Consider the following 115,343-nt stretch of genomic DNA (forward strand, 5'->3'; position numbering starts at 1 on the left):
CACAAGGTCAACATCACCCTCAAGGCGAGCAGGACAGCAGCCAGCCGAGCGACACTCAGCAGGATTATGATTTTCGCTTTGGTGGCATTCGCAGGCTCTATGGCCGGGCCACTGTATCGAATATAGCCCAGGCTCACGTTGTCGTGGTCGGTGTCGGCGGTGTCGGCAGTTGGACCGTCGAAGCGCTGGCTCGCTCTGGCATCGGCAAGCTGACACTAATTGACCTTGACGATGTCTGCGTATCCAACATCAACCGCCAGTTGCACGCCCTTGATGGCACCATTGGCCGCCCGAAGGTCGAGGTGCTGGCCGAACGCGCCCGCGCCATTCATCCCGGCATCCACATCGAGGCCGTCACCGCCTTCGTGACGCCGACTAATGTTGCCGAGCGTATCCCTCTCGATGCTGACCATATTGTCGATGCGATCGACAGCGTCAGCGCCAAGACCGCGTTGATCGCCTACTGCAAGCGCAACAAACTGCCGATTACTGTCATTGGCGGTGCGGGAGGATTGATCGATCCGACACGTATTCGTGTCACTGATCTCACCCGTACCGAGCACGACCCGCTTTTGGCCAAGGTCAGATCAAAACTGCGTCGCGATTATAATTATTCACGTAATCCCAAGCGTCGGTTCTCGATTGCCTGCGTTTTTTCCGACGAACAGCGCCGCTATCCCGATAGCAATGGTGATGTCTGCGTACGCAAACCGACCAGCGGTGAGGCAACACGACTCGATTGCGCGTCAGGGTTCGGTGCGGCCACCTTCGTCACCGGCACCTTTGGCTTCATTGCCGCTGCTCGTGTCATTGCCCAACTCAACGAATTGGCGCAGCGTACCTCCTCCCTGCACGACGATGATGCCCACCAAGGAGAATCTTATGCACGAGACGACGTTCCTGAAGCCCGGGATCTACAGACACTATAAGGGCCAGGACTACGAAGTGCTGGGCGTGGCACACCACAGCGAAAGCGAAGAGGCCTTGGTGGTCTATCGTGCTCTGTATGGTGACTACGGCCTGTGGGTAAGGCCACTGGCCATGTTTACCGAAACCGTGGACGTTCAAGGTGAACCAGTATCACGCTTTGAACTGATCAAGACATTCACATGACGCTTTAATCAGGCTGTGAGCGTACAAATAAAAAGGCCGCAGCATAATGCTGCGGCCTTTTTATTCATACACTGTGAAATCAGTCGTCGCCTTCGTCACGCTCATCGGCCGGACGCATCTGATTTTGCAGGTAGTTCGCCAAACCAACCTTGTCGATCAGGCTCAGCTCGGTCTCGATGATATCGATGTGCTCTTCTTCTTCTTCAAGGATTTCCTTGAGCATGTCGCGGGTAACATAGTCGCGTACAGACTCGCAGTAAGGAATGGCCTCAAGCAGATCGGCGTGGCCTTCATATTCAATCTTGAGATCGGCCTTGAGCATTTCGACCGTATCTTCGCCGATGTGAAGCTTGCCAAGATCCTGCAGGTTGGGCATGCCGTCGAGGAAAAGAATGCGCTCGATCAGCGTATCCGCATGCTTCATTTCATCGATCGATTCTTCGTATTCCCACTTGGCGAGCCCTTGCAGCCCCCAATTGCGATACATGCGAGCATGCAAAAAATACTGGTTGATAGCGACCAGTTCGTTGCCCAGGATCTTGTTAAGATATTCGATAACCTTCGGATCGCCTTTCATGCTTTTCTCCCCATGCTTTTTGGAAACACGTCGCAGCGCATGACGTTCTACTACGTCTGTGCGAGCAGTATCTATCACGCATGGTGAAAAATCGAGTTTGCGAACCTATTTTTTAACCACGGTTGAAAACCGATAATGCGAACAATTCTAATCTGTCATTCGATTAAAATGTCCACAAAGAACACAATGTTTCAAACGGCGTAAGCCAGATCGTAATTCTGCATTTCTGTCAGGATGGCGTCGCGTACCACCGCCTTAGCAACACAGGCACATTTACCGCATTGGGTAGAACAGCCCGTCATTTCACGCGCCTCTTTCCAAGAGCGTGCGCCATCACTCACTGCCTCTTGCAACTGACGATCAGTAACACCCTTACACAAGCAGACGTACATGAAAGGTCCTCCGCGTTGAGATTTAGAATGTAAATGATTCTCATAAAGAAGCGCAAGGATCTAACTGTGAAAAGTTTTCATTTAGATTTGGATGCACAACGGCGTCATTCACATACCCCCTCTGCCCTTTCGATGCAAACACCTGCCTCAAACATGGCTAAAGTGTTGAATAAAAAAGGCGAATGGTTTCCCATTCGCCTCCTGGACCTTCAATAGCGTTATCAGCACATACCGTGACCCACTCGCTATTTGGTATTTATCTGATGCATTTGCTCAGAGATGGCTGTGATATGACTCAACCCATCCATGAATAGCTTCGCCTACGTGGTCCCCGTTAATACAGACCCAGCGGGCTGCGATCGTAGGAGATCAGCTGACACTTGGTCTGCTGATAATGATTGAGCATCATCTTGTGGGTTTCACGGCCGATACCGGACTGTTTATAACCGCCAAATGCCGCATGTGCGGGATATTGATGATAACAGTTGGTCCATACCCGTCCAGCCTGAATCGCCCGCCCCATGCGATAGGCGCGGTTGATATCGCCTGTCCATACGCCTGCGCCAAGACCAAACTGGGTGTCGTTAGCGATCGCCAGTGCTTCCGCCTCATCCTTGAACGTGGTGACCGACAGCGCCGGGCCGAAGATCTCTTCCTGAAAGACCCGCATGTTGTTGTGGCCCTTGAGCATTGTCGGCTGGATATAAAAGCCTCCGGACAGATCGCCCTCCAGTGACGTCTTGCTACCGCCGAGCAGGAACTCAGCCCCCTCCTGCCGCCCGATATCCATATAGGAAAGGATCTTGTCGAACTGTTCCTTGGACACCTGGGCACCGATCTCGGTGTCGGTATCGAGTGGATCGCCCTGCTTGAGCCGTTTGGCACGTTCAATCGCCCGCTCGATCAACGGCTCATAAATGGATTCGTGAATCAGGGCTCTTGATGGACAGGTACATACCTCGCCCTGATTGAGGAAGGTCATCATCAGCCCTTCGACGCACTTGGCAGTAAAATCATCGCCGAGGCTCATCACGTCTTCGAAATAGATGCTGGGTGATTTACCGCCTAGTTCCAGCGTCACAGGAATGATTCGCTCGGCGGCGCGCGCCATGATATGGCCACCGACCGGCGTGGAACCGGTGAACGCCAGCTTGGCGATGCCGCGATGGCGCGTAAGCGCCTCACCGGCTTCCTCGCCGATACCGTGCACCACATTGATTACGCCAGGCGGAATCAGGTCGCCGATCAATTCAAGCAGCACATTGATCGAAGCCGGTGTCTGTTCGGCGGGCTTGAGCACCGTACAGTTACCTGCCGCCAGCGCCGGAGCGAGTTTCCAGCCCGCCATCAGCAGCGGAAAATTCCACGGAATGATCTGCCCGACCACGCCATAGGGTTCATGAAAATGGTAAGCGACCGTATTGGCATCGATTTCGCTGATCGCCCCTTCCTGGGCGCGGATGCAGCCCGCGAAATAGCGAAAGTGATCGACCAGTAGTGGAATGTCGGCAGCGAGGCATTCGCGAATCGGCTTGCCGTTGTCCCAGGTTTCAGCCACGGCAATCATTTCCAGATTCTGCTCAATCCGGTCGGCGATCCGCAGCAGCACGTTGGAACGCTCGGCGGGTGAAGTCTTACCCCACGCCGGCGCCGCCTTGGTAGCCGCCTCGACCGCACTATCAATGTCCGCCGCGCTGGAGCGGGGAACTTCGCAGAACACTTCCCCGGTGACTGGCGTGATATTCTCCAGATAGCGACCTTCAGTGGGAGCCACCCATTCACCGCCGATAAAATTCTCGTAGCGCTGCCTGAAGGACATCAGCGCCTCGGAATGGCCAGGCCTTGCATATTTCATAACCGCCTCCCGTTATAAAATAACATTTAACCCTTAGAGCACCGATCCAGCCTATGGCGGTACTAGGCATAACGCAAAAAACCATTGTCTAAGCGACAATCCCGGGCCGAGGCGTTTGAATGGAAGGTTGAGTTGCGATAAAAAAAGCGTTCCAGCCTACCTGGAACGCCTTGGTTACCTTTCCCACTTACCGTTAGCCGGTTCGTCGCAGCATCATCAGCCCCAGCGCAAAACAAATTATCGTAGGCGCCAATACCGCCCAGATCGGTGAAAAGCCGAACACTGTCGATGCTGGCGCCAGCAGATCCTGAGTGTATTTAAAGACCAGTCCCGTCACGATGCCGTAAAATACTCGGGTGCCAGCAGCAACGGTGCGTAGCGGACCAAAGATGAACGATGCTGCCACCAGTACCAGTCCCGCCAACACCAACGGCTGCAAGACCTTCTGCCAGAAGTACAGCCATACACTCGACGCCGAGGTCCCTTGGCTCTGTAGGTAGTTTCCATAGCGCCACAGATCACGCAGCGACTGACTCTCCTTGTCGGTAATGACAAGGCGTAACAGATCAGGCTGCATGGACGTTTGCCACGTCATGCTGGGCAGTGTTTCCGCCCGCGTTGCTTCCGCTGTCAGGTGTGTAATGCGCACATCCTGCAGTTGCCAAGTTCCATTGTCGTAAACCGCCCGATCGGCATGTAGTGCCTCATCAAGCCGCTGACCATCGAAATGATAGCGATCGACACTGATGATGGTGTTATCGGAGCGTATCGAACCAAACCGATAGAAGCTATCGCCTTCACGCTGCCAGCCGCCACCTTGCGCTGTCACGGCGCCGGCCCCCTCCTGCTTGACTGTACGCCAGGCGTTAGCGTACTGCTCGGTCTGGGGCGCCACGAATTCACCCACCACCATAGTCAGCACAATCACCAGACCCAGCGGCTTCATCACGCCCCACAGGATCCGCGTCAGGGATCGACCGGCCGCACGCATTACGGTCAACTCATTGCTTGAAGCCATCGACCCCAGCCCTAGCAAGGCCCCTAACAGCACGCCCACCGGCACATATTCATAAAAACGCCATGGCAGACGCATCAACAAGTACAGCAGCACATCGAAGGCACCGTAATCGCCCTCAATGTCACTCAAGTCGTTGATGTAAGTGATCACCAGATCAAGCCCGAGGATCAGGACCTGAACCACCAGCATGGCGCTCAGCACATTGCGTGCGATATAGCGGTCGAGACGATCAAACATCAGCCCTGCCCCCTATTGCGCGACATGATGCCTCTGCCTAGTCCCAGCAGCCAAAGCCCGACAACAAGATACACGGCATGAATGGGCCACAGCCCAATGGTTGGCGACAGCTGGCCCTCACCCACGGCATTCTGAGCAGCAAGCAGCAGACTCAAGTAGCTGATATGCAAGAAGATAGCGGGCAACAGCTTGGCAAAACGTCCCTGACGCGGATTGACCTTAGCCAGCGGCAAGGCGATCAGGGTCAGAATAGGCACCATAAGAATCAGCGAAATACGCCACTGCAGAGCCGCACGCGCCTCAAGATCATCACTGGACCATAGCACGGAGGTGGGCAACAGTTCGGCATCGTCAAATTCCTCCGGTGGTTCAGCGCGATCAAGGCGCACGGCATAGGTATCGAACTGAAGCCGCTCGGATTCGGCGTCACCCGGCGAGACGCTATAACGTTCGCCATTGGACAATACCAAATAGCGCGTTCCCGCCTCGTCATCGTTGACCTGATAACCGCTTTGCGCACGCGTTACCACCGGCACGGAAGTCCCATCGCTGCGCGTCTCTCGCTCGGCAATGAAAACATCCTCCATGTGACTACTGTCCTGGGTAATCGCCTCGGCATAAACTGTCCGGTTGCCCTCGACAGTTTGAAACCGTCCGGGGGATAACAGGCTGAAATCGGCGCGCTGCTTCTGTTCGGTCAACACACGTTCGTTATGCGCCAGACCATAGGGCGTGAGCCACAGACTACACACCGCCACCAAAAGCGCGACCAGCGTCGCTGGCCAGAGGGTAATACTCAATAGCCGACGCGAGCTAACACCACAGGCCCGAAGTACGGTCATTTCACTGTTGAGGTAAAGCTGGCCATAGGCGAGAAGGATGCCGAGAAAAAAGGCCAGCGGGAGAATCAACTCCATGAAGCCGGGGATACGCGACAGCATCAGACTGCCGAGCAGCGAGGCAGGAAAATCGCCTTCGGCCGCAGAGGCAAAGTAGCGAATGAATCGACTGCCCATGATCACCAGCAGCAACACACCCGTTACGGCCATCATGGTCAGGAGTATTTCACGAATCAAATAGCGAACAACAATCAAGCACAGGCTCCCTTTGCTCCGTGGCGAAACGGCTCTTAACCAGGCACGTACGCGTCATGAAGAGTTTACCGAACCCACGTCCAGCCGTTCCCGCTGGCGACATGTGCGTGTTCATATCATGCAAGAACACAAGGCTTTGCGTACACTGAGCAATCGCGGGCATCGCACCTGGCAACGCGGCGATTCCTGTTCAGGGTCGACCAAGAAGACCCGTTGAGCCAGTCTTCGTTTCCGGGCAGGCGCTTGAGCAGCGTATGATCAAGAGATTCCCGGACGCCGGCATTATCCCGAATCCTCAGACCTTTGTCTTGTGGAGAAGTCCCTAAGTCTTGTGGAGACATCATGGAATTTTCCGTTCTCACCGCCAATCCAGCCAAAGCAGAAGCGGGCTGTATCGTTGTGCCCATTCTCAAGGGAGGCGAACTGACGCCTGCCACGGCAAAGCTTGATGACGCCAGTGAGCGTTTGATTGGACAACTGATCGAGCGCGGCGATTTCAATGCTGAGCTCGGCAATACCCAGCTTGTACCGTTCGCCCCCGGCCTCAATACCGACCGCTTGCTACTGGTCGGCTGCGGCGAGCAGGACAAGCTGACCGAATCGCGGTTTCGCAGTGCGCTTGAGGCCGCCATGAGTGCGCTCCTCAAGCTGCCGATCGACGATGCCGCGATCGCTTTTACCGACACGGATCTGGGCACCAGCGAGGTTAACTGGAAAGCGCGCATGATCGGAGAAGTCGCGAATAAAGCGCTTTACCGCTTTGATGACTTCAAGACCACCAAGAGCGAACCGCCAAGCCTCAAGCATCTCACCTTACTCGTCAGCGATCCTGGCGAAGCCAGTGCTGTCGAAGCCGGCGTCAAGCTGGGCGCTGCCATCGGTGATGGCATCAATCTGGCCCGCCAGCTCGGCAATCTGCCTGGCAATGTCTGTACACCGCGTTATCTGGCTGAGCAGGCTACCGCGCTGGGTCAGCACGGCAACCTGAGCGTCACCATTCATGACGAAAAAGCGCTGGAAGAGATGGGTGCAGGCGCCATTCTCGCCGTCGGCAAGGGCAGTGTCGAACCACCACGGCTGATCGTGATGGAATACAAGGGTGCCGGCGATGACGAAGCGCCCCATGTGCTGATCGGCAAGGGTATCACGTTCGACACCGGCGGCATCTCGCTCAAGCCCGGCGCCGACATGGACGAGATGAAGTTCGACATGTGCGGGGCCGCAAGCGTGCTCGGGACAATGCAGACCGTGTTGGCCACCCAGCCCAAGGTCAACGTCATCGGCATTATCGCCGCCGCTGAAAACATGCCAGGCGGCCGCGCCATCAAACCCGGCGACATTATCACCACGCTCAAGGGGCTAACGGTCGAAATCCTCAATACCGATGCCGAAGGCCGCCTAGTGCTGTGCGATGCGCTTGCCTATGCCGAGCGCTTCAAACCCGCCAGCGTGGTCGACATCGCCACACTGACCGGTGCCTGTGTGGTTGCACTGGGTGCCCATGCCATCGGCCTATTCTCCAACGACGACGATATGGCGCTCGATATCCTTGAGGCCGGGGAAACCGCCTGGGACCGCGCCTGGCACATGCCATTGTGGGATGAATACCAGAAGCAGCTCGATTCCCACTACGCCGACCTCGCCAACATCGGCGGTCGTGCGGCAGGGGCAATCACGGCGGCCTGCTATCTGTCACGTTTTGCCGAGCAGTATCCCTGGGCGCATCTCGATATCGCCGGCGTCGCCTGGGTAGGCAAGAAAGGCGCCACCGGCCGACCGGTAGGCCTGTTGTCGCAATACATCTTCGATCGGGAAGCTGAAATCGCAAGCACTGCTGAGTAAACGATAAACACGCACCTCAAATCGGGCTTTCTCGATTTGAGGTGCTTATGTCATTCTTAAGTGACCTTTCCAACAGACCTCCTCAGATAACGCTGAGTGCCTGCTGAAAATCAACCGATTTATCTGCAAACGTAGCAATGGAGAATCACGACCGTGTCCACTTCAGGCTTTGACGTAAAGCCCAGCGCCAATCCGACCGACGCCAACGTTCGTAAGGAAATCCTGGCTAACCCTGGCTTTGGCCGCTTTTTTACTGACCACATGGCGCATGTACGCTGGACCAAGGATGACGGCTGGCATAGCAGCGAAGTCCGCCCTTACGGTCCGCTGACGCTCGATCCTGCTGCATCGGTACTGCATTACGCACAGGAAATTTTTGAGGGTGTCAAAGCCTATCGCCACGCCGATGGCTCGGTATGGACATTTCGTCCCGAGAAGAATGCCGCACGCTTTCGCGCCTCGGCGCGTCGTCTCGCTCTGCCCGAACTCGATACCGAAACGTTCATCGGCTCGCTGAAGGCGCTGGTTGCTCAGGATGTCGACTGGGTACCTACTCCGGCCAGCGAAGCGGAGGAATCAAGCCTCTACCTGCGTCCATTCATGATCGCCAGCGAGAAATTCCTTGGCGTGCGCCCCTCGAAGGAAGTCGACTACTACGTGATCGCCTCGCCGGCGGCGGCCTACTTCAAGGGTGGCGTCAAACCGGTCTCGATCTGGTTGTCTTCGAACTACAATCGCGCCGCGCCCGGTGGTACCGGTTTCGCTAAATGTGGCGGCAACTACGCGGCGTCGCTAGCCGCCCAGAAGGAAGCCGAAGTTCACGGCTGCGACCAGGTCGCCTTCCTCGATGCCGTCGAGAATAAATGGGTTGAAGAACTCGGCGGCATGAATCTGTTCTTCGTGTTCAAGGATGGCCGTATTGTCACTCCCGCTCTTACCGGCACTATCCTGGAAGGGGTGACCCGTGACTCGGTGCTCACGCTGGCCAAGGATGCCGGGCTCAAGCCCGAAGAGCGTCAAATCAGCATCGATGAGTGGCGTGACGGCATAGCCTCGGGTGAGATCAGCGAAGTGTTCGCCTGCGGCACGGCGGCGGTCATTACGCCCATCGGTGAGCTGGTCAGCGAACACGAGCGCATCACCTGTACGTCCGGCAGCGGCGGCGAAGTGGGCAAGTCGCTGCGCAAACAGCTGCTCGACCTGCAGTACGGTCGCAGTGAAGACAAGCATGGCTGGCTGACACGCCTCGCCTGATGTGTGTTTTCAGGCGGGCGGCCGATACTGTCGCCCGCCTGCCCCCGTTCAAAGCCACCCGGCAGATAGGCAAGGAAAAGCGATGAGCAAGGTTATGATCATTACCGGCGGCAGCCGGGGCATCGGCGCGGCAACCGCGCTACGCGCGGCTCAAAAGGGCTATGCGGTCGCCGTCAACTATCGTGCCAATAGTGCTGCGGCTGATCAGGTCGTCCAGAACATCGAGAGTAGCGGCGGGCGCGCCATCGCTGTCCAGGCCGACATGGCGGTTGAGTCCGACATCGTCAGGCTGTTCGAAACGGTTGATCGCGAGCTGGGCCGTGTCGATGTGCTGGTCAACAATGCCGGCATTGTCGATCAGGTGTCCCGCGTCGAGGCGATGAGCTTTGAACGTGTCGATCGCATGATGCGTGTCAACGTCACCGGCCCGTTCATTTGCGCGCGTGAGGCGATCAAGCGCATGTCGACCCGCCACGGCGGCAACGGCGGCTCTATCGTCAATGTCTCGTCAGCGGCCTCACACCGCGGCGGCTCGGGTGAATACGTTGACTATGCCGCTTCCAAGGGCGCCATCGATACCTTCACCGAAGGGCTTGCCAAGGAGCTCGCCGCCGAAGGTATTCGCGTTAATGCCGTACGCCCTGGCGTCGTCAAGACCGATATCCACGCCAGCGGCGGCAACCCCGGCAAGCCGGAAAAATCGAGCCAGGCCATTCCGATGGGGCGCGCGGGCGAAGCAGATGAAATTGCTTACGGCATTCTATGGCTGGCCAGTGATGAAGCCGCGTTCACCACCGGTGCCCGCCTCGACATCGACGGCGGCGTATAGCCGTCTGTTTGCCTCTCAAGCCGCACCAGGTTTAGCCTGAAAAGTCGGCAAACGCAGGTACTTTCCAGGCTAATCTCACATGACTCAGATCGATTTCTATATTCTCCCCCACACCACACTTGAAGCACGCTTCGATTTCGCCTGCCGCCTGGCCGAGACCATTTTTCGCAAAGGGTATCGTCTCCACGTTCATACCGAAGATGAGGCCATGGCGCGTGCCTTTGACGATAAGTTATGGACGTTCAGGCCCGATGCCTATGTACCTCACGCGCTGATGGATGCAGATATGGACCCCAAGGTGCCAGTGACGATTGGCTGGCAACAGGTGCCCGAACCGGGCATTGAGGCACTGCTCAATCTCCATCCCGAAATTCCTGAGTGGTTTTCACACTTTGAACGGGTTGCCGAAATCATCAACCAGCACCAGGACGTACTGACCGCCAAGCGCGCCTGCTGGCAGACCTATAAAAGTCGCGGCTATCCGGTCAAGGCGCACAATATCGACAAGTGATAGCGATGTTGGGTCGCGGGGAAGCTGCCATGGCAAGCACTGCAGGACACAAAAAAGCCGGCGCAGGCGCCGGCTTTTGTTGTTATCGCTTTTAAATTTTGAAACGGCCGACTACTTGGCGCAGCTCAAGTGAGCGCTGCTCCAGCTCGCTGGCGGCAGCGGCAGTCTGCTCGACCAGGGCGGCGTTGTGCTGAGTCGTCTGATCCATCTGGCTGACGGCTTCAGTAATCTGCTCAATCCCCCCCGTCTGTTCGCGAGTCGCTGCCGCGATCTCACCGAGCAGATCGGTCATGCGCTGGATTTGCACGTCGATTTCCTGCATCCGCTCGTTGGCCGTACCTACGCGCGCGGCTCCCTCGGTGACCTGCTGATTAGACGATTCAATCAGCGTCTTGATGTCCTGTGCGGCGTCGGCCGAACGGTTGGCTAACTGGCGTACTTCACCTGCGACCACCGCGAAGCCTCTTCCCTGCTCACCGGCACGCGCGGCCTCGACCGAGGCATTAAGCGCCAGAATATTGGTCTGGAAAGCGATGTTGTCGATCAACGAGATAATGTCGGTAATCTTGCGAGCACCGTCCGTAATATCGCTCATCGAACGGACCGCCGAGGTGATCGCGTCCTGACCGATCCTTGATGTTTCGGTCGCCTGACGAGCCAACTGGCGCGCCTGATCGGCACTGTCGGCGCTCTGACGTACCGTGGCGGTAATTTCTTCCATGCTCGCAGAGGTCTGCTGCAATGCAGAGGCCTGCTGCTCGGTACGCGAGGAAAGCTCCTGATTACCGGAGGCAATTTCGCCTGCGCCATGATCAACAGCCGAACTGGTGCGATGAATGGCATGTACCGACTCACTTAGCCCGTCACGCATACGCTTGATATCATGTAACAGGCTGTAATTATCGCCTGAGCGCAACTCAACCGGCGCGGTCAAATCACCACCGGCAATACGCTCGACCACGCTTGCCGCATAGCTTGGCTCACCGCCTAGACGACGCAGGATATTATTGATCAGCAGCCAGAACACCGCTGTCACCAGCGCGCCAGCGATCAGCGCCACTATCCCGGATTTGATCAGCTGCGCCTTGACGATTGAATTGATATCCCCCATGAAGACGCCACTGACCACATAGATATTCCACGGCTTGTACTCGGCAACATACGCTTTAACCTGCGGCGTTTTCTCACCATCACGGGGAAAGTTCGAACTGTAACTAACAAACCCACTCCCCTCCTGGCTCCCCTTTTCGACTACCGTCTGGAAAATTTTTACACCGTAAGGATCCTCGACCTGCGCGACATCCTGTCCGGTGGGACGCTTGGGGTGGCTGAAAATCTTCAGGTTACCATCAACGGCATAAACGTAATTATCGCCATCAAAGCGCATCGCGCTGATCTCCTCAGCGGCGCGACGCTTGGCCTCTGTCTCGCTGATTACGCCACTGCTAACTTGACTCTCATAATACGCCATCAGCGTTTTAGCCATGCCGACAACGTTAACCATGCTTTGCTCGCGCTCGGCATGTATCGACTGGCGACTTTGCCAGGCATTGATCAGCAACATGCCGACCAAAATCAGCCACAGCACACCGATGCCCAGCCCTAGCTGCTTGCGTACTGTCATAGAGGAAGCTTTGTGCTTCAGTTGCTTGGAAGATCCCGCTTTGGCCAACACTGCGGCCTCGCGAGGAAGTTGGTTATGGTGACCCTGCGCTAATTCCACGATTTTCTCTCATCTTTGGACGGCGTTACGACACTGATCAACAGGCAATAGCGGCTGCCGCTGACGAGAGAGGCCCCGAAGCGATGCGCTATGCTGCTGTATTCTTAAATCAAAGGGGGAACAACGCCTTATTATCGTCCTTACCGTTACAAACTTTAACATATCTCTCTATCCCCGCTCCGTCATGACGGCAGCGCCCGTGTAGCGCTATACTTGCTGCCATTTATCGTTCGCTTCTGCGCTGTTTCTTGCGCAGCGAGTGCCACCACGTTCAAAGCGAGTCAGTCAGCCCATGGAAAAAACCTATCAACCCGAAGCGATCGAAACCCGCTGGTACAAGCAGTGGGAAGCGGATGCACGTTTCGCGCCATCCGGTGAAGGTGCTCCCTACTCGATCATGATTCCGCCGCCCAACGTGACCGGCAACCTGCACATGGGCCACGCCTTTCAAGATACGCTGATGGACACCCTGATCCGTTTTAAGCGCATGCAGGGCCACAACACGCTGTGGCAGGTCGGCACCGACCACGCCGGCATTGCCACCCAGATGGTGGTTGAGCGCAAGCTCGCCGCCGAGGAAGGCAAGTCGCGCCACGACCTCGGACGTGAGGCGTTCATCGACAAGATCTGGGAGTGGAAGCAGGAATCGGGCGGTCACATCACGCGTCAGCTGCGACGCATGGGTGCCAGTGCCGACTGGACGCGCGAACGTTTCACCATGGACGACGGCTTCTACAAGGCAGTTCAGGAAGTATTTGTGCGCTTGCATGACGAGGGCCTGATCTACCGCGGCAAGCGTCTGGTCAACTGGGACCCGGCACTGCTCACCGCCATCTCCGATCTTGAAGTCGAAAGCGTCGACGAGAAGGGCCATCTGTGGCACTTCCGTTACCCGCTCGCTGACGGTGCCACCACCGCCGAGGGCAAGAACTACATCGTTGTCGCCACCACCCGTCCCGAGACAATTCTCGGCGACACCTGCGTGGCAGTGCATCCCGACGACGAGCGTTATCAAGATCTGGTGGGCAAATATGTCGAGCTGCCGCTACTCAAACGACGCATCCGCATCGTCGCGGATGACTACGTTGAGCGTGAATTCGGTACCGGCTGTGTCAAGATCACCCCCGCTCACGACTTCAACGACTATGACGTCGGCAAGCGCCACCAAAGCGTGCTGATCAACATCCTTACGCCGGACGCACGCATCCGCGAGCATGCCGAGATTTTCAACTTCGATGGCACGCCTTACACCGAGCTCGATGCCTCTCTACCAGCGGACTATGTTGGCCTGACCCGCGAAGAAGCACGCAAGAAAATCATCGATGACTTCGACGCTCTCGGCCTGCTCGGCAAGACCGATGATCATGCCTTGAAAGTACCGAGAGGCGACCGTTCCGGCGTCATCATCGAGCCGCTGTTGACCGATCAATGGTTCGTCGCGGTTGAAGAGCTGGCCAAGCCGGCCATCGCCGCGGTCGAGAATGGCGATATCCAGTTCGTGCCCAAGAACTACGAGAACATGTACTTCGCCTGGATGCGCGACCTGCAGGACTGGTGCATCTCACGCCAGCTGTGGTGGGGCCACCGCATCCCGGCCTGGTACGACGAGGCCGGCAATGTTTATGTGGCGCGCAACGAAGACGAAGTGAGAGAGAAGTACAGCCTCGCCGCCGAGATTGTGCTGCGCCAGGATAATGACGTGCTCGACACCTGGTTCAGCTCGGGGTTGTGGACCTTCGGCACCCTCGGCTGGCCGGAGAAGACACCGGAGCTTGAAACGTTCCATCCCACCAGCACGCTGGTGACCGGCTTCGACATCATCTTCTTCTGGGTGGCACGGATGATCATGCTGACCTTGAAGTTTACCGGCGAGGTACCGTTCAAGACCGTCTATGTTCACGGCCTGGTGCGCGATAGCCAAGGTCAGAAGATGTCGAAATCCAAGGGCAACGTACTCGACCCGATCGACCTGATCGACGGTATAGAGCTGGATACCCTACTCGACAAGCGCACCGGCAACATGATGCAGCCGCAGAAGGCCAAGGCGATCGCCAAGGCGACTCGTGGCGAGTTCCCCGACGGCATCGAGCCCCACGGCACCGACGCGCTACGCTATACCTTCCTGTCACTGGCCTCGACCGGACGCGACATCAAGTTCGACATGGGCCGCCTCGACGGCTACCGCAACTTCTGCAACAAGCTGTGGAATGCAGCGCGTTACGTGCTGATGAACACCGAAAATGAGGATTGCGGCCCGGACGGTGAAATCGCTCTTTCACTGGCTGATCGTTGGATCATTTCACGGCTGCAGCAGACTGAAGTACAGGTCACCAAGGCGCTGGAAGAATATCGCTTCGATCACGCCTCACAGGCGCTCTACGAATTCGTCTGGAACGAATATTGCGACTGGTACCTGGAGCTTTCCAAACCGGTACTGTGGGACGAGGACGCGCATCATTCCGCCAAGCGCGGCACGCGCCGCATGCTGGTGCGTGTACTGGAAGTTATCCTGCGTCTCGCCCATCCGATGATGCCGTTCATCACTGAAGAGATCTGGCAGCGCGTCTCGGTGCTGGCTGCGGTACCGTTCGATGAGACCGGCACCACGATCATGACCCAGCCGTGGCCGGTGGCGGATGCGTCACGTATCGATGAAGACGCGATTCGTGACATTGAATGGCTCAAGGGCGTGATCGTCGCGGTGCGCAATATCCGCGCCGAAATGAATATTGCCCCCGGCAAACCGCTGACGGTCTATCTAACCAAAGGCGCTCAAGCAGACCGCGAGCGTCTGCTCGGCAATGAACTGCTGCTGACCAAGCTCGCCAAGCTGGAAAGCGTCAGCTATCTGCGCCCGGAGGATGAGCTCCCCGTCTCGGCGGTGCAGTTGGTGGGCGAGATGGAGGTGCGTGTACCTATGGCCGGCTTGATTGATAAAGACGCCGAGCTGGCACGCTTGGCACGCGAAATCGACAAGCAGGACAAGCTGATCATGGGCATCGAGAAGAAGCTCGGTAATGAGAGCTTTGTCGCCAAGGCACCCGCCGAGGTCGTCGATAAGGAAAAGGGTAAACTCAAGGACGCGCAGACAGCACGTACCTTGCTGCTTGAACAGCGCGACAAGATTGCCTCGCTGTAAACTCTCCCTGTAAACATTAAGCGTTGATAAAAAGCCGCCTAAGGGCGGCTTTTTTCATGGCTGAACCCATACAATGACAACCAACAAAAATATACGAAACACTGTTCTTTAATTATAATTTAAGAATTACAACCTCATGGGTCACGCTGTCATGAAACTACGCAGGATCTTGTTGTTCAATACGCTGGGCATTGTGCTGCTCATCAGTTGGGGACTACCCCACGTCATGCTGTGGACTACTCTCGATGACGATATTTTCTGGTTCTTCAATCAATTCATCAGTCCCGATCACATGCGTTGGTCCGAAACGCTGGCGATACTCAACATGCGTGTCTTCGATGCCATCGCGTTCGGCATCATGGGACTTTTATTCGCGCTTGCGGTCATGCGCGACCCTCGACCACTGCGATTCTGGCGCTGGCTCGGTATTGGCGTGACGATGCTTTTAACGGCGGGCCTGCTGGCGCTGTTTACCACCGAGGGCATTCGCTATGGTCATCCCAGCCCGACGGCGTTCTTCGCCAACGCCCGGCATCTGACCGACGTTGTCTCCACCATTGCGACCAAGGATTCGGCCAAGAACAGCTTCCCGGGCGATCATGGTCTGATGCTTATGGTATTCGCCGCCTTCATGCTGCGTTTTAGCGATCGCCGAGTGGGTCTGTTGAGCATGGCCTTTGTCGTGCTACTGAGTGCACCACGCATCATGGTAGGTGCACACTGGTTCAGCGATGTCTACATGGGCTCACTGACCATTGCCTTGATTGCGCTGCCCTGGGTGCTGTGTACGCCGCTGGCATCACGCTGTGTCAAAGAAATTGTCCGCATGGCACAACGCTTTCGCCTGCCATTCGCTTGAATCATGCCTGGCGCACTCACGCCTCGACGGTGTCGTGCGCCACGCTCCGATTGCGCCCACAGCGCTTGGCTTGATAAAGACGCCGGTCAGCCTGCTCGATGACGGCACTCAATGACAGATCGGCACCGGAAACGGCGATACCAACACTGACCGTGATACGCAGCGTGACGCCATTAACGCTACATGGCGTTTTCTCGACACGTGAACGCAGGCGCTCGCCAATGAATACAGCACCGCCCAGCGGCATCTCGCGCAGGAAAACGAGAAATTCCTCGCCGCCTATCCGGCCGATCGCGTCCCCCTCACGCAGGCTTTCGCGCATGCATTTCACTAGGTGACGCAGCACCTCATCTCCGCAGGCATGGCCATAGATATCGTTAATCTTCTTGAAGTAATCGACATCGATCACCATGACGGCATAGCTCCAGCCTTGGCGATGATAGCACTCGCTTTTCGCCATGATGCCGCGCCGGTTCAGTGCGCCGGTCAAGGAATCATAGGCCGCGCTATTGCGGTAAAGATATTCAAGATGACGCGCCACGCGCCCTACACAGGTCAACATGGCACCGGCGACCAGCGTGACCACAATAAGATTGAGAATGCTCACAAGCGGATGCATGTCCAGTGCCACCAGTGAAAGAGGCCCGGCACATATGTGCATGTAGAGATACAGCCCACTCATCGACAGCAGGAACCCGGCCGTACAGATGGCCTTTGTCAGCGACGAAAAATCACTGAGATAGATCACGACAATAATGAGCAGGAAATAATAATCAAAACCACTCAGCATGCCGTAAGTCAGCATGCCGATGAGAGTCAACGCTGTGAAAACGCTCAGCAAGATGACGACCGAGGCATTGATGTAGCCATGCTGATGCACCCATAGCGCGCCTACACCGCCTGCGAGCCCTGCCCCAGCGCCCCATATCAGTGGCCACCCACCCAGCCATACCGCAAGCGGAGTAACCAACAGCGCCAAGGCAAGGACGGCTATCAGATGAATATGGATAAACGTTTCATACTGACGACGCTTCTGGACAGAAAGTCCGGGAGGCAATTTAAATAGTCGCCGGAAAAAATTCCAGGTTATGCGTCCTGCATTCATGAGATTCCTGCTTTCTGTCACGATATCAGGCGGTGATATCGGCGGTATGGTGGTTTTTCGCATCCCACTATCGGCCGCAGGGCAGGATAACTTGAATCAGCGTTTTGTCTCGGCGGGAAACGCGTCACTTTGCCTCCAGAAATAGGACGCATAAAGTAACGCAGAGATAGTCCGTGGAAGTTGCCAAGAAGGGCGTAAGAAAAACACGTGCAGGAGGCGCGGCCGGAGCGCGGCCGCGCACGATTACGACTTACCAGCTACCGGTATTTTCCATTGAAACCCAAGGCTCCTGAGGCTCCTGTGCCTCGCCTTTCTGCAGTAATTCAATCGAGATGCCGTCCGGCGATTTAACAAACGCCATGTGACCATCACGCGGTGGGCGATTGATCGTCACACCGTTGTCCATCAGATGTTTACAGGTCGCATAAATATCATCGACACGATAGGCCAGGTGACCGAAATTGCGTCCGCTGTCGTATTCCTCCGGGTCCCAGTTATAGGTCAGCTCAAGCTCAGGCGCCTTGTGATCTTTCGAGCTGGCCTCGTCTTCGGGCGCGGCGAGGAAGATCAGGGTAAAACGGCCCTTATCATTCTCGAGACGGCGAACCTCGCTCAAGCCAAGCAGGTCACAGTAGAAGTGCAGCGACTTATCGATATCGTTAACACGCACCATGGTGTGCAAGTATTGCATGATCATCTCCAGTAGTAGTGACAATAAATGGCCCACTTTCATGGGCCATACTGAGGACGCTAACGATAGCATGCCAACCACTATGCATGCCTATTGTTAACCCTCCCGGCAAAGCCACAGCGGCATCGGTAGTCTACTCGTCGTCGCTGATCACGGTGACCGCCATGCCGAGGCGCCTTTGCCATCTTTCAACCTGAACGCCGTAAACAGCGAAGCCCGACGGAACTCAGCTATCCTGTAAGCCCAGACGTTCATGCCAGGCATCAAGTGCCTCGTCTGGATACTCGGCGAAGCATTTATCCTTGTCACTGGCCGCGACAGTGACCCACTCCGGCTTCGAGCCGAGCATGAAGTGGGTGCGCTCAGGTGGCACTGGCAATGGAGTATCGATCGCGCCGGCATGAGGATGGAGCATGTCGGGATACTCCGGCGACCACAGCCACAGCGCTGTGCCACATTCGCCACAGAACTTGCGCTCAGCAGAGGAGCGCGAGCCATCGGGCATCCTGGCATGATAGGTGCGGATGAACTCGCTGCCTTCGATACTTAGCGTATCGGTCTTGGCACCGAGATTGATCGCAAACCCGCCGGTACCGGCTGTCTTGCGGCAGATGCTGCAGTAGCACAGATTGAACGGATAGGGCGCATTGGCCTCGACAGAGAAACGTACCGCCTGACAGTGACAGCTTCCTTCGAGATGCATCGGTCATCCTCCTGTACGCTGAACAGTGGCATTACCTTGAACATGCAAAGCGTAGCATTTCCTGCCGCACACGAACCGAAAAGAGAACGACGATGAGCAGCTATTGTGACAGCGCCCCCGGCCATCCTTTTCACGGCCCTTACCATGACCATGAATATGGTTTTCCCGTTGATGACGATAACGTTCTGTTCGAGCGGTTGGTGCTGGAAATCAATCAGGCGGGGCTCTCGTGGCTGACCGTGCTGAAAAAGCGCGATGCCTTTCGTGACGCCTTCGAAGGCTTTGAGATAGCGCGAGTGGCTGCCTACGGCGAAGCCGAACGTGAACGTCTACTTAACGATGCCGGCATCATCCGCAACCGTTTAAAAGTCGACGCGGCCATTCATAATGCTCAAGTGATCATGCAGCTGCAGCATGATTATGGCAGTTTCAAGGCTTGGCTCGACGCCCATCATCCCCTTACGCTGACGGAGTGGATGAAGTTGTTCAAACGCACCTTTCGCTTTACCGGGGCTGAGATCGTCAATGAATTCCTGATGAGCACCGGCTATCTGCCCGGCGCCCATCGCGACGACTGTGCAGTTCAATGTCAGGTACTTAACGCCATGCCACCTTGGGCATCAAGCTAACCTTTTCAGTACGCTGGCATATTTTAAGTAATGGGCGACTTACATGGATTCCTTGATGCCGCGCTTGATCAGCCACCAGTTGACGGGATAGGAGGTGATAAAGCCGATGATCATCGCAATCTGCATCATGAACCAGAACTCTATCGATGCCACATGCAGGGTTTGCCCAAACACCACGGCAAACAAATAGAAATGTGCAAAAGCCATGAAGCCATACATCCCTACCTGCCAGGCGGTCAACGAAAGAAAGTCTGCCTTGACAGCCTGCACTAGACCATTACCCGGTGACAGGCCACGCATGGGCTTGATAGTGAAGTACTGAAACGCCACGCCGAGTAAAAATGCCAGAATGTAATCAAATACCCACACGGCAAACATCTTCTCACCAAAGATCGCTTGCCAACCGAACCAGATGGCAATCACCGGAAAGAACAGCGCCAGCGACTCGGCAATGATGTCACCCAGCGTACACCCACTACCGCAGTGCAACGCGCCCTTGGCGACCTTGAGCGGGAACGGTGTCTTGGCCATATGCGGCGGTGTTTCATCATTCTGCATGGCCGGATGAGCCACCTCATGGGCGGCCAACCGGCCGTATTTAAGATAAAACGGTACAATCAATACATGCCCGAACAGTGCACATAAAGACCAAACATAATTCATGATGCTCATGTGTTGCGGATGACGGCGCACGTCCATAGCAATGTAAATAGCGCAGACAATTCCCAACAGCACGGAAATCCACGCAATGGTCGTTAACCAGGCAGGTATCATACAAAGAACTCCTTTTCCTTTTGAGAAACCTGAGCTTTTCAAGTCTAGTCAATTATTCATGAACGAATAAACACACGGCTTAATTAGCTTGATAAATTAAGCCCATGAGTAGCACACGATGTTTTAATCCAAAAAACACCTTTTCCTTAAAAGCATTATTATCCTTTCAAGCGCCGCGCTAACATAAGCTTTCTAGCTAAGTTCATTCAGCTAAATAATGTCATGCATCTTAATTATAGCGAGTAAAATCAGCAGCTTATATCATGCAATGCGGCTTTCTTTTTAACATGACAAGCACTTCATACTTCCACAAACCTATGTGCACAACATAGCTAATTAACATTCGATTTCACCCATAACACATTAGTCACGCTAACCAACTCAAGCTAGATACAAATTCTCTAATATCATGCTTACATTCATTGTCAGAGCAGCCGTTCACTGTTGCTCCGCTCTACGCTTTATGTTTTATTTAGCGCTCTTATTGTCATTGATTTTTCCCACTTGCAGGTTTCGCATCACTTCATGAAAGTATTAAGGCTTCTTCTCATTGTCGCATTGACGCTATCGGTGCCAGCTCTCGGGCAGGCGTCGTCGGGCGTTGATGAGCAATGCCGCATGATGCCCGGCACTTTCATGGCTCATGATACTCTCGATCAGCATGATTGTGACGTGATAGCCAAAGCGCCCTCGTCAAAGCCTGACTCGCGTGACACGTGCCCCGCTATGCAAAACTGTGCTGTTGGCGCGGCGCTGTATCTCTCCACTTCGTCTTTATCCCTTCGTACCTCACGTCCCGTTCGTATTGTCGCCCTGCTACCCGACACGCCGACTGTCTTTCGCGCCCCCGACGGTCTGTGGCGCCCTCCTCGCCTGATCTAACTCACAGCTGAACATCATTCTCGCCGGCACGATTGCCTGCGAAGTCGAGCACGCCTGCGCGCTGTCGCACCGTGCCTGGAAAGTTCTGGAGTTAGAGCATGTCTCTTTACAGCAGAAGTTATGTCCTGTCCGGCTGGCTAATGATCGGCTGGCTGGGCATGGCGGGAAGCGCTTACGCCTCACCGCTGAGTTTCGATGATGCCTTGGCACTGGGCGTACGCAATGCTCCCGAACTGAGCGCCAATGCGGCCCGGATCGCCAGTGCGCAAGAATTGATTGAGCCGGCCGACGCACTGCCGGACCCCAAGCTGAGCCTTGGCGTCACCAACTATCCGGTTTCCGGCCCAGAAAAGGGCAGCCTGACCGAAAGCCAGATGACGATGCAGCGCATCGGTCTGTCGCAGGCCATACCCAATGGCGCCAAGCGTCATGCCCGCAAGGCAATTGCCGAGGCCGAGCTTGGCAATGCTCAGGCATTGCGTCATGTGGTGCACCTCATGGTGCATCACCATACGGCGCAGGCCTGGTTCAAGCGCTACTACCTGGAACGCAAGCTTGAACAGCTTGATGAACTCGATCAGGAAAACCGTCTTCTCACGACTACCGTTCAGGCCCAGATCGCATCAGGCAGCGCCCCGCTGACGGATAGCGTGCTTGCCAAACAAGCCGTGGCCGAGCTTGCCGATCGTCGTGATGCTCTTGAGAGCGAGCGGATCGCCGCCATCGCCGAGCTACGCCGCTACGTGGGCGAAGCGGCCAATGAGCCGCTTGAAGGCGCTCCGCCCTCTTTTGATTTTTCCCCCGAAGCCTTGCGCGCGAGCGTTAAGCGCTATCCCGAGATGCTTGTCTTAGCCGCTCAGACCCGCACTGCAGAGGCCAGGCTTGCCGAAGCGAAGGCCGAAAAGCGTCCCGATTGGGGCGTCGAGCTGGCCTACCAGCATCGTGATGAACGCTACGGCGACATGGTCTCGGCACAGGTGTCGTTTGACCTGCCGCTGTTCTCAGGTAGCCGTCAGGACCCGACGATTCGCGCCCGACAGCACAGTGTTGAGCGTCTTCAGTTCGAACACGACGCGCTGCGGCGTGAGCAAATGAGTGAGCTGGAGGGTCACCTGGCCGACTACGCCGCACTCTCCCACCAGCTCAAGCGGGCGCAAACCACCTGGCTCACTCTCGCCAACCAGAAAGTCGAACTGCAGTACGCCGCCTACAAGAACGGCCAGAGCACTCTCGACGCCATACTGGCTGCGCGCCGCGAACTGATCGACCAGCGTCTGCGCATCATCGATCTCAAACAACAGCGTGATCTGATCGCGATGCAGCTTCACTTTTCCTATGGGGAGCCCATGAATGAATAAGAACACGCTTAACGTGGCTGCCCTATTGTTTGCCATGACCGCTGCCAACGTAGGCATTACCTTGTGGCTGATTCATCGGGATACGTCCAGCGCCGAGCCTGCGTCTAAAACAGCGCAAGGTCAGGGTGAACAGCGCGAGGTGTTGTACTGGTATGACCCGATGGTGCCGGACCAGCACTTCGATCAGCCGGGCAAATCCCCATTCATGGATATGGAGCTGGTGCCCAAGTATGCCGACGAAGCCGGTAGTACAGATGCTGCGGTCAAGATCAATCCCGGCGTGGTGCAGAACCTTGGCGTCCGTACTACTCAGGTGACTCGCACCGAACTCACCAGCGCTATCGAGGCTGCCGCCAACGTACAGTTCAACGACCGTGATGTAGCGATCGTCCAGACGCGCAGCGCCGGATTCGTCGAGCGTAGCTACGATCTTGCACCGGGTGACGTGATCAAGCAGGGCGCGCCCCTGGCCGATCTGCTCATCCCCGCCTGGAGCGGTGCGCTGGAAGAGTATCTGGCCGTACTCACTACCCATGATCGCGCGCTGATCGACGCTACACGTCAGCGGCTGACACTGATGGGGATACCGGCCACGCTGATCGAGCGCGTCGAAAAAAACCGCCGTGCCCAGCCCATCATTACGATTCATGCGCCGATTGGCGGCGCCGTGCAGCGTCTCGATGTGCGGGCGGGAATGGCGTTGGAGAAAGGCGCGCCGCTGGCGGTGATCAACGGATTGGACACGGTCTGGCTCGAGGCCGCCGTGCCTGAAGCCCAAGCTGACCAGGTCCGCATCGGCCAGGCTGTCACGGCGCGGCTGACCGCCTACCCCGGCGAGACGTTCGAGGGTCAGGTGATTGCCGTGCTACCCACAAACGATCCGTCCAGCCGTACGCTGCAGGTGCGCATCGCGCTGCCCAACCCAGAGCTGCGCCTGCGTCCCGGCATGTTTGCTCGTGTCCAGCTTGAAAGCACCGCAGAAAGCGTACTAACCGTGCCCAGTGAAGCCGTGCTGCACGGTGGTCAGCGCGACTATGTGCTCGTTGCTAACGATGAGGGTGGCTTCACGCCGTCCGTTGTGACTCTCGGCGCACAATCCGGCCAGCAGACCGTGATACGCGATGGGTTGCAGGAAGGCCAGCGCGTCGTAGCCTCAGGACAGTTCCTGATCGACTCCGAAGCCAGCCTGGCCGGTGCACTCGATCGTCTCGGCAAGGCGGCCAGCAGCGCTGACGGCAGCGCCCATGACATGGATGACATGGCCGGCATGGACATGGGCGCCATGGAGGAGAACCCCGAGGCCGACGAGGCAACGGCACCGATCGAAAGCCGCGGCCGCGTCGAGGACATCTCCGCCGCGCAGGTCACCCTGTCGCACGAGCCCATCCCGGCGCTCGACTGGCCAGCGATGACCATGCCGTTCGAACTGGCCGATCCCGCGCTGGCGGACGGCCTCGAGGTCGGCGACACCGTAACCTTCACGATGCGCGAAGGCGACAGCGGCTACATCATCGAACGGCTGCAGATGAGCGGAGGCGCGCAATGATCGCACGCGTGATTCGCTGGTCGGTCGGCAACCGCTTTCTGGTGCTGCTGGCGACGCTGTTCATTGCCGTCGCCGGTGTGGTCTCGGTCAAAAATATGCCGCTCGATGCGCTGCCGGACCTGTCAGATGTTCAGGTCATCGTCCGCACGCCCTACCCCGGCCAAGCGCCACAGCTGGTCGAGGAACAGGTGACCTATCCGCTCTCGACCATGATGCTCTCGGTGCCGGGGGTCAAGACGGTACGCGGCTATTCGTTCTTTGGTGACTCCTATGTCTACGTGCTGTTCGACGACGATACCGACCTTTACTGGGCGCGCTCGCGGGTACTCGAGTATCTGAGCCAGGCGCAGGGCCAGCTGCCCAATGACGTCACGCCAGTGCTGGGCCCTGACGCTACCGGCGTAGGATGGGGGTATGAATACGCTCTGGTTGATCACAGCGGCCAGCACGATCTGTCCCAGTTGCGTAGCCTGCAGGACTGGTTCTTGAAGTATGAACTCAAGAGTCTGCCCGGCGTGGCCGAGGTCGCCACCATTGGCGGTATGGTCAAGCAGTACCAGGTGGTGCTTGACCCGGTGAAACTGGCCGCTTACGGCATTACGCAGCGTCAGGTCATCTCGGCCATTCAGAACGCCAACCAGGAAACCGGCGGCTCAGTGCTCGAAATGGCCGAAACCGAGTACATGGTGCGGGCGTCCGGCTACCTCGAGTCGCTTGAGGACTTCCAACACATTCCGCTCAAGGCCAGTGTCGAGGGCGTGCCGGTCACGCTGGGTGACGTGGCCAGAATTCAGCTCGGGCCCGAGATGCGTCGTGGTATCGCCGAGCTTAATGGTGAAGGTGAGACGGTGGGCGGCGTGGTGGTGCTGCGCTCCGGCGGCAATGCGTTGGCAACGATCGAGGCGGTCAAAGCCAGACTGGACACACTAAAGGGCAGTCTGCCCGACGGCGTCGAAATCGTGCCTACTTATGATCGCAGCCAGCTGATCGAGAACGCCGTCGAGAATCTGAGCCACAAGCTGATCGAGGAATTCATCGTCGTCGCGCTGGTCTGCGTAGTGTTCCTCTGGCATCTGCGCTCGGCCTTCGTCGCGATCCTGTCGCTGCCGCTGGGTCTGCTGGTGGCCTTTATGATCATGCAGTGGCAGGGCATCAACGCCAACATCATGTCGCTGGGCGGTCTGGCCATTGCCATCGGCGCGATGGTCGACGCCGCCGTGGTCATGATCGAGAATGCCCACAAGAAGCTCGAGGCTTGGCATTACGCCAACCCTGGCCAGCAGCTCAAGGGAGAACGTCGCTGGCAGGTGATTGGTGATGCCGCCGCCGAGGTGGGGCCGGCGCTGTTCTTCAGTCTGCTGATCATCACGCTGTCTTTCATTCCGGTGTTCACACTGCAGGCCCAGGAAGGTCGCCTGTTCGGGCCGCTGGCATTTACCAAGACCTATGCCATGGCTGGTGCAGCAGGCCTGTCGATCACGCTGATTCCGGTATTGATGGGCTACTGGATTCGTGGTCGCATTCCCGCCGAAAACCGCAACCCGCTCAACCAGCTGCTGATCTGGCTATACCGGCCGCTGCTCAACGTCACGCTACGTCGTCCCAAAATCACGATCTTTCTGGCGCTGGTGCTGCTGGCGAGTGCGGCGTGGCCGATCACCCGGCTCGGCGGCGAATTCATGCCGCCGCTCGATGAAGGCGATCTGCTCTACATGCCCTCGGCCCTGCCGGGGCTGTCGGTGGGCAAGGCGTCGCAACTGCTGCAGCAGACCGACCGCCTGATCAAGACCGTGCCCGAGGTGGAGAGCGTATTCGGCAAGGCCGGCCGTGCCGAGACGGCTACCGACCCGGCCCCCTTGACCATGTTTGAGACGACGATTCGCTTCAAACCGCGTGACGAGTGGCGCCCCGGCATGACGCCCGACAAGCTGATCGACGAGCTCGACCGCGTCGTGCAGGTGCCGGGACTGACCAACGTCTGGGTACCGCCGATTCGTAACCGCATCGATATGCTCGCCACCGGGATCAAGAGTCCGATTGGGGTCAAGGTCTCGGGCACCGACATTACTCAACTTGACCGTATTGCCCAGCAGGTCGAGCAGGCGGCGAAAAGGGTGCCCGGGGTGACCTCGGCCCTGGCCGAGCGCCTCAAGGGCGGGCGCTACGTCGACATTGATATCGACCGCGCAGCAGCGGCACGCTACGGGCTCAATATCAGCGATGTGCAGGCCATCATTTCCTCGGCGATTGGCGGCAAGAACATCGGCGAGACAGTCGAAGGGCTGGCCCGCTATCCGATCAACGTGCGCTATCCGCGCGCCGTGCGTGATTCGCTCGAAGAGGTGCGTCAGCTGCCGATCCTGACCGCCAGCGGCGCGCAGATCACCCTCGACAGCGTGGCGACTATCAGCCTGAGCGAAGGCCCACCAATGCTCAAGAGCGAGAACGCACGCCTGACCACGCTGGTGTATGTCGACGTCCGCGACCGTGACCTCGGCTCGGTAGTCGCCGATCTGCAAGAGACGGTCGGTCAGCAGGTCAAACTCGCCCCCGGCGTCTCGATCGCCTACTCGGGCCAGTTCGAGTACATGCAGCGCGCCAATGAGCGTCTCAAACTCGTCGTACCGGCGACGCTGTTGATCATCTTCGTGCTGTTCTATCTGACGTTTCGCAGCATTGGCGAGGCGCTGCTGCTGATGGGGACGCTGCCCTTCGCCCTGGTTGGCGGCGTGTGGCTGCTCTACCTGCTCGGCTACAACACGTCGATTGCCACGGGAGTGGGGTTCATTGCGCTGGCCGGCGTCTCGGCCGAGTTCAGCGTGGTGATGCTGCTCTATCTCAAGCAGGCCATTGCGCGCTACCGCACGGCAGACGGCTCTCTTGAGCCACAGGCGCTCGATGCTGCCATTCAGGAAGGAGCTGTACTGCGCGTGCGCCCCAAGGCGATGACCGTGGCGGTCATTCTCGCTGGCCTCATCCCTATCATGGTGGGCAGCGGCACCGGTTCGGAAGTGATGAGCCGCATTGCCGCGCCAATGGTCGGCGGCATGATTACCGCACCGTTCGTTTCAATGCTTCTGGTGCCCATTGTGTATCGCCTGATGCGTACCCCGCGTCGTCGAGACGCTACTTCTCAGCATGCAACACACGACTAACCGTTCCACCCTTCATGAGGATCTACCTATGAACAAGCTGATTCGCCCCCTGTTGACCGCTGCTACGCTGGTGCTGGCGACCCAGACGCTGCCCGTCATGGCAGCGGAGATGCAGGACATGGATATGAAAGCCTCCTCTCAACAAAGCCAGGCTGAGACCGTTCAGGCCAGCGGTGTGGTCAAGGGCATCGACCTGCAGGCACAGAAGATCACCCTGGCCCACAGCCCGATAAAAGCGCTTAACTGGCCGGCAATGAAGATGGCTTTCAAGGTGGCCGAGCCGACGCTATTGGAAGGTATTAATGTTGGTGACAAGGTCCAATTCGAACTGCAGGGCGCTGATCATGTCGTTACCGCACTTGAAACTGATGCCTAGCTTGAGATCTTAGGCTAACCACTCTTTAGGGCTTGATCTGCAGGCAGGCCCTATCCCCTAGTTTCTGAAGAGTCAGGACAAGTTTGGAGGAAAACGATGAAGCACTTAACCAAGACATTTGCCACTACAAGCATCGCCCTGGCCGGGCTTTTCGCCGGCTCACTACTGCTGGCTGTCCAGGCCGATGCCCACACGGACGCCGCCGACTCAGGCCATATGATGCAGGGTATGATGGGGCACGGCCAAACCATGGCCGAAGACAGCAATCATCAGGACATGATGTCAGGCAACATGATGGGGCATGGTGAAATGATGCAGCAGATGCAGACCATGATGGCCCACTGCAACCGCATGATGTCACAGCCTGATAACGAGCAGCACTAACCTGCAACGAGGCCGACGTCCCTGGACGTCGGCTTTCTGTCATCGTCGACAGCCCCTGGGCCTCACAGCGTCAGGTTATCCTTGCTGACATCAAGCTGCTCAAGGCGTCCACGCAGCAGCTCGGGAAAGCGCTCGAACCAGGTCTGGTTGAGCGGTGACGGGTGCGGCAGTGGGTAAAGACTGAAGGTCTGCTCCTCACCGTCGATGGTGCTCAAGGTGACATCAATATGCGTCTCGAAGCGATCATCCTGCTTCCAAAAGGCTTCAAGCCGGTCACGTGCCTCCTTCGATTGATTGATACCGAACCACAAAAACGCCTCGCGCCCCAGCGTGATCACTGTCCGCCCCTGCCACTGCTCGATCAGCAGTTTGTTCATTAGCGGATGGAAGCGCTTCTTGACCTTCATTGACCACGCCTTGTTGCCGATTGGCTTGTAGGGCACGGTATTGATCCAGAAAAAATGCTTGCCTAGTGCACGTGACGCCTCAAAATCGGGCATTTCCTTACCATATAGATACTGATAGAGATTCTTGCGCACGATCTGGCCGCCGGCACCGATGAACGGCTCGCCGTACTTGACCTCATCACGACCGGGATCGCGGCCGAAGAAGCCGATCCGCGCATTGGCCTCACCCAGGCCGATAATAGGCTCCAGAGGGTCCTTGCTGAAACGCTCATAGACCTCGGTATCGATACCCTCGGTCTCTTGCGCAACGTCACGAAACGCCTCACGCTGACGCTTATCAAGCGGCATAAACACTCCTTGTGCAGTGACTATGGGCATCTAGTTTCCCTTCATGCATAAGCTTAGCGGTTTATGCCGTGAATGATCACTTTCCCGCGTTGGCGCCTGTATAGATGCCACTACATCACACGAGAATAGAATGGATTCACTGACTCAGGCATGTCTGGGAGGAACAATTGGCGGCATCGTGCTCGGGCGGCGCCTGGGCCGCAAGTCAGTCATTGCCGGTGCGTTATTGGCAACGCTTCCCGATCTCGACAGTTTCATCGACTACGGCAACGCCGTAACCAACTATACCTACCATCGCAGCTTCAGCCATTCGCTGCTGGTTTTGACCGTTGTCGCGACGCTGCTCGCCTTCGCCCTGTCGCGTTGGCGCAGGACACGCAAATATGCCAGCTTACGTCGTTGGTGGTGGTTTTGCATGCTGGTGCTGATCACGCACCCTCTGCTGGATGCCTTCACTACCTATGGCACCCAGCTGCTGTGGCCTTTGACATTACCACCCATCGCGTGGAAGACGATATTTATCATCGACCCGCTTTATACGCTGCCGCTGCTGATCGCCTCGATTATCTTTCTGATACGCGGTTACGCGCCACGCGCCCTGAAGATCGGTCTGGGACTATCGTGCGCTTATCTGATGTTTACGGTAGGTGCCAAGGCGTACGTACTTGAGCGCGTCACAACGACATTGGCTCAGCACCATGTTCCAGGCCATGACCTGATGATTCAGCCCACGCCCTTCAATACATTGCTGTGGCGCGTCACTATGATAGAAGGCAAGCGTCAGCGCGAAGCCTTTGTCAGTCTGTTCGACGCCGGCATTCCACCACGCTTTGACACCTACACCCGCCATGCCGAGCTCGCCGCACCAGCCCTGTCATTTGATGCTGGCCAGCGCTTGTCCTGGTTCGCAGGGCCTTTCCTGCGCTATGGCATCGAAGATAACCGTCTGATCGTCTCCGATATCCGCATGGGCTTGCCCGGCGCCTATAGTTTTTCTTTCGCTGTTGCCGAGCGAGACACCCACAACCAGTGGCTGCAGATCAGTGCGGCTCAGCGCCCGGCAAGCTATCCAAACGCTGCCACACTCAAGCTGCTGATGAAGCGTATCATTGATCCCCACGCACTATGCCCAGGCGATATCAGTTCAGCAGCGCTATTAATCGAGCCTTTATCTAATAGTGCCGCAGCCAAGCTGCCACCCTGTCAAACGGACGACACGCATCAGTTCAACGCCTCGCCACACCCCTCATAACGCTGACCGTCCAGCATCAGTGTTACTCGGGTGGGATAAGGCTCACCGCTTGTACGGTCGAAGCAGGCACCCGCGGCAATCTCGACACGCATGTCATGTACGCGGTTGTTACCGGTGGCAATGAAACGTGCCTCGTGTCCGTCCCGGTTGAGTTCCACATCGTAGGGCAGCTCAAATTCATTAAGTGAATCATTGCTGTCCTGACCTAGCGTGATAGCGGCTTGTGGCGTGTCATTAGCCAAGGTCAATGTCCATGCCGGAGCACTGCCGAGCGCATGGAAGCGGGCATTGTCACCGCTGTTACGGCTCAACGTGCGTTCGGCATCGATCTGGCACTGGCCCTGGCGGCTGCCATTGCCTATCAAGGCCTCGCTGTCCTGATTCCAGAAGGAGATATCATCCTTTTGATATTTTGTCCCAGCCTCGGCAGTGTCTACTTGAGGTAGCTCGGGTAATTCGTAATAGCCAAGCTTCGACCACAGCTTCACCCTCCCGGCTGGAAAGGCAGCTATAAGATCCTGCGCAGGTGTACAGCGCCAGGTGACGAGTGTTGCGGCCTCACCCGGCCCGAACGCATGGGGCAAGGTCGGCGCCACAAGCGTTTCCGGCTCGTTATTGTCTTCAGGCAGGGGTAACTGCGGGGGCAAGATGAAGACGTGCTGGGGCGTCTGTGGTGACACGGCATGTTCGGCGCATCCTGCAAGCCCCAGCAAAATCAGTGTTGCCACGGCTGTCCCTAATAGCCAAGCCGCTTTCATGCTCGTCTCCTTACGTTTAATGACTACTTATCGATTCACTATAGTCGAGCGGAACATGACGCCGGAACGCATCGTAATGAATAACCACTCATGTTGACGCTAATTTAATTGCGGGCCTGAACGGCGCTATTTATTGGTCACCGACTGGCAAAACATGCTGAACCAAACTAAATTAAAAAACCATTAAAATGAAAAGCGCTCATTCAATATGCTTGAATTTCGTCATCTGCGCACTATCGTTGCACTTCGAGATACCGGATCGCTTGTTGAAGCTGCCGAGCGCGTTCATCTGACCCAGTCGGCGCTTTCACATCAGGTCAAGGATCTTGAAGATCGGATTGGCTGCCCACTATTTTATCGAAAAACTCGCCCCGTTCAGTTCACCCGCGCCGGACAACGCATCTTAGCGCTTGCCGAACAGATTCTGCCGCAGATGCGACTGGCCGAGCGCGACATTGCGCGTCTCGCCGGTGGCGAACATGGCCGCTTGCACATGGCAATCGAATGTCACAACTGCTTTCAATGGTTGATGCCGACCATCGACCGCTTTCGCGATCACTGGCCGGAAGTCGAAGTTGATATTCCTAGCGGCCATAGTTTCGACCCGCTGCCAGCGCTGGCGCGTGAACAGCTCGACTTAGTCATCACTGCCGATCCTCAGCCGCTGCCCAATCTGCACTACGCGCCGCTGTTTCGCTACGAGGGATTACTCGCCATCGCCAAGCAGCATCGCCTGGCCAAGCACGCTTGGGTAACCCCTCAGGATCTGCAGGAAGAAACACTGATCACCTACCCGGTAGAGCATGCCCGTCTTGATGTGTTTACCCGCTTTCTCAATCCGGCAGGCATTCATCCTCAAGAGGTGCGCACCGCTGAGCTGACTATCATGATGATGCAACTGGTTGCCAGCGAACGCGGCGTGTGCGCGTTACCTAACTGGGCACTGACCGAATACCTCGAGCGCGATTACGTCAAGGCATTGCCGTTGGGCGAAGGTGGACTCTGGAATACCCTTTACGCCGCCGTTCGCGACGATCAACGTCACTTGGCATGGATGGAGGATTTCCTGCGCACAGCCCGTGAAACGTCCTTTGCCGTGCTCAGCGGGATCAAGCCCGCCGATTGAATATCGCAGGGAGCCTTCTCATTCGCTCCCTAAGCTTTGCTCAGTTCCCGTCACGAGTCGCGTCGGTAGGCACAGGTCTCTCACTATCTGTGTAGTCAGGCATGACGTGTGGCAACACCAGTCTGAAACTTGCCCCGCCAAGATGAGGCGAAGTATCAACGATGACCTGCCCATAGTGCCAGCGCATGATCTTGGCGACGATCGCAAGGCCCAGGCCATAGCCCCCTGATCGGCGGGTACGGCTGGTATCGAGGCGGGCAAAGGGTTTGAAGATTTTCTCCCGGTCACGCGGGGACACGCCAGGGCCATCGTCCTCCACGCTCAGACTGGCCTGCTTGTCGTCACTGCTAAGCTCGATGATCACCTTCTCATGTGCATGCCAGCAGGCATTGACGACAAGATTTTGCAACGCACGCTTGAGTGATCGCGGATCAGCCTCGACCCATAGCTCGTCCACACCCTGAATCGAAAGGGTCAGATTGGGGTGCAGTGGCGTGACGGTAGTGATCACTTCTTCAGCCATTTCACGACATTCAAGCGAGACGACCTCAAGCGGCAGAGCCGCATCGGTAGCGCTCTCAAGCCGGGCGTAAGTCAATATTTCATCGATCAACTTATCGAGCGACTCGATATCCGAATCCACTTCCTTGAGCTGTCGCTTGATGACAGGCGACTCACTCATGTCTTCAACCATCTGCAGCGCAAAACGAATGCGCGCCACCGGCGTTCTGAATTCATGAGATACCGCACGCATCAGATCCTGCTGTGCGGAAAGTACTGCCTGAACCTGAGCAGCCATGGCATTGAAAGCGTGACCTAGCTGGCCGAGATAGTCACCGCTGTCGACGCTGACACGCGTATCAAGATGGCCGGCAGCAATACGCGAAGCGGCACGCTCCAGACGCTGCAGACGCGATTCAAGACGCCGCACGATGAGATAGAATATAACGCCGAGCATCACCAGCATCACGATCATGACGATCGCAATAGGCATGCGAGGAATGGGTTCAAATGGTTGAATCGGCCCGGCCGAAATCCAGCGGCCATCCGACAATTGGGCATAAAGCGACAGGTCAAGCCGCTCCGGTGCCAGACTCATCACTACGTTACCGGCGTTGAGCTGCTCTCGCTGAGACGCACTCAGGCCCGCTGGCGTACCGCTGCCCAACCCCATGTTCAGTGACGTAACGTCACGCAACTGCCTGAAGCGTGCCTCGCGCTCTTCCGAGGGAACCTGCTCAAGCCACAGTCTCAGCAGCGCCATTAGACGCTGCGGCTGTTTCTCGCTCAGTTCTGAAAAATGAACCACCAACATCGAATCGGACTGTGGCAATCGTTTGTAAAGCCGCCATCCCGCTTCACTGCCGGCACTTTTCACCACAGTACCACCGTCATCAAGACGGCGGCGATCCCAGTAACCCAGCGCGGGCATTTCGGTATCGGACAGCGCGAGCCCCATGCCCAGGTCATCTTCATACTCACGCAACCAGGCATCGCGCTTGTCTTCGGGCTGCGCCTCGACCAGCGCCGACAGCAGGGCCATCGGTGCACTGGTCAAACGTTCGCGATACTGCTGAGCACGCGTGTCATTGAGCAACGACACGCCAAGCAGGCCTAGCGCGAAAATCACCAGCAGTGCGGCAAACAATGCAAGATAGACACGTAAAAACGCACCGCCGGTAGAACGCATACCTTAAATTTCCTTGACGAACAGATAACCTTTGCTGCGCACCGTCTTGATACGCTGGGGATGATGAGGATCATCACCGATCTTGGGACGAATACGCGAGACGCGTACGTCAATCGAGCGATCCTGACCATCATACTTAATGCCGCGCAGCGCAGAGAATATCTCCTCACGCGTCAGGACACGTCCGGCGTTAGAGGCCAACAGCCACAACAGGTCGAACTCAGCGCTGGTTAGATCAATGCGTTCGCCTTCAAGCCAAGCTTCGCGGGTGCTGGAGTCAACGACCAGGTCGCGAAACTCGAGCCGTACTTCGGTGGTGGGGTTCTCCACACCTTCGGCACGACGCATCAGCGCGCGCATGCGTGCCAACAGTACACGTGGCGGCACCGGTTTGGGTACATAGTCGTCAGCGCCCATTTCAAGGCCTAACACTTGGTCCATATCATCAGTACGTGCCGTCAGCATCAGGATAGGTCCTGGATATTGATGGCGTACGCGCCGGCAAATGGACAACCCATCTTCGCCAGGCAACATAAGATCAAGAATGACAAGATCAGGCCGCAGCGACAGAATGCGCTCCACGCCGTTAGTACCATCATGCTCCACACTTACCTGAAAGCCGTTACCTTCGAGATATTCACGCGTCAGTGCAGCAAGACGTTCATCGTCTTCGATGATCAGAATATGGTCTTGGGCGGTGGTCGTCGTATCCAATGCTCAGTCCGTCCGATCGCAGTAATAAAAAAGGCTTCCGTGTAACAGGCTAGCGTTGCGTCATCGCACACTAGCCTGTGGACACTCATTCCCGGCAGTCATGGCAATACCACACCGAGGGATCAGGCCATGATACCCAATTCTAGTCACATTGGGTCTAGCCTAGTTATTTTGTCGATAAAAAAATTTAACAAGATGAATAAATTCCCATGATTTAGGCAGTTACGTGCCTACAGTTTTAAACCACACTTTACTCACAACTTATCCACTAGACTCGCTGCTCAAACAACACTATCTTGTGCCGCATAGACTAGCAGCCACCACATATTGGGCTCTAGCAAGTTTCACCCCTACTCGTCAACAGTCACGTAACTTCTATACTTAACGGACTAATTATGCCGTTTCGGCCATTTAGTGTGGCGCTTTGTTACGTGGGCTCGCAGAGAGGCAAAAACAGTAGTGATCACTTATTTTCACAGGCAAGGGAAGTAGGCGCCCATGGATACCACACTCTCCTCCGAATACGCTGCGGATGATTTGTTGTTCAACGAGAACGCGCCGAAAAGTCTGCGCGTCATCAAGCGCGGCGGCGATGTCGTCGCGTTCACCCCTAGCAAGATCTCGGTGGCGATTACCAAGGCATTCCTTGCCGTGGAAGGTGAAAATGCCGCCACCTCCTCGCGTATCCGCGAGCAGGTCAAAGAGCTGACCCAGCAGATCATGAGTGCCTTCGAGCGCCGCATGCCCGATGGCGGCACGCTGCACATCGAAGACATCCAGGATCAGGTCGAACTGGCACTGATGCGTTCGGGAGAACACAAGGTAGCCCGTGCTTACGTGCTCTATCGTGAAGAGCATAACCGTCAGCGTGCGGCACAGACCCAGGGCATTGAAAAGCCCCATCCGACGATTAACGTCACCCAGAAGGACGGCAGTACACGTCCACTCGACCTGGGCCGTATCGAAACGCTGGTGAACGAAGCCTGCGAAGGTCTGGCGCATGTCGATGCCAAGCGCATCGTCGATGAGTCGGTCAAGAACCTCTACAACGGCGTGCCGGTCGACGGTGTTGCTACCGCGCTGATGATGACCGCGCGCATGCTGGTCGAGAAAGACCCCAACTACACTTACGTCACCGCTCGTCTTTTGCAGGACAACCTGCGCCGCGAAGCGCTGTCCTTCCTGGGCGTGGCCGAAGAAGCCACCTTTGGCGACATGGCCACGCTCTATAAGGAAGCATTCAAGGTCTATATCGCCCGTGGCATCGAGTTTGAACAGCTTGACCCCAAGCTCGCCGAGTTCGATCTGGAGCGTCTGGGCGCTGCGCTGAATCACTCACGTGATAATCAGTTCACCTATCTCGGCTTGCAGACGCTTTACGACCGCTACTTCCTGCATCGCAACGGCGTGCGCTATGAGCTGCCACAGGTAATGTTCATGCGCGTCGCGATGGGCCTGGCGCTTAACGAAGATGATCGCGAAGCACGCACGATCGAGTTTTATGAGCTGCTATCCAGCTTCGACTACATGGCTTCCACGCCGACGCTGTTCAATGCCGGCACGATACGCAGTCAGCTTTCTTCGTGCTATCTGACCACGGTCCCCGATGCACTGGATGGCATCTACGGCGCAATCCGTGACAACGCCATGCTCTCCAAGTGGGCCGGCGGACTCGGCAACGACTGGACACCGGTGCGTGCACTGGGCTCCTACATCAAGGGTACCAACGGCAAGAGCCAGGGCGTTGTGCCCTTCCTCAAGGTCGTCAACGACACCGCCGTCGCCGTCAATCAGGGTGGCAAGCGCAAGGGTGCGGTCTGTGCCTATCTCGAAAGCTGGCACCTCGACGTCGAAGAGTTCCTTGAGCTGCGCAAGAACACCGGTGACGATCGTCGTCGTACCCATGATATGAATACCGCCAACTGGGTGCCGGACCTGTTCATGAAGCGTGTGATCGAGGACAAGGAGTGGACACTGTTCTCGCCCTCCAATACTCCTGATCTGCACGACCTGTATGGCGCCGCGTTTGAGAAGCGCTTCGAAGAATACGAAGCAATGACACGCTCCGGCGAGATCACGTTGTTCAAACGTGTCCAGGCCAAAGACCTGTGGCGCAAGATGCTGTCGATGCTGTTCGAAACAGGTCATCCGTGGATTACCTTCAAGGACCCCTGCAACCTGCGCAGCCCGCAGCGTCACGCCGGTGTCGTCCACTCATCCAACCTGTGCACCGAGATCACGCTCAACACTTCGGTCGATGAGATCGCGGTATGTAACCTGGGCTCGATCAATCTGGCCGCGCATATCGTCGATGGCAAGCTCGATAACGAAAAGCTCGGCCGCAGCGTCAAGACCGCTGTCCGTATGCTCGATAACGTCATCGACATCAACTACTACGCGGTACCGCAGGCAAAGAACTCCAACTTCAAGCATCGTCCGGTCGGCCTCGGGCTGATGGGCTTCCAGGATGCGCTTTACAAGCAGGGCATCGCCTATGCCTCTGATGCAGCGGTCGATTTTGCTGACCGTTCCATGGAGCTGATCAGCTATCACGCTATCGAGGCGTCAAGCGATCTCGCCGCCGAGCGTGGCCACTACAAGTCGTACGAAGGCTCGCTGTGGAGTCAGGGCATTCTGCCGCTCGACTCGATCAAGCTGTTGGCGCAGGAACGTGGCGAGCAGTACCTTAAGGTCGATACTTCCTCTACTCAGGACTGGGATCGTCTTCGCGAGAAGGTCGTTCAGCAGGGCATGCGCAACTCCAACGTGATGGCAATCGCACCGACCGCGACGATTTCCAACATCTGTGGCGTAGCTCAGTCGATTGAGCCGACCTATCAGAACCTCTATGTGAAGTCGAACCTGTCCGGCGAGTTCACGGTAGTCAATGCTCACATGATCAATGACCTTAAAGAGGCCGGTCTGTGGGACGAAGTAATGATCAACGATCTCAAGTACTACGATGGCAGCGTCCAGCCGATCGATCGTATCCCTGACGCACTCAAGCAGCGCTACGCCACTGCCTTCGAAATCGAAGCCAAGTGGATCGTTGCAGCCGCATCGCGTCGTCAGAAGTGGATCGACCAGGCACAGTCACTGAACCTGTATATCAGCGGCGTGTCCGGCAAGAAGCTCGATGAGACCTACAAGATGGCGTGGCTGATGGGCCTGAAAACAACGTACTACCTGCGCGCCCAGGCCTCGACGCGTCTTGAAAAATCGACCCTCAAGGGCACCGACGGCAAGCTGACCGGTGTCAAACTGGGCGGCTCCACGTCTAGCGAAAGCGCGGCAGTGCCCGCTACGCCTGCAGCAACAGCGCCTGCTGTGCCTGCCGACACACAGCAACCACTGGGTTCGGCACCGCCGTTGGCCTGTTCACTCGATGATCCCGACTGCGAGGCGTGTCAGTAAGCCTTACCAGCGGATGTCGTACGGCAGCTTCCCCTATGGAAGCTGCCGCCGACAAGCGACCCAAGTACTAGACGCCGCCGCACCGCGTAACGGTGGCAAGGATGAATAGCATGCAAGAACTCGATTTTTCCGATGAGCAAGCGACCGTAGCGCCTGCTGACACCAGCAGCGCCGATCAGATCGATACCAGCGGTCTGGGCGATATTGTCGTTGGTGCCGCCCGCATCGATGCCAGCCAGAAGGCGATGATCAATGCCCGTTCCGACGTCAACCAGCTGTTGCCGCTGAAGTACAGCTGGGCGTGGGAAAAGTACCTCGCCGGCTGCAACAACCACTGGATGCCGACCGAAGTCTCGATGCAGGCGGATATCGCCACCTGGCGTGCGCCGGTGAACAGTCCAGAAGGCCTGACCGAAGACGAAGTACTGATGCTCAAGCGCAACCTGGGCTTCTTCGCCACGGCAGAATCCCTGGTCGCCAACAACATCGTGCTGGCGGTATATCGCAACATCACCAACCCTGAGTGTCGTCAGTACCTACTGCGTCAGGCGTTTGAAGAAGCGATCCACACCCACACGTTCCAGTACATCTGCACCTCGCTCGGTCTTGATGAAGGCGAGCTGTTCAACATGTACCGTGAAGTACCGTCGATCACCGACAAGGATGCCTGGGCGCTGCAGTACACCCAGGCGCTGGAAGACCCCAACTTCAAGACCGGTACCGTTGAGCGTGATCAAGCGTTCCTGCGCGCTCTGGTAGCCTTCTACGTCATCTTCGAAGGCATGTGGTTCTACACTGGCTTCGCGCAGATTCTGGCCCTAGGCCGTCGCAACAAGATGGTCGGCATCTCCGAGCAGTATCAGTACATCCTGCGCGACGAGTCGATCCACCTGAACTTCGGCATCGACTGCATCAACCAGATCAAGATCGAGAACCCGCATCTGTGGACGCCAGAGTTTCAGGCCGAAATCCGTGGGATGCTGCACAAGGCGTGTGAGCTGGAAGTGGCTTACGGGCGTGAAACCATGCCGCGTGGCATCCTCGGTCTCAACGCCGAGCTATGCGAGAAGTACATGCATTTCATCACCAACCGTCGCGCCGAGCAGATCGGTCTGGCCCCGCTGTTTGCGGAAGTGGAAAACCCCTTCCCGTGGATGTCGGAGCTGATCGACCTGCCGAAGGAAAAGAACTTCTTCGAGACGCGGGTCACCGAATATCAGACCGGCGGCGCGCTGAGCTGGGATTGATAGAAGCAGACATCATCTGCCTATCGAAGCGCCCCGCATTGCGGGGCGTTTTTTATTGCGCCTTAACGCCTTTGCCGCTTTTGTATTCAGTCCTTGATCTAGCTACCCTTTTTGAACAGCCATTGGAAAAGGAGGATCTTGGCATGCTACGTAACGGATTATTCATTGCTTTGGTCGCCGCCTCGCTAACCGCCTGCGGCACCACAACTACTGAGCGCACTGCCAGCGGCGCCGGTATTGGTGCGGCGACAGGTGCTGCTGTGGGCACAGTCACCGGAGGCAGCGGCACGACCGGTGCACTTATTGGCGGTGCTGCTGGCGCTGCAGCAGGTGGTCTTACCGATGAAGACGACATCAACCTGAGTGAGTGATCGTTTTTAATCTCTTCAGGTCAATAAAAAGCCGCCCCGTTTACCCGGAGCGGCTTTTTTCCCCTGCAATTATTTCCTGAATGACTACTCGAAACTAAAGCGCGGCGATGGCGCCTCAGGCAGCAGCGCAGCGCAGGCGCCTACCTTATCAAGCAGCTCTTCATGACTAGCAGCAAGCAGGTTAATGTGGCCCAGCTTGCGTCCGGCGCGCTCGGTCTTGTCGTAGCGGTGCAGATGAGCATCAGCGATGGCGAGAATGGCCGTGTTGTCCCCTTCCCGCCCGATCAGGTTGATCATGCAGGTCGGCGCACGTGCTGCTGTGTCGCCCAGCGGTAGCCCCTGGATCGCACGCAGATGGTTCTCGAACTGGCTGGTGACTGCACCGTCCATCGTCCAATGACCGGAGTTATGTACGCGCGGCGCCATCTCGTTGGCGAGCAATTGCCCGTCACGGACCTGGAACAGCTCAAGCGTCAGCACGCCAACGTAATCGAGCTCATCAAGCAGCGCGCGAATGTAGGTCTCAGCGGTGGCCTGCACGCCCGCATCCAGATCGGGCAGCGGCGCAATCGAGTAGCGCAGAATGCCATCAACGTGCTGATTTTCAGCCATCGGGTAGAACACAATCTGGCCGTCACGACCACGCACGGCAATGATCGAGACCTCGCGCACGAAGTCGACAAACGCTTCAACGATCAACTGTGGATGATTGATGCTCGCCCATGCTTCAGCGGCCTCGGCTGGGTCACGCAGCACTGCCTGTCCCTTGCCGTCGTAGCCTTCAGTAATGGATTTAGCCACCACCGGGCACCCCAATTCACGTGCCGCGGCTTCGAGCGCCGCGGCGCTATCGACTAGGCGATACTGTGGCGTGGGTATATTCAAGCGGGTGAACAGTGCCTTTTCTTCTGCTCGGTTCTGGCAGATGCGGATCGCTTCACTTGAAGGATAAACAGGCTTTTGCGCCTCGATCGTACGCACCAGATCGACCGAAAGATGTTCAAACTCGTAGGACACGAGATCAACCTTGGCAAGAAATTCATCGAGGTGCTGCTGATCGGGATCGATAATGATATCGCCGATACCTGCACTAGGATTACCGGTCGGATCGAGAAAGACGAAACGATTGGCTAGCGGATATCCCGCCAGTGCCAACATGCGGCCCAGTTGGCCGGCGCCCAGAATGCCGATGCGCATAAGGGTTGAACCTTTAATAGGACGTGACTTGTAAGCAAGACATGGTAACGATCATGCCGACGCTGAACCCGACTCACGAGCGCCGGACTTACTCCGCGCGGGGATCGGGATTGTCGAGTACCGTCTGCGTTTGTTCCGCGCGAAAGGCCTCGACTGCCGCGCGTACTTCAGCGTCATGCGTGCCGATGATCTGCGCTGCCAGCAGGCCTGCATTGGTTGCGCCCGCCTTGCCGATCGCCAGCGTACCGACGGCGATACCGCCTGGCATCTGCACGATCGACAACAGCGAATCCAGCCCTTTCAAAGCCTTGGACTCGACCGGTACGCCCAGCACCGGCAGTGCCGTCTGCGAGGCCACCATGCCGGGCAAGTGCGCCGCGCCACCGGCCCCGGCAATGATCACCTCAAGCCCGCGCCCGGCGGCCTGCCTGGCATAGTCAAACAGCAGATCCGGGGTACGATGCGCCGAGACAACACGTGCCTCATAAGGCACGCCGAGACGCTCTAGCATATTCACAGCGTGCTCCATGACCGGCCAGTCCGATTTGGAACCCATTATGACACCGACAAGAGGCTGCATGGCCCTATCCCGTAATTGAGTGGTTAGCTGAAATAAACCGTGATGTGGCGCAATGACACCAAAAGACGTGCAGCATACCCGCAAGCGCCAGAAGGGGAAAGCCGCCGAGTCGTCTGCGTTTCGGGTCACGTCGTCGCGATGAGACTGGCTTGAAAAGGTAAACGCCCCGCGGGCGCAGGGCGTTCATCGAGGGCACTTACCTTTGCTTATAGCTGCGGGGCGGTGCGCTGAAAGCTGTCGAGTCGACTCATCTTTTCCCACCACGTGTTGACGCCGGGAAATTCGCTCAGTAGCTGCTGGCCCTCTTCCGTCATCGCCATATACGCCATGATCGGTGCCAACAGCAGATCGACATAGGAGGCAGGCCCCGCGACCAGATGCGGTCGCATGCTTAATACCTTCTCCAGCAGCTCAAACTGATGGCGTATTTCGGGCAACGCCTGCTCGGCGACAGCGTCATCGACGGGCCGGCCCAGAAACGGATTGATGATGCGCTGCCAGACCAGTTTGCCGATCATGCTCGGATAGATGTAGTTGTTGATCACCGCCGCCCACTGTCGCATATCGACGCGATCATCGAGATTGCGTGGAAAGAAGGCCGGTGCGGGAAAGTGCCCTTCGAGGAACTCAGCGATGGCATCAGTCTCATAGAGGATGCGTCCCCCGGTTTCCAATGCCGGTACCTTACCGAAAGGATGGCGGCGCAGATGCTCCGGTGTGAGATGTTCTCCCTTCAGAATATCGATGGCCACGCGCTCGTAAGGCACGCCTTTTTCGATAAATAGCATACGCACCGTGCGGACATAGGTACTACCATCAAAACCGTACAGTGTGAAATCGCTCATTATTTCCCCTTTGGTTGCTCGGCTGGTGACTTCACAGCTAACGACTGGATTAGCTTATTCTTTATTTATAAGCCAATTAAATTTCGTGTAGGGTAGTGACCAAAAGTACATGGCATTGGCCAGAAAGCGATGAAAAGCACGACCATGACCATGCGCGCTACACATCAGATTTGAACGCATTCGCGTCAGATCACGACACATCGCGACGTAATCCATTATAGCGTTGATGTGTCGTTTTGTTGTCTGGGCTCCCTATCCTTGGTATTTCGTCTATATCTGTTATATCTGATCAGGGAGGATCATGCGATGAGTTGGGCGGGACCACACCAATACACTATCGGTAAGACAAGGCGTCAGAGCAAAAAACTAAGAACGGTAGAACGCACTTCTTCTCTTGATAAAAATGCACCCACGCTTCTTTGTCTTTCACATCTGCGCTGGCGTTTTGTTTATCAACGCCCGCAGCATTTGATGTCACGTTTTGCCCGGACACATCGCGTTCTCTTTTTCGAAGAACCGATCGAGAGCGATCAACCGTTCCCGTGGCTTGAGGTAAGCGAAGAAGAGGATGGCGTTACCGTACTGGTGCCACGGCTTCCAGCGCACTGCACAGGTGAAGCCGTTGAACAGGCCCAGCGCACGTTACTTGACGAGTACCTTGAAGGCGTACCGAAAGAGAGCCTCGTCGTCTGGTATTACACGCCGATGAGCCTCAGTTTTGCCGATCATCTCACGCCGCGATTGACGGTTTATGACTGCATGGATGAGCTTTCCGCATTCGAGGGGGCGCCTCCTGAGTTACTTGAGCGCGAACGGCGCCTGATGCAAAAGGCCGACGTGATCTTTACCGGTGGTGTCAGTCTGTTCGAGGCTAAACGCACGCTTCACAATAATGTGCATCCGTTTCCTAGCAGTGTGGATATCGACCATTTTGCCAAGGCGCGTGATCCATTGCCTGAGCCCGAAGATCAGGCAAGCATTCCTTATCCACGTCTTGGTTTTTATGGCGTTATCGATGAACGCCTGGATCTCGAACTGCTTGCCGAAATGGCGCGTCAGCGTCCCGACTGGCATTTCGTACTGGTGGGCCCGATCGTCAAGATCGACCCCGCTTCACTGCCTCAACGCAGCAATATTCATTATCTTGGCGGCAAGGCCTACGACGAATTGCCTGACTACCTGGCAGGCTGGGATGTTGCTTTGATGCCGTTTGCGCTTAACGAGTCGACACGGTTCATCAGCCCGACCAAAACCCCTGAATACCTGGCAGGCGGTCGGCCTGTCGTCTCGACACCGGTTACCGATGTGGTGCGGACCTACGGGCATACCGATCTTGTCAGGATCGCCGCTACACCGGCTGAATTCATTGCGGCGATCGAAGCGGCATTCGATGACTTGCAGGATCGAGAGCGCGTACTCAGCAGTGCCGATCAAATTCTCAAGGATATGTCCTGGGACATTACCTGGAAGCTCATGGAGGAGCAGATGAAATGCGCACAATGAACAATACGGCCTATGCCAACAGCATCGAAACGCCTACGCACTTGAACCACTCACAGCCGCAAAAGCTAGAAAACGGTGCTGTTCATCAACGGCAGAATGCAGATAACAGCGGTGGCAAAGGCTTTGATTATCTGATTGTCGGGGCCGGCTTTGCAGGTAGCGTACTGGCTGAAAGACTGGCTAACGAGCTTAACAAGCGGGTATTGATCATCGACCGACGCCCGCACATCGGCGGCAATGCCTTTGATCATTACAACGAAGACGGCGTGCTAGTACATCGTTATGGCCCGCACATTTTCCATACCAATGCACAGCGCATTGTCGATTACCTCTCGCGCTTTACCGAGTGGCATCCTTACGAACACCGCGTGCTTGCACAGGTTGACGGTCAGATGGTACCGATGCCAATCAACCTGACCACGCTCAATAAGCTCTACGGGCTTGATCTCAATGCTGACCAGGCCGAGGCGTTTCTGGCGTCGAAGGCGGAGCATATCGAGGATATTCGCACGTCCGAGGATGTCGTGATTAACAAGGTCGGTCGTGAACTCTATGAAAAGTTCTTTCGCGGCTATACCCGCAAGCAGTGGGGACTCGACCCGTCGGAGCTCGACAAGTCGGTTACCTCGCGCGTGCCAACGCGCACCGACGATAACGACCGCTATTTCAACGATACGTTTCAGATGATGCCGAAGCATGGCTATACACGCATGTTCGAGAACATGCTGGCACATACTAATATCAAGGTGATGCTCAATACGGATTTTGACGATATCCGCGACGAGATTCGTTACGCCCATCTCATCTATAGCGGGCCGATCGATGAATTCTTCGACTATCGCTTTGGTAAGCTGCCCTATCGCAGCCTGAAGTTTCAGCACAAGACCCTTGATCAGGAGAACTTCCAACCGGTCGGTGTCGTCAATTACCCCGCGGAAGATGTCGCTTATACGCGCATTACCGAATACAAGCACCTGACCGGGCAGCAGCATCATAAGACAAGCCTGACCTATGAGTTTCCTTCCGCCGATGGTGATCCGTACTACCCGATCCCGCGCCCCGAGAATGCGACGCTCTACAAGCGCTACAGAGCGCTTGCCGATGCAACGCCTAATGTGACCTTTCTGGGCCGGCTGGGCAGCTACCGTTATTACAATATGGATCAGGTCGTGGCTCAGGCACTGTCCACGTTTGAAACACTGGCACGCGAACAATACGCCTATAGTGAGGCACAGGTTCGGCAAGCGCCTAACGCGTAGCCAAGTCGGTATCTTGTCGGGATAAGCTAGCTTGCCGCCAGGCTAGCTTGGAGAGAAAGGGACAGCATCATCGGCTACTGTGCCTAGCATGTTTACATGGACGTCAGGAGATCAGGGATGTACAAGCCGAGCATGTTGAATAGCTTCTTTCTCGGCGGCTTCGAATGTTCGACGCATCGCCGTCGCGATGGCCGCCGGTTGGATCTTATTGCCTCGACTCAGCACGACCGACTGGCCGTGGAGGACTATACCGTGCTGGCGCAGCATGGGCTAAACACCGTGCGCGACGGCGTTCGCTGGCATCTTATCGAGGCCACGCCAGGCCATTACGACTGGTCGAGTCTGCTGCCAATGGTGCGTGCCGCACGTGACACCTCCACTCAGGTCATCTGGGATCTGTGCCATTACGGCTGGCCGGATGACATCGATATCTGGCGGCCTGAATTCGTCGAGCACTTCGCCCGGTTCGCCGCTGCCACGGCTCAGCTACTGCGCGATGAGGGCATTACCGCGCCGCTGTTTTGTCCGGTCAACGAGATATCCTTCTGGGCCTGGGCTGGTGGTACCATGGCGCGCTTCAATCCGTCGGCGCACGGTCGCGGTGATGAACTCAAGTTTCAACTCGTCAGGGCGACCATCGCCGCTATCGAGAGCATTCGTGCGGTTTCCCCCGAGGCGCGCTTTGTGCTGGTAGACCCCGTCATCAATATCGTCTCGCGTTCGACGCGCCGTCGTGATATCGACAATGCCGAGAATGCCCGCCTCGCTCAATATCACGCCTGGGATCTGATCACCGGTGCCGAGCATCCTGGCCTGGGCGGAAAGCCAGAATATCTCGATATCGTCGGCGTCAACTATTACTCCGACAATCAGTGGTACGCCAACGGCGAGACCATCATCCTTGAAGACCCGAACTATCGACCATTCCAAGACATTCTCGCCGAAACCCATCAGCGCTACGGTCGGCCGATCCTGATCGCTGAGACCGGGGCCGAGGGCGATCTGCGGGCGCCCTGGTTCCGCTACGTCTGCGAGCAGGTAGCAGCCGCACTGCAGCGCGACATCCCGGTCGAAGGTATCTGCCTCTACCCGATCACCGATTACCCCGGCTGGGCCAACTACCGACACTGCAAGGTCGGTCTGCTTGGCTATCCCGATGACCAGGGCCAACGACCGCTCCATGGCCCGCTGGCCGAGGAGCTACAGCGTCAGCGCGACCATATCGAGACGCTGCTCTATCACCCCAGACGGCGCGTAGCCAACGCCGCACTATGATGCGAACAGAAGGACGCAACACGATGTCTCCACGGCGCTATTCGCAGCCACTGCCGCGCCGTCCCGGTGCTTTCCTGATGCGTTACTTACGTGCCAGGTCCGGTCAATTTGGCCTGCTTGCGGTCATGGTTGTCAGTGCAGCGGGCTGCGCGGTGGCGGTCCAGTACGGCATGAAGCTGTTAGTCGATGCCATGGCGTCCGGGGAGCGCAACGCTGCTGCCGTCTGGACGCCGTTTGCGCTCTTCATTGGTCTGATTGCGGTTGAAAACGTGCTGTGGCGCAGTAGCGGCTGGCTCGGTTGCCGCGCTATCGTGGCGACCTGCACGGACCTGCGTGTCGATCTATTCGACCATCTGACCGGCCACTCGATGCGCTATTTCGGGCGGCAATCCTCCGGCTCGCTGGGGACGCGCGTGTCAGCGACGGGTGCCGCTACCGGGTCGATCATGACCACGATGACCTGGAACATCACGCCGCCATGTGTCGACTTTATCGGCGCCATCATCGTGTTTACCACCATCGACTGGCATATGGCCGGTGCGCTGGTCGTATTCGTCGCTTTGATCGCCTTTGTTATCACCTGGTTTGGTATCCGTGGCCGCCATTTACATCAGACCTTTGCCGCACAGTCATCACAGATTGGTGGTGAAGTGGTCGATCTGGTCTCTAACGTCTGGACCATCAAGGCCTTTTCTGCCAGAGCGCGTGAACGTGACCGGCTGGCACACGAAATCGGCATCGAGGCTCGCGCTCAGCGGCGCAGCTGGATGTACGTCGAGAAGGCCCGTGTACTGCATGACATCTGCCTATGGCTGATGGCCGGCTCGATGCTTTTGTGGGCCTTGTGGCGCTGGACCGAGGGCAGTATTACCTCAGGTGATGTGGTCGTCGTCAGCGCGCTGACGTTTCGTATTCTTCATGGCTCGCGTGATCTCGCCCTGGCGCTGGTCGATATCTCCCAACAGTTCGGCGCTATCGCAGACACGCTCAATATCATCGCTCGTCCTCACGATCTCGATGATCCCCAAGATGCCAGTAGACTTCAGGTAAGCGCGGGCCGGATTGATTTCGAGCGGGTTTCTTTCGCCTACCCTGATGGCCAGTATGTCTTCAAGGATTTCTCGCTACATATCCCCGCCGGGCAAAAGGTCGGCATCGTTGGTCCTTCGGGCGCGGGCAAGACAACGTTGATGGCGCTCATTCAGCGCCTTGACGACGCGCAGGCCGGGCGAATCCTGATTGATGGCCAGCCTATCAAGGAAGTCAGTCAGGATAGCCTGCGCGAGGCCATTGCGGTTGTTCCACAGGACAGCGCGCTTTTCCATCGCTCGATCATGGACAATATTCGCTATGGTCGTCCCGATGCTTCAGATGACGAGGTCGTCACTGCGGCGCGCCATGCCTACTGCGATGAGTTCATCCGGGAGCTGCCTCAAGGATACGATACGCTGGTGGGAGAGCGCGGGCTTCGTCTGTCCGGTGGACAGCGTCAACGCCTGGGTATCGCCCGAGCCTTCTTGAAAGATGCGCCGATTCTGATTCTCGACGAACCTACATCGGCACTAGATACCCACTCGGAGCAGGAAATCCAGCTCGCACTCGCCGATCTGGTCAGGGGGCGCACTGTTCTGGCGATAGCCCATCGACTTTCTACCGTATCCGCCTTTGACAGGATTGTGGTGATGAAATCCGGTCGTATCGTTGAGGACGGACCACCCGCAAGGCTTCGTCAGGAAGGAGGCCTGTTCGAGTCGCTATGGCGGCTTCAAGCGGATGGATTTCTGGTTGACTAGTCGTCACCGAGATTCGGCGTCATACTCGAGCTCTGGCATCTTACACATTTCTTATTGTCGACTAGAATGAATAAGCACGTTCATTCACAGACATGGAGGTGGGTTATGTTCAAGTATCAAAACCGCACCGTCTATCGGCAGAAAGACGGCAAGTGGGCGAATCGATTGAATGATGCGCCATATCCCAGCACGCTGCATGCCACGCATAAAGAAGCCATCGCCATGGCAAAACGCATGCTGATCAATTCAGGAGGAGGAGAACTCAAGGTTGATATGCCGGGCGCAGACGCTGCTTTGATGGCACATGATCGCGCCGCTGCTCCACCCGCCAATGAGGAAAGCCATGCCTTGCGATGAGTCTCACCTCGCTCAATCAGAAAGCGAACCTCCCATGTGAAACGCCCCGCCAATGATGACGGGGCGTTTTATATTGGGCACTTCAGCTTACATACAGCCCATCACTCAGACCCGATTGGCATGTTCAACCACAACATCACAAAGCACCTGCGCGCCCTTCGCGCATTGCTCAGGAGATGAGTATTCGGCTTCGTTGTGGCTAATCCCCTTGAGACATGGCACAAAAATCATCGACGTCGGCTTGATCTTGGAGATATAGACCGCGTCGTGGCCAGCGCCGCTCATCATTTTCTTATAGCCAAACCCATGCGCCTTGGCTGACGCCTCGACTGAGGCAATATTGTCATCGTTGAACGCGACAACCGGCGAATCCCATATGCAGGTCTGATCTATCATCACGCCATAGGTTTCCCCCGCTTCAGCCAGCTTGTCGAAGTAGGCGATTTCAAGCGCATCGAGTTTTTCAGTACTGGTATGACGCAGGTCAACGGTCAGGCGTACCTCGCCCGGGGCGACATTGCGCGACGAGGACGGAATAGTTAGCTCACCAAACGTGACCTTGGCGTCAGGATCATGTGTCAGCGCGTGCTGCGTCAGGGAATCGATCAACCGTGAAGCGGCACACAGCGCATCGTTGCGGTAACTCAGCGGTGTGGTGCCGGCATGTACCGCCTGGCCGGTAAAGGTGATGTCATACCAGCGCATGCCCTGCACACCGGTAACCACGCCAATGTCGAGCGCCTCCTCTTCTAGTACCGGCCCCTGCTCAATATGTAACTCAAAAAACCGCGCAAAGCTCGGCTCACCGATAGCAGCGTCGCCTTCAAAGCCGATCTTCCTCAGGGCTTCTGCAAAGGTCACGCCGTCGCGATCGGTGCGCGACAGGATATAGTCATGGGTGAATTCCCCGGCGTAAACGCCAGAAGCGACCATTGCCGGGGCAAAACGGCTACCCTCCTCGTTGGTCCAGTTGACCAATAGCAAGGGGCGCTCGGTAACGATGTCATGCTCGTGCAGCGTACGCAGCACCTCAAGCCCAGCCAGCACGCCAAGTACACCATCAAAACGACCGCCTTTAGGCTGGGTATCGAGGTGACTCCCAAAAGCAATCGGCTCAAGATCCGGTCGCTTGCCCTCACGTCGGGCAAACAGGTTACCGATGCGATCAACCGTAACGGTACAACCGATCTCCTCGCACCAGCGAATGAAGAGCTGCCGCGCCTGCTTGTCGAGCTCGGTCAGCGTCAATCTTCCGCTGCCGCCCCTCTCGGTCTTGCCAATTTCAGCCATCACCATCAGTGCGTCCCATAGTCGGGACTGATCGATCTCAAGCGTTGCCTGGGTTGCTGTCATCGTTGTCATTGTTGGTTCCTCAGCAGCATGATCAAAGCGAAGTTATCCATGGCGCTCCTTCCTGACCCGCAGGTCAACTTTGAACATAGCGCTTTTTATGTCGGCTTAACAACTGCGCGCCGCTCAGCGGCAGATCATGAAGCCGCGCATGCCTAGATGAAAATGGTTGGCGTGGGCGGCGTTGTACTCGGGTCCGAGCGCATTGCCAAAAAAACCGCAGGCCTGCTCGAATGCGCGGTGCAGAAACATGCTCTTCTTGTCCTCATCATCCCAGTCGTTGAGCACACGAATGCGTGTGCCGTCGGCCAGCCTGAAACCGGTGACGTCGAACGCCTCGGCGGTGGCATGCTCGCTCAAGCGCGCATTCTTGCGATGATAGATGTTGCGACAGGCAAAACTGCCGACATGCTCGACACGTGTCACGTTGTCACCGAATACGCTCTGCGCCGCATGTTGCAGGCCGTGACGCTCGAACATCGTCCAGGTCACGGCGAGCGGACACGTCGCCAGGAAGCTATTGTTGAACTGCACCCCGGTCTTCCGCACCCGCACGACATCGGTCAACGAACATTTGCCAATGGTGGTATCGCCCACCACTGAATAGTCGATTGCGCCTTCATCACGAGCACGCGCAAGCACGTCCATGCAGCGTTCCGGCTGATCACCTAGTTGCTTGAGTTTCCATTGGGTCACGAATGTCGGCTCGTCGGTAATGTCGAGCGGTGCAAACGGGTTGTACTGACGCGGCACGTTCAGCCATGACCATTGCTGCCATAGGCCAACACCGCCCACGATAAGCACGCACAGAAAAAACAGAAATACGATTCGCACAGCCAGCCTCGTTTGCTTCATCTCGATTGAGCGTAGGCAGATCCAGAGGCTAACTCCAGCGAAGGGGACAAACGCTATTGGAAAACACCAGAGACAGGCATAAAAAAATCCCGCGTTGGGGAACGCGGGACAGGTGGGGTGTTACATTGCATCAAAGATGCAGGAAACGAAGCATGTCTGGGTCTGGCATCCCAAACACCACTTACTTTAGCGGCCCCAACCTTATTAACCCAATGAACTAATAGGATAGACAAGATAGCTTGAAACTATAAAAAGACTCTACCTATTATTTTATGCTGATAGTATCACACTATAAACCTTCCTTGATTCATAAAAAAACGGCGCCTGAAAACAGGCACCGTTTACTACGAGCGATTAATCTCAATCCTGATCGGTTCGGCTTGTGCGATCAGTATTGATACGCCGATTGACCACATCTGGCGTGCGGCGAATACGTTCCTCATGGGTATCCGACATTTCATCGGCTTCGAAGATATCGGCCCCTACCGGCGTCTCACCGTGCTGACGATAGAGACTCTTCAGCATCGCCTTGCGATCAGCGCGCAGCTCCTTGATCAGCACATAGAGCATGGCATAAATGATGAATATAAACGGCAGCGCGGCGAGTACCGATGCGGACTGCAACCCCTGCAGACCGCCGGCGACAATCAGCGTCAAACAGATCGCCGCAATAAGCACACCCCACGTGATGCGCTTGTACAGCGGCGGATTGAGCGAGCCACCATCCGTCAGCTGAGCAACGATATAAGTGGCCGAGTCGGCCGACGTCACCAGGAAGATGAAGATCAAAACGATCGAGACGATCGACAGCAGCGACGAGAACGGCATCAGGTCATACATCTCGAACAAGGCAACGGTAATGTTGTTGTTGGTCGCCTCGGCCAGCCCAGCATTCTGGTACAGATCCATATGCAGAGCATTACCGCCAAATACGCCGATCCACAGACATGCCAATAGCGGCGGCACGATCAACACACCAAAGACATATTCTTTAATCGTCCGCCCGCGCGAGACACGCGCCACGAAAGTGCCGACAAACGGTGACCAGGCAATAACCCAGGCCCAATAAAACACGGTCCAGTCGCTTGCCCAGGTGTTATCGTCATAGGGCGAGACGCGCAGGCTCATCTCGACAAAGTTCTGCAGATAGTCGCCAAGGCCCAGGGTGATGCCCTTGAGAATCGCCAACGTCGGGCCGGTAATCAGCACATAAGCCATCAAGCCGATGGCCAATATCATGTTCAGGTTGGAGAGCCGCTTGATGCCCTTGTCCAGGCCCGACCAGGTCGAGGCCATATACGCCAGGAACATTGCGAACAGAATGATTGCCTGCCACAGAAAGCCCTCGGGAACGCCGAAAACGGCATGCAACCCGCCGTTCATCTGCAATACCCCGAGCCCCAGCGATGTCGCCACCCCCATTACCGTCGCGACCACGGCCAGCACGTCAAGCGCACTGCCCCACTTGCGACCATAGGGCAGCCTGGCGGTTACCGGCGCCAGCACCGTTGAGACCAGCCCGGTCTGATTCTTGCGGAACTGGGTGTAGGCGATGATCAGCCCGACAATGGAAAAGGCCGCCCACTGATGAACGCCCCATTCGAAAAAGGTGTACTGCATCGACAGTCGCGCCGCCTCAGCCGTGCCACCCTCGACATCGCCATAGGGCGGAGTGGAGAAGTGCATCATCGGCTCGGCCATGCCATAAAACACCAGCCCGACACCGAAACCAGCGGCAAGCAACATGCTGATCCAGGAAAAGAAGTCATAGGTAGGCTTACTTTCCTGAGGGCCGAGACGAATCTTGCCGTATTTACTGAACGCGAGTCCGAACAGAAATACGACGAACCCGAACACCGAAAGCATGTAGAACCAGCCGAAGATGTGCGTGACCCACGTCAGCGCAGAAGATGCCGCAGCCCCAAACTGTTCGGGGATCGCGGCACCAATGATCACCAGTGCCGCAATAATAATGGTTGAAGCAATAAAGACACGTTGCTTTCCGGATGAAGCCATAGCGAGACGTCCCTGTCGTTGTTAACTGAATTATTTATCAATCTAGTCGAGCACACTCCACATGTCGGTATCACTTTCGCCCTAACCAGAGCGCACGTACCGAATAACATAGCAGCCATAAAATAGTTAAGGGCGCTTAGTAAGCGCCCTTAATAGAATAGTATTCAATTATATTTTATTTAAAGTTAATTATCCATAACGCCCTGTTATGTAATCTTCGGTGCGTTTGTGCGCCGGCTGGGTAAATATACGGGTGGTCTCATCACACTCGATCAGCTCCCCCAGATACATGAAGGCAGTCACATCAGAGACACGTGCCGCCTGTTGCATGTTATGAGTAACAATAACGATGGTGTAATCCGCCTTGAGCTCATTGACCAGATCCTCGATATAGCCGGTCGAGATCGGATCAAGCGCCGAAGTCGGCTCGTCGAGCAGAATGACTTCGGGTTTCACCGCGATGGTACGTGCGATGCACAGACGCTGCTGCTGACCACCGGACAGCGCCTGACCGCTCTGCTTGAGCTTGTCTTTGACCTCCTCCCACAGCGCCGCCTTCTTCAGCGCCCACTCGACACGCTCCTCCATGTCACGGGCAGACAACCGCTCGTAGAGCTTTACGCCGAAGGCGATATTGTCGAATACCGACATCGGAAACGGCGTCGGTTTCTGGAACACCATGCCGATGCGCGAACGCAACAGGTTAATATCGATTTTCCGGTCGTTGATATCCTGACCATCGAGCAGAATCTGCCCTTCCGTCCTGAGCCCGGGATAAAGATCGTGGATACGGTTGAAACAGCGCAGCATGGTCGACTTGCCACAGCCGGAGGGACCGATAAACGCAGTCACCTGATTGGCGGGCACTTCCATGGTGATATTTTTCAGCGCCTGAAAGTTACCGTAATAAAAGTTGAGTTCTTCGACCTTGAGCTTGGCAGCAGCGACGCTGTTCACTGGGGAAGTTGTCGCCTGCAGAGTGCTTTCATTGATGCGCGCGGACATCGAACCTTCTCGTGAAAAATTCATATAGAGACCTCTTGGCAGCTTAGCCCTTGCTGCGTCGGCTGGAAATGATGCGGGCAATAATATTGAGTGCCAGCACCGCTGCCGTCAGAATCAGCGCCCCCGCCCAAGCCAGCTCGACCTGGCGTGGAATGAACGAATTGATCGTCATGTTCTGATAGAGCGTCATCGGCAGGTTGGGCATTTCACTGTCCATATCGAAAAAGTTCCACTGATTGGAATTCAGCGAGGTAAACAATAACGGTGCCGTCTCACCGCTGACGCGTGCGCAGCCGAGCAGAATGCCGGTAATGATGCCGGCTCTGGCGCCGCCATAGCACACTTTGGTGACCACCCACCAGCGGTGAGCGCCCAGCGCCGACGCTGCTTCACGTAGCGTGTTAGGTACCAGCTTGAGCATATCTTCAGTCGCACGAATGACGACCGGAATGATGATCACTGCTAGTGCAGCCACTCCAGCCCAGCCCGAAAAATGCCCCATCGGCAGCACCATCACGGCATAGACAAACAACCCGATGATGATCGACGGTGCCGACAGCAGTACGTCGTTGATGAAACGCACCGTACTGGCGAGCCGCGACTTGGTGCCATACTCGGCCAGCCAGGTACCGGCTGCCACGCCGATGACTGTCCCCACCACCGTCGCTAGCGCCGTCATGATCAAACTGCCAAGAATGGCATTGCCGAGCCCGCCGCCCGACATCTTGGTGCGCTCAAGGAACACATCCGGTGACAACGCCGCGGCACCCTTGAACATCAGCGTGCCGAGAATCATCAAAAGCCAGAGGATGCCAAAGGCAGCGGCAGCGACACATAGCGTCATCACCATGCGGTTGATGATCCGGCGACGCTGATAAACAGAATTCATGCGTATTTTCTCCACATGCGCGTCAGGGCGCGCGTCGCTCGATGCGATTTAACATGTAACGGGCGATGGCCAGCACGATGAACGTAATGACGAACAGCATCAGCCCCAGCGCCAGCAGCGCCGAACGCTGCAGACCATCCGCCTCGGGAAACTGATTGGCAATCAGCGCCGCGATCGACGTGCCCTGGCCGGTCAGCGTCGGAGAGAAAAACAGGTTGTTGCCAATCACGAACGTCACCGCCATGGTTTCACCTAGTGCGCGGCCCAGTCCCAGAATGACACCACCGACCATACCGCCACGCACCGAGGGGAAGACCACGCTGCGTACCACCTCCCACGTCGTACAGCCCAGTCCATAGGCTGACTCGCGCATCATCGACGGCACTGTCAGCATCACATCGCGAGTAATGGCGGTAATGAAAGGAATAATCATGACTGCCAGAATCAACCCGGCAGTCGCCAAGCCCGTACCCGCCGGAAAGATCGTCGGAAAGTAAGATTGCAGGAACGGTGCCAGCACCTCGACGCCCCACATGCCATAGATGATCGAAGGCACCCCTGCTAACAATTCAACCGTCGTCCCCAGCGGGCGTCGCAGTACCATCGGGCACTGCTCGGTCAAAAAGATCGCAATGCCAAGCGAGACCGGCACGGCGATGACGACAGCAACCACTGAGGTCACTATCGTGCCGTAGATCGCCGGTAGCGCGCCGAACTTCTCAACGTTGGCCGCCCAGCGGTCGGTGGTAAAGAAATCAAGCCCCAAGGTCGACAGCGCCGGCCAGCCCGACATGACCAGCGACGCCATGATCGAGCCCAACAGGACCAACACCACCAGGGCAAAAAACAGCGTTGAACGCTCGAATAGACGATCGATCATGCCGTTGCGCTTGAGCGCCTTGAGTTCACCGCTGCTGGCGCGAAGGAGATGACGATTATCAGCGGTGGCAGAATTTTTCATCAGCGTTCGTCACTTGTGGAATTCCATTTGCGGGGACTGCCTTCGTTGGGCTGCAGAGGTGGCGCCTCTCGCAGACCATAAAGTCTGGATGCAAAAGAGCTGTGGGCATCTGCCCACAGCTTTCACATCCTGACAATAGTGATTATTGCTGTTGCCAGACCTGCTGGCCGTCCTGCGTCTTGATTTGCGACCAGACGTTGTTGCGCACCATGTCGGCCACGTTCTGGGGCATCGGCACGTAGTTGAGCTGAGTCGCTGCCTGATCACCGTTCTTGAATGCCCAGTCGAAGAAGGCAAGTGCCTGCTTGGCCGCCTCGGCATCATCTACCTGCTTGTGCATCAGGATGAAAGAGGCCCCAACAATCGGCCAGCTCTGCGCACCGGGCTGATTGGTCAGTACCAGATACATGCCTTCGGCGTTTTTCCAGTCAGCATTGGCGGCAGCAGCCTTGAAGCTGTCGCTATTAGCGGTAACGAACTGGCCTGCCTGGTTCTTCAACTGCGCAACGTTCAGATTATTCTGTTCAGCATAAGCGGATTCGACATAACCGACCGCGCCGTTAATCTGGCCCACCTGGCTCGCTACGCCAGCATTGGCTTTGGCACCAACACCGGCCGGCCACGCCACTGACTTGCCCTCGCCGATGTTTTCAGCGAAGTCCTGGCTGACCTGGGCCAGATAATGGGTGAACAGGAAGTTGGTACCAGAACCTTCCGCACGATAGACCGGGGTGATACGCGTATCTGGCAGCTTGAGATCGGGATTGAGCTGCTTGATCGCGTCATCGTTCCACTTGGTGATCTTACCGGCATAGATATCGGCAAGCGTGGGACCGTCTAGCTTGAGCTGGCCCTGCTTAACGCCTTCGATATGGACCACCGGCACAACGCCGCCCATGATTTGCGGCCACTGGACCAGACCGCTCTTGTTGAGTTCTTCCGGTGTCATCGGCGCATCGGAAGCACCGAAGGTCACGGTATTGGCGGTGATCTGTTGAATGCCACCGCCGGAGCCGATCGCCTGATAATTCAGGCCAATGCCGGCTTCATCCTGATAGGCATCGGCCCACTGGGAATAAACTGGATAAGGAAACGTTGCCCCTGCTCCGGTAATGCTGTCGGCCGCAACGGCTGCCGAGGCACCCAGTGCCAGGGAAGCTGAAAATAGGGTCGTTGCAACATACTTCAACATGGTATGGCTCCTTCAGTGGACCGCTCTGATTCATACGTGATGGTCAAAAAAGCGCTGGCGTTTTTAGTTTTCTTAGGCCTTTGCCGTATTCACTTGGAGGTCGGTGACCTGTCATGGGGAGCTACATTAACGGGAAAATATGTCAGTTTTATGTCAGCGCGCTGCAATTGTAATATTCGCATCGCCGTTGACCGTAAAACAGCCGGGGCACCTCACGGTTATAGAAAGGACAACGCTTCCTGCTGACGTCAATTAAACCGACCCAGCCGTTCTGGTACTTCAGCCATTGTGAAGCACCCTGTGCACCGGCTCACTATCGATGAAAGCGCCGTTGGCGGGACACGAGAAGATATGAAAGTCCACCGGCACGCTTAACGCACTCGCTGGCCTGTGGCGTCAGTCACCATCTCGCCGTCCTCCTTGCTGAAGGCGCCAATGTCTGCCTTGGGCAGGATGTCGAGCACAGTCTCTGAGGGACGGCAAAGCTGTGCACCCTTCTCTGTCACCACGATCGGTCGATTGATCAAAATCGGATGCGCCATCATTGCATCGATGAGCTGATCATCCGTGAGCGCGGGGTCGTCGAGGCCGAGCTCGGCATAGGGCGTGCCCTTTTCCCGTAGCAGCTCACGCGGCGTGATGCCCATCATGGTGATCAGCTCAACCAGCCGCTCGCGGGTCGGCGGCGTATTGAGGTATTCGATGACTTCCGGCTCCGCGCCGGACTGGCGAATCATGGCGAGTGTATTGCGGGAGGTGCCACAGGCAGGATTGTGGTAAATGGTAATCGTCATGATGACCTCGGGCAGTATCCGAACGTGGAAAGAAAGGACTTCGCATGAGGCTATGACATTACCCCGCAGTGCTGCATCGTATCAACGCTCAGCACCTGGCTGACCTACTCGACCGGGCAACCTGTTGTGCCGTCGCGATAGCGGCATGATGCAGCTCACTTCCACGTCTTGCCGTAAAGATTTATTTCGCCATCCCTATCAAGTTCTTGAGAATATTGAACGTCGCCATGCCCAGCCCGGTCATGATCAGTGAACCGACCACATGCACGCCGATACCGGTCAATGCCATGACCCACTTACCTGCCTGCAGGTTGGCAAACATCTCAGCGGAAAAGGTTGAGAAGGTGGTCAGGGCGCCGAGAAATCCGGTGATGACGAACAGACGCCACTCGGGCGATAGCTGGGGTAAATAAGCGAACAGCCCAATAGCGATGCCGATCAGCCAGGCACCGAGCCAGTTAGCAGCCAGCGTACCGGGCGGAATGGAGGGAAACAGTGCGTTGAGCCAGAGCCCAAGCAACCAGCGGATATTAGCACCAAGCGCGGCACCAGCACCTATGGCAACAACAGAGAACCACATGGGTTTTTCCTCGGCAAATCGTAAATCAACGGGAACTACGCGAAGCATCGAGAGGTAAGCAGGTGTTTACGGATCATACCTGCACACGCACCCCGGTGCGCTTCGCAGGCATCATCAATCACGGCTGTGATGGTTCGAGCACCAAGAGAAAAGAGACGCTCGGGAGGAATGCCATATCCACGCTCAGTTCTTAGCATGCTCATCCAGCATTCTCAAGCCAGTACTGCCGATGACTCCCCTGCCTGGCGCTTTCCACCGCGCAGGGGAGCATCAGTCACAGCTTAAGCACCTTGACGCCGCACTATCAGTGTCAGCAGGCCATCCAGCATTAGAAAGAGCAGCAGGCTGACGCCGAGTACCGGCAGGCAATAGCCCAGCACCGCGGCGATGGCAAGCGTTACCGCCTGCGCTTGCGGCGACAGCTGGCGCAGCGTCCGCCACGGACCGTACAGGGCTGTCAGGCTGGGCCGACGGCGCCACCACATCAGGTAGCCCCAGACTACCATCACGATCAAGGCGCTGGCAGCGGCGACCAGAATCAATTGATTGGCAAGCCCGAACAGCGTACCCATGTGCGCATCAATTCCCCAGCGCGTCAGCTTGGCCGCCAGCGGATAGTCCTTGAAGTCGGCGCGGTCGACGACAGCGCCACTGCGCGGGTCGATGGCAACCGAATCGACCTGGGTCGGCCAGCGGCGATCAATCTCGGTCACGGTCCAGGCCTTGTCATCAGCGGCGGCCGGCCTGACTTCCACCATGCCGGCATTGATGCCAGCCGCTCGCGCGGCGTCGAGCACCGTATCGAACGTCGCCGGATTCACCGCTGCGGACGGCGTAGTGCTCATCATGTGCTCAGCATGCTCTCCCATGCCGCCCATGGCATTAGGCGCCGATGCCTTAAGATCGGTCGCGACGCTCGGCGTTGACCAGCCGAATTGGGCGCGCAGCACGCCGATATTGCTACCGGCATACTGCGACCAGGTCAGGCCTGTGGCCGAGAAGAACAGCAGGCCGAGCAGCGCCCACAACCCAAGCCGTGCGTGCCAACGCCGCAGCCCCGAAGGCGGCGTCACGGCACGCGCATGACGCTGCGCACGTGCCCTGACAATCCACAGCGTCAGCCCACCCAGCGCCGCGATCCATAGCCAGGAGGCAGCAAGTTCGCTATACAGTCGCCCAACGTCATCTAACTGCAAGCCACGGTGAAAGTGATCGAGCCAGCCGCGCAGCGGGAGTGCGCCAGACGTCCCGTAGACGATGAGATCGCCGCGCACTTCGCGGGTGACCGGATCAACAAAAATCGCACGCGTCTCGGAGGGACGCAGGCCGGGCTCGGCGAACATCACGCGCGTGGTCATGCCCTGCTCAGGGGCGGGACGCACCGCCGCCAGCATATCCAGATCACCCACTACCGCCTGGGCAGCTTCGATCTGGAGCGCCAGCGGCTGCGCCGCGCCAACGCTGTCGGTGAAGAGCTGGTGGGCGTAGAGGCGCGACTCGATCTGGGGCGAAAGCGCGTAGAGCGAACCGCTTAGTGCCGCGACCAACAGAAACGGCCCGACAAAGATTCCGATATAGAAGTGCAGCCGCGTAAGCAGCGCGATCACCGCCCGACGCGAGCGGGTCTGCGTGTCGGCCGGACTGGATACGGCCGCAGAGGTGGAAGGCATCGACATGGTTACCTCAAAGATCTGATCGTTACGCTCCGCCACGGCGTAGCTTGCCGTCACGGGGCCTATGCGTGGCGTGATGTCATGTGAGCGCGCCGCAGATGCCCACTCAAGCAGATAGGCACGGCATCACGAAGCAATTGCAGGATCAGACAGGAGAGGCGCGGGGATTGAGACTGGGCCAGTAATGGCGGACGATGTACGCCCGTGGTGGCGGCTGGGGCAGCAGCCGAATCTCGAACACTGCGGGCGCATGAAACGACGGCGCCAGCATTGAGGCCAACCCGGCCTGCGAGGCGGTACTGGCGCCACAACAACAGTGCTGCATGTTGGCATGATGATGCAGCGGCTGCGGCACCTCATCATGATGCTGATGCTGTGCATGGTGCTGCGCCGTGTGCAGGGCGCCTTCGGTTGGAAGGTAGTGCCCTTCGCACCCCATCATACGCTTGGCCTCCGCCGGCATGGCACCAGAGACCGGCATGGCGAGCAGGTGCAACAGCACGGCCAGGCAGGTAATCAGGGCATGGAAGCGGCGACGATCGACCAAGGATGACATCCAAAGCGGTATTTTATGGGGAAGGTTCGGTTGCAACTATAAGCTATCTACACACGGCCTTGAATAGACGATCCACCGTACTGCTCCCCTTGCCAATAGATAGGTCTATCCGACAGGCCACATACTCTGATAAAGCAGTTGCTGAATGCGAAGCAATCTATGACTTTCAGCCAACCGCACTCGACATGCCACAGCCAAGCGTTCATTCCCTGTTATATGCGCCCGCGAGGAGGCGTCACCTAGCCTGAGGAGTCATGTAATGCGTAAAGCACCTCATATCGTTATTGTCGGTGGCGGTCTGGTCGGGTCTGCCGTCGCCTGGCATCTGTGCCATCTGCTGACCACGTCGGCAGCGATTACCGTGATCGAACCTCGCACCACTTTAGGCGCAGGCCTCGCCTATTCCTCCCGTGACCCGGCGCACCGTCTCAACGTACCGATAACACGGATGAGTCTGCTGCCTGACGACCCTACTCATTTTCAGCGCTGGTACGCCACGCACCACCTGATCGAGCACGATCCCGAAGCTGCACTGGCCGATGGGCGTATCTTTGCCCGGCGCAGCGATTTCGGCTACTACATGCAAGCTCAGCTCGCGCCGCTGCTCGCGACCGGTCAACTCAGCCATCGCTGCACCCGTGCCATGGGCATAGCGCCACGCGGCACCGGCTATCGTCTTGAACTTGAAGGTGGGGAAGCGCTAAACGCCGATCTCGTCGTGCTGGCCATGACCCATACACCGCCCACTGCACCGGGCAGACTGGCCGAAATATTGCGTGACCACCCGCGCTTCATCGCCGATCCGTGGCGACCCGACGCGCTCAAGACGATCCGTGCTGATGACCGTGTGCTGTTGCTCGGCACAGGCCTGACCATGGCCGATACTCTGGCTTCGTTGACCCGTCAGGGCCATCGCGGTTCTGTCACCGCGCTTTCGCGCCGTGGCCGCTTACCCGCAAGCCAGACCACAATCGAGGGTGACGGATGGGGCGACTTTTCCACCGCTCCGGCGACAACTGCACTGACACTGGTCGAACGCACCCGTACCGCGATCCTCGACGCTCAATCCCACGGCCGGCCCTGGCAGCATGTTTTTGATGCGCTGCGCGAACAGGCGCCGAGGGTATGGGGCAGCTTGCCACTCAAAGAGAAGCGACGCTTTCTACGTCACCTGCGTCCCTGGTGGGACAGCGGTCGTTTCCGTATTGCGCCGCAGACCCAAAGCATTACCGATCAGCGTCGTGAAGCCAGCACGTTAGACGTGCTGGCTGCGCGCATTGTCGACGCCAGCATTGACGACGAGGTGATCCGTCTACACATTTCACCGCGCCATTGCGATCAGCTCATTGTGCGCGAATTCGATGCGCTAGTGCTCAATACCGGCCCCGGCCATGAACGGCTGTTTGTCGATTCGCCGCTGCTGGCCTCGCTCCACCGCCAGGGACTGGGGCATCCCGATGAGTGCCAGTTGGGTATCGCTGTCGACAATGACAGCTGTGTTCTTGATCAGACTGGCCATGCCCAGCCCCGGCTGCGTGTCGCCGGCCCGCTGGCTCGGGGACGGGTCGGTGAACTGATGGGCGTGCCGCAGGTGACGCTTCACGCCCAGACAGTCGCCATGAGCATTGCGCAAATGATCAACGAGAAAGCGTCCCAAACCTCTCATCTGCGCTAGAATAACGGCTCATTCAACAAGGTGGCAGCAATGGTACTTATCGGGCGCTTCAATACGTTACAGGTAATCAAGCATACGGGGTTCGGGCTCTACCTGGACGGCGCACGCCACGGCGACATTCTGCTGCCCAAGCGCTACATTCCCAAGGATCGTCCCAGCGAGGTCGGCGACTGGCTGGACGTCTTCGTTTACCTCGACAGCGAAGATCGTCTCATCGCTACGACGCAAACGCCCAAGGCCCAGGTCGGTGAATTCGCCAGCCTCAAGGTGGTGGCGCGCAACAATGTCGGTATATTTCTTGATTGGGGACTGCCCAAGGATTTGCTGCTGCCCCATTCGGAAGAGAAGCGCCCGCTAAAAATCGGCGATTTTTGTGTGGTCTACCTTTTTCTCGACAAGCGCACGCATCGCATTACTGCCACCATGCGGCTTGACCGCCATCTCGGCGGCACACCGCCGAACTACACCATCGGCCAGGCGGTCGAATTATTAATCACAGGTCCCAGTGATCTCGGTTTCAATGCCATTATCAACTACGAACATTGGGGACTGATCCATAAAAATGAGGCGTTCAAATCCTTGCGCAGCGGCATGCGCGAGCAAGGCTATATCAAACAAATCCGTGCGGATGGCAAGATCGACCTAAGCCTGCAGCCCCTGGGCGAGCAAGCCGCCAGTAGTCTGCACGAGCAGATACTGGATAAGTTACAGGCACACGATGGCGTGTTGTTCGTCAGTGACAAGAGCGCACCGCATGTTATTACCAGAACCTTCGGGGTCAGCAAAGCCACTTTCAAGAAAGCGCTGGGCGGGTTATACAAGCAAGGGTTGATTGTCATTCACCCTGATCGCATCGAGCTTTCCCGTTAGCATCATGAGTGTTTATTCGACTACCTGACCGTGACCGCTACCGTTTCGAAGCCATACAGTGCGCTGATACGGCCTTGGTGCGGTATACTCTTTTCGGCTTATCACACACTTCGTTTGGATGTGACCGTCAATGTCCCAGACAACGCAACGCCCTCTCTATATTGTTCATTCGGGCCCTACGCTGCTCGAAACGCCGCTTCTCAACAAGGACAGCGCCTTTTCGCTTGAAGAGCGTGTCGCTTTCAATCTTGTCGGCCTGCTGCCCCAGACCATCGAAACCATTGAGGAACAGGCCGAGCGCGCTTATCAGCAATATACCCTGCAGCAGAGTGATCTTGAGCGTCACATCTACCTGCGCTCGATTCAGGACAGCAACGAAACGCTGTTCTTCCGTCTGTTGGAGACGCATCTCGAAGAGATGCTGCCGATCATCTATACCCCCACCGTCGGCGAAGCCTGTCAGTCATTCTCACAGATCTATCGTTCCCACCGTGGCCTGTTCATCTCTTACGCCGACCGCGAGCACCTCGACGATATCCTTAACAGCGCCACCAAGGATAACGTCAAGGTTATCGTCGTTACCGATAGCGAGCGCATTCTCGGCCTTGGCGACCAGGGTATCGGCGGGATGGGCATCCCGATCGGTAAGCTGTCGCTGTACACCGCCTGTGGCGGTATAAGCCCAGCCTATACGTTACCAATCGTGCTTGATGTCGGCACCAATAACCCCGACCTGCTCGCCGATCCGATGTACATGGGCTGGCGTCACGAGCGCATTAGCGGCGATGAATATTACAAATTCGTTGATCAGTGCATTCAGGCAATGAAACGCCGCTGGCCCGGCGTGTTACTGCAGTTCGAGGATTTCGCCCAGGCCAACGCGATGCCGCTGCTCGATCGCTATCGTGATGAACTGTGTTGCTTCAACGACGACATCCAAGGCACCGCCGCCGTCGCGCTCGGCACCCTGCTCTCCGCCTGCAAGGCCAAGAACGAGAAGCTCTCCGAGCAGCGCGTGACCTTCGTCGGCGCCGGCTCGGCCGGCTGCGGTATCGCCGAGCAGATCATCGAGGCAATGGTGGCAGAAGGCCTGAGCGAAGCCCAGGCACGTGCCCGCGTCTTCATGGTCGACCGCTACGGCCTGCTCACCGACGACATGACCAATCTGGTCAATTTCCAGCGACGTCTGGTGCAAAAGCGTAGTGACCTTGACGATTGGGACAAGAGCGAAGGCGATCTGGCCTTGCTCGACGTGGTGCGCAACGCCAAGCCGACCATCCTGATTGGCGTTTCCGGACAGCGCGGCCTGTTCACCGAAGAGGTGATCAAGACCATGCATGAGCACTGCCCCGCACCGCTGGTCATGCCGCTCTCCAACCCGACCTCACGGGTCGAAGCGACACCACAGGAAATACTCACTTGGACTAACGGCGCCGCGCTGGTGGCTACCGGCAGCCCGTTCCAGCCGGTCACCATTGGCAATAAGAAGATCCCCATCGCCCAGTGCAACAACTCCTACATCTTCCCCGGTGTCGGACTAGGGGCGATCGCGGTCAAGGCGACGCGCATCACCGATGGCATGCTGATGGACGCCGCCCGCGCGCTGGCTGACTGCTCGCCGATCGCGCTTGAGGGCAAGGGCGCAGTGCTGCCGCCGCTCAAGGACATCCAGCACGTCAGTAAAATCATCGCCTTCGCCGTCGCCAAGCGCGCACAGGAAGATGGCGTCGCACTCAAGACCAGCGACGATGACATCCACGCCGCGATCGAGCGCAACTTCTGGCTGCCGCGCTACCGCAGCTATCGTCGCGCCTCCTACTGAGGCGTAGGGCAATACTGAAGCGGCGCACAAGCGCCGCTTTTTTTATGTTCAGAATTATTGCCCAAGGCGTTTTGCCAGCATCATATTTCGATACCTATGGAAGCATCGAAATCTATCGGCCATACTGCCGGATAATTATTGCCACCCGCGAGGCTCTGCCATGAAGGTTCTGTTTCTCTGTACCCACAACAGCTGCCGCAGCGTGCTCAGCGAGGCGCTGTTCAACACTTTGGTTCCCGATTACCTCGATATGCATGCCATCAGCGCTGGCAGCCAGCCCTCGGGCCGAGTCAACCCCGATACGCTACGCGCCCTCGAACGCGCAGGGATCGACAGCACAGGCTACACGAGCAAGTCTTCCGAGGCGTTCGCGGACGATCCGCCCGATATCGTCATCACCGTCTGCGACCGCGCCGCCCAAGAGCCCTGCCCGCTGTTCCTGGGCCCGGCGCTCAAGGCGCACTGGGGGCTCGAAGACCCCTCTGCCATTGAGGCCGGCCAGGCCGAGCGTGACGCTGCTTTTGACACCACCATGGCGAAGATTCGCCAGCGCTTCGCTGCTTTCTTCGCCCTGCCGCTACAAGAGTTCGATCGCGAACGGCTCGCCCACGAGCTTGAGCGCATCGGCGAGCTGTAATCCCGACTGAAATGCCACGCGACAAGGAACACTGCAATGCTGCTTGCCGTCATCATCTTTCTTGCCACCCTGACGTTAGTGATCTGGCAGCCCAAGGGGCTCGGCATCGGCTGGAGTGCCAGCGCCGGCGCCTTGGTTGCGCTGCTCACCGGCGTCATCCACCCCAGCGATATTCCCGCCGTGTGGCACATCGTCTGGAACGCGACCTTCACCTTTATTGCCATCATCATCACCAGTCTGCTGCTCGATGAGGCCGGCTTCTTCGAATGGGCCGCGCTCCATGTCGGACGCTGGGGCAACGGCCATGGCGGACGTCTGCTGGCCATGGTGGTCCTGCTCGGCGCGCTGGTCGCGGCGGTGTTCGCCAATGACGGCGCGGCGCTGATTCTCACCCCAATCGTATTCGAGATGCTGCTTGCGCTCGGCTTCAGCGCTGGCGCAACACTTGCCTTCATCATGGCGGCGGGCTTCATCGCCGATACCTCAAGCCTGCCACTGGTGGTCTCGAATCTGGTCAACATCGTCTCGGCCGACTTCTTCGATATCAGCTTCGGCGAGTACGCGCGAGTAATGGTGCCCGTCGATATCGTCTCGATTCTCGCCTCGCTCACTGCGCTCTACCTGTTCTTCCGTCGCGACATTCCGCCCCGCTACGATCTCACCCAGCTCAAGACGCCGCACGAAGTGATCAAGGACCGCGCCACTTTCGTAGCAGGATGGTGGGTGCTTGCCTTCCTGCTTGCTGGCTTTTTTATCGCCGAGCCGCTCGGCGTGCCGGTCTCGCTCATCTCTGCCATCGGCGCCGCTATCCTGTTCGTCATCGCCCGCCGCGGCCATCGCATCAATACCTTGAAAGTGCTGCGGGATGCGCCGTGGAGCATCGTGGTGTTCTCGCTCGGCATGTATCTGGTCGTCTACGGACTGCGCAACGCGGGACTCACCGCTGAGATCGCTCAAGTGCTGAGTGCCATCGCTGGCCAGAGCCTGTGGATGATTACGCTGGCTACCGGCTTCATTGCCGCAGGTTTGTCATCGATCATGAACAATATGCCGACTGTACTGGTGGTGGCGCTGTCAATTGATGAAAGTCATGTTGCAGGGCTGGCGCAGCAGGCGATGATCTACGCCAATGTGATCGGCAGTGACCTCGGCCCCAAGATCACACCGATCGGTAGCCTGGCAACGCTATTGTGGCTGCACGTGCTGTCACGCAAGGGCATGAAGATCGGCTGGGGCTACTACTTCAAGGTAGGCATCGTACTCACCGTGCCGGTGCTGGCAGTGACGCTGCTCGCTCTGGCAGGCTGGTTGGCAATCCTTCACGCTTGACGTCAGCGCATAACCTCGAGGCATGAACATGGCAGCGAGCGACGACATATTCGACGTGGTAATCGTTGGCGGTGGTCAGGCCGGGCTAGCGTGCGGCTACTTCATGCGCCGCACCGGGTTGAACTACGTGATCCTCGATGGCGAGGAGGCGCCCGGCGGTGCCTGGCGTCATGGCTGGGACTCGCTGCGCCTGTTCTCGCCGGCCAAATGGAGTTCACTACCCGGCTGGCCAATGCCACCCTGCGATGAACAGTGGCCACCCCGCGATCACATCATCAACTATCTCGCCGCCTATGAGCAGCGCTACCGGTTACCACTGCGCCGTCCCGTCGAGGTGAGCGCGGTCACGCAGGGCCCACACGGTCTATGTGTCCATACAGATCGTGGCGACATTCACGCCCGCGCGGTAATTAGCGCCACCGGCACGTGGCGTCATCCGTTGATGCCCGCCTATCCCGGCCGCGAGACATTCACTGGCCACCAGCTTCACTCCGGCGATTACCATACTGCCGAGCCGTTTCGCGACCAGCGTGTGCTGATCGTCGGCGGCGGCAACTCCGGCGCACAGGTTCTCGCCGAAGTCTCGACGGTGGCCGAGACGACCTGGGTAACGCTCGAACCGCCGCGCTTTTTGCCTGACGATGTTGACGGGCGAGTGCTGTTCGAGCGCGCCACTGAAAAATGGAAGGCCCATCAGGAAGGCCGCAGGCTGGATACCGATGACGGCGATCTTGGCGATATCGTCATGGTGCCGCCGCTCAAGGAGGCCCGCGAACGCGGCGTGCTTGATAGTGTACGTCCCTTTGCACGCTTCACGACGAACGGCGTAGTGTGGCAGAACGGTGAGGAAAGCGCGGTCGACACGGTGATCTGGTGTACCGGCTTTGGCCCCGCGCTGGATCATCTCGTCCCGCTTGACGTGCTTGAGGACGATGGCCGTGTCGTGCTCAAAGGCACCCGGGCGAAAAAGGCGCCTCGACTGTGGCTGGTCGGTTACGGCGAGTGGACAGGATTCGCCTCAGCAACGCTGATCGGCGTGATGCGAAGTGCGCGTGCGACGGTCAATGACATCGTCCAGACACTGGATGAAAGAAGCTAAGCGCCCGGCTCGGATTTAGAGGCACAGGAGGACGCCTGCGTCAGGCACTGCTCGGGCTGATCACCGCAGCAGTGCGCAGTCAGATAATCGATCAGCGCCTGCATATGGGTGAACTCGGCGCGGTAGTGAACATGACGACCCTGCTGCTCGGCGCGCACCAACCCTGCGTGGGCGAGCTCTTTCAAGTGAAACGAGAGCGTCGATGGCGATACATCAAGCGCGCTGGCGATATCACCAGCATAGGCGCCCTCAGGGCCACGGCCAATCAGAAAGCGAAAGATCGCCAGCCGGGTGCCTTGAGCCAGGGCACCAAGCGCGGCGAGCGCCTGTGTCGTTTCCATGTTATTAAAACCATTGAGATGACTGAACGAGCACTATAGCAGTTCTGCTTCGACGGATACCCTTACTCTTGATGAGGAGTCTTCATGTACGACGATTTACCAAATCTGCTGCCTGAGCATCTGACGCTGGCAGGCAACCATGAGCTGGTAGCGCAAGCAAAAGCCCGTCCGCCACGTATCCTGCTGCTTTACGGCTCGCTGCGCGAGCGCTCCTACAGTCGTCTGATGGTCGAGGAGGCTGCGCGCCTGCTGCACATGTTCGGCGCCGAGACGCGCATTTTCGACCCGCGCGGCCTGCCACTGCCCGACGAGGAGAATGCCGAGCATCCCAAGGTGGTCGAACTGCGCGAACTGTCGCAGTGGTCGGAGGGCCAGGTGTGGTGCAGTCCTGAGCGCCACGGCAACATCACCGGCGTGTTCAAGAGTCAGATTGACTGGCTGCCGCTGTCATTGGGCGGCGTGCGCCCGACACAAGGCCGTACCTTGGCTGTGATGCAAGTGTGCGGCGGCTCGCAGTCGTTCAACGCAGTCAACGCAATGCGCATATTGGGACGCTGGATGCGTATGGTCACTATCCCTAACCAGTCATCGGTACCCAAGACATTCAACGAGTTCGACGAGCAAGGTCGGATGAAGCCGTCACCCTACTACGATCGCATCGTTGACGTGATGGAAGAGCTGATCAAGTTCACTCTGCTGCTGCGCGAGCATGACGCATTCCTGACTGATCGTTATTCGGAACGCAAGGAAAGCCCCGAAGCGTTATCCAAACGCGTCAATCAGGCCACATCTGCGCCGGACCGTTAGCGTCAGGTAAAACGGCCCGCTCAGGCACCGTGCCGAGGCATTGGCGGCAGGCGGTACTCGATCGCCGCGAAACCACCTTCATCACTCTGCGCACGGGCAAAAGCGATCAATCGGTCGTCGCGTAGTTCAAAGCCATGACGACGGCCCTTGAGCGGCAGAGCAAAGACGTCACTCAGCACGCCACGGCCGTCGGAGGCGGCCAGTACGCGCTGATGGGCGTCAAGCAGCAGAATGCGACTCACTGCGCGCTCATCTTCGCTCAGCTTGACGCTATCGAGAATGGCGCGCGCCTGCGGCGTCCAGTCGAAAAAACAGGCCAGCACGCCGACCGGTTTGCCGTCGCGCTCACCACCCTCACGGATGGCAGTGGCATAGGTGCCTACCGCAGCGTTATCGAGAGTAGGCTGACGCATCACCTCGGCCACGCTGAATTGATCACCGTTGGCCGTGTTGAGCGCCTTGCGAAACCACATGGCATTGACCATGTTGGCGGTTTGGGTACGCGGATAGCGCTCCGGCCGGCCAGTAGCAACCACCCGGCCACGTGTATCGAGCACCCAGACGTCAAGATAGAGGCCATAGGTGCGCAAGATAGTGGCCAGACGACGCTGCGCCTGGCGCCGCGTACCGTCCGTACCTTCCCGCGCCGCATCTACTATCCGACTGTCCGTTGCCCACCAACGCACGTCGCTGGCACGCGCACTCAGGCTGCGCTCAGCCAGTTCGACCGCGCTGGCGGCGAGATCAGCCAGCCGTGCGCCGCGAAACGAGGTCAGCATGGCGCTGCCCGCCTGCTCGATCTCGTGCAGATGACCGTCGATGGATTGACGCAGCGCGGTGGCGACACTGCGGATCTCGGCGGACACCGTCCCCAGTTCCTCGGCAAGCACGCCGAAGCCGGCGCCGCTCTGCCCGGCGTGGGCGGCCTCAATGCGCGCATTGAGCGAAAGAATATGGGCGCGACGCGTAATCGCCTCGATCAGCTCGACCTTACTGCGCGTCGCATTGGAAATGTCATAGGCCAGGCCGAGGATATCGTCTTGCATCTGGTTCACCGCCATTCAGGAAAAAACGCGGCGAGATCCAGCAGCAGACTACACAAAAGAAAGCGCCCGGACCGCCGCGAGGGCTGTCTGGGCGCAGAATACAAAAAGAGTATCAGCGATGATTAGGCCGGAACGATGCCCTGCCTCGCAAAGGCTGAATCGGCAAAATTACGCACAATATCTAGCGACCGGGATTCGCGGCTACGGATACAGTCGACCGTGGCTTAGCCTTACGCTTCTGGTGCGGGAAGAACACGCCGTCCTTCAGGTCCTGCTCAATATCTTCTAGCGTGCGACCGTTGGTTTCAGGCACATAACGCAGTACGAACAGCACCGCCAGCACCGAAATTGCGCCGTAGAGCCAAAAGGCATACGCCGCACCGAGCGCGCTGACCAGCGACAGCGTGGTCAGGGTGACCAGTAAATCGAAGCCCCAATGGCTGAAAGCGCCTACGCTGGCCCCCTTGCCGCGCACGAATAGCGGATAAACTTCTGCGTTGATCAACCACAGGCAAACCCCGAAGCTACAGTTGAGCGCCATATAGATGCCCAGGCAGGCGACCAGCAGCCACTGCCCTGGCCCGGCCTCAGGCGCACCACCGAGAAACAGCCAGCCCATAACGCCCAGGGCGACAGCAGAGCCCGGCACCATCATCAGCAGAAAACGGCGACGGCCGATGCGGTCGACGAGCAAAATACCGAGAATGGTGCTCAGGTTGATCAATACCGCACCGCCGATCGTCGCCAGCACGGCGGCCTGATCGCCAAAGCCGGCCTGACTGAGAATGGTCGGTGCATAGTAGATGATTGCGTTATTGCCAGTGATTTGCGAGAACATCGCGATGCCCGCACCGGCCACCAACGCCGGACGCACCCACGGTTGGAACAGATCACGCCAAGTGCCCTCTGGACGGTTGGACACGGTCTTGATCTCGTCGAGTTCGGCACGCGCCTTGTCATGACTGGAACGCACACGATTGAGGATCGTCAGCGCTTCGTCCTCACGATTTTTGGAGAGCAGCCAGCGCGGGCTCTCCGGCAATACCAGCATGCCGAGCATCAGAATCACCGCAGGTACCACACCCAACCCAAACATCCAGCGCCATTGCTCACCCAAAGCATACCCGGTCAGGTAGGCGACCAGAATGCCGAACACCACCATGAACTGGAACATCACCACCAGCTTGCCACGGTGCTTGGGCGGCGTGACCTCAGCGATATAAACGGGAATGATCTGGGTGGCGCTACCTGCAGAAAGGCCAAGGATGAAGCGCGAAAGCACCAAGATCGCCACGTTAGGCGAGGAAGCCGAAAGAATCGATCCCACTGTAAAGACGAAGCCTACCAGCATGATAGAACGCCTACGCCCGATCCGATCAGAAATAGGACCGGTTCCTACACAGCCAATCAATGCACCGAAGATAATCGCACCGGTCACGATCTGCTTGAGCGTGTCATCAAGCACAAACTGCTTGGACAACCCCAACAGCGCAACACCAATGATGCCGGTGTCATAACCAAACAAAAGTCCACCAAGTGCAGCGATGATCGAGACCATCACTACCAGGGCCCCTCCCTTCATTCCCTTTGTTGCAGCCCCATTGTCCACACGTGTGGTCATGCTCAATGCTCCTTGTCTTAACGACTCCACCCAAAATTCATGCGGATTGACTTTTAGCTGTATCGATTCAGCAATTGAGTTGAACTTGCTGCTCAATATCACTTACCGTGCGGCCTGCTTTTACTTAGTCACCTGTTTCATCGGCGATAAGCAGCGAATAACCTGCCAACAGGCAGCATAACGCCGATTACCCGCTAATGCCTCACCTTACCTCTTAGACAAAGGTCAAATACAGCATCTTACTGCTCACCTTCCGGTGCGGCGATACTGAAACACTCGCTGCCCCAACGCAACTGACACCCAGCCCTGTCGCGTCCGCTAGCGATCAGCTCGGCGTTGGGCTGGTCGGTCAGGCGAATCCACTCTGTCGCCTGCTCCGATGTCCGGCCAAAGCGCACGTGGCGGGCCAGCAGCCGTTCATGTCGCAGCGCCTCATCGACGTCGAGATACCATACTTCATCGAGCAGAGCGGCGATGTTCGCCCAGGGCTCTCGATCCAGCAGCAGATAGTTACCTTCGGTAACCACTAGCTTGACATGCGGCTCGATCGCAATGCTGGCCGCAATCGGCTCCTCGATATCACGATAAAAGCCCGGCGCATAAACAGTCTCATTCTGCCCAGCGCTACGCAACCGCTTGAGCAGCGCGCGATAGCCGAAAGCGTCGAAGGTATCCGGTGCTCCCTTGCGTTCGGCACGGCCCAGCCGCTTGAGCTCACGGTTGGAAAGGTGAAAGCCGTCCATCGGCACGATCTGCGCTTGTGGCCCTAACGCATCAACCAGCGCCTCGGCCAAGGTAGATTTGCCTGCGCCAGGCGGTCCGACAATACCCAGCATCTGCCGCGAATCGCCATTCATCAATTTACGCGCCTGTTCGATCAACTCCGCAGCTAGCACAAAGGCGCTCCTTATCCGGGACGTGGACATTAAAAAGCCGGACGTAAAGCCCGGCTTTCACTTACTCAAACAAGACTAACTAGCGCTTACAGACGCTTGGCGATCAGGCCTTCAAGCTTGTCCTGATCTTCGGCGAAGCGACGAATGCCTTCAGCCAGCTTATCGTTGGCCATTGCATCCTGATTGTGTTCCCAGCGGAACTCGGCTTCGGTCATCGGTTCGAGTTTTTTAGTGCCCTCGCCTTCATCCGAAACCTTGCGCTCAACGTCACCTTCATTCGAGGCCAGCTCTTCAAGCAGTGCCGGTGAAATGGTCAGGCGATTGCAGCCAGCCAGCGCCAGCACCTGTCCAATGTTACGGAAGCTCGCGCCCATCACCACCGTCTTGTAGCCGTAATCGCTGGCGTACTTGCACACGCCGCGCACGAACTTGACGCCCGGATCATCCTCGGCGCCATAATCCTGACCCGTTTCCTTCTTGTACCAGTCAGTGACACGGCCTACAAAAGGTGAGATCAAGTAGACACCGGCCTCGAAGCAAGCACGCGCCTGGGCGTCGGAAAACAGCAGCGTCAGGTTGCAGCGAATGCCTTCTTTTTCGAGCACCTCGGCGGCACGGATACCTTCCCAGGTCGAGGCCAGCTTAATCAGCACCTTTTCCTTGGGAACGCCACGCTTCTCGTACAATTCTACAATCTGACGCGCCTTGGCCATGCTCGCTTCTTGGTCGAAAGAAAGCTTGGCCGATACTTCTGTTGATACCACGCCCGGTACAATACCGGCGATTTCGCTACCGATCGCGACAGAAAGCTTATCGAGCGCCAGCGCAACCTGCTGCTCTTTATCACTTACTTCCTGCTTGACTTCGGCCAGCGTTTCTTCGATTAAAGACTGATAGCCTTCAAGGTCGAAAGCCTTGAGAATCAGCGATGGGTTGGTTGTCGCATCGTGAGGCTGATATTTCCTGATCGCATCAAGATCACCGGTATCGGCAACTACCATGGAGTACTGCTTCAGCGCTTCCAGCTGCGTCGTCATTACCGCCTCCTTCACATGAATTCTGTCACATGACACATCACTATAGTGTGCCTGACTCATGGCGCTGAGCCCATGCCCGATACGCCATGACAGTGTTTCTTCCCCTTAACATCAGGGTCATATCCTATTTTTCAACGTGTTCACGCCATGAATTTTGGCGTTATGGCCTCGACAACGCGTCTATTTTCGTCTGGCGCTGAAATACTCGGGATAGCAATTTTCGAGCGTGTCGAGATAGTGAGTATAAACCTCTTCATAGCGTGTGACGTCTTCAAGTTGCGGTCGAGTCACGGTATCCGCTTCAAGCTGTACTGATTGATGACACAACGCCTCCAATGTACACGCCTCCCCTTGCTGGCGACGTTCACACCACGCGGCCTGAAGCGCCGCGCCCAGCGCAGCCGCTTCGGTCACGGTCGGACAGGCCAGCTCAACGTTCATCACGTCAGCTACCATCTGCCGCCAGACCACGCTTTTCGCGCCACCCCCAATCAAGCGTACGCGCTCAGGCTTGGCGGTCAGCTCACCCAACAGATCAAAACCGAAGCGCAGCCCGAACGTGGCTCCCTCCATCACCGCACGGCACAGATTGCCTGCCGTAAAATTGTAGCTCGAAAGCCCCAATAGGCTACCCGTTGCCTCGGGCAGCGCCGGTACTCGTTCGCCGTTAAAGAACGGCAACACAGTGATACCGCCTGCCCCGATTGACGCATGTTGAGCATGGGCGGTGAAGGCATCGAGATCGAGACCGAGCAATTCACGCACCTGAGTCGTCGCCGAGGTGACATTCATGGTGCAGATCAGCGGTAGCCAGCCACCATGACTGGAGCAGAAGTTCGCCACCAATCCATCATCGGAAATCGCCGGACGTTCGCTGGAAGCGTAGACCGTACCGGAGGTGCCAAGGCTCAGCGTCACCGTGCCGGGGGCGATATTGCCGGTGCCGATCGCGCCCATCATGTTGTCACCGCCGCCGGATGAGACGATGACACCATCACTGAGGCCAAGCCGCTGAGCAATTTCACGACGCACAGTCCCGGCCGGTTCATCAGGGCCGATCAAGCGCGGCAGCACGCGTCCCGGGTCAAGCTCCGGCGCAATGATCGAAAACGCCTGTTCGTGCCAGCGGCGCGTACGGGTATCGAAGTAGCCAGTACCTGAGGCGTCGCCATACTCGGCGACTCGCTCGCCGGTCAGGTAGAAATTGAGGTAATCGTGAGGCAGCAAAAGGGTAGCGGTGCGATCAAACGCGTCGCGGTGATGCTTGCGTAGCCAACTGATTTTGGAAGCGGTATAACCGGTCTGCAGTGCTACGCCGAGCGTATCGAGACAGCCCTGCTCACCGCCCAGCGCCTCGGTCAGCGCGGCATTTTCACGATGTGATTCTGTGTCGCACCACAGCTTGCCGGGGTAGACCGGTACGCCTGAAGCATCGAGGGCGACCATGCCATGCTGCTGACCGGATACGCCGATTGCCCGCACATCGCCCGCGCTGACGCCAGCGTCTTCGAGCGCACGTGCAAAGGCCGCCTCGAAGGCATCGATCCACCACTGCGGCTGCTGTTCACGCCGGCCATTGTCGCCGCTGATCATCGAATGAGGACTGGTGCCCTCACCGAGGATGCGCAGACTTTCCGGCTCAAGCACCACGACCTTGGTGCTCTGGGTGCCACAATCTACCCCGATGTACATGGGCTATCCTTTTCGCTGGCTCAAGAAGTTGGGTAAGGCTAGACCACGGCCTCGACCGTCGCCCTCGCCCCCTTGTCATGCAGCAGGACAAGCGCATGCGTATAGGCGGCGACAAAACGCTCGTCGTCGATCAGATCGCCGAACACCTCGCGATTGGCAATGAACGCCGTCGGCTCCTCGTGATTACGTTGAGCGATCACAATCAACTCGTCCTTAATACGGTCGACAATCTCGATCGGCTCACCCTGCTCGTCGACACCTTCGGCATAGCGCGCCCAGCTCGCCACCACCGCTGCGCTGCGCTTGATTTCGCCGCCGCGAGCAAGCTGTGCGCGGATTACCGGCACTAGCCACTTGGGAATACGGTCGGAGCTTTCAGCGCACAGCCGCGCCAGAGTGTCCCTGATCTCGGGGTTGGAGAAACGCTCGATCAGGGTGTGCTTGTAAACATCGAGATCGACGCCCGGCACCGGCGACAGCGTCGGTGTCGCCTCCTCGTTCATGTAATTGAGCAGAAAATCGGCGAACAGCGTGTCCTGGCAGACCTCGTGGGCATAGCGATAGCCGGCGAGATAGCCGAAGTAGGTCAACGCCTGGTGACTGGCATTAAGCAGACGCAGCTTCATCAGCTCATAGGGCTCGACGTCGTCAACGACCTGCACGCCGACATCTTCAAACGGCGGGCGGCCCTGGTTGAAATGATCCTCAAGCACCCACTGGGTGAATGGTTCGCACACCACCGGCCAGGCGTCGTCAATGCCGAAACGCCGCTTGACCTCTTCACGGTCGGCGTCGGTGGTCACCGGTGTGATGCGATCGACCATCGAGTTGGGAAAGTGCACTTGTGCTGCCATCCACTCGCCGACCTCGGGGTTCTTGCGCCGCGCATAAGCCGTAAACATCTTCTTCGCCACGTCGCCGTTACCCTGGATGTTGTCACACGACATGATCGTGAACGGGGCCATGCCACGTTGCTTGCGACGCGCCAGTGCTTCGGTGATCAACCCGAAGGTAGTCTTCGGAACCGCGCCGGGTTCAAGGTCGTGAACGACATCGGGATGGGCGAAGTTGAACTCACCGGTAACGTGATGGAAATTGTAGCCACCCTCGGTTACGGTCAGTGAAACAATACGCGTCTCGGCAGCGGCCATCTTCTCGATCACCGCCTCGGGATCGTCCGGTGCAAACAGATAATCAATGATCGAGCCGATCACGCGTGGCTCGTAGCTACCGTCAGCATGCTTGACCACTAGCGTATAAAGACCATCCTGCGCCTTCATCACCTCCTGCATGCGGCGATCCGGCGCCATCACACCAACGCCGCAGATCCCCCACTCAAGCGCCTTGCCTTCGCTCATCAGCGCATCGAGATACATCGCCTGATGGGCACGGTGAAAGCCGCCGACGCCAAAATGCACAATGCCGGCCTGAACCTCAGAACGGTCATATTTCGGGGTGGCGACCTCGTTATCAAGCGTGCCGAGCGTCTGGGCGTTGAGCAACTGCATGTGCACTTCCTCCTGATAAGGTAAATAGCAATATGACGAATTAGCAACAGACGCTGGTTACTCAGACCGCTGCGCTGAGCGGCTCAGACACGGGCTGTTCGAGTCCCAGCGCCTGTTCGGAATCGGCATCAAACAGGTGCAGCTTTTCGCCGGCGCACGCTAAAGTGATCGTCTCGCCCAACGTTACTTGCACGTGGCTGTCGAGCTGTGCCGTGACACGCGCATCATCGATCTGAACCTGCACCATAGTAACGGCGCCCAGCGGCTCGACCACTTCGATAGTGCCCCGCATCATATTTTCCAAACCTGCACCGTGACCGCTGTCTTCCACATAGCGAAGGTGTTCAGGCCGTACTCCCACCCAGACCTCATTGGCAGTATGCGTATCCAGTGCGGTGCCGCGTGCACCCTCGGCCTTGAAACGAAAGCTTTCGCCTTCAAGGGCGCGTCTGTCGCTTGCAATTTTGGCACGCAGGAAGTTCATGGATGGCGTACCGATAAACCCGGCAACGAACATGTTGTTGGGCCGTTCATAGAGATTCTGCGGCGTATCGACCTGCTGAATCTTGCCGTCAAGCATCACCACGATGCGCTGGCCCATGGTCATCGCCTCGACCTGGTCGTGAGTGACATAGAAGGTAGTCACGCCGAGCTTGCGGTGCAGCTTGACGATCTCGGCACGCATATCGACGCGCAGCTTGGCGTCGAGGTTGGAAAGCGGCTCATCCATCAGAAACACCTGCGGCTGGCGCACGATGGCGCGGCCGAGTGCAACTCGCTGGCGCTGCCCGCCGGACAGCGCGCGCGGCTTGCGTTCAAGCAGATGTTCGATGTTGAGGATACTGGCCGCCTCGTTGACTCGTCGCTTGACCTCATCGTTGGGCGTCTTCTTGAGCCTGAGCGAGAAGGCCATATTCTCGAACACGCTCATGTGCGGGTAGAGCGCGTAGCTTTGGAACACCATCGCGATATCGCGATCCTTGGGCGGCACGGCGCTGACGTCACGGCCGCTGATGCGAATTTCACCGCCGGTATTGTTCTCCAGCCCGGCAATCATGCGCATGGTAGTGGATTTGCCACAGCCTGACGGCCCTACCAACACCACGAATTCGCCGTCCTCGGTGAGGAGATTGAAATTCTCGACCGCATTGGCGCTGTCCTTGCTGCCCTTATGACCGCCATAGTTCTTGACGACGTTTTTGAGTTCAACGATTGCCATGATGATGACCTCTGCGATTGCCAGAGCGCTACTTGACGGCGCCGAAAGTGAGTCCGCGTACCATCTGACGCTGTGCGAACCAGCCCAGGATGATGATCGGGGTAACGGTGAGTACCGAGGCGGCTGACATCTTGGCCCAGAACAGGCCTTCGGCGCTCTTGAACGAAGCAATGAATACCGCAAGCGTAGCGGCCTTGTGATCGGTCATGGTGAGGCTCCAGAACGACTCGTTCCAGGCCAGAATCAACGCTAGCAGGCCGGTCGAGGCCAGCCCCGGCAACGCCAGCGGCAGGACCACCTTCACCATGGTCTGCAATGTTCCGGCGCCATCAATGTCTGCAGCTTCGATGATGTCCTTGGGAATATCCTTGAAGTAGGAGTACACCATCCAGACGATGAGCGGCAGATTCATGGCGGTGAACAGCATGGTCAGGCCCCAGATGTTGTCCAGAAGGCCCAGCGACTTATAGACCATGAAGACCGGGATCAGTACGCCAACAGCAGGAATGAACTTGGTCGAGACCATCCACACCAAGGTGAAATCAGTACGCTTGGACGGAAAGAATGCCATCGCATAGGCTGCCGGCACCGCCAGCACCAGGCCAATCAAGGTCGAGGCTACCGCAGAAAGCGCCGAGTTGAACGCGTAATGCCAGTAGCCGTTGCCCTGCGCCAGGGCAAGTTTGAAGCTGTCCAACGTCGGCGTAAACAGAAAGTGCGGCACGATGTCGAAGGCGGTCTGCTCGGTCTTGAATGCCGTCAGGAACATCCACAAGATCGGAAAGAACATGACTATGGCCACTGCATAGGTAAGCAGGGTCAGGAGCGTGTTGGTCAGGCGTGATTCAGTCATCGCTGGCTCCCCGCGTTAAGATTGCCGGCCACGAAGCGGATCAGGAAGATGGCGAATATATTGGCGAGAATGACCGCACCAATCGCCGCCGCCGATGAGCTGCCGATGTCATATTGAAAGAAGGCACCGAGGTAGATGTAGTACGGCAGGTTGGTCGTTGCCGTGCCGGGGCCGCCGCCAGTAGTCGAATAAATTTCGGCGAATGAAGTGAGAAAGAAGATGCTTTCAAGCATCACGACCACGTAAAGCACCTGGCCGAGGTGCGGCAGTACGATATGCCGGAACTCCTGCCATTTGTTGGCGCCGTCGAGACGTACCGCCTCAATCTGATCCTCCGGCAGCGATTGCAGCCCGGTCAACAGGATCAGCAGGGCGAACGGTGTCCACTCCCAGCTGATCATGATCACGATCGACATCATCGGATGATGTGCTAGCCAGTCAACCGGCTCGAGTCCCAACGCGCGCAGCGCCCAGGAAATCAAGCCATAGACGGGGTGGAACATCATGTTTTTCCAGATCAGTCCCGTTACCACAGGCATGATAAAGAAAGGTGAGATTGCCAGCGTACGCGCCGCGCCACGTCCGATAAAGGTGCGGTTAAACAGGAGCGCCAAGGCAAGCCCCAGCCCGACCGTAACGATCAGACAAGCGGCAACCAGCAGTAGCGTATTGCCCAGTGCCGCCCAGAAGGTTGGGTCAGAGAACAGTAAGTCATAGTTGAGAATGCCGGCGAAGCTGCGCATCGTCGGCATCATCAGATTGTAGTTCTGCAGCGAGTAGTAAAGTGTCATTACCAGCGGCACGATCATCCATACGAACAGGAAGATCACCGCAGGCGCCATCAGGCGGCGCGTCGGCGCGGATGCGACCTTGCGCTGCGCCTTCGCCGCCTTGCCGGAATGGACAGGCTGCGTAGTGGTTATTGAATCCATGGCACCGATTCCCTTTTGGCGAAGTCTGACAACAGAAGGGTCAACATCCGTCTATAAGCGAGAAGCTGCCTTACGGCAGCCTCTGTCTCTCATCACTGGCCTAGACCCGACTGCTTCATCAGACGGCTCGTGAACTGCTGAGCCTGATTCAGCCCCTGTTCGACATCGGTCTGTCCAGCCAAAGTGCCAGCCATGATCTGTCCGACACGAGTACCGATCGCCTGAAACTGCGGGATGCTGACGAACTGGATGCCGGTGTAAGGCACCTCCTGGGCGCTCGGGTGCTGAGGATCGGCCGATTGGATGGCTGTCTTCACCAAATCTGAGAACGGTGCCGCCTGCTGGTACTGCTCGCTGGCGTAGGTCGAGCTGCGCGTCCCCGGCGGCACGGCGAGCCAGCCCTCACTTTCGCCTACAGCATTGATATAATCCTTAGACGTTGCCCAGTCGACGAAGGTTTGCGCCGCCTCCTGGTGCTTGGACGACTTAGGTACTGCCAGCGCCCAGATATACAGCCAGTTAGCACCGTTCTTGGTAGTCTCATAGGGTGCCTGGGCGAAGCCGACCTGGTCAGCGACGCGTGACGTTTCCTTGTCCGAAACGTAGCCGGCAGCGACAGTTGAATCGACCCACATGCCGCACTGACCGTTGGCAAACAGCGTCTCGGATTCGGTAAAGCCGTTGGAGGTCACACCGGGCGGGCCAAACTTGTTGAGCAGATTCTTGTAGGCGGTGGCTGCTTTTTTCCATGGTTCCGAGGTCAGCTCAGGCTGCCAGTTCATGTCGAACCAACGCCCGCCGTAGGCGTTGACCATGGTCGAGAACAGCGCCATGTTCTGACCCCAACCCGGCAATCCACGCAGGCAAATACCGTAGACGCCGTTTGAGGGATCGTGCAGCTTCTCGGCATATTCAGTCATTTGCGACCAGGTGGGCCGTTCCGCCATGGTCAGACCCGCCTTTTCGAACAGGTCCTTGCGATAATAAGTAATTGAGGATTCGGCATAAAATGGCAGGGCATAAAGCGTGTCTTCATAGGACAACCCCTGTCGCACCGACTCAAGCAGGTCATTCTTGTCGTAGCCTTCCGGCAGATCAGTCAAGGCCTTCAGCCAACCATTCTTGGCCCAGATTGGCGTTTCGTAGTTACTGACAGTGATCACGTCGTACTGGCCCGCACCGCTGGCAATATCGGTGGTAATCTTCTGGCGGAGCTCGTTTTCCGGCAACGTGACATAATTGACCTTGATGTCCGGATGCGCCTTGTGGAACGCTGCGGTCATCTTCTGCATGGTGACCATGTCGGGGTTATTAACGGTCGCGACCGTGATCTGCGTCTGTGCAAACGCTGTCGTACCGATGCACATGCTGGCGATGAACAGAACTCGTTTCATTGTTTGTTTTCTCCTTCCCTCGCAACTACCGTGCGGTCATGATTAGACGTCAAGGCACACGAGTCGTGACGGACGTATATCTCTGTTCTGTCCTGACCCACCCCGACTGCTTATGCCCGATGATGCTGCCTAATGATACGAAATGATTCTCTTATCATTTCGTATCAGATACGCTCACCGCACTACAAGGCCAGTAAAAACCGCTTACCGGTAAATTATAAATACCTTTATTTTTCAAATTCTTATGAACTAAAATTGATACCAACCTTCTTTTATTAAACTTTCGTTCAATTACTTTTGGCTATAGAAAAACCTATATCCTGACGCTAACGCAAGCCTATCTCAAAGGCATTATTGATAACGCATCATCGCGATATCATTTCGTAACATCATAAGGAAATTGGAGATAATGGCTGAACGGTTGAAGGTCCGGCTTGAGGACGTTGCGCAAGCGGCCAATGTCAGCAAGATTACTGTCTCACGCGCGTTCACCGCTCCTGACAAGGTTCATCCGGATACACGTGAACATATTCTTAGCGTGGCGCGTGAACTCAACTACACTTCTTCGAACTCAACGCCGTCTGCAAAGACACCGTCGACACGCACGCTAGGCATCGTCAATCCCAACATGAGTAATCCCTTCTTCAGCGGGATCACCAAGGAAATGACGCTGACGGCGCGAGCATGCGGCTTCGAGGTATTGATGTTTGATTCCTATGAATCGGAAGAGCTGGAAAGTGCCGCAATTGCGCGCTTGATTGACTATCGCGTCGATGCCGTGATCCTGTCGGTAATCTCCTCGGATGCTCACTATCATCCTGCCTACTTCGAGAAACTTGCAAAGGCTGATATCCCGGTGGTTCTGGTTGATCGTGAGATCAATGCTCCTCACCACGGCGGCGTCTATATCGACAATCTCGATTGCGGTTATCAGGCCGGTGCTTACATGTTGCGTCAGGGAGTGAAGAACGTGATGGTTGTGTCCGGCCCTGCCGACTCGCTGGTGTCAATCGGACGCAATTCAGGGATCAGGGAAGCAATTGGGCGCAACGATACTGCGCTAGACGTCTATTACACCGATTTCACCATGGAACCGGCCTACCGCCAGATGAGCGACTATCTCAGCCGCCACGCTCCGCCGGCCGGCATCATTGGCATCAACAATCAGATCACCATGGGCATTCTCAAAGCATGCTATGAGCACAACGTAATACCGCAGCGCGACACGTTAGTATTTGGTATTGACGAAATGCCTTATGCCGAGGTATTCGGCCTTGATTTGCCCTGTATCCACCACGATATTAAAGAAATAGGACAGCAAGCGGTCGATTTGGCGCTGCGGGCGATTGAAACCCGCGCTTCAACAGGACCACGCATCATCGTACGTGGCACTTTGCAGGCCCGTGACTGACGCTCAAGCATTGCCAGTCAGAGCGCTGCAAGACGAGCTTTATCCACGCGCTCAACTACCTTTTTCTTGGGCATCACGAAAGACAACAGCTGTGAAGCGCTACTGCTATATTGAAAAATATGCTGCATGGCAGCATTGTTGATACTTTATATCATTTTCCATTCACCCTATCTTGGAGCGTGAAATGAAATCAGATATCCATCCGACGTATCGTACGGTGATCTTCCACGACACTAACGCTGATACTTATTTCAAGATTCGTTCAACCATTGAGACTGACGACACGATCGAGTGGGAAGACGGCAACACCTATCCTATCGTCAAGCTTGATGTATCTTCAGCATCACACCCCTTTTATACCGGCCAGCAGCGTCAGGTGAGCAGCGAAGGCCGCGCAGCTCAGTTCCAGCGGCGCTTCGGTAATTTTGGCACGCGTCGTAGCTAATACGCTGTTATTAGCTAGTTAATACATGACTAGTCAAAAGCGTTCTTTGATTAATCGAAGCTAATACTTATGCCATATAAATAAGTTATATTTTCTTCCATTCAAGAATGTTTATTAAGTACTCTACAGTTGAGAAAGCGCCGGTATTACGCCTTATCGAGATGAGATGCCTGGCGCCTTTCTCAAGCCACCGCTTCAGGATGAAGCCTAGGCGTACAATGGAAACGCGGGTGGTAAAGTGAGGAGAAAGTCGCCATGGATGGCTTTTCATGATTGAGCGCTATCTTGAATAGCCCCTGCCTTACTACTTCCTTTCTTGTTGTTTTCTGATTCCCCCGCCTTGTTAAAATGCTTATCTCACGAGTTCATCAACGAAAGCAGGCCGTTTCTTTCAGAGTCAGGAAGAGTCATCAATAGCTTTCAGGAACAATGGCGGCACACGCAACCTAAAAGGGGCACCCGATGACTCAGGTACCCCGCAGGAAGAGATTGATAGGTGACAAACCGCTTTAGGCTCATGCGAGGTCATGTCGTTCAGCTGCGATAGCGGCGCTCACGGTATTCCTGGCGCTCTTTCTCAGCGATGCAAAGCGTTGCGGTCGGACGAAGCAATAGGCGTTGTAATCCGATCGGTTCGCCCGTCATTTCACAATAGCCAAAATCATCTGTTTCAACACGCTCCAGAGCCTCACGGATCTTGCTAGCCAGCTTGCGTTCACGATCGATAACCCGCAGCGCATAGCGTTGCTCCTCTTCTGCGCTAGCGCGATCGGCTTCATCGGCGCTACGCTCGTTATCACGTAATCCTGCGACCAGTGAGGCAATATGATCGAGTGTCTCTTCGAGCTGCTGTTCCAGCAATACACGAAAGAAATGGCGTTGCTCCGTGCTCATGTAACTGCTTTCAGGCTGGGCAAGAAGCGCTTCCTTGCTTATCGTTGCCTGAGCCGGATCCGGTTTAACATTCATTGTATTCATGATCTCTCTCCTTGATCACCGGTCTTATTCTAAACATCGTGTTTCACTGGGGTGTACCCGCCTATGGTGCAATGCGCATGCTCGGCGTCTCCTGGCGAGGCTTGCTAGACATCGCAACCGAAGCAGACGTTAACGCTATATCATCACCAGCGGCAATAAACAGTATTACTATTATGACGAATGGCCATGGTGCCTAGGATTATCGTTAGGCTTGTCTTTATCATTTAGACATTCGTCAGACGAGGCTTCAGCACCGTTGCGTACGCTGAGTTCGCCTCGTAGCAAACGCACCTCGTTAGTCAGCACCATCACCTGCTTGTTCAAGTGACGCAACATGTCACGATCCGCCTTGTGCTGACGTGCCTCATCATCCTGGGTATCGGCCACGAACAAGGAACCCACGTAGGCCGCAAAGCTACCAAACAGCCCCACCCCGCCGATCATGACGAAAATGGCCACCAGGCGCCCACCGGTAGTTACCGGGTAGTAGTCGCCGTAGCCCACCGTCGTAATCGTAACGATAGCCCACCATAATGCATCTTCGGCTGTATTGATCTGGCTGGCAGGCACAGGGCCTTCTATCAAAAGCATCGCAATTGCGCCGAAAGCCACCAGCAATACCGTGGCCGTTGCCACTGTGACGAATACCCCTTCGGCACGGTTGCGAAAGACGATATCGAGTACGCCCTGAATCGATTTCATCGCTCGGATTAGTCGGAAGATCAAAATCACACGCATCACACGGGCGGCCTGGAACTGCCAGATGATGGGAATACTGGCGAGCAGGTCTATCCAGCCCCATTTCATATAGGCCAGCTTGCTCGGCGCGCGATAAAAACGCAGGCAGAAATCAGTGAAGAAAAAAACACAGACCAGCATGTCGAGGTAATGCAATAACCGCGACACCTCGTAAGGCAACGTAAAGAAGGTTTCTGCCGCCAGTGCGCCCAGTACGTAAACGGAAAGTACAAGGAGAAATAGTTGAAACGGTGTCACTCGCTCTTTCATGGTTCTCTTCCTCTAGCGATGCTAAGCGCGAGCGCAACGGATAATCGGCACCTTGAAGACGTCATGTTAACGCAAAGTGGCTTTAAGGCTTTGCATTATGCCGTTCAAGTACGTTGTACTGAACGTCCATTCTCAAGACATCAGATAAAAGGAATCGTACGTTTACTGCTTAGACCAAGCTGAAGCAGTGGCGTGAGATGAAACCTTGCTGGGCTACCGTGGTCTTATGGTATACGCCATTCATTCTGGAGTGACTTTAACATGGCAGATCCTCGTTACAACGCCGCATGGCGCATGGCCGAACAGTGGAAGCAGCGCATGGGTCAGCAGCGTCCAAGCCAAGGCATGAGCGGTTTCAAGATGCTGGGGGCATGGCTGCTGTTTGGTATGTTATTACTGGTAGGAACCTTGTTTGCCTTGTTCTTTCTAGTGATCGGCTGGGCATTGATGCCTTTGCTGCGCTACAAGATGAAAAAGCGTGCCGAACGCTTCAGCCACACCTATGAAGGCCAGGCAAGTTCAAAGCACGGCAGCGCTCATTATCATCATGTGCTTGAAGGTGAGTACGAAGCCAAGCCCAGCCCACGTCGCTAGGCGTATGTGCAGGTAATTCTGCCATGTAAAGACATCCATCATGCGAAGGGAATCGCGTCTTGGTACATCTTTTCTTCTTTTCTTTAAGCTCCGAATTTTTCGCCTGGTCGACCACTGCTCTTTCGCTGAAGTAGCTTTTTTCTTATAAAGCAGCGTAAATGCTGCTCACCAAGTATCGTGACGAATATGTTCACTGGGCGACCAAACCCGCACGGCACCTTCATTTCATACCGTCTCAACGTTTCATCCACGTACTGTAATCCTTATACTAGGCTATACAGGTCGTAAGGACGCTAACTAATTTACTCGTCTCAGCAGTACGGCTCATACGCTCATCATTATATTAGGCTTTTGCCATGAAACGACTTTCCGATATCAAACTGTCGGTGCTGGATCTTGCCCCTATCCGGCAAGGCGGCACAGCTGCCGAAACCTTCGTTAATACGGTTGAACTTGCCCGCCATGTCGAACAGCTGGGCTATACGCGCTACTGGCTGGCTGAACACCATAACGCCTCAGGGATTGCCAGTGCCGCAACCTCGATACTGATCGGGCACGTTGCGGGTGCGACATCGACGCTGCGCATCGGTTCTGGCGGTATAATGCTGCCCAATCACCCTCCCTTGGTTATCGCCGAACAGTTCGGCACTCTGGCTACGCTTTACCCCGATCGCATCGATTTGGGGCTCGGTCGTGCGCCAGGTACCGATGGCATTACCATGCAGGCATTACGCCGCGACCCAAGAAGTGGCGTAAACGATTTTCCTGAGCAGGTCGAAGAATTGCGTATGTACTTGGGCGAGGAACGGCCCGGGCAGCGCGTCAAGGCCTACCCCGGCCAAGGGACGCATGTGCCTATCTGGCTACTTGGCTCAAGCGGCTACAGTGCTCAGATGGCTGCGCATCTGGGCTTGCCGTTTGCCTTTGCCGGTCAGTTTGCGCCAGGTTACATGCATGAGGCGATTCGGCTTTACCGTGAGGGATTCAAGCCTTCAGCGGTACTTGATCAACCTTACCTCATGCTCGGCATCCCATTGATTGCCGCCGATACCGATGCCGAGGCACGTCGCCAAGCGACAACGCAGCAGCAGAAGTTTCTTAATCTGATGCGTGGCCTGAGCACGCGGTTAGCGCCGCCTGTTGATGAAATGGACTGGATGCCGCACGAGCAGGCTGCAGTGAACACCAATCTTGGCGCCTCCATCGTTGGCGGGCCCGAAACAGTCCGTCAGGAACTGGAAGCCTTTATTGCCAAGACTCAACCCGATGAGTTGATGATCAACTCGGACTTCTATTACCAAGCAGACCGGCTGCATTCGTATGAGATCGTCGCCAAGCTCTGGAAGCACTGAAACAAGCCATACCGGCCAGCAAGTACTCCGCTATGTTTAGGTACGGCGCTTCGATAGATTATCGAAGCGCCATTAATAAATTTTTTTAATCAATTTAACCCAGTTGCTTGCACGCAACTAAGGATAGCTTAAGTTAACATATGTACTTAAGTATTATTCCTAAACGTTATTGCCTAATGACCGATATAAAGTTCTATGAACTTAACTCCTGGGATGTTCCCGCTCGACAGCAACCTTAGCTGCGCATCGCTTTGCTAGAGAAAAAAGGATTGAAGAACCTTGATAGGCCATAGCGATACTGCCATAGCTGCCGCCCCTTATCCCCATGAGCACGAGCGGCTTAAGGCGTTACACTGCCTGTCGCTTCTGGATACCCCCGCTGAAAAACGCTTTGATAACATCACGGCACTGGCAGCACGTCTCTTTAATGTTCCGATTGTTCTGATTACCCTGATCGATGCCGAACGGCAGTGGTTCAAGTCTCATCATGGACTATCGTTTAGCGAGACGCCGCGTGACTGGTCATTCTGCAGCCATGCGATTCATGACGATGGCATGCTGGTCATCGAGAATACGCTGCTTGACGAGCGTTTCGCGACAAATCCCTTAGTGATCAATAGCCCGAACATTCGCTTTTACGCTGGCGCTGTTATTCGCTCTTCATCGGGCATGCCGCTGGGCACGATCTGCCTGCTCGATAACAAACCTCGGCGGCTCACCCTCAAGCAATGCGAGCTGCTTAAAGAGCTGGCCCGCTTCACCGAGAATGAAATTGATCAACATGCCACGTTGATCTATGAGCGCGCCGAGGCTGACCTGCGGGCCGATATTGATCCGCTGACACACTTCGCCACCCTGGACGCATTCGACAATACGATCAACGGTCTTCTGGCGGCATGTCCTGACGATCGCAAGCTCTCTCTCATCATGATCGAGATTGCGGACATGAGCTTACTGGAACGCGTCCATGGCTTTACTGCGGTCAAGTTTCTGCTCGTGGAAGTCGCCAGGCGCCTGCACCAAGCAGAATTGGAAGGTATCGGGCTACGCGCCCGTATCCGGGAAGGCACCTTCGGCCTACTCCTCCTGCTTCCTCATGACCGATCGCCTTCTGAGCTATGCGTAAAGCTTAATGAAACGCTCAATGCCCCCATGAAAATCAAGGGGCTAACATCGTCCTACGCATTTCGCATCATGACGGTAGATAATTGCGCACATTTCGAGCAGGCCCGCCATATCCTCATGTCCTGCGATCATGTGAGTCAGATGAATGAACTGCAGGAAACGCACTGCCTGCAAGTCGACAGCGAACACTATCTTGCCCGTCTCAAACGCCTTATTGGTATCCGTCAACGCCTGCCTGAGGCGCTTGCCAACAATCAACTGACGTTGCACTACCAACCCAAGATCAATGCGCTCACTAATACCATCACCGGCGTGGAGGCTCTGCTGCGCTGGCATGATAAAGAGCTAGGCTACGTATCGCCGCTAGACATTCTCGATATTGCCGAAGAGCTGGGGATATGCCGACAGATCGATGCCTGGGTAATTCAGACAGCCATCGCTCAGCTTGCGCGCTGGATGGCCACAGGTGTGCCTGTCGTTCCGGTCGCGATCAATGTCGCTCAGGAAAAACTCGCAAGATCAACCTTTCCCGAAATGGTCGAGAAACTGCTCGTCACCCACCAGGTGTCGCCCAAGCTGATTGAATTCGAAATAGTCGAGCGGTCGATGATCAGCAACTATGTCGGCACGCTGAGAAATATGGCGTTATTGAAAGCCATGGGAATATCATTTTCGATCGATGACTTCGGCACCGGTTACTCATCACTTTCCTATCTCAATCGTCTACCCGTCAGCACGATTAAAATCGATCGCTCCTTTATCACTCCGATTTTTGAAGATACCAAAGCGGCCGCACTCGTCCAGTCAATCATCGACATGGGACACAGTATCGGCTTGAAGGTGGTGGCCGAAGGAGTAGAAACCATTGGCCAACATCTCATTTTGAGAGCCTATCGCTGCGATGAGATTCAAGGATTCTACTTTTCTAAACCCCTGTCCCCCGATGAAATCTCCCTACTGCTGACTAAGCAGTTACACCATTCGCCACCGCTTGATTGAGACAGGCAAGTGGCGTAACGAACTGCCACGCACAGGGACCGACAATGTTTCGATGCCGGCCCCGGAATGCGGTCTTTCTCACTTAGGTTGTACTTGAGCGTAAACGTCTCGCCGCCATCATATTCAACGCCACCAACACGACGGTAATCGCACCACCGATCATATCAGTCAATATCCCCGGGAAGATCAGTAATAGTGCACCGACCGCCGCCAGCAGGCGCATCGGCACTGACACCTGACTCCATAGAAAGCCTTCTACTGCAATCGCCAGAAGCGTCACGCCCACCAGGCTGGTCACGATTACCCAACTGGTGTTCCACAGCGTCGCATCGATCATCAGCATGCTATGGGCGAACACGAACATATAGGGCACCACAAAACCTGCAACGGCGAGCTTCATCGCCTGAAACCCGGTTGCATTCGGTGAACCGCCGCTCAAACCCGCCCCGGCATAGGCAGCCAATGCCACCGGTGGCGTCAGATTGGCGAAGATACCGAAGTAGAATACAAACATGTGAGCCACGAAGATCGCCGTATCGCTGCTTCCGGACAGCTCTCGAAACAGTGGCATATTGAGCAGAATCGGTGCTGCCATGGTGCTGGTAATGATGTAGGTAGGAATACTGGGCAACCCCATACCCAGCACAATCGATGCAATCATGGTGAAAAACAGCGTCACCAAAAGCTGCAGCATGGGTGAAGGGATCGCAGCGCCTATCTGCACTACCGCATCTGCGGCCTCAAGTGCCACACCGGTCAACGTGGCCACACCGACAATGATGCCCACCGTGCCGCAAGCGATTGCGACGGGAATGGCGTTGCGCACGCCCTCTTCCATCGCCTTTGTACAATCGGCAATATCCATCTTTTCCGCTACCAGCCCGAGTCGGGCGCGGACCATGTTAATGGTGACCGGCACAATAATGGCGACGAACAGCCACCAGCGGCTTGTCGGCATCCCGGGTATCGCATTGCCGACCACCAGGGCACGCAACTGCGGCTCGAAGATCAACAGAGTCAGTATTACGCTCAAACCGATGGTGACCCGTCGTGTACCGCAGATCAAAACAGTCGCAGCAATTGACCAGAACGCTGCGAAAAATGGTGCCCGCCCTTCGAACAGCAACCACAACAAAACCGCCATCGGCACTAGCAGGTGACCGCGCTTGAGCATGACCTCTCGCACCGGGGGCAATTCAGCGCGCGGAATGCCTTTCAAGCCGTTGCGCGACGCGCGCAAATGGACCTGAATCAAGACGCCTGCATAGTACAAAAGCGCAGGAATGATCCCGGCCATCACCACCTGGGTATAAGGTACGGCCAGCACTTCAGCCATAATGAAGGCCGCTGCCCCCATGATCGGCGGCAGTATTTGCCCACCCACGCTGGAAGCCGCTTCAACCGCGCCGGCAAAGTTAGGTTTATAGCCGGTACGTTTCATCAACGGGATAGTGAATGCACCGGTCGTCACGACGTTGGCAATAGCCGAGCCATTGATTGAACCGAGAAAACCGCTGGCAATCACCGCCACCTTTGCCGGTCCACCTCGGGTATGCCCAGCGACAGCGAGCGCCAGATCGTTAAATAATTGACCTAGCCCTGACTTGCCGAGAAAAGCGCCGAACAGGATAAACAGCATGATATAGCTTGCCGAAACTGCAATTGCAGTACCCAACAGCCCCTCGGTGATAAATACCAGATGTGAGACGATCTGCCGGGTAATGGCCAGGATAATGTTCACGTTCAAACTGGGATAGAACGACAGCTTGGCGTAGAAACCGTACACCAGAAACACTGCCGCCAACAGCGTCAGCCCCCAGCCGGTTATCCGCCGTGCAGCGTCGAGTACCAACAAGATAGCTACCAGCCCCACCGCCGTGTCGAACATGTTGATCCGTCCTGCCGTAGCGATGACACGATCAGCGACCACCAGCATATAAATACCGATCGCGAAGGCCAGCACAACCAGCAGCGCATCTCCCCAAGGCACACGATCGCGCGCCCCCTTGCGGCTGATCGGATAAAGCACGAAAGCCAGCCCCAACAGGGTATAGAGATGAATACTGCGCTGTGCGACATCGACCAGCGGCCCGGAGAACGAGGTATATAGATGAAACAGTGCAAGCAATACGCTCAAAAGAGTAACCAGTTTGACGATGCGTTCAGGCAGAGCATGACGCACCACACTCTCTCGGTCGTACTTTTCCAGTACGGCGGCATCGACCGTATCCTGATCCGCCGCCTGGGGTTTGCTACTGTCTGATACGGCAAGGCTATTTACATTGACACTGCCGTGGCCATCGCCACGCGGGGACGCGTTGCCAGTAGGAAGGTTATCGTTATTTGACATGATGTCCTGACCCTCAGATACAAAAGGCAACCGGTAACCAGGAGAACCGGCGTTTAGTACCACGGCCGCAAAAGGGCGGGCAATACAGCAATAAGCGGCTCTCGGCGCACCTGGAAGGTCAAAATGGGATGACTGCCAAGGTGCGACAGTGCAAACACGTGACCGTGATAGCCCAGGCGATAATCCTCCGCGGCAGCCGCCTGGACATTGAGTGGGTCGACGATGCGCTCAATACCGTCCATTTCCACCCAGCCATCGATGAGTCGTGTGCTGGCGCCAGCATGAGACGGGACTCCGGCACCGAACGTCTTGAAGCGCGTGCTATCGACTAAAATTGATTCGCCATGCACGACAAAACGCTCCTCCCAATCCTCAAGCTCGACCGAGTGCCGCCAGCGCAACGTGAAAACGCTGCCATCAGCCCCCGGAAAGGCGTAATGCAGCGTTTCACCCTCCCGAACCAGTAACCATGGCCATGGATAAAGCACCATGACCATGACCAGAAGCACCAGAGCACTCCCCAACGCGACGAGAACGCGCCGTTTCATCGCAATAGTTACTGGGCCGTCGGCTCACTGCCAGACTGCTGGTCAGCATCACTTTGCGCCAGCGTGTCATAGAAGGCCTTGGCCCCGGGATGTAACGGCGCCACCAGATTATCGTCCATGGTGTTACGGTCAAACTGCTTAAGCGCGCCAACCGAGACCTGATCGCTGCCCACGTAGTCATAAAGCCGCTTGGTCAGCTCCTGAGCAACATCATCGCGCATCGAAGCCGGCACGATCAGCATGTTGCGGATCGCCACGGTATCTACCGCCTCATTCAGACCATAGCGCTCGGGCGCGTTGGCAGGAATCTGATAGGTATCGTAATAGGGATAGGCCTCAAGCAGCTTGTTGGCAATGTCACCCTCGATCGGCACGAAGGTAATATCACTGCTCTGCATCAGCCCGGTAATGTTGCTGTTGGGTACGCCGGAGGTGAAGAAAGCAGCATCGAGATTACCGTTGCTCATTTCGGTAACGCTGTCGGCATAACCGGTGTGACTTACACGCGAAAGATCGTCATAAGAAAGCCCAGCCGCCTCAAGCACGATCTTGGCGCTCTGCTCGACGCCGGAACCGACCTGCCCGACACCGATGCGCTTGCCCGCCATATCCTGAACATTATGAATGCCGCTTTCAGCAGTGGCGACGACTTGCACAACGTTGGGATAAAGCCCGGCCAGCCCACGCAGGTCAACCTTGTTACCTTCGAACTGGCCCCGTCCGTTGACAGCGTCATAGACCACATCACTCATCACGATGGCTATCTGATTGAGGCCATCCTGAATATTCTGGATGTTCTGAACCGAAGCCCCCGTCGACACGACCTGAACGTTCTCGATCACATCGCTGCGCTCAAACACGCCTTTAAGCGCACCTCCGATAGCGTAATAGCTGCCCGAGGTGCCGCCGGTTCCGAAGATCAGCCCGACCGGCTCAGCATTAGCCTGACTATTCTGCGTCTGGGTATCGTTACTTGTACTCTGCGTTTGTTCGTTGTTTTGAGCAGACCCCTCATTGCTGCCTGTATCGCTATCACCGCACCCTGTCAGCGCCACACTGAAAAAACCGATTAACGCGGCCAGCGTTAAAGAACGATATGTCATGGCAGTCCCCTATTTTTGAACGTTGCTTTCTAAGTCTTGGCTGCGATTAGTACTAGTTATCGCGCCAGCTTATAGAGGACTGCCAGTAGGCGACAATTTTAGCGCCCACTTCTTTAGTCTAATAACGCGACAGGCCGCCCTTAAGGCGGCCTGTTCATTACCGGCACGATGGGTGCCATCAAAACTGACTAAGCGCTACGCGGAATCTATTATTGCGACGATGAGCGTGCCCATATATTGATGCCGCTCTCCACCGCATATTGATCGATCTCGTTCAACTCATCCTGAGTGAACGACAGGTGCTTCAACGCTGCGACATTATCTTCGATCTGACCGGGACGGCTGGCGCCAATCAATACCGAAGTAACCCGCTCGTCACGCAAAAGCCAGGCCAGCGCCAACTGGGCAAGACTCTGGCCGCGCCGGGTAGCGATCTCGTTTAGCTTGCGTGCCCGCTCGATGTTCTCCTCGCTCAGATGCGCCTGTTGCAGCGACCCCCCACCGGCCTTGTTGATACGTGCATCTTCAGGAATACCGTTGAGATACTTGCCGGTCAAAAGCCCCTGCGCCAGCGGTGTGAAGGCGATACAACCGATCCCCTCATCGGCGAGCGTGTCGAGCAGATCTTCTTCAACCCAGCGGTTGAACATATTGTAGGACGGCTGGTGAATAAGGCATGGCACCTTCCACTCGGCCAGAAGCTGCGTCATCTCCCGCGTCTTCGCGGCGGAATAGGAAGAGATCCCGACATAGAGCGCCTTGCCTTGCTGCACTGCCGTGGCAAGCGCCGAAGCCGTTTCTTCCAGCGGCGTATCAGGGTCGAAGCGATGAGAATAGAAGATATCGACGTAATCGAGCCCCATGCGCTTGAGGCTCTGGTCGAGGCTCGCCAGCACATACTTGCGGCCGCCACCGCCCTGGCCGTAGGGGCCCGGCCACATATCGTAGCCCGCCTTGGAAGAGATGATCAGTTCATCGCGGTAGGGCTTGAAATCCTCGCGCAGCAGCCGACCAAAATTGGTTTCAGCACTGCCGGGCGGTGGGCCATAGTTATTGGCCAGATCGAAATGAGTAATACCGAGATCGAATGCGGTACGCAGCATCTGGCGTTGATTGTCGAGCGAGTCGACATCACCGAAATTGTGCCACAACCCCAGCGACAGCGCAGGCAACTTCAGTCCACTACGCCCGCAGGTGCGATACAGCATGTCATCGTAACGTGATGATGCAGCTTGGTAGATCAACGTCTCATCCTCGTGGTGAATTCCGTTTCGGCCGCCTGACGAGCTAACTGCCTCGACGTCAGGGCACACCCGTTAACAGGATACCAGAGCAAGCGATAGACGAAGCGAGCGTATCACCAAAGCATGATAGTTAGGCGGTATGCCTGCTTATCCATGCGTGGTCAGCCAGGTTTCGGCCAGTGTCCAGCCTCCCAGGCTAATAAACAAAAGTGTCGAGGCGATATGAATAGGACGCATCGGCAGACGGCAGGAGAAACGACATCCGAGCCATAGCACCGGCGTGTTGGCCACCATCATGCCAAGCGTAGAGCCGAGCGCAACCTTGATGAAGTCATGAAAACGCGCACCGAGCAGAATCGTTGCAAACTGCGTCTTGTCACCCAGCTCTGCCAGGCTGAAGAGCACAAACGAGGTCATAAAGACGCCGTACTTGAGCTTACTCTGATCAAACTCAGGGTCATCGTCCGGCTTGAGCATCCATAGCCCGATCGCCACAAAGGCAAAACCGGTGAAGATATTCATCGTATAAGGGTCGATAAATGATGCCAGCGCACCGCCGAGCCACGCCGATACGGCGTGATTGAGGAGTGAAGAGAGAAGGATTGCCCAGAAGATAGGCCAGGGGCGTTGAAATCTGACAGCCAGTAGCAGCGCCAAGAGCTGAGTCTTGTCACCGAGTTCAGCCAGCGCAACGGATCCAAAAGAGACGAACAAAGCTTCCAACGTGACACTCCAGGGCCAATTCACCAGATCACCGCACATACTTTCCAACGTATGTGTATCGATGTCTGAGTCTCGTCAGGCCAAGGATGGCTATTCATACCATGGCGTGAACCGTCAACGACGACGCCAATCATGTTGATATGAATCTCCTGATGATCGCTTACCGGGATCAAAAAGAGCGACTACTCCCCCAAAACGAGAGGAACGATACCCCATCGAATTGAGGATGACAAACCAACACTGCAAATCAACTCATTTGAAAACAGGCACTTAGCGCTAAAGTTATTAACCCACAAACAATATTTATACCCGGGTTAAAAAATAAATTCTTTGGCAACTTTACAGGTTTCAAGTAAAAACAAAGACCTAGGAAAACACTCAAGTAATACACTTATTTTCTATCTGTATTTTATTTTTTAATTAAGCGAAATGAATTATTAGAATTTCTCAACATAAATGCTTTCAACATGAATAGAAAGAAACACACCATTTTGCTCTAAGCGACACTCAGCGCACAGCACGTCAAGCGCTTATGGTTATCATGCCAGCGTCTCATGAACGGCCCATGATATATTGCTTTCTCACCCCTTCCTAAAACCCAGGTGACAGGTATTTATGACGGCGCAGGTCAAGCTTTACACACCCAACCAGGTCAGAGCCGGCACGTTCTTTGGCGGTCCACTGGTCGCCGTGTACTTCATCTACCTCAACTTCAAACATCTTGAGCGTCACCAAGAAGCAGGCAAGACGCTCAACTATGGCGCCATGTTTATTGTATTGATTACCGCATTTTCGCTACTGGCCAGCGGTAGTGCGTCAACGATTATCAGCATCTTCGTCAGCGTGGGCTATACCCTCGTGGCGGGCGCCATTGTCGAACGCAAACAGCTCAGCAAGACCATCATCAATGATGAAGCACGCTATAGCGCGTATTCCAACTGGCGAGTGGCCGGCGCTACGTTAGCTGGCTTGATCGTTTATATGCTGGTTCTGCTGCTGCTGGTGTCACTACTCAGTGGAAGCTGATCTCAATGCTTCAGGTGCCACCCCACTGAATCCATGTCTTGCCGCTTATCATTCAGCTGGTGGTGTCGTTAGCGAACTATCATTATGCTTGACGTTCAGAGCGTTAATTTTTTCACCGCCCCGATAATCCATCAGTGCAGGAATCCCATGACGAGTACCACGCGCCAGCAGCCCGCTACTACTCCCGTTCCTAAACCTCAGCATCAAGCCGCCCTTGCCCATCACCTGGCGGTCGGTGATGCTGTGGTAACGACCTTGCTCGACACCTCGATGCAGGGGTCACTCGCAATCCTCACCAACATCGACGAAGCCAAGGCCCAGCAACTGCACGCCGCCAGCCGTCGCGCCGAGCCACGCATCACGCTGAACGCCTTTCTCGTCAACCTTGACGACCGACTGATCCTGATCGATACCGGCATCGGCATCTACGCCGGCGAGTCCGGCAGCTATATGCGCCAAGCACTCGACTCGATTGGCGTCGCGCCGGAGGCGATCGACACGGTATTGCTGACCCACCTGCACGCCGACCATGTCGGCGGCCTGATCGACGCAGACGACAACGCACTCTTTCCCAATGCGACGGTGATGGCACCGGCGCGTGAGCTAGAGTTCTGGACCGGTGACGACGCTGACAGTCTGCCTGAATCACGTCAGAAGCATGTCCAGGCTGCCCGGCGCGCACTCGCGTCCTATGCTGATCGCATTAAGGAACTCAACGGTGGCGAGGTGCTGCCTGGTATCGAGATGGTTGCTCTGCCAGGGCATACGCCAGGGCACTGCGGCTACATGATCACCTCTGGCAATGAGCAGTTACTGATCTGGGGCGATATCGTCCATCTGCCGGCAATCCAGCTACCATGCCCTCAGACCGGTATCATGTTTGACGTTGATGCCGAGCAGGCACAAAAAACGCGCCTCGAACTGCTGGCGCAGGTAGCGCGCGACGGCACGCGAGTGGCCGGCATGCATCTTGAGTTCCCTGCCATTGGCCATATTGCAAATGATGGCGAAGGCTACCTCTTCCTGCCGATCAGCTGGCAGCCACGCGTTTGACCTGAGTGTGTGCGCCGGAGCGTTATCGGCGCACACACGGATGCCTGAGTACGCCCTTACATGCACAGCAGGCATCCTTAATCTTTTTTTGCTCTTGATCGATGGAAACACCAGCCCGTGTCTGAGACATCTACCACTGATCACGCTGCACGCTCAGCGCCCACGCCCTGGACAATTATTATCCTGCTGGCGTTAACTGCCTTCGGCGCCGCGGCGTCACAACGTCTACTTGACCCACTGCTGCCGCGCCTGGCCGAGGAATATCAGCGCTCGCTTGGTGCTACCTCATTGGTCGTGACCGCCTATGCCATCGCCTACGCCCTGCTGCAACTGGTGCTGGGGCCCTTCGGAGACCGCTACGGCAAACTCAAGGTAATTGCCATCGCCGCGACGGTAGCTGCCGGTGCCACCGTGTTGTGTGCGTTGGCCAGTACGCTTGAAACCCTGATTGCGGCACGCATTCTGGTCGGCATGGCCTGTGCCGCGGTCATTCCGCTGTCGATGGCATGGATCGGCGATAACATTCCCTATGAACAGCGTCAGCCGGTGCTGGCGCGTTTTTTGATCGGGCAGATCTGTGGGCTCGCCTGCGGTCAGGCGTTCGGCGGGCTCGCTGCCGAACAGTCTTACTGGCAGTGGCCATTCATCGTTTACGCTGTGCTGTTTCTGCTCGCCGCTCTGCTACTGTTCAAACGCACCGCTGGCATAGCACGTCCGCCGCGCAGCGGCTCAGGCAATCTACTCGTCAATCTGAAGGGCGTACTGGACATCGCCTGGGCGCGGATCGTGCTGGGCACCGTGTTATGCGAGGGCATATTCATCTTTGGTGCTTTCGCCTTCCTTCCCAGCTATCTGCATTATGCTGGCGGTCTGGCGTTATCGACGGCGGGGCTGGTAATGGCAACCTTTGCCCTCGGTGGGCTGACCTTTGCGTTATTCGCGCGCCGGCTAGTGCCGCTACTCGGTGAGAAATGGCTGGCAGGCGGCGGCGCGCTACTGATCAGTGTAGCGCTGCTGGCACTTTATCTATGGCCCCATGCGGCTCCTGCCACGCCGGCCAGTTTCGCGTTCGGGCTCGGCTTCTACATGCTTCACAACACGTTGCAGACCCACGCCACCCAGATGGCACCAACCCGGCGCGGTGCCGCGGTATCGCTGTTTGCCACTGCTTTCTTCACCGGTCAGTCAATTGGCATCGCTGCTGCTGGTCTGCTGGCACAGTACGAGGGCATTACCACTGTACTGATGATCAGCGCGCTCGCCATCGTACCGATCGGTTTCGGGTTTGCCTGGCTATTGGCGCGGCGCGATCGTCTGCTCAAGCCCGCTACCTAGTATTACTCGCGGGGCTTGGACTCAGGCCTTGGGAAAGAAATTATAGTTAAGCTCGCGTGACACGATAGTGGCCAGACCGAAGCTGGCCTTAAACCACAGCCGCCGCTCGTCGACCAGCGAAATTGCTGCCATTGGCACCTCAAAGGTACACGCGATAAATTTTATAAGGAATTCAAAGTGTTTCACGGGCGGTGTATCGAGAATATGCAGACGGTGAAGCGCCTCGAGACGCCGTTGCTCCCACTCCCCGTAAGAGCCGTCTTCATGCAACATGGCTGCTTCCTTCTGGCCGGGCAGCCTGTCTGCTCATGCCGCTTGCGATTGTCAGGACAGGCTACCGTTTCGTCTGCTTACAGCGCAGCACCGATAGCAAGTGACCGATAAGATGGATTCTGTTTACCTGCCTTTTATCGGCACAGCATCGTCCTTAATTAGGCCCCGTCTGATTTACTGCATTATGTGTCAGCATCACCAACAACCGATTACACAGCCACGTGCCGGCCCGAGTGATGTCTTCCAACGTGGCGTCAGCATAGCCAAGCACTAACCCTGCGCGCGCCGGTCGGCCCAGATAGTGCCGTGCTAGCGGACGCAGCACGATGCCGTATTCTGCACCTTCGGCTACCAAGACCATCTCGTCCATACCAGCCGGCAGCCAAGCGAGCAGGTGCATGCCGGCATGCCCCGCTGACAGCTCAACGCCTTTTGCCACCACCGGCGCCAATACCTTGCGCAGGCAGGACTGGCGCTGGCGATAACAATCGCGCATGCGCCGCACATGACGAGCAAAATGACCACGCGCGATGAACTCGGCCAGCGCAGCCTGGGTGGCATACTGTCCCTCGCGATAAATACGCGCATTGACGGCGCGAAACGGCGTGACCAGCGTTTTGGGCACGACCAGATAGCCGAGCCGCAGACCGGGGTACATTACCTTGCTGAAGGTGCCGAGATAGAGCACTCGACCATCTGCATTCAGCCCCTGCAGAGCTGCAAGTGGCCGCGTGTCATAGCGAAATTCGCTGTCATAATCGTCCTCTATGATCCAAGCCCGGTGCGCCTCGGCCAGGGCGAGCAGCTCGAGCCGCCTGTCCAGTGTCATCGTCACACCACTTGGGTACTGATGCGACGGGGTAACGTAGATCAGCTTCGGCCGGCTGGCCGCGGGTGCGTCCTCCGGCACCAAACCGTGCTCATCGACTGATACCGGCTGCACGTCGAGTTCCGCACCGATCAGGCTTGCCTGAGCACCCGCGTAACCTGGCTCTTCAATCCATGCTGTATCACCGGCATCGCACAGCAGCCGCGTGATGAGTTCGAAGCCCTGCTGCGCGCCGCTGGTAATGATGATTTGCTCCGAGGTACAGCGCACCGAACGCGAAAGGCGTAGATAGTCACATAGCGCCTCGCGCAGCGCCGGCAAGCCACCTTGATCCTGATAGTTAAACCATTCCTGCGGCGCGCGGCGCAGGTGGCGCATCACTAACCGTTGCCACAGCGCATACGGAAACTGATCGAGCGCTGGCACGCCGGGAGCAAAGGCACCGCCACGTCCGCGGGCCAATGCACTGCGCGCGGCCAGTTGTTGGCCACGTGCGGACAGGGCTGCGTCATTATAAGACGCTGGAGCTTCCTTGCTTATCGTCTCAAGCGCCAGCCCGGCAACAAAGGTACCGGCACCGTGTCGCGTAAGCAGAAACCCCTCGGCGATCAACTGATCGTAGGCGCCAAGCACCGTATTGCGTCCGATGCCGAGCGCACGGGCCAAAGAACGTGATGACGGTAGCGCACTGCCGCCACCTAGCTGTCCGTCGCGGATCCAGCCACGCAGGGCTTGGTAAAGTCGATGACGCAAGGGCAGTACACCATCATCCGCCAGCATCATCAGTAATGCCTCAACGATCCAATCGGCCTGCCCCCGCGTTGATTTCAGTGGTTCCATCAAACTCCCTCAAAGTGGTGCTTATGCAGGAACCATTATCCAACTAGCCTAACGTCAATGTCTTCATTACCTATTCTCATGTTCAGGAATTCCGACCATGCCCGACTCCCTTGTACTCGAATACCCCGCGCCCGAGCCTGCGGCAAGCGCTACTTTCATGCTGTCCAAACTGCATTACCACTGTGATGCCTGGGACCTCGCCGAAGATCTTAAAAACGGCGTCGAAGATATTATTGTGATTGATGCTCGCTCGCGTGAGCACTACCACAGCGGCCATATCCCCGGTGCGATCAGCCTGCCCCACCGTGAAATGAATGAAACGACCACCGCCTCGCTGGCCGGTGACAAGGTCTATGTCGTCTACTGTGACGGCATCGGCTGTAATGGCTCGACCAAAGGCGCTTATAAACTTGCCTGTCATGGCTTCAAGGTAAAGGAACTGCTTGGCGGACTCGATTTTTGGCAGCGTGACGGCCATCCCACCGTCCATGGTGATGCACCGGGATCGATGCGTGGCGCGACACTCACCGACTGTGGCTGTGCCTGAGAAACGCTTATCGAGAGTAAGTAAAGTGATGAACGGGATAACAACAAACAAGGAACCGCCATGACAGCCCTGCCACCGCGCCATGAATTCAATGCCTTCGATCAGCCGATCGGCCTGGAGGTGCCCGATTGGCAGGGCGCTGCCTATCCCGCACGGGTCATGCTCGAAGGCCACTTCTGCCGCATCGAGCCGCTCGATACTACTCGCCACGGTGCAGCGCTTTGCACGGCGATGAAGGAGCCCGGTGCCGAACGCAACTGGACCTATATGCTGGCAGGCCCATTTGTCAGCAACGAAGACTACCTTGCCTGGCTCACGCAGATGGCATGCAGCAGCGATCCGCTGTTTTTTGCCATCATCGACACCGACAGTGGTGACGCGGTGGGCGTGGCCAGCTACCTACGCATCGACGCCAACAACGGCGTGATCGAGATCGGCCATCTCAACTTCTCTCCACGCCTGCAGCGCACCCCGGCAGCGACAGAGGCAATGTATCTGCTGATGAAACATGCCTTCGCGCTCGGCTATCGTCGCTACGAGTGGAAATGCCATGCCCTCAATCAACCGTCGTGCAACGCCGCACTGCGACTGGGCTTTCGCTTCGAGGGGATCTTTCGTCAAGCGATGGTGCTCAAGGGGCGCAACCGCGACACATCCTGGTACTCCATCATCGACAGCGAGTGGCCAGCCTGCGCGGCGGCCTTCGAGCGCTGGTTGGCAAAGGATAATTTCGATACTGAGGGTCGGCAGCGCCACTCGCTCGCCGCGCTGCGTGCCGAACTGACAGGCCGGGAGCCACGCTGATGTACTGCCCCACGCCGTTTATCGAGAAGAATGCGGACACGCTACAGGGCTGGATAGATAACTATCCGTTTGCCTCGTTAGTCAGCCACTATGCGGATGGCCTCACTGCCGATCATCTGCCATTGATGTTTGATCCCAACGAGGGTGAGCACGGCGTATTACGCGGCCATATCGCCCGTGCCAACCCGCTGTGGAAAAATCTCTCCACTGGCGTGTCGGTAATGGCGCTCTTTCATGGCCCGCAGGCCTACGTGACACCGAGCTGGTACCCGGCTAAACGCGAGCATGGCCGCGTCGTGCCGACCTGGAATTACATGGTTGTACACGTCCACGGCCGGCTACGCTTCATCGACGACCCTGCCTGGCTAAGGAGACGGCTTGCCGAGCTGAGCGACCGCTTCGAGAAGCCTCGTCAGAAGCCGTGGCATCTCGATGATGCTCCGGAGAATTTCATCGAAGGTATGTGCCGTGCCGTGATCGGCGTTGAAATCAAGATCACTCGGCTGGAGGGCAAGCGTAAGGCCAGCCAGCATAAGCCCGAAGACGAACGTCGCGAGATTCATGCTGGCCTGCGGGATTATGGCTATAACAGTGAAGACGCGACGTTACTCAGCAGCTATCAAGCGGATTGAACCCGGTTCAGCCCAACCCAGAGAGCCCATGCGCTGCGTGGCGCTCTCCATGACTGGCATCTGGTCCATTACTCCAGAATGATCAAGCGATTGGGCAGCTCGTTGCGCTCGTGGGTAGCGGGCACGTGTCGTTTAAGTTGCTCACCGCAGGATTCGATACACTCGAGAAACCCCTTGAGAGTTTCACCCTGGCTGACATGACGAGTGAAGGTTTCGACTGAAGCCTGCCAGGTATCATCACTCAGTCGGCTGGAGATGCCCCGATCCACCAGGATTTCCACGTACCGCTCCGCTTCCGAGACGAAAATCAGCATGCCGGTGCCGCCTTCGGTGCAGTGCAGGTTCTGCTCGAGAAACTGGTACCGTGCCAGGCTTGAGGCTCGCCAGTGACGGACGCTGCGTGGAATAAGCCGAGTGGTGATTTTGGGAATGTGAAAGATCAGACTCAACACAATAAATGTCGCCCACTGCACCAGCAGCATCTCATGTACACTTAGCCAGCCGGGAAAATAATTGATGGCGCCAGGCACCACCAGCGCGATGAGGCCCGCCCACAACAACGGAATGTAGGTATAACTATCGGCCTGGGCAGCAAGTACCGTCACCAGTTCAGCGTCCGTTTCGCGCTCGATCCGGGTGATGGCCTCTGCTACTTGGCGCTGATCGCTCTCGCTCAATAAGGACATGCGTTCTCTATGCTCAGTGAATTGATATTTGTTGATTGACACTGTCGAATCACCAGCCGCCCGAAGCACCGCCGCCGCCGAAACCACCGCCACCGCCGCCAAAGCCACCGCCGCCCCCGAGACCACCGCCGCCACCGCGACCGCCGCCTAGCAGCGAGCCGAGCAGTACACCGGTGATCAGGCCGCGCCCGCCGCCACCACCGCCACGTCCGCCTCGGCCACCGCCGCTGCGTACAATCATCATGACAATAGCGAACAGTACGAAGAACAGCAGCGACATAGGGCCTTCACCCTGTCCGGATGCCTGGCGTTGCTGATCTCCCGTAGTCGTCCCTTGAGGGTCGCCGCCGAGCACGTCAATGATCGCCTGGGTGCCTTCGGCAATACCACGCTCGAAATCGCCCTGTCTAAATGCCGGCAGGATGATCTGATTGATGATTATTGAGGACTGCGCATCGGTCAGCCGCCCTTCCAGCCCATAGCCGACCTCGATACGCACCTTGCGGTCGTCACGGGCGACGATCAACAGCGCGCCGTTATCCTCGCCCTGCTGTCCGATGCCCCACTGACGCCCCAGCTGGTAACCATAATCTTCAATGGCGTAACCCTGCAGATCAGGTACGGTCACCACCACGACCTGCTCGGAGGTGGCCTGCTCATGCGCGGCCAACATCTGGGTCAACTGGGCTTCGGTCTGGCCGTCGAGCAATTCGGCCTGATCGACGACCCGTCCGCTGAGCTCAGGGAAATCAGGTTGCTGCTGCGCCTGGGCTGCAAAGGTGCAGACCAAGAGCAGGGATAGAAACGACAAGCGCAGTAGATAAACCATCAGAATGTCACCTGTGGCGCCTGATCCGCATTGGGCGATGTCGCCTCGAAGTTGGCGCGAATGGACATATCACTGTACATCAGGCTATGCCAGAGGCGACCCGGGAAGGTGCGAATCTCGGTGTTGTAGCGCTCGACCGCCTGGATGAAGTCGCGACGAGCCACCGCGATGCGGTTTTCAGTCCCTTCCAACTGAGATTGCAGGGCGAGAAAATTCTGATTGGATTTCAGTTCAGGGTAGCGCTCTGATACGGCCATCAAGCGGCTCAGGGCTCCCGTCAGCTGGCTTTGCGCCTGCTCGAACTGCTGAAGCTTCTGCGGATCATCCAGTGAATCGGCATCGATATTGATAGACGTTGCCTTGGAGCGCGCCTCAATGACAGCCGTCAGCGTTTCCTGTTCATGGTTGGCATAGCCTTTGACCGTTTCTACCAGATTAGGCACCAGATCTGCACGGCGCTGATACTGGTTTTCTACCTGGGCCCAGGCAGATTTAACCTGCTCATCATACTTCGGAATGTTATTGATACCGCAGCCCGACAGAAAAAGCGTCATGGCGAGGAGGACAACCCACTGCCAGCGATAACGATTGGGGATTAGTCCCGGCCTAGTTTGCATGGTTGGTTCATTCCCGGTCGTTGAAAAAATAGCGATGTTATTGCTTATCTCCCTTCAGGGTAGACGGCCAAGCCCCCTACGAGAAGAGTAAAAGCCAACGGCCTCGCGCTTTTCTCTACACACGTTCGCTCAAAGCTGCCCCAAAGCGCCCCGTAAGAAGATGAAAGGAGTAATAAATACCTATAGTGCGCCTGCCTTGACCAGCCTTACCCAAGCTACCTAGATCCTTGTAAAACAACAGGATGCTTTAACTATTGCTAATTTCTGCCGATAGGGTAGATTCCCCGGTCCTTATCCTAAGGTCGTATCCTTTCAGAGAAGCTGTGCATGAAAAAGCATATTATCGCCGCCCTCTGCCTGAGTCTGTCAGTGCTTTCCGTACAGGCCCAGGCGGAGGATAGTGCTCCTGTTGATGTGGTCTTGATCGGCGGCGGCATCATGAGTACCACGCTGGGCACTTATCTTGAAGAGCTCGAACCGGACTGGACGATCGCCATGTACGAACGTCTGGACAAAGTAGCGGAAGAAAGCTCCAACGGCTGGAACAACGCCGGCACCGGTCACTCGGCGTTCTGCGAGATGAACTACACCCCGGAGCGGGAAGACGGCACCATCGACGTCTCCAAACCGCCCAAGATTACCGAAGGCTTTGAAATCTCGCGTCAGTTCTGGGCCCATCAGGTCAAGCGGGGCGTACTCGAGAATCCTCACTCCTTCATTAATACCACGCCGCACATGAGCTTCGTGTGGGGTGACGACAACGTAGCGTATCTGCACAAGCGTTATGACACGATGCAGCAAAACGCACTTTATAAAGGTATGCAGTATTCTGAAGACCCCGCCCAGATCAAGCAGTGGGCACCGCTGATCATGGAAGGCCGTGACCCGTCGCAGAAGGTCGCCGCGACCTGGATGCCGGTGGGTACCGACGTCAACTACGGCGAGATTACCCGCCAGCTGGCAGGCTCGCTCACCAAGCATGACCGCTTCACGCTGTCGCTGAACAGTGAAGTGCGCGACATCAAGCGCAATGATGATGGCACCTGGAAAGTCACGGTTGCAGATCTGAGCAATAACGGCCAGGAAACCTCGGTTAACGCCAAGTTCGTCTTTATCGGTGCCGGCGGTGCGGCGCTGCCGCTGCTGCAGAAATCCGGCATCCCTGAAGCTGACGGCTATGCCGGCTTCCCGGTGGGCGGGCAGTTCCTGGTCACGACCAACCCTGAGGTGGTCAGCCGCCACAACGTCAAGGCCTACGGCAAGGCGGCAGTAGGCTCACCACCGATGTCGGTACCGCACATCGATGCCCGCCAGATTGACGGCAAGTCGGCGGTGCTGTTCGGACCGTTCGCGACCTTCTCGACCAAGTTCTTGAAGAACGGCTCGCTGACTGACCTGTTCGGTTCGATGACCACGAGCAACACCTGGCCGATGGCGCAGGTAGGCATGGACCATTTCGACCTGGTTCAGTATCTGGTCGGCCAGCTGATGCTCTCCGAGGATGATCGTTTCGAGGCGCTGCGTGAATACTATCCTGAAGCCCGCAAGGCAGATTGGAAGCTGTGGACTGCCGGTCAGCGCGTTCAGATCATCAAGAAAAATGCGGACGGTGATGGCATCCTGCAGTTCGGCACCGAAGTCGTCAGCTCTGAAGATGGCTCTATTTCCGCACTGCTAGGCGCGTCTCCAGGCGCCTCGACCGCCGCGCCGATCATGCTCCATCTGATGGAGAAGGTCTTCAAGGACAAGGTCGCTTCCGAACAGTGGCAGGCCAAGCTGAAAGAGATCATTCCGTCCTACGGCCAGTCAATGGACAACAATGCTGAACTGATCAGCCAGGTTCGTGGCTACACCAATAATGTGCTTCAACTAGAAGGGGCAGATGCGGCACCTTCAAACGAAGAAAAAGAGGTTACAGCGCAGCTGTAAGCTTGATCCGTTTGTTGAAGTGCTAATGCCTGACGGCCTCTTACGGAGGCCGTTTTTTATGTCTTGCCAGAGCGTTGAGTCTGCATCAATTGACGCCCCGGCTATTGGTAACGTCAAAGGTACCCTCTGTGCAGACGCCGCCGAGTTGACTTAAAATACGCCGCGCCCGCAGTGAGCTATGGGCCTGCCTTAATAACCCCGGTCCGTCCTTTACGTGGACGACTGCCAGGAGATGTACATGACACAAGCGACCATGCGCCCCCCAATTGTCGTGGCGGCGCTGTACAAGTTCGTCACGCTGGAAGACTACGTCGCACTGCGCGAACCGGTGCTCGAAACAATGCGCGCCAACGAAATCAAGGGCACGCTGCTGCTCGCCGAGGAAGGCATCAACGGCACCGTATCCGGTACGCGTGTGGCTATCGACACCCTGCTGGCCTGGCTCAAGGCCGACCCGCGCTTTGTCGACATTGACCACAAGGAGTCGTACTGCGACGAGCAGCCGTTCTACCGCACCAAGGTCAAGCTCAAGAAGGAGATCGTCACCCTCGGCGTGCCGGGCATCGATCCGAACAAGAAGGTGGGCACCTACGTCGAGCCACGTGACTGGAATAACGTGATTTCCGACCCCGAAGTGCTGGTCATCGACACCCGCAACGATTACGAAGTCTCGATCGGCTCATTCGAAGGCGCGATCAATCCCGAGACCACCTCGTTTCGCGAGTTCCCCGACTACGTCAAGGCGCATTACGACCCGGCCAAGCACAAGAAGGTCGCCATGTTCTGTACCGGCGGCATCCGCTGCGAGAAGGCCTCAAGCTACATGCTCAATGAAGGGTTTGAGGAAGTCTTTCACCTGAAGGGCGGTATTCTCAAATACCTCGAAGAGGTCCCCGAGCAGGAGACGCTGTGGCGCGGTGATTGTTTTGTGTTCGACAACCGTGTGACCGTACGTCATGACCTGAGCGAAGGCGAGTTTGAACAGTGCCACGCCTGCCGGATGCCGATATCTAACGAGGATCAGGCCTCAGAACACTATACCCCGGGGATCAGTTGCCCACATTGCTGGGACTCACTGCCTGAGAAAACGCGCGCCAGTGCCCGCGAACGCCAAAAGCAGATCGAACTGGCGCGGGCACGAAATGAGCCGCACCCGCTTGGCTACAATCCACGTCAGCAGAGCAAGCGCGAAGAAGCGTGATGCGGATTGACTGAACGCCGCTGGACTGATCTCGTAGTGAGCTCATAACATAAAAAAGCCGCTTCACTCATGAAGCGGCTTTTTTGTATCACTCTACCCTGCCTCGTCTCTCAAAGCCTGATGGCTATCGCATTCACCTTTTCAAAAAGGCCGATCCACCTATCACTAGGTCGGCACTCAAATAATTCAAGAACTCGACAAGCCTGATCTGGACGTAAGCTTAATTTAAAATTAAGCTTGTGATTAGTTAGCACGTTATCGATTAATTTCCGCTACTGCCTCATCTCGACCAACGGCCTTTTCTGGTTGACGTATCCCCACGTATTTCAACGCCGAGATAACGTCATTTGATTCGCTGGCAGACGCAGCAATAGCGATACGCCTAGACAGGATCCCCGGCATGGCTTGTCATTTCTCCTCACTCGATCCAGCGGCCTCAGCACGAGAAGCCGACCCGTCCCTTAACAAGGCGATAGCCGCTGAACTGGTCAATACCACTCTCGCTGCTAATGACACCTGTATAGAGGCGACAGGCATCGCCAGGGCCGCCTCGGATAACACGGTACTGCAAAAGGCAGGCGGTCTGCTCAAGGCCGATGTCAGCGTCGTGGTCCGTCATGGCCGCATGACGGTCTGCAAGGATTACCAGCGCTGGCGCCGCACACCGCTGGCCCCTCTGGCGCATTACCTGATGCGCCGCGAGGCACGACTACTGCGGCGTCTCAATGATTGGCCGCACTCGCCATCATTTGAAGGCTTTGCCAATCGCTACGCCTTTTTCATGGAATATGTCCCAGGCGCAGACCTCAAGACCGCAGTGGCTTCGGGACAGAAGGTATCGTTTTCGAAAGTGGTCGACGCTGTCGCTGGTCTGCATCGCCACGATATCGTTCATAACGATATTCGCGGCTCCAATATCCTGGTTGCTGAGGATGGCCGCATCGTCATCATCGATTTCGCCTCAGCGCTCTATGCCCCTAAAGGCCGGCCCTTGCATCCCCTCATGCGTCGCATGAGACGCCTGGACATCGCCGGCACGCTCAAGTTCAAACATCGCCTGACCGGCAAGGCGCTGACGCCCGTCGAGCGCAGGCTCAAGGCAAAGCCGCAGTGGTTCAAGGGGCTACAGCAGGGTTGGAAAAAGAAGGTACTGCCTGTCCTGCGCAGCACCTGAACCAGTCATGACATTACGTCTCGCTGGCCGGCGTATCTTCCAGCCATTTACACCACTGCGCAATGACGTGTTCACGGTGAGCATGAAACTCGGCCTCACGCACCAGCGGGCCATGCTTGGTCAGCGAGTTGCGATGACTGGTGTTGCGCAGGGCAAGGTAGGCCGTACGCAGCTGCTCGGCTTCCTCGGCAGATAATTTTCCGCAGGATTCAAGCGTTTCAATGATGCGAATGTTATCGGTGTAGGTCATAAGCGCCGGTGCCTCATGACTCATTGCCAGCACTGCGAACTGGTTGAGAAATTCAATGTCGACCAGCCCGCCGGGGTCCTGCTTCAAGTGAAACAGCCCCTCTTCCCGCGCGTTGGGACTGCTGCCTAGATGTTCACGCATCTTATGGCGCATCGTCACCACCTCCTGCCTGAGCGTGGCGATGTCGCGCCGTTGCGAGAGTACGTTACGGCGCACCTGCTCGAAGCGTGCCATCAGCTCGGGATCCCCGACAATGGCGCGCGCGCGCACCAGCGCCTGATGCTCCCAGGTCCAGGCCTTCTTGTGCTGATAGTCGGTAAACGCATCTAGCGTAGTGACCAAAAGCCCTGCGTTGCCGGAGGGCCGCAGCCGCATATCGACCTCATAAAGCGTGCCACTCGCCGTCGCCGCAGTGAGGATATGAATGATGCGCTGCCCCAGCCGGGTAAAAAAGACCGGATTATCGAGGGCACGTTTACCATCGGTGCTGCCTTTGGCGTCCGCATCGTGAATGAACACCAGGTCAAGATCCGAACCGTAGCCGAGCTCGATACCGCCGAGCTTACCGTAGCCGACAATGATGAAGCTCGGTTCATGCGCCGCACCGGAATGGCGCCGTGGATAGCCGTATTTCTGTGTCACGCTGCGCCACGCCATCGCCAGCACCGCTTCCAGCACCACCTCGGCGATATAGGTCAGATAATCGCTGACCTTCATCAGCGGCCGCGCGCCAGCAATATCTGAAGCAGCAACATGCAAAAGACGGGAATGTCGGAACGCCCGTAACGCATCAAGCTGCGCTTCTTCATCCTCTTCGGGAAGGCGCGTCAACATCTGACGCAGCTCATCACGCAACTGGTCTTTATCTGCAGGAGAGTAAAGCGACTGCGGTGATAACAGCTCATCAAGCAACATCGGATGACGAGCCAGCTGCTCGCTGATCCAGGCACTCGCCGCACACAGCCCCACGAACTGCTCAAGCGCCTGAGGATTCTCGCGCAACAGCGAGAGATAAGCGGTACGACGCAGCACCGCCTCGACCAGCGGCAGCACCCGCTCCAGCACAGTATCGGGCGCCTCCTGCTCGGCAATTTGTGCCAGGAGCATGGGCATCAACGCCTCAAGGCGCTCAAAGCCCACTCGCTGCATGGCGGTTACGGCGCGCGACTGACGCAGGGTACGTACCCGCTTCAGCGCATGTGCAGCATCGGTAAATCCCGCCTCCTCCAGCAGCGTATGCGCCTCCTCATCATCAAGCGCATCCTGCCATAGCGCACGCCATTCGCCGAGCGACGCCGTGGAGTCATCCTGACCACTCTCTTCCTCATCGTCAGGGGCGGAGATCACGGCATCGAAGTGCTGCCTTACCCGGGATCGTACCTGTTCAAGACGTGCCGCCAACCCAACCCAACTTTCTTCGCCCAGCGCCAATGCCAGCCGCGCACGGCCAAGCTCGTCATCAGGCAGCGTTTGGGTCTGCCGATCTTGCTGGGCCTGGAGGGCGTGTTCGAGATCGCGCAGGAAAACATAATCCGCATGCAGCTCATCGACGTCTCTCTTCGTCAGCAGGTCAAGTTCGGGCAGTTGCTCAAGCGCCGCGTGGAGTGATGGCGTCTGTAGTTCGGTATCGCGCCCCCCGCGGATCAGCTGAAAGGCTTGAACCACGAATTCAACCTCACGAATCCCGCCGGAGCCGAGCTTGATATTGGATTCCATCCCGCGCCGCTTCACTTCGCGATTGATCATTTGCTTCATTTCACGCAGCGACTCGATCGCGCCGAAATCGATGTAGCGGCGATAAATGAACGGCTTGAGCATGGCCAGCAGACGATGGCCGGCATCGATATCGCCCGCCACCGGACGCGCCTTGAGCATGGCGTAGCGCTCCCACTCACGGCCCTGATCCTGATAATAAGTCATCAATGTATTGAAATTGCCGACCAGCGGGCCACCGTCACCAAGCGGACGCAGGCGCATATCGACGCGGAAGGCAAAGCCGTCAATAGTGATCGCATCCAGTGCGGCGATCAGCTTCTGGCCGAGCTTGGTGAAATACTCCTGATGATCGTAGGCCCGTTTACCGCCCTGGGTTGTGCCCCGCTCAGGATAGGCAAAAATCAGATCAATATCGGAGGAGAGGTTGAGCTCACCCGCGCCGAGTTTGCCCATGCCGAGCACGACAAGACGCTGGTCACGTCCCTCGCCGTCCGGCTGCGGCAGCCCCCAGCGCGGCGCGAAGTGCGCCTCCAACCAGGCCAGCGCCGCTTCAAGACAGACCTCTGCCAGCCGGGTCACAGCCGACGCCGTTTCCCACATATCGCTGGCCCCCGTCAGGTCACGCCAGATAATGGCGACCATGCGCGCACGCCGGAAGCGGCGAATGATGGCGTGCAGCGTCGCCTCGTCCTCAGCCGCCTGCACCGCCTCAAACAGCGCTTGCCATAGCGGGCGAGCATCAATGGCATGCTCAAGCTCGCCACTATCGATCAGGCGCCTGAGCAATTCGCTATCGCGCGTCAGCGATTCAGCCGCGAAATCAGAAAGCGCCACGACACGTACCAGCTGCTCACGGCGTGCATCATCAAGCGACTCAAGCAGCGCATCATTTACATTGTCCAGGGCCTGTCGGGCACAGGAGCCAAGCAGATCGGGAAGTGCATTGACGAAGGGAGCGAAGGAAGCAGTCATCGATATCTCCTGGCATTTGTTACAGCATAATCAACCCCGGCCAACTGCCGCAAAGTAATGCTGCACATCGCCATTGGATTCAGCGGAACGACGAGAGAACCGACCCAATGCTTCAACACTTGCTGACTATTGTTGAGGCTACTCTCTCACCACCTCGTCACTATTCTTACCATCCTTCCCGGTTACCCGCTGAGCAGCACCTCGTATCAATAACGTAAATCGCCAACTTATTAGCAATCACTTACAAAGCTTTTAATTATATTGTCATCTCACAACCTTAACGTTGCGCAGCACATTTGGCGTCCATTGGTTGTATCTCGCAACCTGACAGGTCGATTCCGTACATAAATACAAGGACACTCGGCCTTCCCTCTGTTGTTGCCAATACCCGTTTAGACTGACATAGCGAGCACGTTCCATGGCCACGCCCAAAGCGCCGACCGATCTCCAGCGTGCGCTGCGCGCCTGCCGCCACTCCTTTGTGACAGTAGGTGTTTTTAGCATGTTCATCAATGTGCTAATGCTGGTGCCACCGTTGTACATGTTGCAGGTCTATGATCGCGTCATCGCCTCCCGCAGCCTCGAAACGCTGGGCATGCTGACGCTGATTGTGGTTTTTTTATTTCTGGTTATGGGCGGGCTGGAAGTGGTTCGCTCGCGCATTCTCATACGCGTCGGCAATCGCCTCGACACGCTAATCAGCACTCGCCTTTATGAGGCGATGTTCCGCCATGGATTGGTAACCCCCGGCCAGCCCAGTGCCCAACCGCTAAGTGACATGACTCAGCTACGTCAGTTCCTGACCGGTAACGGCCTGTTTGCCTTTTTCGATGCGCCTTGGGTACCGATCTATATCGCCGTGCTATGCCTGTTTCACGTCTGGTTTGGCGTCTTTGCTCTCGCCGCCGGACTTATCCTGCTCGGCTTGGCCATTGCCAACGAAAAGGCAACCAAAAGCCTACTCGCTGAAGCGGGTGATGAGCACATCAAGGCGCAGTCGCTGGCTAGCGCCAACCTGCGCAATGCCGAAGTCCTGCATGCGATGGGCATGCTCCCAGGTATCCGGCAGCGCTGGGCAGCGCGCCATCACGATTTTCTGCTCAAGCAATCCCAGGCCAGCGATCGTGCCGGCACCTTGGCCAATGCCTCGAAAATGCTGCGCATGCTGTTTCAGTCGCTGATCCTCGGATTGGGTGCCTGGCTCGTGCTCAGAAACGAACTGACGCCAGGCATGATGATCGCCGGGTCCATTTTGATGGGCCGCGCGCTGGCACCGATCGATCAGATGATCAGCGCCTGGAAAGGCTTCAGCACCACACGTAGTGCCTATCAGCGCCTACAGATATTACTTGGCGAAATTCCCGCCGAGCGCGAGCGCATGTCGCTGCCCGCGCCCGAAGGAAAAGTACGGGTCGAAGGCGTTTCCGCGGCACCGCCGGGCGGACGCAAGCCGGTACTGCGGGGCATCACACTTAACGTCGCCAAAGGCGAACACATCGGCATTATCGGCCCGAGCGCTGCAGGCAAATCGACCCTGGCCCGCGTACTGCTTGGCCTGTGGCCTGCCCAGGCGGGCACGGTACGCCTTGATGGTGCCGACATCGCTCAGTGGAATCGTGAGGAGCTCGGTCCATACATCGGTTATTTACCGCAGGACATCGAGCTGTTCGATGGCACCATCAGTGAAAACATTGCGCGCTTTGGCCACGTCGACGCTGATAGCGTCGTTGCCGCCGCCAAGCAAGCCGGCGTGCATGACATGATTTTGCAGCAGCCGGAAGGGTACGACACGGTCATCGGCTCAAGCGGCGGCGCGCTGTCCGGCGGGCAGCGCCAGCGCATCGGCCTTGCCCGTGCGTTATACGGTCATCCGGTGCTGGTGGTTCTGGATGAACCCAACTCGAATCTCGACGACAGCGGCGAGAAGGCACTGATCGAGGCAATAAAAGCACTCAAGGCTCAGGGCACAACGCTTTTCATGATTTCCCACCGCACGCAGCTATTGCGCCATGTTGATACGCTGCTGCTGCTCAAGGAAGGACAGGTGGCATTGTATGGTCCCCGTGATGAGGTTGCCGCAAAGCTTGCCAAGCCTAAAGCGCCACGGACATTAATGCCCGACGCCGGGCGCCCGATTAATCAGCAGCACAAAGCATGAATGGCCGCGCCGTGATTACCAGAGTCCTCGCTCATGACCTCAACTGATTACACCAACAGCCTGCCCGTCGGCACCTCCGTAGCGGACAGCGGATCTCACCTTCCGACCAGCGACAAATCCTACCGTCGCCTCGGCTATGCCATATTACTCGTTGCCTTCGGTGGGTTCGGCACCTGGGCGGCGCTGGCGCAGCTCGCCATAGCCGTAATTGCCCCGGGCACAGTGGCCGTCGAAGCGTTCAAGAAGACGGTACAACATTTTGAAGGCGGCATCGTCTCGCACATCAATGTCAGCGACGGCGATCACGTCGAGGCCGGCCAGACGCTGTTGGTGCTAGACGACACTCAGGCGCGCTCGCAACTTGCCATCTCGAAATCAGCCTATTTCATCGCCCGCGCCCAGGAGGCTCGGCTGCTTGCCGAGCAGCAGGGAAACGACACGTTATCCTTCCCTAAAGCCCTGCGTGACGCCGCAGCACAGGATGAACGCCTCCAGCAAATTCTCACCGTCCAGCAGGGGTTATTTCTCGCACGCCGCAGCTCCCTGCGCGGCGAGATAGAGAGCCTGCAGGCGCAGGCCAGCCAGATGCAGGAGCAAATCGACGGTCTCAGTCAAACCATAGCCATCAACCGCCAGCGTATTGCATCGCTTGAGGACGAGGCCGCCGACTATCGCTCGCTATTCAAGGAAGGGCTTGGCAACAATCAGCGCATTCGGGAACTTGAACGTCAGATCATGCAGTACCGCAGCGATACCGCCCAGGCACGTGCCGATATCGCCCAGCTTAAATCGCAGATCAGCGAGAACAAGGTCAATATCGAAGTGCGCCGACAGGATTATCAACAGGAGATCGGCGAACAGCTGCGTGCGGCCCAGGCGGAAATTTCCGACGCCCAGGAGCGTATCGTTGCGCTAAGCGATCAGGTTCGGCGTACCACGATTATTGCCCCGACCTCCGGTACCGTGGTCGGACTCGATGTCCATACGCTAGGCGCAGTCATTCAAGCCGGCACACCGATCATGGATATTATCCCCGACAGTGGCGGGTTCGTGGTCGAGGCCCACGTGCCGGTCAAGGATATCGACAATATCTATGCCGGCCAGCATGCGGAGATCCGTTTCAGCGCCTTCAATCAACGCCTGACCAATGTCATTGAAGGTGAAATCGTGCATGTGTCTGCTGACAGCTTCACCGACGAAGCGACCGGTACGTCTTATTACAAGGCGCGCGTCAAGGTCACCGAGCAAGGCCAGCGGGCCATGAACAGCGAGATGCAGCTTCTCGCGGGCATGCCGGCTGAAGTAATGATCCAGACCGGTGACAAAACGCTGATGCAGTACATCACCCAACCGATCGCCGATATGATGGCGCGGGCGATGCGTGAGGAATGAGGTGAAGCCAATTTTTTATGCTCTCAAACGCAGTGGCCATCCGTTTCCTCTGCGCACCAAAGTCGTCGTCGGTCTGCTCTGTGCCCTTGGGATCGTGCCCACGTCCCACGCCGATACCTTTGCCCAAAACGTCGTCACCCACAGCGACAGCGCCAATGCAGGCCTGACAGTACCTGTACTACCGGCGGTAACGTCGCCGCTTGGCCTGGGAAACAATACAGACAGTCTGCCCGGCGCCATCCACACAGACGCAAGTGTTCCATCGCTGCCAGTCTTGTTCGCCGCCGCGCTGGATAATGCCGATGACTTGAAACGACAGCGGCTCGAGGCCCAGGCGCAAGGTCAGGACGTCGCCAAGGCATGGGCGGG

At 56.9% G+C, this 115,343-nt stretch carries 101 protein-coding genes (2 of these 101 cut by a window edge); 49 read left to right on the forward strand and 52 right to left on the reverse strand.

The features are described 5' to 3' along the window. Together tcdA and C3Z11_RS02255 are read left to right on the forward strand one after the other, a co-directional pair. Positions 1–929: the 3' portion of a tRNA cyclic N6-threonylcarbamoyladenosine(37) synthase TcdA gene (tcdA, locus tag C3Z11_RS02250; protein WP_106475903.1), read on the forward strand. It extends 19 nt beyond the left edge of the window; 929 of the gene's 948 nt are visible here — the last part of the coding sequence; the start codon falls outside the window, past its left edge; it ends in the stop codon at positions 927–929. After that, the gene (locus C3Z11_RS02255) at positions 883–1,113 is read left to right on the forward strand and encodes a DUF1653 domain-containing protein (protein ID WP_106475904.1); all 231 of its coding nucleotides are present in this window, start codon (positions 883–885) and stop codon (positions 1,111–1,113) included. Before tcdA ends, C3Z11_RS02255 begins: the two co-directional genes overlap by 47 nt. A gap of 79 nt (positions 1,114–1,192) precedes the next feature. Here the strand turns inward: C3Z11_RS02255 and bfr are convergent, their stop codons facing one another. From bfr to lptF, 5 genes are all read right to left on the reverse strand, one after another. Beyond that, positions 1,193–1,690 carry a bacterioferritin gene (bfr, locus tag C3Z11_RS02260; RefSeq protein WP_106475905.1) on the reverse strand — a complete coding sequence of 166 codons (498 nt, stop codon included), beginning with the start codon at positions 1,688–1,690 and terminating at the stop codon, positions 1,193–1,195. Positions 1,691–1,881: 191 nt separating this feature from the next. Beyond that, positions 1,882–2,082, reverse strand: a complete 201-nt coding sequence (locus tag C3Z11_RS02265) for a (2Fe-2S)-binding protein (protein WP_106475906.1) — start codon at positions 2,080–2,082, stop codon at positions 1,882–1,884. A 334-nt stretch (positions 2,083–2,416) separates the two neighbouring features. Then, entirely contained in the window at positions 2,417–3,937 is a 1,521-nt protein-coding gene (exaC, locus tag C3Z11_RS02270) for an acetaldehyde dehydrogenase ExaC (RefSeq protein ID WP_106475907.1), read from the reverse strand. A 193-nt stretch (positions 3,938–4,130) separates the two neighbouring features. Continuing rightward, complete coding sequence (gene lptG, locus C3Z11_RS02275; protein WP_106475908.1) at positions 4,131–5,195, reverse strand: LPS export ABC transporter permease LptG; 1,065 nt, start codon at positions 5,193–5,195, stop codon at positions 4,131–4,133. Beyond that, on the reverse strand, positions 5,192–6,286 hold the full coding sequence (gene lptF / locus C3Z11_RS02280; RefSeq protein ID WP_106475909.1) for an LPS export ABC transporter permease LptF: 1,095 nt from the start codon (positions 6,284–6,286) through the stop codon (positions 5,192–5,194). Before lptF ends, lptG begins: the two co-directional genes overlap by 4 nt. 342 nt (positions 6,287–6,628) lie before the next feature. On the opposite strand from lptF, the gene C3Z11_RS02290 reads away from it, so the two are divergent. The 4 genes from C3Z11_RS02290 (at position 6,629) to C3Z11_RS02305 (ending at position 10,722) form a co-directional block, all read left to right on the forward strand. Next, the gene (locus C3Z11_RS02290; protein ID WP_106475911.1) at positions 6,629–8,128 is read left to right on the forward strand and encodes a leucyl aminopeptidase; all 1,500 of its coding nucleotides are present in this window, start codon (positions 6,629–6,631) and stop codon (positions 8,126–8,128) included. Positions 8,129–8,281: 153 nt separating this feature from the next. Then, a complete protein-coding gene (locus C3Z11_RS02295; protein ID WP_106475912.1) occupies positions 8,282–9,382 on the forward strand; it encodes a branched-chain amino acid aminotransferase in 1,101 nt (366 codons plus the stop codon). 82 nt (positions 9,383–9,464) lie between these two features. Then, entirely contained in the window at positions 9,465–10,211 is a 747-nt protein-coding gene (locus C3Z11_RS02300) for a glucose 1-dehydrogenase (RefSeq protein WP_106475913.1), read from the forward strand. Between the two features lie 79 nt (positions 10,212–10,290). Beyond that, positions 10,291–10,722, forward strand: coding sequence for a DNA polymerase III subunit chi (locus C3Z11_RS02305; protein WP_106475914.1), 432 nt, complete (start codon positions 10,291–10,293; stop codon positions 10,720–10,722). A gap of 91 nt (positions 10,723–10,813) precedes the next feature. On the opposite strand, the gene C3Z11_RS02310 is transcribed toward C3Z11_RS02305, so the two are convergent. Further along, the gene (locus C3Z11_RS02310; RefSeq protein WP_106475915.1) at positions 10,814–12,445 is read right to left on the reverse strand and encodes a methyl-accepting chemotaxis protein; all 1,632 of its coding nucleotides are present in this window, start codon (positions 12,443–12,445) and stop codon (positions 10,814–10,816) included. Between the two features lie 292 nt (positions 12,446–12,737). Here C3Z11_RS02310 and C3Z11_RS02315 point away from each other — a divergent pair, with 292 nt between their 5' ends. Both C3Z11_RS02315 and C3Z11_RS02320 read left to right on the forward strand, forming a co-directional pair. Next, positions 12,738–15,584, forward strand: coding sequence for a valine--tRNA ligase (locus C3Z11_RS02315; protein WP_106475916.1), 2,847 nt, complete (start codon positions 12,738–12,740; stop codon positions 15,582–15,584). Between the two features lie 151 nt (positions 15,585–15,735). After that, complete coding sequence (locus tag C3Z11_RS02320; protein WP_106476917.1) at positions 15,736–16,443, forward strand: phosphatase PAP2 family protein; 708 nt, start codon at positions 15,736–15,738, stop codon at positions 16,441–16,443. Between the two features lie 16 nt (positions 16,444–16,459). Here C3Z11_RS02320 and C3Z11_RS02325 read toward each other — a convergent pair whose 3' ends face one another. From C3Z11_RS02325 to C3Z11_RS02335, 3 genes are all read right to left on the reverse strand, one after another. Continuing rightward, positions 16,460–17,548, reverse strand: a complete 1,089-nt coding sequence (locus C3Z11_RS02325) for a GGDEF domain-containing protein (protein WP_158700898.1) — start codon at positions 17,546–17,548, stop codon at positions 16,460–16,462. Between the two features lie 250 nt (positions 17,549–17,798). After that, entirely contained in the window at positions 17,799–18,239 is a 441-nt protein-coding gene (gene gloA / locus C3Z11_RS02330; RefSeq protein ID WP_106475918.1) for a lactoylglutathione lyase, read from the reverse strand. Positions 18,240–18,465: 226 nt separating this feature from the next. Further along, positions 18,466–18,942, reverse strand: coding sequence for a GFA family protein (locus C3Z11_RS02335; RefSeq protein WP_106475919.1), 477 nt, complete (start codon positions 18,940–18,942; stop codon positions 18,466–18,468). 92 nt (positions 18,943–19,034) lie between these two features. On the opposite strand from C3Z11_RS02335, the gene C3Z11_RS02340 reads away from it, so the two are divergent. Beyond that, positions 19,035–19,571 carry a DNA-3-methyladenine glycosylase I gene (locus C3Z11_RS02340; RefSeq protein ID WP_106475920.1) on the forward strand — a complete coding sequence of 179 codons (537 nt, stop codon included), beginning with the start codon at positions 19,035–19,037 and terminating at the stop codon, positions 19,569–19,571. 39 nt (positions 19,572–19,610) lie between these two features. Here the strand turns inward: C3Z11_RS02340 and C3Z11_RS02345 are convergent, their stop codons facing one another. Further along, positions 19,611–20,345, reverse strand: a complete 735-nt coding sequence (locus tag C3Z11_RS02345; protein ID WP_106475921.1) for a DUF4396 domain-containing protein — start codon at positions 20,343–20,345, stop codon at positions 19,611–19,613. Between the two features lie 525 nt (positions 20,346–20,870). On the opposite strand from C3Z11_RS02345, the gene C3Z11_RS02350 reads away from it, so the two are divergent. From C3Z11_RS02350 to C3Z11_RS02375, 6 genes are all read left to right on the forward strand, one after another. Then, complete coding sequence (locus C3Z11_RS02350) at positions 20,871–21,227, forward strand: hypothetical protein (protein ID WP_158700899.1); 357 nt, start codon at positions 20,871–20,873, stop codon at positions 21,225–21,227. A 98-nt stretch (positions 21,228–21,325) separates the two neighbouring features. After that, positions 21,326–22,585, forward strand: coding sequence for a TolC family protein (locus C3Z11_RS02355; RefSeq protein WP_262927185.1), 1,260 nt, complete (start codon positions 21,326–21,328; stop codon positions 22,583–22,585). Further along, positions 22,578–24,131 carry an efflux RND transporter periplasmic adaptor subunit gene (locus tag C3Z11_RS02360; RefSeq protein ID WP_106475923.1) on the forward strand — a complete coding sequence of 518 codons (1,554 nt, stop codon included), beginning with the start codon at positions 22,578–22,580 and terminating at the stop codon, positions 24,129–24,131. Before C3Z11_RS02355 ends, C3Z11_RS02360 begins: the two co-directional genes overlap by 8 nt. Then, the gene (locus C3Z11_RS02365) at positions 24,128–27,286 is read left to right on the forward strand and encodes an efflux RND transporter permease subunit (protein ID WP_106475925.1); all 3,159 of its coding nucleotides are present in this window, start codon (positions 24,128–24,130) and stop codon (positions 27,284–27,286) included. Before C3Z11_RS02360 ends, C3Z11_RS02365 begins: the two co-directional genes overlap by 4 nt. 28 nt (positions 27,287–27,314) lie before the next feature. Continuing rightward, entirely contained in the window at positions 27,315–27,662 is a 348-nt protein-coding gene (locus C3Z11_RS02370) for a copper-binding protein (RefSeq protein ID WP_158700900.1), read from the forward strand. Positions 27,663–27,758: 96 nt separating this feature from the next. Then, complete coding sequence (locus C3Z11_RS02375; RefSeq protein WP_106475929.1) at positions 27,759–28,046, forward strand: hypothetical protein; 288 nt, start codon at positions 27,759–27,761, stop codon at positions 28,044–28,046. A gap of 62 nt (positions 28,047–28,108) precedes the next feature. On the opposite strand, the gene C3Z11_RS02380 is transcribed toward C3Z11_RS02375, so the two are convergent. After that, positions 28,109–28,801: a uracil-DNA glycosylase family protein gene (locus C3Z11_RS02380; protein ID WP_106475931.1), complete on the reverse strand. Its 693-nt coding sequence runs from the start codon at positions 28,799–28,801 to the stop codon at positions 28,109–28,111. A gap of 130 nt (positions 28,802–28,931) precedes the next feature. Between C3Z11_RS02380 and C3Z11_RS02385 the strand changes: the two genes are divergently transcribed. Next, positions 28,932–30,053, forward strand: coding sequence for a metal-dependent hydrolase (locus C3Z11_RS02385; protein ID WP_106475933.1), 1,122 nt, complete (start codon positions 28,932–28,934; stop codon positions 30,051–30,053). On the opposite strand, the gene C3Z11_RS02390 is transcribed toward C3Z11_RS02385, so the two are convergent. Further along, positions 30,023–30,811, reverse strand: a complete 789-nt coding sequence (locus C3Z11_RS02390; RefSeq protein WP_106475935.1) for a hypothetical protein — start codon at positions 30,809–30,811, stop codon at positions 30,023–30,025. The two genes, C3Z11_RS02385 and C3Z11_RS02390, sit on opposite strands and share 31 nt — an antisense overlap. 208 nt (positions 30,812–31,019) lie before the next feature. On the opposite strand from C3Z11_RS02390, the gene C3Z11_RS02395 reads away from it, so the two are divergent. Then, a complete protein-coding gene (locus C3Z11_RS02395) occupies positions 31,020–31,937 on the forward strand; it encodes a LysR family transcriptional regulator (RefSeq protein WP_106475937.1) in 918 nt (305 codons plus the stop codon). A 40-nt stretch (positions 31,938–31,977) separates the two neighbouring features. Here C3Z11_RS02395 and C3Z11_RS02400 read toward each other — a convergent pair whose 3' ends face one another. Together C3Z11_RS02400 and C3Z11_RS02405 are read right to left on the reverse strand one after the other, a co-directional pair. Beyond that, positions 31,978–33,627, reverse strand: coding sequence for an ATP-binding protein (locus C3Z11_RS02400; RefSeq protein ID WP_106475939.1), 1,650 nt, complete (start codon positions 33,625–33,627; stop codon positions 31,978–31,980). A gap of 3 nt (positions 33,628–33,630) precedes the next feature. Further along, positions 33,631–34,341, reverse strand: a complete 711-nt coding sequence (locus tag C3Z11_RS02405; RefSeq protein ID WP_106475941.1) for a response regulator transcription factor — start codon at positions 34,339–34,341, stop codon at positions 33,631–33,633. Between the two features lie 498 nt (positions 34,342–34,839). On the opposite strand from C3Z11_RS02405, the gene C3Z11_RS02410 reads away from it, so the two are divergent. The 3 genes from C3Z11_RS02410 to C3Z11_RS02420 all read left to right on the forward strand — a co-directional run bounded on the left by C3Z11_RS02410 (position 34,840) and on the right by C3Z11_RS02420 (position 39,373). Next, positions 34,840–37,755 carry a ribonucleoside-diphosphate reductase subunit alpha gene (locus C3Z11_RS02410; RefSeq protein WP_106475943.1) on the forward strand — a complete coding sequence of 972 codons (2,916 nt, stop codon included), beginning with the start codon at positions 34,840–34,842 and terminating at the stop codon, positions 37,753–37,755. Positions 37,756–37,865: 110 nt separating this feature from the next. After that, a complete protein-coding gene (locus C3Z11_RS02415) occupies positions 37,866–39,002 on the forward strand; it encodes a ribonucleotide-diphosphate reductase subunit beta (RefSeq protein ID WP_106475945.1) in 1,137 nt (378 codons plus the stop codon). Positions 39,003–39,145: 143 nt separating this feature from the next. Then, entirely contained in the window at positions 39,146–39,373 is a 228-nt protein-coding gene (locus tag C3Z11_RS02420; protein WP_106475947.1) for a YMGG-like glycine zipper-containing protein, read from the forward strand. A gap of 84 nt (positions 39,374–39,457) precedes the next feature. Here the strand turns inward: C3Z11_RS02420 and C3Z11_RS02425 are convergent, their stop codons facing one another. From C3Z11_RS02425 to C3Z11_RS02435, 3 genes are all read right to left on the reverse strand, one after another. Further along, entirely contained in the window at positions 39,458–40,570 is a 1,113-nt protein-coding gene (locus tag C3Z11_RS02425; protein WP_106475949.1) for a 5-(carboxyamino)imidazole ribonucleotide synthase, read from the reverse strand. Between the two features lie 88 nt (positions 40,571–40,658). Further along, entirely contained in the window at positions 40,659–41,150 is a 492-nt protein-coding gene (gene purE, locus C3Z11_RS02430; RefSeq protein ID WP_106475951.1) for a 5-(carboxyamino)imidazole ribonucleotide mutase, read from the reverse strand. Between the two features lie 206 nt (positions 41,151–41,356). Beyond that, positions 41,357–41,995, reverse strand: a complete 639-nt coding sequence (locus C3Z11_RS02435) for a glutathione S-transferase family protein (RefSeq protein ID WP_106475953.1) — start codon at positions 41,993–41,995, stop codon at positions 41,357–41,359. A 471-nt stretch (positions 41,996–42,466) separates the two neighbouring features. On the opposite strand from C3Z11_RS02435, the gene C3Z11_RS02440 reads away from it, so the two are divergent. From C3Z11_RS02440 to C3Z11_RS02460, 5 genes are all read left to right on the forward strand, one after another. Further along, positions 42,467–43,498 (forward strand): glycosyltransferase family 1 protein, encoded by a 1,032-nt coding sequence (locus C3Z11_RS02440; protein ID WP_262927186.1) that lies wholly within the window; start codon positions 42,467–42,469, stop codon positions 43,496–43,498. Further along, positions 43,486–44,757 (forward strand): UDP-galactopyranose mutase, encoded by a 1,272-nt coding sequence (gene glf, locus C3Z11_RS02445; RefSeq protein WP_262927187.1) that lies wholly within the window; start codon positions 43,486–43,488, stop codon positions 44,755–44,757. Before C3Z11_RS02440 ends, glf begins: the two co-directional genes overlap by 13 nt. Before the next feature lie 117 nt (positions 44,758–44,874). Continuing rightward, a complete protein-coding gene (locus tag C3Z11_RS02450) occupies positions 44,875–46,032 on the forward strand; it encodes a glycoside hydrolase family 1 protein (RefSeq protein WP_106475956.1) in 1,158 nt (385 codons plus the stop codon). Between the two features lie 23 nt (positions 46,033–46,055). Next, entirely contained in the window at positions 46,056–47,825 is a 1,770-nt protein-coding gene (locus C3Z11_RS02455; protein ID WP_106475958.1) for an ABC transporter ATP-binding protein, read from the forward strand. Between the two features lie 105 nt (positions 47,826–47,930). Further along, entirely contained in the window at positions 47,931–48,182 is a 252-nt protein-coding gene (locus C3Z11_RS02460; protein WP_158700901.1) for a DUF2188 domain-containing protein, read from the forward strand. Between the two features lie 105 nt (positions 48,183–48,287). On the opposite strand, the gene C3Z11_RS02465 is transcribed toward C3Z11_RS02460, so the two are convergent. From C3Z11_RS02465 to C3Z11_RS02515, 11 genes are all read right to left on the reverse strand, one after another. After that, complete coding sequence (locus C3Z11_RS02465) at positions 48,288–49,544, reverse strand: M20 family metallo-hydrolase (protein ID WP_262927188.1); 1,257 nt, start codon at positions 49,542–49,544, stop codon at positions 48,288–48,290. A 114-nt stretch (positions 49,545–49,658) separates the two neighbouring features. Further along, positions 49,659–50,366, reverse strand: coding sequence for an extensin-like domain-containing protein (locus tag C3Z11_RS02470; RefSeq protein ID WP_262927189.1), 708 nt, complete (start codon positions 50,364–50,366; stop codon positions 49,659–49,661). Positions 50,367–50,747: 381 nt separating this feature from the next. Next, a complete protein-coding gene (locus C3Z11_RS02475; protein WP_106475964.1) occupies positions 50,748–52,403 on the reverse strand; it encodes a BCCT family transporter in 1,656 nt (551 codons plus the stop codon). Positions 52,404–52,592: 189 nt separating this feature from the next. Then, positions 52,593–53,432, reverse strand: coding sequence for a phosphate ABC transporter ATP-binding protein PstB (gene pstB, locus C3Z11_RS02480; protein WP_262927190.1), 840 nt, complete (start codon positions 53,430–53,432; stop codon positions 52,593–52,595). Between the two features lie 19 nt (positions 53,433–53,451). Continuing rightward, positions 53,452–54,297 carry a phosphate ABC transporter permease PstA gene (gene pstA / locus C3Z11_RS02485; protein WP_106475966.1) on the reverse strand — a complete coding sequence of 282 codons (846 nt, stop codon included), beginning with the start codon at positions 54,295–54,297 and terminating at the stop codon, positions 53,452–53,454. Positions 54,298–54,319: 22 nt separating this feature from the next. Beyond that, positions 54,320–55,258 (reverse strand): phosphate ABC transporter permease subunit PstC, encoded by a 939-nt coding sequence (gene pstC, locus C3Z11_RS02490; protein WP_262927191.1) that lies wholly within the window; start codon positions 55,256–55,258, stop codon positions 54,320–54,322. 142 nt (positions 55,259–55,400) lie between these two features. Beyond that, positions 55,401–56,450, reverse strand: coding sequence for a phosphate ABC transporter substrate-binding protein PstS (pstS, locus tag C3Z11_RS02495; protein WP_106475968.1), 1,050 nt, complete (start codon positions 56,448–56,450; stop codon positions 55,401–55,403). 371 nt (positions 56,451–56,821) lie between these two features. Continuing rightward, positions 56,822–57,244 carry an arsenate reductase (glutaredoxin) gene (gene arsC, locus C3Z11_RS02500; RefSeq protein WP_106475970.1) on the reverse strand — a complete coding sequence of 141 codons (423 nt, stop codon included), beginning with the start codon at positions 57,242–57,244 and terminating at the stop codon, positions 56,822–56,824. A gap of 181 nt (positions 57,245–57,425) precedes the next feature. Next, positions 57,426–57,824 carry a fluoride efflux transporter CrcB gene (crcB, locus tag C3Z11_RS02505; RefSeq protein ID WP_106475971.1) on the reverse strand — a complete coding sequence of 133 codons (399 nt, stop codon included), beginning with the start codon at positions 57,822–57,824 and terminating at the stop codon, positions 57,426–57,428. Between the two features lie 281 nt (positions 57,825–58,105). Beyond that, positions 58,106–59,554 carry a PepSY-associated TM helix domain-containing protein gene (locus tag C3Z11_RS02510; RefSeq protein WP_262927192.1) on the reverse strand — a complete coding sequence of 483 codons (1,449 nt, stop codon included), beginning with the start codon at positions 59,552–59,554 and terminating at the stop codon, positions 58,106–58,108. A gap of 88 nt (positions 59,555–59,642) precedes the next feature. Next, positions 59,643–60,044 (reverse strand): DUF2946 family protein, encoded by a 402-nt coding sequence (locus C3Z11_RS02515; RefSeq protein WP_106475973.1) that lies wholly within the window; start codon positions 60,042–60,044, stop codon positions 59,643–59,645. 268 nt (positions 60,045–60,312) lie between these two features. Here C3Z11_RS02515 and C3Z11_RS02520 point away from each other — a divergent pair, with 268 nt between their 5' ends. From C3Z11_RS02520 to C3Z11_RS02545, 6 genes are all read left to right on the forward strand, one after another. After that, on the forward strand, positions 60,313–61,728 hold the full coding sequence (locus C3Z11_RS02520; protein WP_106475975.1) for an FAD/NAD(P)-binding protein: 1,416 nt from the start codon (positions 60,313–60,315) through the stop codon (positions 61,726–61,728). A gap of 30 nt (positions 61,729–61,758) precedes the next feature. After that, the gene (locus C3Z11_RS02525) at positions 61,759–62,598 is read left to right on the forward strand and encodes a CvfB family protein (RefSeq protein ID WP_106475977.1); all 840 of its coding nucleotides are present in this window, start codon (positions 61,759–61,761) and stop codon (positions 62,596–62,598) included. Positions 62,599–62,728: 130 nt separating this feature from the next. Then, positions 62,729–64,420, forward strand: coding sequence for an NAD-dependent malic enzyme (locus tag C3Z11_RS02530; protein WP_106475979.1), 1,692 nt, complete (start codon positions 62,729–62,731; stop codon positions 64,418–64,420). A 160-nt stretch (positions 64,421–64,580) separates the two neighbouring features. Further along, on the forward strand, positions 64,581–65,057 hold the full coding sequence (locus C3Z11_RS02535; protein ID WP_106475981.1) for an arsenate reductase ArsC: 477 nt from the start codon (positions 64,581–64,583) through the stop codon (positions 65,055–65,057). A gap of 36 nt (positions 65,058–65,093) precedes the next feature. Then, positions 65,094–66,386: an arsenic transporter gene (locus C3Z11_RS02540; protein ID WP_106475983.1), complete on the forward strand. Its 1,293-nt coding sequence runs from the start codon at positions 65,094–65,096 to the stop codon at positions 66,384–66,386. A gap of 28 nt (positions 66,387–66,414) precedes the next feature. After that, a complete protein-coding gene (locus tag C3Z11_RS02545) occupies positions 66,415–67,485 on the forward strand; it encodes an ArsO family NAD(P)H-dependent flavin-containing monooxygenase (RefSeq protein WP_262927193.1) in 1,071 nt (356 codons plus the stop codon). Here the strand turns inward: C3Z11_RS02545 and C3Z11_RS02550 are convergent. Beyond that, complete coding sequence (locus C3Z11_RS02550; protein WP_106475987.1) at positions 67,482–67,826, reverse strand: ArsR/SmtB family transcription factor; 345 nt, start codon at positions 67,824–67,826, stop codon at positions 67,482–67,484. The two genes, C3Z11_RS02545 and C3Z11_RS02550, sit on opposite strands and share 4 nt — an antisense overlap. 84 nt (positions 67,827–67,910) lie before the next feature. Here C3Z11_RS02550 and arsH point away from each other — a divergent pair, with 84 nt between their 5' ends. After that, positions 67,911–68,633, forward strand: coding sequence for an arsenical resistance protein ArsH (gene arsH / locus C3Z11_RS02555; RefSeq protein WP_106475989.1), 723 nt, complete (start codon positions 67,911–67,913; stop codon positions 68,631–68,633). A 20-nt stretch (positions 68,634–68,653) separates the two neighbouring features. Here the strand turns inward: arsH and C3Z11_RS02560 are convergent, their stop codons facing one another. The 10 genes from C3Z11_RS02560 to C3Z11_RS02605 form a co-directional block, all read right to left on the reverse strand. After that, on the reverse strand, positions 68,654–69,679 hold the full coding sequence (locus C3Z11_RS02560; protein ID WP_158700902.1) for a methyl-accepting chemotaxis protein: 1,026 nt from the start codon (positions 69,677–69,679) through the stop codon (positions 68,654–68,656). A gap of 181 nt (positions 69,680–69,860) precedes the next feature. Continuing rightward, positions 69,861–71,300, reverse strand: coding sequence for a sugar porter family MFS transporter (locus C3Z11_RS02565; RefSeq protein ID WP_106475993.1), 1,440 nt, complete (start codon positions 71,298–71,300; stop codon positions 69,861–69,863). 239 nt (positions 71,301–71,539) lie between these two features. After that, complete coding sequence (locus C3Z11_RS02570; RefSeq protein ID WP_262927194.1) at positions 71,540–72,196, reverse strand: nucleoside/nucleotide kinase family protein; 657 nt, start codon at positions 72,194–72,196, stop codon at positions 71,540–71,542. Between the two features lie 86 nt (positions 72,197–72,282). Beyond that, positions 72,283–73,233, reverse strand: coding sequence for a transaldolase (gene tal, locus C3Z11_RS02575; protein WP_106475996.1), 951 nt, complete (start codon positions 73,231–73,233; stop codon positions 72,283–72,285). 180 nt (positions 73,234–73,413) lie between these two features. Beyond that, a complete protein-coding gene (xylB, locus tag C3Z11_RS02580; RefSeq protein ID WP_106475998.1) occupies positions 73,414–74,925 on the reverse strand; it encodes a xylulokinase in 1,512 nt (503 codons plus the stop codon). Between the two features lie 38 nt (positions 74,926–74,963). Then, positions 74,964–76,433 (reverse strand): mannitol dehydrogenase family protein, encoded by a 1,470-nt coding sequence (locus tag C3Z11_RS02585; RefSeq protein ID WP_106476000.1) that lies wholly within the window; start codon positions 76,431–76,433, stop codon positions 74,964–74,966. A gap of 61 nt (positions 76,434–76,494) precedes the next feature. Continuing rightward, the gene (locus C3Z11_RS02590; RefSeq protein ID WP_106476001.1) at positions 76,495–77,652 is read right to left on the reverse strand and encodes an ABC transporter ATP-binding protein; all 1,158 of its coding nucleotides are present in this window, start codon (positions 77,650–77,652) and stop codon (positions 76,495–76,497) included. A 28-nt stretch (positions 77,653–77,680) separates the two neighbouring features. Then, the gene (locus tag C3Z11_RS02595; protein ID WP_106476003.1) at positions 77,681–78,505 is read right to left on the reverse strand and encodes a carbohydrate ABC transporter permease; all 825 of its coding nucleotides are present in this window, start codon (positions 78,503–78,505) and stop codon (positions 77,681–77,683) included. Continuing rightward, entirely contained in the window at positions 78,502–79,437 is a 936-nt protein-coding gene (locus tag C3Z11_RS02600) for a carbohydrate ABC transporter permease (RefSeq protein ID WP_394810184.1), read from the reverse strand. Before C3Z11_RS02600 ends, C3Z11_RS02595 begins: the two co-directional genes overlap by 4 nt. A gap of 92 nt (positions 79,438–79,529) precedes the next feature. Continuing rightward, positions 79,530–80,831 (reverse strand): ABC transporter substrate-binding protein, encoded by a 1,302-nt coding sequence (locus C3Z11_RS02605; protein WP_106476004.1) that lies wholly within the window; start codon positions 80,829–80,831, stop codon positions 79,530–79,532. A 409-nt stretch (positions 80,832–81,240) separates the two neighbouring features. Here C3Z11_RS02605 and C3Z11_RS02610 point away from each other — a divergent pair, with 409 nt between their 5' ends. After that, positions 81,241–82,242, forward strand: coding sequence for a LacI family DNA-binding transcriptional regulator (locus C3Z11_RS02610; RefSeq protein WP_106476006.1), 1,002 nt, complete (start codon positions 81,241–81,243; stop codon positions 82,240–82,242). Positions 82,243–82,426: 184 nt separating this feature from the next. Then, a complete protein-coding gene (locus C3Z11_RS02615) occupies positions 82,427–82,687 on the forward strand; it encodes a type B 50S ribosomal protein L31 (RefSeq protein WP_106476008.1) in 261 nt (86 codons plus the stop codon). Positions 82,688–83,221: 534 nt separating this feature from the next. Here C3Z11_RS02615 and dksA read toward each other — a convergent pair. Together dksA and C3Z11_RS02625 are read right to left on the reverse strand one after the other, a co-directional pair. Further along, positions 83,222–83,665: an RNA polymerase-binding protein DksA gene (dksA, locus tag C3Z11_RS02620; RefSeq protein WP_394810185.1), complete on the reverse strand. Its 444-nt coding sequence runs from the start codon at positions 83,663–83,665 to the stop codon at positions 83,222–83,224. Between the two features lie 171 nt (positions 83,666–83,836). After that, positions 83,837–84,673, reverse strand: coding sequence for an ion transporter (locus C3Z11_RS02625; RefSeq protein ID WP_106476010.1), 837 nt, complete (start codon positions 84,671–84,673; stop codon positions 83,837–83,839). A gap of 261 nt (positions 84,674–84,934) precedes the next feature. Here C3Z11_RS02625 and C3Z11_RS02630 point away from each other — a divergent pair, with 261 nt between their 5' ends. From C3Z11_RS02630 to C3Z11_RS02640, 3 genes are all read left to right on the forward strand, one after another. Beyond that, a complete protein-coding gene (locus tag C3Z11_RS02630; RefSeq protein WP_106476012.1) occupies positions 84,935–85,267 on the forward strand; it encodes a hypothetical protein in 333 nt (110 codons plus the stop codon). A gap of 356 nt (positions 85,268–85,623) precedes the next feature. Next, positions 85,624–86,619: an LLM class flavin-dependent oxidoreductase gene (locus C3Z11_RS02635; RefSeq protein ID WP_106476014.1), complete on the forward strand. Its 996-nt coding sequence runs from the start codon at positions 85,624–85,626 to the stop codon at positions 86,617–86,619. A gap of 279 nt (positions 86,620–86,898) precedes the next feature. Continuing rightward, complete coding sequence (locus C3Z11_RS02640; RefSeq protein ID WP_106476016.1) at positions 86,899–88,743, forward strand: sensor domain-containing phosphodiesterase; 1,845 nt, start codon at positions 86,899–86,901, stop codon at positions 88,741–88,743. A gap of 82 nt (positions 88,744–88,825) precedes the next feature. Here C3Z11_RS02640 and C3Z11_RS02645 read toward each other — a convergent pair whose 3' ends face one another. From C3Z11_RS02645 to C3Z11_RS02665, 5 genes are all read right to left on the reverse strand, one after another. Continuing rightward, complete coding sequence (locus C3Z11_RS02645; RefSeq protein WP_106476018.1) at positions 88,826–91,093, reverse strand: TRAP transporter permease; 2,268 nt, start codon at positions 91,091–91,093, stop codon at positions 88,826–88,828. A 53-nt stretch (positions 91,094–91,146) separates the two neighbouring features. Further along, positions 91,147–91,641 carry a DUF1850 domain-containing protein gene (locus C3Z11_RS02650; protein ID WP_106476019.1) on the reverse strand — a complete coding sequence of 165 codons (495 nt, stop codon included), beginning with the start codon at positions 91,639–91,641 and terminating at the stop codon, positions 91,147–91,149. 8 nt (positions 91,642–91,649) lie between these two features. Further along, positions 91,650–92,744 (reverse strand): TAXI family TRAP transporter solute-binding subunit, encoded by a 1,095-nt coding sequence (locus C3Z11_RS02655; protein ID WP_106476021.1) that lies wholly within the window; start codon positions 92,742–92,744, stop codon positions 91,650–91,652. 209 nt (positions 92,745–92,953) lie between these two features. After that, positions 92,954–93,988 (reverse strand): L-glyceraldehyde 3-phosphate reductase, encoded by a 1,035-nt coding sequence (gene mgrA / locus C3Z11_RS02660; protein ID WP_106476023.1) that lies wholly within the window; start codon positions 93,986–93,988, stop codon positions 92,954–92,956. 147 nt (positions 93,989–94,135) lie between these two features. Beyond that, a complete protein-coding gene (locus tag C3Z11_RS02665) occupies positions 94,136–94,711 on the reverse strand; it encodes a TMEM165/GDT1 family protein (RefSeq protein ID WP_262927195.1) in 576 nt (191 codons plus the stop codon). 615 nt (positions 94,712–95,326) lie between these two features. On the opposite strand from C3Z11_RS02665, the gene C3Z11_RS02670 reads away from it, so the two are divergent. From C3Z11_RS02670 to C3Z11_RS02680, 3 genes are all read left to right on the forward strand, one after another. Further along, a complete protein-coding gene (locus C3Z11_RS02670; protein ID WP_106476026.1) occupies positions 95,327–95,737 on the forward strand; it encodes a hypothetical protein in 411 nt (136 codons plus the stop codon). 147 nt (positions 95,738–95,884) lie between these two features. Next, on the forward strand, positions 95,885–96,790 hold the full coding sequence (locus C3Z11_RS02675) for an MBL fold metallo-hydrolase (protein ID WP_106476028.1): 906 nt from the start codon (positions 95,885–95,887) through the stop codon (positions 96,788–96,790). Between the two features lie 117 nt (positions 96,791–96,907). Next, positions 96,908–98,125: an MFS transporter gene (locus tag C3Z11_RS02680; RefSeq protein ID WP_106476030.1), complete on the forward strand. Its 1,218-nt coding sequence runs from the start codon at positions 96,908–96,910 to the stop codon at positions 98,123–98,125. Positions 98,126–98,146: 21 nt separating this feature from the next. On the opposite strand, the gene C3Z11_RS02685 is transcribed toward C3Z11_RS02680, so the two are convergent. Together C3Z11_RS02685 and pdxR are read right to left on the reverse strand one after the other, a co-directional pair. Continuing rightward, positions 98,147–98,398 (reverse strand): hypothetical protein, encoded by a 252-nt coding sequence (locus C3Z11_RS02685; RefSeq protein ID WP_106476032.1) that lies wholly within the window; start codon positions 98,396–98,398, stop codon positions 98,147–98,149. 154 nt (positions 98,399–98,552) lie between these two features. Beyond that, positions 98,553–100,067: a MocR-like pyridoxine biosynthesis transcription factor PdxR gene (gene pdxR / locus C3Z11_RS02690; RefSeq protein ID WP_106476034.1), complete on the reverse strand. Its 1,515-nt coding sequence runs from the start codon at positions 100,065–100,067 to the stop codon at positions 98,553–98,555. Positions 100,068–100,164: 97 nt separating this feature from the next. On the opposite strand from pdxR, the gene C3Z11_RS02695 reads away from it, so the two are divergent. Genes C3Z11_RS02695 through C3Z11_RS02705 form a run of 3 tightly spaced genes read left to right on the forward strand, consistent with a single transcriptional unit; the run spans position 100,165 to position 102,050 of the window. Further along, positions 100,165–100,614, forward strand: a complete 450-nt coding sequence (locus C3Z11_RS02695) for a rhodanese-like domain-containing protein (protein WP_106476036.1) — start codon at positions 100,165–100,167, stop codon at positions 100,612–100,614. Positions 100,615–100,674: 60 nt separating this feature from the next. Further along, positions 100,675–101,418 carry a GNAT family N-acetyltransferase gene (locus C3Z11_RS02700; protein WP_106476037.1) on the forward strand — a complete coding sequence of 248 codons (744 nt, stop codon included), beginning with the start codon at positions 100,675–100,677 and terminating at the stop codon, positions 101,416–101,418. After that, positions 101,418–102,050, forward strand: a complete 633-nt coding sequence (locus tag C3Z11_RS02705; RefSeq protein ID WP_106476039.1) for an FMN-binding negative transcriptional regulator — start codon at positions 101,418–101,420, stop codon at positions 102,048–102,050. Before C3Z11_RS02700 ends, C3Z11_RS02705 begins: the two co-directional genes overlap by 1 nt. 68 nt (positions 102,051–102,118) lie before the next feature. On the opposite strand, the gene C3Z11_RS02710 is transcribed toward C3Z11_RS02705, so the two are convergent. The 3 genes from C3Z11_RS02710 to C3Z11_RS02720 are packed head-to-tail and all read right to left on the reverse strand — an operon-like array spanning position 102,119 to position 104,182. Beyond that, complete coding sequence (locus tag C3Z11_RS02710) at positions 102,119–102,736, reverse strand: TPM domain-containing protein (protein ID WP_106476041.1); 618 nt, start codon at positions 102,734–102,736, stop codon at positions 102,119–102,121. A gap of 49 nt (positions 102,737–102,785) precedes the next feature. Beyond that, positions 102,786–103,565: a TPM domain-containing protein gene (locus C3Z11_RS02715; protein ID WP_106476043.1), complete on the reverse strand. Its 780-nt coding sequence runs from the start codon at positions 103,563–103,565 to the stop codon at positions 102,786–102,788. Continuing rightward, positions 103,565–104,182: a LemA family protein gene (locus C3Z11_RS02720; protein WP_106476044.1), complete on the reverse strand. Its 618-nt coding sequence runs from the start codon at positions 104,180–104,182 to the stop codon at positions 103,565–103,567. The genes C3Z11_RS02715 and C3Z11_RS02720 overlap by 1 nt, the downstream gene beginning before the upstream one ends. 327 nt (positions 104,183–104,509) lie before the next feature. Here C3Z11_RS02720 and mqo point away from each other — a divergent pair, with 327 nt between their 5' ends. From mqo to C3Z11_RS02735, 3 genes are all read left to right on the forward strand, one after another. Continuing rightward, positions 104,510–106,111: a malate dehydrogenase (quinone) gene (gene mqo, locus C3Z11_RS02725; protein ID WP_106476047.1), complete on the forward strand. Its 1,602-nt coding sequence runs from the start codon at positions 104,510–104,512 to the stop codon at positions 106,109–106,111. Positions 106,112–106,349: 238 nt separating this feature from the next. Next, a complete protein-coding gene (trhO, locus tag C3Z11_RS02730; protein ID WP_106476049.1) occupies positions 106,350–107,312 on the forward strand; it encodes an oxygen-dependent tRNA uridine(34) hydroxylase TrhO in 963 nt (320 codons plus the stop codon). A gap of 400 nt (positions 107,313–107,712) precedes the next feature. Continuing rightward, positions 107,713–108,486 (forward strand): protein kinase domain-containing protein, encoded by a 774-nt coding sequence (locus C3Z11_RS02735; protein WP_106476051.1) that lies wholly within the window; start codon positions 107,713–107,715, stop codon positions 108,484–108,486. Between the two features lie 13 nt (positions 108,487–108,499). On the opposite strand, the gene glnE is transcribed toward C3Z11_RS02735, so the two are convergent. Further along, entirely contained in the window at positions 108,500–111,424 is a 2,925-nt protein-coding gene (gene glnE, locus C3Z11_RS02740) for a bifunctional [glutamate--ammonia ligase]-adenylyl-L-tyrosine phosphorylase/[glutamate--ammonia-ligase] adenylyltransferase (protein ID WP_106476053.1), read from the reverse strand. A 418-nt stretch (positions 111,425–111,842) separates the two neighbouring features. Between glnE and C3Z11_RS02745 the strand changes: the two genes are divergently transcribed. The 3 genes in view from C3Z11_RS02745 to C3Z11_RS02755 are tightly spaced (at most 33 nt apart) and all read left to right on the forward strand, a layout consistent with a single transcriptional unit that may run on beyond the window. Continuing rightward, positions 111,843–113,582, forward strand: coding sequence for a type I secretion system permease/ATPase (locus tag C3Z11_RS02745; RefSeq protein ID WP_106476055.1), 1,740 nt, complete (start codon positions 111,843–111,845; stop codon positions 113,580–113,582). Positions 113,583–113,615: 33 nt separating this feature from the next. Then, entirely contained in the window at positions 113,616–114,974 is a 1,359-nt protein-coding gene (locus tag C3Z11_RS02750; protein ID WP_106476057.1) for an HlyD family type I secretion periplasmic adaptor subunit, read from the forward strand. Between the two features lies 1 nt (position 114,975). Beyond that, positions 114,976–115,343 carry the start of a TolC family protein gene (locus tag C3Z11_RS02755; protein WP_158700903.1) on the forward strand. It continues 1,222 nt past the right edge of the window, so only the first 368 of its 1,590 coding nucleotides appear in the window; it begins with the start codon at positions 114,976–114,978; its stop codon lies beyond the right edge, outside the window.

Source organism: Phytohalomonas tamaricis, assembly GCF_003012345.1.
GTDB lineage: Bacteria > Pseudomonadota > Gammaproteobacteria > Pseudomonadales > Halomonadaceae > Phytohalomonas > Phytohalomonas tamaricis.

Excerpts from the sequence above, each read along its gene's own strand:
- C3Z11_RS02715 (WP_106476043.1), bottom strand. The coding sequence starts at position 103,565 with ATGGTTTATCTACTGCGCTTGTCGTTTCTATCCCTGCTCTTGGTCTGC.
- pstS (WP_106475968.1), bottom strand. The coding sequence starts at position 56,450 with ATGTTGAAGTATGTTGCAACGACCCTATTTTCAGCTTCCCTGGCACTG.
- C3Z11_RS02305 (WP_106475914.1), top strand. The coding sequence starts at position 10,291 with ATGACTCAGATCGATTTCTATATTCTCCCCCACACCACACTTGAAGCA.
- purE (WP_106475951.1), bottom strand. The coding sequence starts at position 41,150 with ATGCAGCCTCTTGTCGGTGTCATAATGGGTTCCAAATCGGACTGGCCG.
- C3Z11_RS02385 (WP_106475933.1), top strand. The coding sequence starts at position 28,932 with ATGGATTCACTGACTCAGGCATGTCTGGGAGGAACAATTGGCGGCATC.
- C3Z11_RS02645 (WP_106476018.1), bottom strand. The coding sequence starts at position 91,093 with ATGTCAAATAACGATAACCTTCCTACTGGCAACGCGTCCCCGCGTGGC.
- C3Z11_RS02290 (WP_106475911.1), top strand. The coding sequence starts at position 6,629 with ATGGAATTTTCCGTTCTCACCGCCAATCCAGCCAAAGCAGAAGCGGGC.
- C3Z11_RS02460 (WP_158700901.1), top strand. The coding sequence starts at position 47,931 with ATGTTCAAGTATCAAAACCGCACCGTCTATCGGCAGAAAGACGGCAAG.
- C3Z11_RS02560 (WP_158700902.1), bottom strand. The coding sequence starts at position 69,679 with ATGCAAGACGATATCCTCGGCCTGGCCTATGACATTTCCAATGCGACG.
- C3Z11_RS02720 (WP_106476044.1), bottom strand. The coding sequence starts at position 104,182 with ATGCAAACTAGGCCGGGACTAATCCCCAATCGTTATCGCTGGCAGTGG.
- trhO (WP_106476049.1), top strand. The coding sequence starts at position 106,350 with ATGACACAAGCGACCATGCGCCCCCCAATTGTCGTGGCGGCGCTGTAC.
- pstA (WP_106475966.1), bottom strand. The coding sequence starts at position 54,297 with ATGAATTCTGTTTATCAGCGTCGCCGGATCATCAACCGCATGGTGATG.
- xylB (WP_106475998.1), bottom strand. The coding sequence starts at position 74,925 with ATGTACATCGGGGTAGATTGTGGCACCCAGAGCACCAAGGTCGTGGTG.
- C3Z11_RS02465 (WP_262927188.1), bottom strand. The coding sequence starts at position 49,544 with ATGACAACGATGACAGCAACCCAGGCAACGCTTGAGATCGATCAGTCC.
- C3Z11_RS02605 (WP_106476004.1), bottom strand. The coding sequence starts at position 80,831 with ATGAAACGAGTTCTGTTCATCGCCAGCATGTGCATCGGTACGACAGCG.
- C3Z11_RS02535 (WP_106475981.1), top strand. The coding sequence starts at position 64,581 with ATGAAGGTTCTGTTTCTCTGTACCCACAACAGCTGCCGCAGCGTGCTC.
- crcB (WP_106475971.1), bottom strand. The coding sequence starts at position 57,824 with ATGTGGTTCTCTGTTGTTGCCATAGGTGCTGGTGCCGCGCTTGGTGCT.
- C3Z11_RS02600 (WP_394810184.1), bottom strand. The coding sequence starts at position 79,437 with ATGGATTCAATAACCACTACGCAGCCTGTCCATTCCGGCAAGGCGGCG.
- C3Z11_RS02420 (WP_106475947.1), top strand. The coding sequence starts at position 39,146 with ATGCTACGTAACGGATTATTCATTGCTTTGGTCGCCGCCTCGCTAACC.
- C3Z11_RS02635 (WP_106476014.1), top strand. The coding sequence starts at position 85,624 with ATGAAACGACTTTCCGATATCAAACTGTCGGTGCTGGATCTTGCCCCT.
- C3Z11_RS02325 (WP_158700898.1), bottom strand. The coding sequence starts at position 17,548 with ATGAATGCAGGACGCATAACCTGGAATTTTTTCCGGCGACTATTTAAA.
- C3Z11_RS02585 (WP_106476000.1), bottom strand. The coding sequence starts at position 76,433 with ATGCAGTTGCTCAACGCCCAGACGCTCGGCACGCTTGATAACGAGGTC.
- C3Z11_RS02320 (WP_106476917.1), top strand. The coding sequence starts at position 15,736 with ATGAAACTACGCAGGATCTTGTTGTTCAATACGCTGGGCATTGTGCTG.
- C3Z11_RS02300 (WP_106475913.1), top strand. The coding sequence starts at position 9,465 with ATGAGCAAGGTTATGATCATTACCGGCGGCAGCCGGGGCATCGGCGCG.
- C3Z11_RS02655 (WP_106476021.1), bottom strand. The coding sequence starts at position 92,744 with ATGACATATCGTTCTTTAACGCTGGCCGCGTTAATCGGTTTTTTCAGT.
- C3Z11_RS02565 (WP_106475993.1), bottom strand. The coding sequence starts at position 71,300 with ATGACCACACGTGTGGACAATGGGGCTGCAACAAAGGGAATGAAGGGA.
- C3Z11_RS02360 (WP_106475923.1), top strand. The coding sequence starts at position 22,578 with ATGAATAAGAACACGCTTAACGTGGCTGCCCTATTGTTTGCCATGACC.
- glnE (WP_106476053.1), bottom strand. The coding sequence starts at position 111,424 with ATGACTGCTTCCTTCGCTCCCTTCGTCAATGCACTTCCCGATCTGCTT.
- C3Z11_RS02675 (WP_106476028.1), top strand. The coding sequence starts at position 95,885 with ATGACGAGTACCACGCGCCAGCAGCCCGCTACTACTCCCGTTCCTAAA.
- C3Z11_RS02380 (WP_106475931.1), bottom strand. The coding sequence starts at position 28,801 with ATGCCGCTTGATAAGCGTCAGCGTGAGGCGTTTCGTGACGTTGCGCAA.
- C3Z11_RS02590 (WP_106476001.1), bottom strand. The coding sequence starts at position 77,652 with ATGGCAATCGTTGAACTCAAAAACGTCGTCAAGAACTATGGCGGTCAT.
- C3Z11_RS02670 (WP_106476026.1), top strand. The coding sequence starts at position 95,327 with ATGACGGCGCAGGTCAAGCTTTACACACCCAACCAGGTCAGAGCCGGC.
- C3Z11_RS02350 (WP_158700899.1), top strand. The coding sequence starts at position 20,871 with ATGAAAGTATTAAGGCTTCTTCTCATTGTCGCATTGACGCTATCGGTG.
- pstB (WP_262927190.1), bottom strand. The coding sequence starts at position 53,432 with ATGAATTTTTCACGAGAAGGTTCGATGTCCGCGCGCATCAATGAAAGC.
- C3Z11_RS02705 (WP_106476039.1), top strand. The coding sequence starts at position 101,418 with ATGTACTGCCCCACGCCGTTTATCGAGAAGAATGCGGACACGCTACAG.
- C3Z11_RS02365 (WP_106475925.1), top strand. The coding sequence starts at position 24,128 with ATGATCGCACGCGTGATTCGCTGGTCGGTCGGCAACCGCTTTCTGGTG.
- C3Z11_RS02475 (WP_106475964.1), bottom strand. The coding sequence starts at position 52,403 with ATGGCTTCATCCGGAAAGCAACGTGTCTTTATTGCTTCAACCATTATT.
- C3Z11_RS02625 (WP_106476010.1), bottom strand. The coding sequence starts at position 84,673 with ATGAAAGAGCGAGTGACACCGTTTCAACTATTTCTCCTTGTACTTTCC.
- C3Z11_RS02650 (WP_106476019.1), bottom strand. The coding sequence starts at position 91,641 with ATGAAACGGCGCGTTCTCGTCGCGTTGGGGAGTGCTCTGGTGCTTCTG.
- C3Z11_RS02530 (WP_106475979.1), top strand. The coding sequence starts at position 62,729 with ATGTCCCAGACAACGCAACGCCCTCTCTATATTGTTCATTCGGGCCCT.
- C3Z11_RS02540 (WP_106475983.1), top strand. The coding sequence starts at position 65,094 with ATGCTGCTTGCCGTCATCATCTTTCTTGCCACCCTGACGTTAGTGATC.
- pdxR (WP_106476034.1), bottom strand. The coding sequence starts at position 100,067 with ATGGAACCACTGAAATCAACGCGGGGGCAGGCCGATTGGATCGTTGAG.
- tal (WP_106475996.1), bottom strand. The coding sequence starts at position 73,233 with ATGACGACGCAGCTGGAAGCGCTGAAGCAGTACTCCATGGTAGTTGCC.
- C3Z11_RS02710 (WP_106476041.1), bottom strand. The coding sequence starts at position 102,736 with ATGTCCTTATTGAGCGAGAGCGATCAGCGCCAAGTAGCAGAGGCCATC.
- glf (WP_262927187.1), top strand. The coding sequence starts at position 43,486 with ATGCGCACAATGAACAATACGGCCTATGCCAACAGCATCGAAACGCCT.
- arsH (WP_106475989.1), top strand. The coding sequence starts at position 67,911 with ATGTACGACGATTTACCAAATCTGCTGCCTGAGCATCTGACGCTGGCA.
- C3Z11_RS02455 (WP_106475958.1), top strand. The coding sequence starts at position 46,056 with ATGTCTCCACGGCGCTATTCGCAGCCACTGCCGCGCCGTCCCGGTGCT.
- C3Z11_RS02615 (WP_106476008.1), top strand. The coding sequence starts at position 82,427 with ATGAAATCAGATATCCATCCGACGTATCGTACGGTGATCTTCCACGAC.
- gloA (WP_106475918.1), bottom strand. The coding sequence starts at position 18,239 with ATGCAATACTTGCACACCATGGTGCGTGTTAACGATATCGATAAGTCG.
- C3Z11_RS02750 (WP_106476057.1), top strand. The coding sequence starts at position 113,616 with ATGACCTCAACTGATTACACCAACAGCCTGCCCGTCGGCACCTCCGTA.
- mqo (WP_106476047.1), top strand. The coding sequence starts at position 104,510 with ATGAAAAAGCATATTATCGCCGCCCTCTGCCTGAGTCTGTCAGTGCTT.
- bfr (WP_106475905.1), bottom strand. The coding sequence starts at position 1,690 with ATGAAAGGCGATCCGAAGGTTATCGAATATCTTAACAAGATCCTGGGC.
- C3Z11_RS02340 (WP_106475920.1), top strand. The coding sequence starts at position 19,035 with ATGAGCAGCTATTGTGACAGCGCCCCCGGCCATCCTTTTCACGGCCCT.
- C3Z11_RS02435 (WP_106475953.1), bottom strand. The coding sequence starts at position 41,995 with ATGAGCGATTTCACACTGTACGGTTTTGATGGTAGTACCTATGTCCGC.
- C3Z11_RS02695 (WP_106476036.1), top strand. The coding sequence starts at position 100,165 with ATGCCCGACTCCCTTGTACTCGAATACCCCGCGCCCGAGCCTGCGGCA.
- C3Z11_RS02550 (WP_106475987.1), bottom strand. The coding sequence starts at position 67,826 with ATGGAAACGACACAGGCGCTCGCCGCGCTTGGTGCCCTGGCTCAAGGC.
- C3Z11_RS02390 (WP_106475935.1), bottom strand. The coding sequence starts at position 30,811 with ATGAAAGCGGCTTGGCTATTAGGGACAGCCGTGGCAACACTGATTTTG.
- C3Z11_RS02395 (WP_106475937.1), top strand. The coding sequence starts at position 31,020 with ATGCTTGAATTTCGTCATCTGCGCACTATCGTTGCACTTCGAGATACC.
- C3Z11_RS02370 (WP_158700900.1), top strand. The coding sequence starts at position 27,315 with ATGAACAAGCTGATTCGCCCCCTGTTGACCGCTGCTACGCTGGTGCTG.
- C3Z11_RS02415 (WP_106475945.1), top strand. The coding sequence starts at position 37,866 with ATGCAAGAACTCGATTTTTCCGATGAGCAAGCGACCGTAGCGCCTGCT.
- C3Z11_RS02525 (WP_106475977.1), top strand. The coding sequence starts at position 61,759 with ATGGTACTTATCGGGCGCTTCAATACGTTACAGGTAATCAAGCATACG.
- C3Z11_RS02410 (WP_106475943.1), top strand. The coding sequence starts at position 34,840 with ATGGATACCACACTCTCCTCCGAATACGCTGCGGATGATTTGTTGTTC.
- C3Z11_RS02355 (WP_262927185.1), top strand. The coding sequence starts at position 21,326 with ATGTCTCTTTACAGCAGAAGTTATGTCCTGTCCGGCTGGCTAATGATC.
- C3Z11_RS02335 (WP_106475919.1), bottom strand. The coding sequence starts at position 18,942 with ATGCATCTCGAAGGAAGCTGTCACTGTCAGGCGGTACGTTTCTCTGTC.
- C3Z11_RS02520 (WP_106475975.1), top strand. The coding sequence starts at position 60,313 with ATGCGTAAAGCACCTCATATCGTTATTGTCGGTGGCGGTCTGGTCGGG.
- C3Z11_RS02425 (WP_106475949.1), bottom strand. The coding sequence starts at position 40,570 with ATGCGCATCGGCATTCTGGGCGCCGGCCAACTGGGCCGCATGTTGGCA.
- C3Z11_RS02745 (WP_106476055.1), top strand. The coding sequence starts at position 111,843 with ATGGCCACGCCCAAAGCGCCGACCGATCTCCAGCGTGCGCTGCGCGCC.
- C3Z11_RS02685 (WP_106476032.1), bottom strand. The coding sequence starts at position 98,398 with ATGTTGCATGAAGACGGCTCTTACGGGGAGTGGGAGCAACGGCGTCTC.
- C3Z11_RS02545 (WP_262927193.1), top strand. The coding sequence starts at position 66,415 with ATGGCAGCGAGCGACGACATATTCGACGTGGTAATCGTTGGCGGTGGT.
- C3Z11_RS02450 (WP_106475956.1), top strand. The coding sequence starts at position 44,875 with ATGTACAAGCCGAGCATGTTGAATAGCTTCTTTCTCGGCGGCTTCGAA.
- arsC (WP_106475970.1), bottom strand. The coding sequence starts at position 57,244 with ATGACGATTACCATTTACCACAATCCTGCCTGTGGCACCTCCCGCAAT.
- C3Z11_RS02400 (WP_106475939.1), bottom strand. The coding sequence starts at position 33,627 with ATGCGTTCTACCGGCGGTGCGTTTTTACGTGTCTATCTTGCATTGTTT.
- C3Z11_RS02345 (WP_106475921.1), bottom strand. The coding sequence starts at position 20,345 with ATGATACCTGCCTGGTTAACGACCATTGCGTGGATTTCCGTGCTGTTG.
- C3Z11_RS02440 (WP_262927186.1), top strand. The coding sequence starts at position 42,467 with ATGTCACGTTTTGCCCGGACACATCGCGTTCTCTTTTTCGAAGAACCG.
- C3Z11_RS02315 (WP_106475916.1), top strand. The coding sequence starts at position 12,738 with ATGGAAAAAACCTATCAACCCGAAGCGATCGAAACCCGCTGGTACAAG.
- C3Z11_RS02255 (WP_106475904.1), top strand. The coding sequence starts at position 883 with ATGCACGAGACGACGTTCCTGAAGCCCGGGATCTACAGACACTATAAG.
- C3Z11_RS02700 (WP_106476037.1), top strand. The coding sequence starts at position 100,675 with ATGACAGCCCTGCCACCGCGCCATGAATTCAATGCCTTCGATCAGCCG.
- dksA (WP_394810185.1), bottom strand. The coding sequence starts at position 83,665 with ATGAATACAATGAATGTTAAACCGGATCCGGCTCAGGCAACGATAAGC.
- C3Z11_RS02595 (WP_106476003.1), bottom strand. The coding sequence starts at position 78,505 with ATGACTGAATCACGCCTGACCAACACGCTCCTGACCCTGCTTACCTAT.
- pstC (WP_262927191.1), bottom strand. The coding sequence starts at position 55,258 with ATGAAAAATTCTGCCACCGCTGATAATCGTCATCTCCTTCGCGCCAGC.
- exaC (WP_106475907.1), bottom strand. The coding sequence starts at position 3,937 with ATGAAATATGCAAGGCCTGGCCATTCCGAGGCGCTGATGTCCTTCAGG.
- C3Z11_RS02630 (WP_106476012.1), top strand. The coding sequence starts at position 84,935 with ATGGCAGATCCTCGTTACAACGCCGCATGGCGCATGGCCGAACAGTGG.
- C3Z11_RS02610 (WP_106476006.1), top strand. The coding sequence starts at position 81,241 with ATGGCTGAACGGTTGAAGGTCCGGCTTGAGGACGTTGCGCAAGCGGCC.
- C3Z11_RS02735 (WP_106476051.1), top strand. The coding sequence starts at position 107,713 with ATGGCTTGTCATTTCTCCTCACTCGATCCAGCGGCCTCAGCACGAGAA.
- C3Z11_RS02265 (WP_106475906.1), bottom strand. The coding sequence starts at position 2,082 with ATGTACGTCTGCTTGTGTAAGGGTGTTACTGATCGTCAGTTGCAAGAG.
- C3Z11_RS02375 (WP_106475929.1), top strand. The coding sequence starts at position 27,759 with ATGAAGCACTTAACCAAGACATTTGCCACTACAAGCATCGCCCTGGCC.